Raw genomic sequence first — 102452 nt, 5'->3', positions numbered from 1 at the left:
TCATCCTCTGGCTCCGGGAACCTACCCAAGATCATTTGTCAGACAGAACCTAGGGCCGCTCAGTACGCCTCGACGAGGCGTACGTCCTCCTCCGTGACCACGCCGTCCACGATGCGGAACGAGCGGAACTGGAACTCGCCGAGGCCGTCGGCGTCGGCGGTGGAGACCAGGACGTAGTGCGCGCCGGGCTCGTTCGCGTACGAGACGTCCGTGCGGGACGGGTACGCCTCCGTAGCCGTGTGGGAGTGGTAGACGACCACCGGCTCCTCGTCGCGGTCGTCCATCTCGCGGTAGAGCTTGAGCAGGTCGCCCGAGTCGAACTCGTAGAACGTGGGGGACATGGCCGCGTTCAGCATCGGGATGAAGCGCTCGGGGCGGTCCGTGCCCGCCGGGCCCGCGACCACGCCGCAGGCCTCGTCGGGATGGTCCTTGCGGGCGTGGGCGACGATCTGGTCGTGCAGGGCCCGGGTGATGGTCAGCATGGTCGCCAGGATAAGCAGAGGGGCCGTTCCGTACCGAGGGGTGGTACGGAACGGCCCGCATCGCGGACGTCCTGAGCGGCTGCGGCAGGGGGCGCCACGAGTGCTCCCTGCGGCCGGACGTCCCGGGGGTGGCCGACGGCCGGTCAGCCGACCTTCTCGAGCTCCGGCTCGCGCCGGTCGGTGATCTGCGGGTTGCGGCTCTTGAGGACCGCCCAGCCCACGCCGAGGGCGGCGGCCCAGCCCGCCATCACGTACAGGCACACGCGCGAGTCGGCGTCGTAGGCGATCAGGCCGGTGACGAAGAGCAGGAACACGATGGCCACCCAGCTGAACGCGGAGCCGCCCGGGGCCGGGAAGCTGGACGCGGGCAGCCGGCCCGCGACGACCGCGCGGCGGTACAGGACGTGGCTGATCAGGATCATCAGCCAGGTCCAGATGCCGGCCGCGGTGGCCACCGAGGTGACGTAGCCGAAGGCCTTCTCCGGGACGACGTAGTTCAGGACCACGCCGATGCCCATGAACAGGACCGAGACCGTGATGCCGAGGGCCGGCGTCTTGGTCGACGACAGCTTGCGGAAGGCCGCGGGGGCCTCGCCGCTGTCGGCCAGGTTGCGCAGCATGCGGCCGGTGGAGTACATGCCCGAGTTGCAGGAGGACAGGGCCGCCGTGAGCACGACGAAGTTGACGATGCCGGCGCCCGCCGGGATGCCGATCTTCGCGAACGCCTCGACGAACGGGGAGACGCCCGGTGCGAACTCGGTCCACTTCACCACGCACAGGATGACCGTGAGCGCGCCGACGTAGAACAGCGCGATGCGCCAGGGCAGCGTGTTGATCGCCTTCGGGAGCGTCTTCTCCGGGTTCTGCGACTCGCCGGCCGTGACGCCGACCAGCTCGACCGCGAGGTAGGCGAACATGACGCCCTGCAGCGTCATCAGGGACGAGCCGACGCCCTTGGGGAAGAAGCCGTCGAAGGCCCACAGGTTGGAGACGGCGGCCGTGTCGCCGGCGCTGCTGAAACCGAAGGTCAGCACGCCCAGGCCGATGACGATCATGCCGATGAGCGCGGTCACCTTCACCATGGAGAACCAGAACTCCAGCTCGCCGAAGAGCTTCACGGAGATCAGGTTGACCCCGAACAGGATCACCAGGAAGACCAGCGCGGTCACCCACTGGGGGACGGCCGGGAACCAGTAGTTGACGTAGATCGCGGCGGCCGTCAGCTCGGCCATGCCGGTGACGACCCACATCAGCCAGTACGTCCAGCCGGTGAAGTAGCCGAAGAACGGGCCGAGGAACTCGCGCGAGTACTCCGCGAAGGAGCCCGAGACCGGGCGGTAGAGCAGCAGCTCGCCCAGCGCCCGCATGATGAAGAAGATGATCCCGCCCGCGAGGGCGTACATCAGGATGAGGCTGGGACCGGCCTTGGCGATGTTCGCGCCGGCGCCCAGGAAGAGCCCGACGCCGATGGCGCCGCCGATCGCGATCATCTGGACCTGGCGGCTGCCGAGTCCGCGTTCGTACCCCTCTTCGGGAGTGTCAGTGACAGCGGTGTCAGTGACCTTCTCAGAGGTCATGTGTGGTGCGCCTTTCTCCATGCCGAACCGGGCCTCTCGTCGGCCCCGGATCGGGTTTCGATCCCCCCGGATTGATGGAGCGATGCCTGGCCGGCGATCAACCGGCTCGGTGGCGCACCCGGCCGAACATGCGGGTGGTGTTCGCCGGGCGGTCGTGAAGATTTATCACGCCCGCCATACTGATCAACCGGCGGCCGTGTGGCGCACGACACTGGGAGAAGCGGATGAACGAGGCACAAAGAGGACACTCCCGGCCGTCGCGGTAATGCGATCGTTATCCGGATTTGAGCGTCCTCTGAGCGAACGAGAAGACGGACGAACTACGGCAAAAGGGTCGTGACAAGGGTTTCCTGGAGTCCGCCCAGCCACAGGTACGCCATCACCATCGGCTTGCGGGGATCGTCGTCCGGCAGCCGGTAGAGAAGGTCGGTGTCGTCCTCGTCGGTGATCTCCAGCCGGGAGCCGATCGCGAGCCGCAGGTCGTTCAGCGCCCGCAGCCAGCCCTGCGACTCCTGCGGCGACAGCTTCAGCACCGCCCCGCCCCCGCCGACCGTCTGCGAGGCCAGCGCGTCCAGCGAACGGATCACCGTGAGGGCGCTGTCGCGCTTCCCGGCCCGCAGGTCGTTCTCGGTGTAGCGGCGGAACTCCGCGGAGTGCGCCTTCTGCTCGTCGGCTCCCTGGGGGCTCGAAGCACCCTCGGGGTCGGTGTAGGCGTCGGGGAAGAGCCGTCTGAGGACCGGGTCGGAGGGCGGCTCGCTGGGCCCGTCGGCGAAGAGCTCGGCGAGCGGGTCGTCGGAGGCGTCCTCGGCGGGGCCGGGGCCGATCAGCTCCAGGAGCTGCACGGCCAGCGACCGGATGATGGAGATCTCGACGTCGTCGAGCGCGACGGCCGCGCCGCCGCCGGGGAGCGGTTCGAAGTGTCCAGGCATAGGGGGGAAGGCTACTTCCGGTCCTGCTGGAGGGTGGCCCACAGGCCGTAGCCGTGCATCGCCTGCACGTCGCGTTCCATCTCCTCGCGCGACCCGCTGGAGACGACCGCCCGGCCCTTGTGGTGGACGTCCATCATGAGCTTGGTGGCCTTGTCCTTGGAGTACCCGAAATACGTCTGGAAGACGTACGTCACGTAGCTCATGAGGTTGACCGGGTCGTTGTGGACGATCGTGACCCAGGGGACGTCCGGCTCGGGTACGGCGAAGACCTCCTGCGCCGACTCGGTGCGTTCGATCTCTAGGGGAGCGGGTGACGTCACAAGGCCCATGCTGCCACGCGGCAGGGAAATCGTCACACCGACGAAAAGGGAGTAGTATCCGGTGCCGTGCTGCACACACCGGGGGACCACCCCCCGGACCCCGGCCGCGCTGGAGCGGCCGGAGAGTCACGAACAGGGTGAGGCAAGTGGACGTAGCGGACCTTGGGCTGCCGGTGGAAGTCCCGTCGACGGCGCTCTTCACGGACCAGTACGAGCTGACGATGCTGCAGGCCGCGCTGAAGGCGGGCACCGCCGAGCGCCGCAGCGTGTTCGAGGTCTTCACCCGCCGGCTCCCGGACGGCAGGCGCTACGGCGTCGTCGCGGGCACCGGGCGGGTCCTGGACGCGGTGGAGAACTTCCGCTTCGACGCCGGCGTCCTGCGCTTCCTGCGCGAGCGTGACGTCGTCGACGACGAGACCCTGGACTGGCTCGCCCGGTACCGCTTCTCGGGTGACGTCTGGGGCTACCCCGAGGGCGAGGTCTACTTCCCGGGCTCGCCGATCCTGCGCGTCGAGGGCTCCTTCGCCGAGTGCGTCCTGCTGGAGACCGTGATCCTCTCCATCCTCAACCACGACTCCGCCATCGCCGCCGCCGCCTCCCGCATGGCCTCCGCCGCCGGCGAGCGCCCCCTGATCGAGATGGGCGCCCGCCGCACCCACGAACTCGCCGCGGTCGCCGCCGCCCGCGCCGCCTACGTCGGCGGCTTCACCACCACCTCCGACCTGGCCGCCGGCTTCCGCTACGGCATCCCCACCGTGGGCACCAGCGCCCACGCCTTCACCCTGCTGCACGACAACGAGCGCGACGCCTTCCGCGCCCAGGTCGCGTCCCTGGGCCGGGGCACCACCCTCCTCGTGGACACCTACGACGTCACCGAGGCCGTCCGGACGGCCGTGGAGGTGGCCGGCCCCGAGCTCGGCGCCGTCCGCATCGACTCCGGCGACCTCCTCCTCGTCGCCCACCGGGTCCGCCGGCAGCTCGACGAGCTCGGCGCGACCGACACCCGCATCATCGTCACCTCCGACCTCGACGAATACGCCATCGCCTCGCTGGCCGCCGCCCCAGTGGACGCCTACGGCGTCGGCACCCAGCTGGTCACCGGCTCCGGACACCCGACGGCGTCCATGGTCTACAAACTGGTCGCCCGCGCCGAGTCCGACGACCCCGAGGCGCCGCTCGTTCCGGTGGCGAAGAAGTCCTCCGGCGGCAAGACCTCCGTCGGCGGCCGCAAGTGGGCGGCACGCCGGCTGGACGCCCACGGCGTCGCCGAGGCCGAGGTCGTCGGCACCGGGGCCGTGCCCGCCGAACTCGCCGACCGCCTGCTGCTCGTCGAACTCGTCAAGGGCGGCGCCGTCGTCGCCCGCGAACCCCTGGACGTCGCCCGCGACCGGCACACCGCCGCCCGCGCCGGCCTCCCCCTGTCCGCCACCCAGCTCTCCCGCGGCGAACCCGTCATCCCCACGGAGTATGTCCACGACGGGTCGGGTAGCTAGGGCGTGTGCCCGGCGACCGCCGGGCGCCGCCCCCTCCCGCACGACCGGCAAAGTCTCCAGGCTCGATCACTTCACCTTCCCCGGGCTCGCAACAGCCCGGAGACCCCCACCGAAGGACACCGCCCATGCGCCGCGCCTTGATCGTCGTAGACGTGCAGAACGACTTCTGCGAGGGGGGCAGCCTCGCGGTGACCGGCGGCGCCGACGTGGCCGCCGCGATCACCGAGCTGATCGGGCAGGCCCCCGCCGGATACCGGCACGTCGTGGCCACCCGCGACCACCACATCGCGCCCGGCGGCCACTTCGCCGACAACCCCGACTACGTCCACTCCTGGCCCGCCCACTGCGTCGCCGGCACCGAGGGCGTCGGCTTCCACCCCAACTTCGCCCCGGCCGTCGCCTCCGGCGCCGTCGACGCCGTCTTCAGCAAGGGCGCCTACGCGGCCGCCTACAGCGGCTTCGAGGGCGCCGACGAGAACGGGGTCACGCTCGGCGACTGGCTCCGGGCCCACCGGATCGACGAGGTGGACGTCGTCGGCATCGCCACCGACCACTGCGTGCGCGCCACCGCCCTGGACGCGGCCCGCGAGGGCTTCCGCACCCAGGTCCTGCTGGAGCTGACCGCCGGCGTCGCCGAGGAGACCACCGACCGGGCCCTGGCCGAACTCCGCGCCGCGGGCGTGGAACTGACAGGAAAACCTGTCGTCTGACCCGCCCCCGCGCCGGATAACGTCTCCGCAAGGTGCACACGACTCGCCCCCACGGAGATGGTGTTGACGCAACGCTCGCACGCACGCCGCCCCACGCTCGACGACGTCGCCCGCCGGTCGGGCGTCTCCAAGTCCACCGTCTCGCGGGTGATCAACGGGGAGGCCCGGGTGCGGGCGGAGGTCGTCGACCGGGTCCGCCGCGTCGTCTCCGAGCTCGGCTACGTCCCCAACCAGGCCGCCCGGCAACTGGTCACCCACCGCACCGGCGCCGTCGCCGTGGTCGCCGCCCAGCCCGAGAACCGGCTCTTCCTCGACCCCTTCTTCGACCTCCTGCTGCGCGGCATCCGCCGCGAACTCGCGCTGCGCGGCGCCCAGGCCGTCCTGCTGTTCGTCGACGAACCCGACGACTACGCCCGGGTGGCCGACTACCTCGGCGGCGGCCACGTCGACGGCGCGATCCTGTTCAGCCTGCGCCCCGGCGACCGGCTGCACGAGATGACCGGCCGCCTCGGCCTGCCCGCCGTCTTCGGCGGCCGACCCCTCCTGCCCGACGGCGACACCGTGCCCGGCCACGCCTACGTCGACGGCGACAACCGCGGCGGCGCCCGCCAGGCCGTCCGTCACCTCGTCTCCCTCGGACGCACCCGCATCGCCACCGTCACCGGCCCCCACGACCAGGAGAACTCCGCCGCCGACCGGCTCGCCGGCTACCGGGACGTCCTGCCCGACGCCCCGGCCGACCTCGTCGAACGGGCCGACTACACCCGGGAGGGCGGAGCCGACGCCATGGCCGCCCTCCTGGACCGCCGCCCCGACCTGGACGCCGTCTTCGTCGCCTCCGACCTCATGGCGTCCGGCGCCCTGCGGGTCCTGCGCGAGCGCGGACGCGACGTGCCGCGCGACGTCGCCGTCGTCGGCTTCGACGACCTCGTCTCCATCGCCGAGGCGACCGACCCGCCCCTGACCACCGTCCACCAGGACGTACCCGAGATGGGCCGGCTGATGGCCCGGCTGCTCCTGCGGGAGAGCACGGCGCGGCCGCCCACGGCGATCGTCCCGACCCGCCTGGTACGCCGCGCGTCGGCGTAGACCGCCCGGCGGTCCCGCACCGGCCGCGACACCTGCGGGGCCCCAGGGGCTCTCCGAGGAGGACATCTCACTCCCCGGCCGTAATGCGTCCATCATGTGGGATCACACTCCGGAAGGCGGACCGGGAATCGATACGATGAGCCCATGGTTCTGAACGACGTGAGCACGAAGACGCCGGGCGCACTGCTCGTGGCGCGGCTGCACGTCGACCTGTGCAGGCTCGCCAGCGCCATCTGTTGACGCTGTACCCGCCGCCGTACGGCCGTGAGCCGATGGGGGTACCGCCCGCGCGAGCGCAGCCGAGCGCGGGGGAGTCTCACACGCACGTATCCGCGCTGCCCACACCATCCGACAGGAGCCCACAGCCATGGCCATCGAGGTCCGCATCCCCACCATCCTCCGCCAGTACACCGACGGTCAGAAGGCGGTGGAGGGCAGCGGTGAGACCCTCGCCGACCTGTTCACCGACCTCGAGACCCGGCATGCGGGCATCCACGCCCGCATCGTGGACGACGGCAAGCTGCGCCGCTTCGTGAACGTGTACCTCAACGACGAGGACGTCCGCTTCGTCGACGGCATCGACACCAAGCTGACCGACGGCGACACCGTGACCATCCTGCCGGCCGTGGCCGGCGGCATGGTCTGATCGGCCGCCGACCCCCATGCGCTACGACTCCCCGCTGGCCGCGGTGGGCAACACCCCTCTGGTGCGCCTGCCGCGGCTCTCGCCGTCCTCCGACGTCCGCATCTGGGCGAAGCTGGAGGACCGCAACCCGACCGGCTCCGTCAAGGACCGGCCCGCCCTGCACATGGTCGAGCAGGCGGAGAAGGACGGCCGCCTCACCCCCGGCTGCACCATCCTGGAGCCGACGAGCGGCAACACCGGCATCTCCCTCGCCATGGCGGCCGGGCTCAAGGGCTACCGCATGGTCTGCGTGATGCCGGAGAACACCTCGCAGGAGCGCCGGGACCTGCTCGCCATGTGGGGCGCCGAGATCATCTCCTCCCCGGCCGCGGGCGGCTCCAACACCGCCGTGCGCGTCGCCAAGGAACTCGCCGCCGAACACCCCGACTGGGTCATGCTCTACCAGTACGGCAACCCCGACAACGCCGGCGCCCACTACGCCACCACCGGCCCCGAGATCCTCGCCGACCTCCCGTCCGTCACCCACTTCGTCGCCGGCCTCGGCACGACGGGGACGCTGATGGGCGTCGGCCGCTACCTCCGCGAGCACAAGCCGGACGTGAAGATCGTCGCCGCCGAGCCGCGCTACGACGACCTGGTCTACGGCCTGCGCAACCTCGACGAAGGGTTCGTGCCCGAGCTGTACGACGCCTCCGTCCTCACCACCCGCTTCTCGGTCGGCTCGGCGGACGCCGTCACCCGCACCCGCGAACTCCTCCGGCAGGAGGGCATCTTCGCGGGCGTCTCCACCGGCGCGGCCCTGCACGCCGCGATCGGCGTCGGCAACAAGGCCGTCAAGGCGGGGGAGAGCGCCGACATCGTGTTCGTCGTCGCGGACGGCGGCTGGAAGTACCTGTCGACGGGCGTCTACACCGCGGCCACGACCGAGGAAGCCATCGAGACCCTGCAGGGCCAGCTCTGGGCATAGGAGCGCGAGGGACCGGGGGCGGACCGCCGTCCGGGGGCGGACCGCCGTCCGGGGGCGGACCCGCCGTCTGGGGGTCGACCCGCCTACCGGGAGCGGACCCGCCGTCCGGGGGTGGACCCGCCGTCCGGGGGTGGACCCGCCTACCGGGGGCCGACCCGCCGTCCGACCCGCCGGCTGACGGGCCGGACGGCGGCCCGTCGGCTCGTTCCGCCGACAGGAACCCGCGTCCTGGCCCCGGTGCCGGACGGCAACCGCGTTCTCCGCGTTCTCCGCGTTCTCCGCGTTCTCCGCGCCCGGCCCCGCCCGGTGCCGGACGGCACCCGGCCCCGCCCGGTCGGATTCCTCAGGTGGCCAGGTGGCGGACCCGGTCCCACAGGGCCGGGTCCACGACCCCCACCCGGCGCCGGAAGTCGCCCAGCCGCACCTGGCGCAGTTCGTCGGTCTCCAGATAGCTCGGCCGCCCCTGGGCGTCGCCGACGGCGCCCGGCGGCAGCGCGATCACTCCGGGCCGCTCGTCGTGGTACTTGCTGGTGATCTTGGCGACGGTCACCCGGTCACCGCGCACCACCAGCACCAGACACGGCCGGTCCTTCGCGCCCGGCCCGTCCTCGAACGGCACGTCCGCCCACCAGATCTCCGCGGGCCGGGGCCGTTCCGGGCCGCCACGGCCCCGAGCCGGCCGGTCCGTCGGGGGGCGTGTCGAACGGCCGGTCGAAGGACCCGTCGCGCGGCCGGTGCGACGTCCGGGCGGCCGGGTCCGGGGCCGCCGGGGCCGCCGCCCCCGCCCCCAGCCGTCCACGAGAGTCGCGACCAGCGCGAGGAGGACCACCGCCGCGAGCGCGAGCCACCAGGACGTGTGCATACGACGACGTTACCGGCGTGCGCCCACCGTTGCGCGCCCCTTCCATACCTGACACGCCCCCGGTCCAGCCGAACCGGTGACACCACAGGTGAGTTCGCCCACAACAGCCCCTGGTGGAGGAGCGACCCGAGGTTTTGCGCCTTACGCTCGACGGACCGCACGACCCCTGTCGCCCCATTTGACGATCATTCGTTCCACGGTCCGCCCCGCGGATCCCTTCCGGTACATCTCGGTTACCCGCCAGCGGAGGTTTCTGCTTTATGAAGCTCACCGTCGTCGGCTGCTCGGGGTCGTTCCCGTCCGCGGAATCGGCCTGCTCGAGCTACCTCCTCGAGGCCGACGGCTTCCGGCTGCTTCTCGACATGGGCAACGGCGCCCTGGGCGAGCTGCAGCGCCACTGCGGTCTCTACGACCTCGACGCGATCTTCCTGAGCCATCTGCACGCCGACCACTGCATCGACATGTGCGCGTACTTCGTCGCACGCTACTACCGGCACGAGGGCGGGCGCTGCGACCCGATCCCCGTCTACGGTCCCGAGGGCACCGAGCACCGTCTCACCACGGCCTACGCCGACACGCCCTCCGCCTCCTCGATGAGCGAGGTCTTCGACTTCCACACCGTCAAGCCGTCCACCTTCGACGTCGGCCCCTTCACCGTGCACACCGAGCGCGTGGCGCATCCGGTGGAGGCCTACGGCATCCGCGTCGAACACGGCGGCCGCTCGCTGACCTACTCCGGCGACACCGGCGTCAGCCCCGCCCTGGTGGAACTCGCCCGCGACAGCGACCTGTTCCTGTGCGAGGCCGCCTTCACCCACGGCAAGGAGAACATCCCCGACCTGCACCTCAACGGCCGCGAGGCCGGCGAGACGGCGAGCCGGGCGGGCGCACGCAAGCTCGTGCTCACCCACATCCCCCCGTGGACGGACCCCCAGGTCAACCTGGCAGACGCCCGGGCGACCTTCACCGGCCCGGTGGAACTGGCCAGACCCAGGGTGACGTACGAGATCTAGCCGCGGGCTGGGCAACGTGCGAGGCGCAGACGAGGCACGGGCCGTACGAGGTTCAGGCGTACGGCACGCGAAAGGCCCCCGGACTCCGGGGGCCTTTGGTGTACTGCGCGCGGGCGCTGACGCCGGCGGCTACGCCTTGGTGAGGTCCTCGACCTCCTCCTCGGGCTCGCGGCCCGGGGTGGGAAGGTTCCACTTGGTGATCGCGAAGCGGAAGACGAAGTAGTAGACGGCGCCGAAGACGAGGCCGATCGGGATGATCAGCCACGGCCTGGTGGCGAGGTTCCAGTTCAGCGCGTAGTCGATGAAGCCGGCGGAGAAGTTGAATCCGGCGTGGACTCCCAGCCCCCAGGTGATGGCCATGGAGGCGGCGGTCAGTACCGCGTGGATGACGTACAGCAGCGGGGCGATGAACATGAACGAGAACTCGATCGGCTCAGTCACACCGGTGACGAAGGACGTCAGAGCGAGCGAGATCATCATCCCCATGACGGCCTTACGGCGCTCGGGGCGGGCGGTGTGAGCGATGGCGAGCGCGGCGGCAGGCAGACCGAACATCATGATCGGGAAGAAGCCGGACATGAACATACCGGCGGTCGGGTCGCCGTGCAGGAAGCGGTTGTAGTCACCGTTGAAGACCTGACCGGTGGCGTCCTTGAACTCGCCGAGCTGGAACCAAGCCACGGTGTTCACGAACTGGTGCATGCCGACCGGGATCAGAGCTCGGTTGATCGCGCCGAAGAGCGCTGCGCCGACCGACCCCAGGCCGGTCATCCACTCGCCGAAGTTGCTGATGCCGTCGCCGATGGGCTCCCAGATCAGCCCGAAGAAGACGCCGACAGCGATGCCGACGAAGGCCATGATGATCGGAACGAGGCGTCGCCCGTTGAAGAAGCCGAGCCAATCCACCAACTTGGTGCGGTGGTACCGCTGCCACAGGACTGCCGACAGCAAGCCCATGATGATGCCGCCGAGCACGCCTGGGTTGTTATAGGTCGCGGCTATGTCCGCACCCGCCTGCACCTTGGCCTCGGTGACCGGGAAGGCCTCCAGCACCTTGCTGTAGACCAGGAACCCGACCAGTGCCGCGAGCGCGGTGGAGCCGTCGGCCTTCTTGGCGAATCCGATGGCCACGCCGATGCAGAAGAGCATCGGGAGGCTGCCGGTGATTGCGCCGCCCGCCTTGTCGAAAACCGCGGCGACCTTGTCCCAGCCGAGGCCATCGGCTCCGAAGACGTCCGGTTGGCCGAGCCGGACGATGAGACCCGCCGCCGGCAGCACGGCGATCGGGAGCTGAAGGCTTCGGCCGACCTTCTGCAGGCCCTGGAACAGGCCCGATCCCCGCTTCTTCGCGGGGGCCGCCGTGGGCGCGGTGGCGGTGCTCATAGACTTCCTCCATCGGTGATGGTCTACACCACTCAGTGGTGTAGACCATGTTGTAGCACGGGGCAGGCGATATAAGGAACCCGTCAAACCTGCAACCACAGCACTACGCGCCGTGCCGGATCTTGGCCCTCCGTCACCCGGACGCGACACACGCGGAAGGGCCCCCGGAACCCGCTTCCGAGGACCCTTCCCGCCGCGCGGTGACGACCCGCCGCCGCCCTCCGCTCACGCCTTGGTGACGTCCTCCCGCTCCTCCTCCGGCTCCCGCCCCGGCGTCTTGAGATCGAACCGCGTGATCGCGAACCGGAAGAACACGTAATAGACGAGCGCGAAACACAGCCCGATCGGGATCATCGCCCACGGCCGCGTCGCCAGGTCCCAGTTGATGACGTAGTCGATCAACCCGGCCGAGAAGCTGAAACCGTCGTGCACCCCCAGCCCCCACGTCACCGCCATCGACGCACCCGTCAGCACCGCGTGCACCGCGTACAGCGCCGGTGCGACGAACAGGAACGAGTACTCGATCGGCTCCGTGATGCCCGTGACGAACGACGTCAGCGCCACCGACAGCATCAGACCGCCGACCTCCTTGCGCCGCCCCGGCCGCGCACAGTGTGTGATCGCCAACGCGGCCGCCGGCAGCGCGAACATCATGATCGGGAAGAACCCCGACGTGAACTGTCCCGCGTCCGGATCCCCCGCCAGGAACATGTTGATGTCGCCGTGCACCTGCGTCCCGTCCGGCTTCGTGTACGTGCCGAACTGGAACCAGATGGGCACGTTCAGGAACTGATGCAGCCCGATCACCAGCAGCGCGCGGTTCGCCAAGCCGAAGATGCCCGCACCCCACGCGTCCAGCCCGTCGAGCCAGTCGCTGAAGTTCTCCAGAGCGTCGCCGATCGGCGGCCACACCCACAGGCACAACGACGCGAACGCCATCGCCGCGAACGCCATGATGATCGGCACCAGTCGGCGGCCGTTGAAGAACCCGAGCCAGTCCACCAGCTTCGTCCGGTGATAACGCTGCCAGAAGAACGCCGTCAGCAACCCGATGACGATCCCGCCGAACACCCCGGGATTCTGATACGTGAAGGCCCCCACCGTGCTGTCCGTCGCCTGACACCCGATGTTCGGGATCACCTTCGAGCCCGGCGCGCAGTCCTGCGGGAACTGCCGCAGCACGTTGTAGTAGACGAGGAACCCGGCCACCGCCGCCAGCGCCGTCGAACCGTCCGCCTTCTTCGCCATCCCGATCGCCACACCGACGCAGAACAGCATCGGCAGCCCCAGCGACCCGTCGAGCAGCGCCCCGCCCGCCCCCGCCATCACCTTCGAGACGTTCGTCCAGCCCAGCCCGTCGTCCCCGAACACATCAGGCTGACCCAGGCGGTTGAGAATGCCCGCGGCCGGCAGGACGGCGATGGGGAGCTGCAGACTGCGGCCCATCTTCTGCAGTCCCTGAAACGCGCTCTGCCACCGTCGGCGTGCGGGGCCGACCTCGTTCTCGGCGCTTGCGGCACTCATCGTTTGGCGACCGCCTGTCAGGTGGTGTAGACCAGCTACGGACGATTGGGCTGCTGTGACGTCATCCTCGGACGCACACCGCACGATCGCTCGCGAAGTTGGGCCAACTGTGGGTTACTGCGACAAAGCGGTTCAGCAAAGAATTGCGGCGCGCATCAGGGAATTCAGGGAGACGGAACATGGCCACCAAGGCTGAGAAGATCGTCGCCGGACTCGGCGGCCTCGACAACATCGAAGAGATCGAAGGCTGCATCACCCGCCTGCGCACCGAGGTCAACGACCCGTCGCTGGTCGACGAAGCCGCCCTGAAGGCCGCCGGCGCCCACGGCGTCGTCAAGATGGGCACCGCCATCCAGGTCGTCATCGGCACCGACGCCGACCCCATCGCCGGGGAGATCGAAGACATGATGTGAGCCGTCCCGGCGCTCACCCCAGGGGCTCCTCTCCACCGCGGGAGGAGCCCCTTCCGCATGTACGGCTAGGCTCAGCGCCATGTCTCGAATCGACGGCCGCACCCCCCAACAGCTCCGCCCCGTCACCATCGAACGCGGCTGGAGCAAGCACGCCGAAGGCTCCGTCCTCGTCTCCTTCGGCGACACCAAGGTCTTCTGCACCGCCTCCGTCACCGAAGGCGTCCCCCGCTGGCGCAAGGGCAGCGGCGAAGGCTGGGTCACCGCGGAGTACTCCATGCTCCCCCGCGCCACCAACACCCGCGGCGACCGCGAGTCCGTCCGAGGCAAGATCGGCGGCCGCACCCACGAGATCTCCCGCCTCATCGGCCGCTCGCTGCGCGCCGTCATCGACTACAAGGCACTCGGCGAGAACACCATCGTCCTCGACTGCGACGTCCTCCAGGCCGACGGCGGCACCCGCACCGCGGCCATCACCGGCGCGTACGTCGCCCTCGCGGACGCCGTCTCCTGGGCCCAGGGCAAGAAGCTGATCAAGGCCGGCCGCCAGCCCCTCACCGGCACCGTCAGCGCCGTCTCCGTCGGCATCGTCGGCGGCGTCCCCCTCCTCGACCTCTGCTACCAGGAGGACGTCCGCGCCGAGACCGACATGAACGTCGTCTGCACCGGCGACGGCCGCTTCGTCGAGGTCCAAGGCACCGCCGAGGCCGAGCCGTTCGCCCGCGACGAGCTCAACTCCCTCCTCGACCTGGCCGTTTCCGGCTGCGTGGAGCTGACCGTCCTGCAGCGCACGGCACTTGACGCGGTCCTGGAAAAGTAAAGGGCGCACCAAGAACGGTGGCGGGTCCGGGCAACCGGCCCGCCCCCCGCTGCGTCTTGGCCAGTGCACCGACGGGGGCCTCCAGGGCCTGACAGACGGAGGAACCACTGATGTCCACGGCCGCGAACCCACGACGCCCGCACCGGCGCCGCCGTCCCCTCATCGCCGCCGCCGCGGCGGCCCTCGCCCTCACCGCGGCTCTCACGGCGACCGGCTGCGACGCCGTCGACAAGGCCCTGGACTGCGTCCAGACCGCCGACTCCATCGCCGACAGCGTCACCGACCTCCAACAGGCCGTCCAGAACGCCGCGAACGACCCGACGCAGACCCAGCAATCGCTGACCTCCATCGAGAACGACCTCGACACGATCGGCGACAAGAGCGACAACGCCGACGTCGACAAGGCCGTCGACCACCTCCAGGCAGCCGTCGCCAACGTCCGCACGGCCCTCAAGAACGGCGACGAGACCCCCGACCTCGGCCCCGTCACCGACGCGGCGGGCGAACTCACGAAGGTCTGCACACCGTAGGGACTGCCGACGCCACTGGGGATACTGGGCGCATGACCCGCCTGATCCTCGCCACCCGCAACGCCGGAAAGATCACCGAACTCCGGGCGATCCTCGCCGACGCCGGCCTCCCCCACGACCTCGTCGGCGCCGACGCCTACCCCGACATCCCCGATGTCAAGGAGACCGGCGTCACCTTCGCCGAGAACGCCCTGCTCAAGGCCCACGCACTCGCCCGGGCGACCGGCTTGCCGGCCGTCGCCGACGACTCCGGCCTCTGCGTGGACGTGCTGAACGGAGCCCCCGGCATCTTCTCGGCCCGCTGGTCCGGCCGCCACGGCGACGACCGGGCCAACCTGGACCTCCTGCTGGCCCAGCTCTCCGACATCGCGGACGAACACCGGACCGCCCACTTCGCCTGTGCGGCGGCCCTCGCCCTGCCGGACGGCACCGAGCGCGTCGTCGAGGGCCGGCTGACCGGCACCCTGCGCCACACCCCGGCAGGCACGAACGGCTTCGGCTACGACCCGATCCTCCAGCCGGACGGCGAGATGCGCACCTGCGCGGAACTGACGGCGGAGGAGAAGAACGCCATCAGCCACCGCGGCAAGGCGTTCCGGGCGCTGACCCCGATCGTGCGGGAACTGCTGGGCTGAGTCCACGAAAGCGCCCCGCACCTTCGTCTGCCAGGTGCGGGGCGGTGCGGCCGGTGGGACTCGAACCCACACGGGTGTCAACCCACTGGGACCTAAACCCAGCATGTCTGCCAAATTCCATCACGGCCGCTCAAAAACGGTCATCATGCTCGACCGGCGGCCCTCAGTGTACGGTCCCGCCCGGTCGCCGGGCGAGTGGCACTCCACCCTTCCGGCGGCACCAGGTCTCGGTCGGCGCGTGGCAATTCGGGCAGGGATTGCGGAGGTTGGCTTCGTGGTTGTCCCGGCGGTCGCCCCACGCCCGGAGCGTGAAGCGGCCCGCGCCCGATCGTGACGGTGCGGGCCGTGGGGCAGGGGGTGCTCAGATGCCCAGGTCCTTGATGATCTTGGCGACGTGGCCCGTGGCGCGGACGTTGTACAGGGCTCGCTCGACCTTGCCCTCCTCATCGACCACGATCGTGGAGCGGATGACGCCCAGGTACGTCTTGCCGTAGTTCTTCTTCTCGCCGTATGCGCCGTAGGCCTCGGTGACGGCCTTCTCGGGGTCCGCCAGGAGGGTGACCTTCAGGGACTCCTTGTCGCGGAACTTCCCGAGCTTCTCCGGGCTGTCCGGGGAGATGCCGAGGACGTCGTAGCCGGCGCCGGTCAGCAGCTCGAGGTTGTCGGTGAAGTCGCAGGCCTGCTTGGTGCAGCCGGGCGTCAGCGCCGCCGGGTAGAAGTAGACGATGACCTTGCGGCCCTTGTGGTCCGACAGGGAGACCTGACGGCCGTCGGCGTCGGAGAGGGTGAAGTCGGGGGCCACGTCACCGGGCTGGAGTCGCTCGCTCATCGGTCCAGCCTAACCGGGGGTCCTGACAGTGCGGCGGCGGACGGAGCTGACAGACTGTCCAGAACAGGACCCAGCTGACTTCGGAGGCCTAATCGTGGCGGAGACGTCGGACACCAGAACCCCGGCGCAGATCGAGGCGGACATCAGGGCCCGCCGCGAGGTGCTGGCGGAGACGCTGGACGAGATCGGGGTGCGGGTGCACCCGAAGACCATCGTCGGGGACGCCAAGGCCAAGGTCGTCGCCAACGTGGATCACACCTTGGGGAGGGCCTACGTACAGGTCAACCGGGTCGTGAGCGACGTGCGGGCGCAGTTCGTGGACGAGGAGGGGGCGCCCCGGCTGGAGCGGGTGGTGCCGGCGGCGCTCGTCGTCGTCGGGGTCGTGGGGCTGCTGGCCCTGGGCGCCCGTCGGCGGAGGGGCTGACCGTGGCCGGACCCGCCCGCTCACGGAAACGCTCCGGACAGGTAGGTTCAGTGGTGTGAGCGCCAAGAGAGACGACCTCGATCCCCGGCACGACAAGCTGCCCATCCGGATGCTGCACGACCGTGTGCTCGTGCGGCAGGAGACCGGCGAGGGCGAGCGGCGTTCCGGTGGCGGCATCCTGATCCCCGCCACCGCGGCCGTCGGTCGCCGGCTGGCGTGGGCCGAGGTGGTCGCCGTGGGGCAGAACGTGCGGACCGTCGAGCCCGGCGACCGGGTGCTGTACGACCCGGAGGACCGGGCGGAGGTCGAGGTGCGGGGTGTGGCGTACGTGCTGATGCGGGAGCGCGATCTGCACGCCGTGGCCGCGGACCGGTTCGAGGGGTCGGAGGACTCCACGGGCCTGTATCTCTGAGGCTCGCTCTGGGCTTTCCTTCTGGGTCTCCCCAGGGGCCTCGGGGCCTCAGCGCCTCTGGAACGATGGCGTGAAGGGCTGGTGACCATGGTCACCAGCCCTTTTTGCGCTGTCTTTGCTATCTTCGGAAGTGCCCCGACGAGACGCGCCGTACCGGGAGCCGCCGAGCCGACAGGGCCGGCGGGAGCAGCGAAGACGACGCACCGCCGTCGTTCGGTCGTCGTCTCGGAGGTGTCTCATGGCCTGGGTTCTGCTCGTCGTCGCCGGTCTGCTGGAGGTCGGCTGGTCGGTGGGGATGAAGTACACGGACGGGTTCACCCGGCTGGTGCCGAGTCTGTTCACGGGCGCCGGGATCGTCGCGAGCATGGTGCTGCTGTCGTACGCCGCCCGTTCGCTGCCCATCGGCACCGCGTACGGGGTGTGGGTGGGGATCGGTGCGGCCGGGGCTGCGCTGGTCGGGATGGCGGTGCTGGGGGAGCCGACCACCGCCGCCCGGATCTTCTTCGTGTGTCTGCTGCTGGTCGCCGTGGTGGGGCTGAAGGCGACCGGCGGTCATTGACGGCGGCGGCCGGCGGGCTCAGTCGCGGCGGGCGGCCGTGAGCTGGGGGCCGACGGTGGTGCCGGTCGAGTTGCCGGGGTCGCCGGTGGCGCCGCCGTCGGTGGCGCCGGTCGAGGCGCCGCCGTCGGTGGCGCCGGAGTTCGCGCCCGAGGTGGTCCCGCCGGCGGCGGTGCCGCCCGTGGCGCCGGTCGTGGTGGCGCCGGTGGTCGCGCCGCCGCCGATGGTGGCGCCGGAGGTGGTGTTGCCGGTGGCCCCGCCGGCGGTGTCGCCGCCGCCCGTCTGGCCCTGGGTCCGGCCCTGCGTCCGGCCCGTGGGGCCGTTTGACGGGGTGCTGCCGGTGGACTCGTCGTCGCCGGGCTCCTCCGAGGAGGGCGGGGTGGACGGGTAGGCGGATTCCTCGCCGCCGTCCTGGATCTGGAGGTTGAACTCCGAGGCGGGGGCGCCCTTGAGGGCGTTCCTGGTGAACTGGGCCCAGATCTGGGTGGGCGCGCCGCCGCCGTTGATGCGGGGCAGGCCCATGGCGCCCTTGAGGGACTTGTGGTGGGCGGTCTCGGGGTCCTGGCCCATGACGGCGACGACGGTGGCGAGGTCGGGGGTGTAGCCGGCGAACCAGGCGGCCTGGTCCTCCTCGGCGGTGCCGGTCTTGCCTGCGGCGGGGCGGCCGGCGGCGAGGGCCTCGGTGGCGGTGCCGTTCTCCACGACGCTGCGCAGGACGGAGGTGGTGGTGTCGGCGGCTTCGCGGCTGACGGCCTGGGAGGCCTTGAACGCGGGCAGCTCCATCACGTCGGAGCCGTCCTTGGTGACCTTGCCGATCAGGGTGTAGGCGCCGTGCTTGCCGTGGTTGGCGAGGGTGGCGTAGGCCTCGGCCATGTTCAGGACGCTGGCGTTGGCGGTGCCGAGGGCGATGGAGGGGTAGGGCTCCAGGTCGGGGGTGGCGGTGGGCAGGCCGAGGTCGATCGCGGTCTGCTTGACCTTGGCGGGGCCGACGTCGACGGCCATCTGCGCGTACACCGTGTTGACGGACTTGTCGGTGGCGGTGCGCACGTTGATGTCGCCGTAGTTGACGTAGTCCTCGTTCTCGGGGGCGTACGAGGGGCCGGACCAGCCCTGCACGGGGCGCTTGTTGGTGCCGTCGTAGATCGTGTTCGGGGTGATCCGGCGGCCGTCCTGGGTCGTGGACTCGTTCTGCACGGCGGACGTGAAGACGAAGGGCTTGAAGGTGGAGCCGACCTGGAAGTCCTGGCGGGTGGCGTTGTTGGTGTACTGCTTGACGTAGTCGACGCCGCCGTACATGGCGAGGATCTTGCCCGTCTTGGGGTCGACGGCGGCGCCGCCCGCGCGGACGTAGGAGTCGACCTTGCGCTTCTTGGGGTCGAGCTTGGACATGAGCTTGTCGTTGACGGCGTCGACGAAGGCCTTCTGCTTCTTCTTGTCGAGGGTGGTGGTGATGCGGTAGCCGCCGCCCTCCAGCTCGTCGGAGGTGACGATCTTGTTGTTCTTCAGGTAGTCCTTGATCGCGTTGACGAGGTAGCCGCGCTGTCCGGACATGCCGTTGTCGGCGCCGGAGGTCTCCTTGGGCGCGGGGAACTTCATGCCGGCGCGCGCGCTCTGGCTGAGCCAGCCCTTGGTGACCATGCCGTCGAGGACGTAGTTCCAGCGTGCGAGGGCGGCGGCCTTGTTCTCGGGGTGGGCGATGACGTCGTACTCGCTGGGCGCGTTGACCAGGGCGGCGAGGTAGGCGCCCTGGGCGGGGGTGAGCTTGGCGGCGTCGACGCCGTAGTAGGCCTTGGCGGCGGCCTGCATGCCGTAGGCGTTGCGGCCGAAGTAGCTCGTGTTGAGGTAGCCCTCGAGGATCTCGTCCTTGGACGTCTCGCGGTCGAGCTTGATCGAGATGAAGAACTCCTTGAACTTGCGCGTGGCGGTCTGCTCCTGCGCGAGGTAGTAGTTCTTCACGTACTGCTGGGTGATGGTGGAGCCGGACTGCTTGCCCTTGCCGGTGGCGGTGTTCCAGCCGGCCCGCAGCATCGCCTTGGGGTCGATGGCGGTCTCGGTGTAGAAGTCGCGGTCCTCGGCGGCCAGGACGGCGTGCTGGGCGTCCTTGGAGATCTTGGAGAGGCCGACGTTCTCGCGGTTGACGGTGCCGTCGCGGGCGATCTCCGTGCCGTCGGCGTAGAGGTAGACGTTGGACTGCTTGGTGGCGAGGGCGTTGGCCGGCGGGATCTCGACCATCGAGTAGCCGAGGAAGAAGAGGCCGACGACGAGCAGCACGCCGAGGACGAACGTGCCCAGCACCATCCGCCAGGTGGGCAGGAGGCGGCGCCATCCGGTGCGCTTGGGTCGCTTCACCTTGTTCTCGCTCCCTCCGCCACCCGCCTCGGGCTTTCCTGGTGCCCAGCCTTCGGTCGGCTGCTGCGGCTGCGGCTCGTCACTCATGTGTTGCAGGACTCCTGATGTCGCGTGGGTACGTTCCCGTACGCCTGGTAAGCCTCGTACGCCTTCTGCGCCCCCTGTTGAAGACTCTCGCACCACGCGTTCCGTTCCCGACAATCGGCGCGTGTTGTGCCGGAAAACGCGTGGCCCGCGACGGCGCGGGCGTACTAGGCTCCTGCGCTTCGGTGTCGAAAGGGGCACCAGGGGTGACTCGTGGGCGCGGAGGAGGGTTGCCTTGGGATCGGCACGGTTGTACGCGGCCGTCGCGGTGGGGAGTTTCCGACGGTACGCGACCTATCGGGTGGCCACGGCCGCGGGGGTGTTCACCAACACGGTGTTCGGCCTGATCCTCGTCTACGCGTACCTGGCGTTGTGGGACGAGCGGCCGCACCTGGGGGGGTACGACCGGTCACAGGCGGTGACGTATGTGTGGCTGGGGCAGGCGCTGTTCGCGACGCTGGCGATCCAGGGCGGCGGTTTCGAGACGGATCTGATGGAACGGATCCGCACGGGCGAGGTGGCGGTCGATCTGTACCGGCCGGTCGATCTGCAGGCGTGGTGGCTGGCCGTGGACGTGGGTCGGGCGGTGTTCCAGTTGCTGGGGCGCGGGGTGGTCCCGTTCGTGGTCGGGGCGTTGTTCTTCCCGACGGCGCTGCCGCGTGATCCGGCGCTGTGGTCGGCGTTCCTGTTCGCGGTCGTGCTGGCGATGGTGGTCGGTTACGGGATCCGGTTCCTGGTGGCGATGAGCGGGTTCTGGCTGCTGGACGGCACGGGTGCGTTGCAGACGCTGATGGTGACGGGGATGTTCTGTTCGGGGATGGCGCTGCCGTTGAACGCGTTTCCGCAGCCGTTGGGCGACATCGTGGCGGCGTTGCCGTGGGCGGCGCTGCTGCAGATGCCGGCCGACGTGCTGATGGGCGTGGTCGATCCGTGGTCGGCGTTCGCGTTCCAGGCCGGGTGGGCGGTGGTGCTGCTGGCGGTGGGGCGGCTGGTGCAGCGGGCGGCGACGCGGCGGGTGGTGGTCCAGGGTGGGTGAGGGCGGCCGGGTGGCGGAGGGGGTGCGGGCGTATCGGCTGATCGCGGGGATGTGGATCCGATCCACGCTGGCCTACCGGGTGTCGTTCGTGATGACGGCGGTGGGCGGTCTGGTGGTGACGGGGCTGGACTTCGTCGCGATCTTGCTGATGTTCTCGCAGGTCGACGCGCTGGGCGGGTACTCGTTGCCGGAGATCGCGTTCCTGTACGGGGCCTCGGCGATGTCGTTCGGGTTCGCGGATCTGGTGATCGGCTCGGCCGGCCGGCTGGGCACGCGGGTGCGGGACGGGACGCTGGACACGCTGCTGGTGCGGCCGGCGCCGGTGCTGGCCCAGGTCGCCGCGGACCGGTTCGCGTTGCGCCGGGTGAGCCGGATCGTCCAGGGGGCGGCGGTGTTCGGGTACGCGCTGGCGGCGACGGACGTGGTGTGGACGCCGGCGAGGGTGCTGCTGGTGCCGGTGATGCTGGTGAGCGGCGGAGCGATCTTCGCCTCGGTGTTCGTGGCCGGCGCGGCCTTCCAGTTCGTCGCGCAGGACGCCGCCGAGGTGCAGGCGGCGTTCACGTACGGCGGTCAGACGTTGCTGCAGTATCCGCCGACGGTGTTCGGCCGGGAGCTGGTGCGGGGGGTGACGTTCGTGTTCCCGCTGGCGTTCGTCAACTGGGTCCCCGCGTCGTACGTGTTGGGGCGGCCCGGTCCGTCCGGTCTGCCGCACTGGGCGGCTTTCGCGCCGCCGCTGGTGGCGTCGGTGTGCTGCGCGGCGGCGGGGCTGGCGTGGCGGGTCGGACTGAGGTCGTACCGGAGCACGGGGAGTTGAGGGTGACGGTGTCGGAGAGTGCGTTCATCGAGGTGGACCGGCTGGAAAAGGTCTTCGACGTGCGGCGCGGGGCCGGTTTCCTGAAGCGGGAGCTGCGGCGGGTGCGGGCGGTCGACGCGATCTCCTTCCGGGTGGCGTCCGGTGAGATGGTCGGCTACATCGGGCCGAACGGCGCCGGGAAGTCGACGACGATCAAGATGCTGACGGGGATCCTGACGCCGAGCGGGGGGCGGCTGCGGGTCGCGGGGATCGATCCGTCACGGGAGCGGACGCGGCTGGCGCATCGGATGGGGGTGGTGTTCGGGCAGCGTACGACGCTGTGGTGGGACCTTCCGCTGATCGACTCGTACCGGCTGATGCACCGCATGTACCGCATCCCGGACGGACGTTACCGGGAGAACCTGGACCGGCTGGTCGAACTCCTGGACCTGGGAGCGCTGTTGGAGGTGCCGGTGCGCCAGCTGTCGCTGGGGCAGCGGATGCGCGGCGACATCGCGGCGGCGCTGCTGCACGATCCGGAGGTCCTGTACCTGGACGAACCGACGATCGGTCTCGACGTGGTGTCGAAGGCGCGGGTGCGGGAGTTCCTGCGGGAGCTGAACGTCGAGCGCGGCACGACGGTGCTGCTGACCACGCACGATCTGCAGGACATCGAGCAGCTGTGTTCGCGGGTGATAGTCATCGACCACGGGCGGCTGGTGTACGACGGCGCGCTGGCCGGGCTGCACGAGGCGGGCGAGAGCGAGCGGACGCTGGTGGTGGACCTGGAACGGGAGCTGCCGCCGATCGAGGCGGGGGAGGCGGCACGGGTGGTGAAGGTGGAGGGCCCGCGTCAGTGGCTGGCGTTCCCGGCGTCGGCGTCGGCGGCCGCGCTGGTGGCGCATATCGCGGCGCGGTACCCGTTGCTGGACCTGTCGGTGCGGGAGCCGGACATCGAGACCGTGATCGCGAAGATGCTGTACGCGCCGGGGAGTTCGGGCGACGGCCTCGCGGAGCGGCGGGCCGTGGTGCCGGGGGCCGGGAACTCGTAGGCTGCCGACATGACCGACGACGCAGCCCCGGGCCTCCCGGGCCTCCCAGACCTTCGTGCCTGCGACGCCGATCGCGAGCGGGTCGTCGAGGTGCTGCGGGACGCCCTCGCCGAGGGCCGTCTCGACATGGCGGAGTTCGAGGAGCGGCTGGAGGAGACGTACCAGGCGCGCACCTACGGGGAGCTGGCGCCGATCACCCGGGACCTGCCGGCCGCGGGCGTCACCCCGCCGCCCGTCGTCTCGCTGCACAAGGAGCCGCCCCAGGACGGCAGTTGGGCCGGGCGGGTCGTGGGGGGCGAGGGGTCGTCTTCGTGGGCCGTGGCGGTGATGTCCGGCTTCCAGCGCAAGGGCCGCTGGACCGTTCCGCGGCGTTTCACCTGCGTCGCGTTCTGGGGCGGCGGTGAGATCGACCTGCGCGAGGCGGACTTCTCGGCGGGCGAGGTCCGGATCACCTGTGTGGCGATCATGGGCGGGGTGCAGATCGTGGTGCCGCCGGGGGTCGAGGTCCTGGTGCGCGGCATCGGGGTGATGGGCGGTTTCGACCAGCGGGAGAGCGGGGTTCCGGGGGATCCGGGTGGGCCGCGGGTGATCGTCGACGGGTTCGCCTTCTGGGGCGGGGTCGGGGTCGAGCGCAAGAAGACGCGGGCGGCGCGGCGGCAGGAGAAGCTGGACCGCAAGACGGCCAGGCACGAGCAGCGCTCGGTCCCCGGGGACGATGTGCGGCAGGAGCACCGGGGGATCCTGGAGGGCCACCAGGACCTGCTGCACGACCACGACCACGGCCACGGCCACCGGCCGGAGCCGGAACGACAACGGCTGGAGCGCCGGGACCGGCCGGACCGGCGGGACAGGCACTACGACGACTGACGGCCAGAGGGCCGGCGGCCCGGCGGGCTGAGGGTCCGGCGGCCGTGGGCCGGTGGCGCGGACGGCCGTTACAGCCGGGCGGGCGCGGAGCCGGACAGTTTCTCCAGGTCGAGGGTGCGCGCCATCCTGCGGTAGCCGCCGTCGCTGGGGTGCAGGTGGTCGCCGGAGTCGTACTCGGCGCGCAGGCCGCGCGGGTCGTACGGATCGCGCAGCGCCTGGTCGAAGTCGACGACCTCGTCGAAGAGTCCGCCCGTGCGGATCGCCCGGTTGACCTGCTGCCGCACGTTCTCGCGGGCGGCCCTGTAGCCGCGGTGGCCGCGGAACGGCGTGAGGGTGGCGCCGACGACCTCGACGCCGTGCGCGTGGGCGCGGTCGGCGAGGGTGCGCAGGCCGGCCACGATCGCCCGCGGGTCGGCGAGCGTCCGGTTGCGCAGGATGTCGTTGATGCCGAGGTCGATGACGACGGCCCGTACGTTCGGGCGGTCGAGGACGTCGCGGTCGAAGCGGTTCAGGCCGGAGGCGCCGCGTCGCGGGTCGTCGGCCAGGAGCTGGTTGCCGCTGATGCCGGCGTTGACGACGGCGTAGCGGGGTGCGGCGCCGTCGGCGGCGAGCGTGGTCCGCAGCCGGTCGGCGAGGGCGTCGGGCCAGCGGCGGTTGGCGCCGGACGTGGAGGTGACGCCGTCGGTGATGGAGTCGCCCAGGGCGACGACGGTCCCGTCGGCCTCGTTGCTGAGCACGTCCAGCGCGGTCAGGTAGCGCCAGTAGGGGGTCGTCTCGGTGAAGGCGGCGCCGCTGGTGTCCTCGGTGGACTCGCCGTCGGCGACGTAGCTGGTCTGCCGGGCGCGGGGGTGGTGGGTGACCGGCCCCGCGGAGGTGGGGGAGTAGGTGCTGACCAGGACGTCCGCGTCGTGCGGCACGGTGACGGCGACGGCGTCGCTGACGACCTGTGCGCCGGCCGGGACGACCACGGTGGCGGCGCCGCCGAAGGTGAGACGGCGCAGGGTGTCGGGGTCGGCGGCCGGGCCGTCCTCGTGCGCGGCGACGGCCAGCGTGGCGTGGGTGACGGTGAGGGGGCGGTCGCCGTAGACGTTGGACAGGGTGACGCGGGCGCCGGTCCCGCCCACGCCGGTGTGCACGACGTTGCGGACGGTGCGGCCCGCCATGCCGTCGGCGCCGGTGCCCGGTTCCGGGCCGGCCGGGGCCGCCGCCCAGGCGCCGACCCAGACGCCGGTGGACACCGGGTCGGCGTGGTGCGGGCCGGGACCCGCGGCGACGGTGTCCCCCGCACGGCGGTGACCGGGGCCGTGCTCAGCGGCCGCCGTGACGTAGATGGCGGCGGACAGGCCCACGACGAGGGCGACGATCGCCGACAGCAGGGCATAACCATGACGCTTGGCGGTCATGCGGGTGCGTGTCTCCTCATGCGCGGGGAGCCGGCGGCTCCGGATCAGTGCAGGAGTTCGCCCTCGATCTCCCCGCCCATCAGACGCCGGGAACTCTTGTTCCGTTCCAGGAGTCGGTCAGGAAGGGACAATGTGTGCGGGATCACCGAACGGGTGGAGCAGATGGAACGTACCGAAGAGGCAGCACCGGACGCGGACCCGTCCTACCGGGCCATGACCGCCTTCACCGCCGCGGACGAGGAGAAGCAGCGCGGGGTGCGGCAGATGAAGCTCACCGCGGCCGGTCTGCTGCTGTTCGTGGCCGTCGTGTACGTCCTCGCCGAGTGGGCCTCCCACCGGGGCGCCGGCGTCTGGGCCGGCTATGTGGCGGCGGCCGCCGAGGCGGGGATGGTCGGCGCGCTCGCCGACTGGTTCGCGGTCACGGCCCTCTTCCGTCACCCGCTCGGCCTGCCCATCCCGCACACGGCGATCATCCCGAACAAGAAGGACCAGCTGGGCGTCTCGCTGGGCGAGTTCGTCGGCGAGAACTTCCTCTCCGAGGACGTGGTGCGCCGGCGGCTGCGCGCGGTGGGCATCGGCACCCGGCTGGGCGCCTGGCTGGCGGATCCCGAACACGCCGACCGGGTGACGGCGGAGCTCGCGACGGCGTTGCGGGGCGCGCTGACGGTGCTGCGCGACTCGGACGTCCAGGCGGTGGTGGGGGAGGCGATCACACGGCGCGCCGACGCCCAGGAGATCGCGCCGGGCATGGGAAAGCTGCTGGAGCGGATCGTCGTGGACGGCGGCCACCGGCGCGCCGTCGACCTGGTGGTGGCGCGGGCGCACGACTGGCTGGTGCTGCACGCCGACTCGGTGATGGACGCCGTGCAGGGCGGCGCGCCCGGCTGGACCCCGCGGTTCGTCGACAAGAAGGTCGGCGAGCGGGTCTACAAGGAGCTGCTGCGCTTCTGCGCGGAGATGCGGGACATGCCCTCCCACCCGGCCCGGGGCGCCCTCGACCGGTTCCTGACCGACTTCGCCGCCGATCTGCAATCCGACACGGACACCCGCGCGCGGGTGGAGCGGCTCAAGGGCGAGGTGCTGGGCCGGGGTGAGGTCCAGGGCCTGATCGCGGCCGCCTGGACCGCCGTCCGCTCCATGATCGTCGCGGCGGCGGAGGACGAGCGCAGCGAGCTGCGGCTGCGCGTGCGGGCCTCGCTGCTGTCGCTGGGGGCCCGGATGGCGACCGAGCCCAAGGTGCAGGAGAAGGTCGACAGCTGGGTCGAGGGCGCCGCCGTGCACGTCGTCACCACGTACCGGAAGGAGATCACCTCGCTGATCACCGACACGGTGGCCGGCTGGGACGCGGAGCACACCACCCGCAAGATCGAGGCGAACATCGGCCGGGACCTGCAGTTCATCCGCATCAACGGCACGGTGGTGGGCTCGCTGGCCGGATTGCTGATCTACACCGTGGCGCGGGCTCTGGGGGCTTAAGGGCACTGGTCGCGGGAACAAGGACCGCGTTCCGCTCGACGTAGGAGCGTGTGCCGAGGAGGGAGCCCATGACCAGCGCCGAAGCCGCCGTGCCGGCCGAGAGAGACCGCACGATCACCACAGACATCCCCGCCCGCCTGGACCGGCTGCCCTGGTCGCGCTGGCACTGGACCATCGTGTTCGGACTGGGCACCGTTTGGATCCTGGACGGCCTGGAGGTCACGGTCGTCGGGAACATCGCCGCCCGGCTGTCGGAGCCGGGCAGCGGCCTGCCGATCACCTCCGGGCAGGTCACCGGCCTCGCGGCCGCGCTGTACGTGGCCGGCGCCTGTGTCGGCGCGCTCTTCTGGGGCCGGCTGACCGACAAGTGGGGCCGTAAGAAGCTGTTCATGATCACCCTCGCGGTGTACCTGGCGGCCACCGCCCTGACCGCCGTCTCCTTCGACACCTGGTGGTTCCTGCTCTTCCGCTTCCTCACCGGCTTCGGCATCGGCGGCGAGTACGCGGCCATCAACTCCGCGATCGACGAGCTGATCCCGGCGCAGTACCGGGGGCGCGTCGACCTCATCATCAACGGCAGCTTCTGGCTGGGCGCGGTCGCCGGGTCGCTGCTGTCGATCGTCGCGCTGAACACGGACATCTTCGCGGCCGACGTCGGCTGGCGGCTGACGTTCGCGCTGGGCGCGGTCCTCGCCCTGGTGATCCTCCTCGTGCGCCGGCACGTCCCCGAGAGCCCACGGTGGCTGCTGATCCACGGCCGCGACCGGGAGGCCGAGGAGATCGTCACCTCGATCGAGCGGCAGATCGAGGACGACAAGGGCGAGCGACTGCCGCGCGCCGAGGGCGAGCTCACCATCCACCAGCGCCGCAGCGTCTCCTTCGTCGAGATCGCCCGCACGGTGTTCTCCCAGTACCGGCGCCGCGCGATCCTCGGCTTCGCCCTCTTCATCGGCCAGGCGTTCCTCTACAACGCGATCACCTTCGGCTTCGGCGCGATCCTGACGAAGTTCTTCGACGTGCCGAGCGGCAACACGGGCTATTACTTCGCCGTCATCGCGATCGGCAACTTCTGCGGCCCGCTGCTGCTGGGCAAGCTGTTCGACACGGTCGGCCGCCGGATCATGATCTCCTCGACGTATCTGCTGTCGGGCGTGCTGCTGTTCGGCACGGCCTGGCTGTTCGACCAGGGCTCGCTCGACGCGACGACGATGACGGCCTGCTGGTGCGCGGTGCTGTTCTTCGCGTCGGCGGGCGCGTCGAGCGCCTATCTGACGGTGTCCGAGGTCTTCCCGATGGAGACCCGCGCGATGTCCATCGCCTTCTTCTACGCCCTCGGCACGGCCGCCGGCGGCATCAGCGGCCCCCTGCTGTTCGCCGACCTCACCGACACGGGCAAGGTCGGCGACACGGTCCTCGCCTTCTGCATCGGCGCGACGCTGATGTGCCTGGCGGGCCTGGTCGCGGCGTTCCTGGCGGTCAACGCCGAGCGACGCTCCCTGGAGGACATCGCCAAGCCCCTGACGGCGGCGGCGTCGAAGGCGAAGGACATGGCCGGCAGCCGAACGAAGCAGGCGTAGCCCACCGGCCCCTCGGACGGCCCGGCCCGGCCCGGCCCGGCCCGGCCCGAACGACCGAACTGGACCGGACCGAACTGGACCGGACCGAACTGGACCGGACCGGGCCAGACTGGACCGGAACAGAACAAGGGCGCCCCCAGAGCCTCAAGGCCTGGGGGCGCCAGTGCGAGACGGGCGGGACTGGCGGGACCAGCGGGATGGGCGGGACCAGCGGGACTGGCGGGACCAGCGGGATGGGCGGGACCGGCGGGATGGGCGGGATGGGCGAGGCCGACGGGATGGGCGAGGCCGGCGGGATGGGCGGACAGGGGGGAGCCAGCCCCGCCGGGCGGCCGTTCACGTGCCCGTCGTCGACCCCGGCCGGACGATCATCAGGATCGTCACCGTGGCCCACAGCAGGTTGAACACCCCGGTGAACATGGCCAGTCGGACCGTCGTCCCGGGCCCGCCCTGTCCTTCCACGAGCACCTCCTGGCGCGGCAGCACGAGGAGCAGCAGCACGCCGGCCGCCAGCACGGTCAGCACGATCGACGCGATCAGCCAGGGATCGCCCATGACCCCCATCGCTCCGGCGGTGGCGAACCCGAAGACGGGGACGGCGATGCCGACGGCCGCGTACACCTGGCAGATGCGGTGCAGCAGCCGCACGGTCCCGGTCGCTCCCGTGTCGTCGGGTGCGGCCAGCGCCTTGCGCGCGGCGGGCGGGAACATGCTGGCGGCGACGGTCACGGGCCCGACGGCGATGATCGCGGCGAGGACGTGGACGGCGAGGAGGAACTTGGTCACGGAGCGACGCTAAAGCGCGTGAAGATCGTGCAGAAGTGGCAGGAATGCCGGAGGGCGACGGATTCCCGCCAGGTGTGCCGGTGAGCCGCCCACCAGGCCGCCCACCAAGGGAGCCAGCCTGGCCGCCTGGGCGGAACAGCTCGGACGGCACCCGCCTCCCCGCCGCTCCCGCCGGTCGGCCCTGCTCCCGCCGGTCGGCCCTGCTCCCGCCGGTCGGCCCTGCTTCCGCCGGTCGCATCTGCTCCCGCCGGTCACCTCTCCCGCGCGTTTGGCGGAAACCCGTCGGCTGCCTAGGCTCCCGCCATGCACACCGTCGCCGTACTGGTCCTGGACGGGGTCGTCCCCTTCGATCTGTCCGCCCCCATCGACGCCTTCGGCTGGGCGCGGCTGCCCGACGGCCGCCCGGCGTACCGGGTTCGGGTCTGCTCGCCGTCCGCCTCCGGAGAGGTGAGCGCGGGGGCGTTCACCGTGCGCGCGCCGTACGGTGTCGAAGCGCTGGCCGAGGCGGACACGATCATCCTGCCGGGCGTCGCGAACCCGCCCGAGGAACTGCCGCCGGGCGTCGCGGAGGCGCTGCGCGACGCGGCGGCCGACGGCACCCGGATCGCCTCCGTCTGCGTCGGCGCGTTCCTGTTCGCCGCGACGGGCCTACTGGACGGGCTGCGCGCGACCACGCACTGGGTCGCGGCGCGGGAACTGGCCGAGCGTTACCCGAAGGTGGAGGTCGACCCGAACGTCCTCTACGTCGACCACGACCGCTTCCTCACCTCGGCGGGCGCGGCGGCGGCCCTGGACATGTGCCTGCACATGATCCGCAAGGACTACGGTTCGGCGGTCGCCGCGCAGGCGGCCCGGATGTCGGTCATGCCACTCGAACGGGAGGGCGGCCAGGCCCAGTTCATCGTCCACGATCTGTCGCCCGCCCCGTCCGGCGCGACCCTCGAACCCCTCCTGGTCTGGCTGGAGGACAACTGCGCCGACGATCTGACGCTGAACCGGATCGCCGAGCGGGCCGGCATGAGCGCCCGCACCCTCAACCGCCGGTTCCGCGAGCAGACCGGGACGACGCCGCTGCGCTGGCTGCACCGGGCGCGGGTGCGACGTGCGCAGCACCTGCTGGAGTCGACGGGCTACCCGGTGGAACGGATCGCCGCCCAGGCGGGTTTCGGCTCCCCGACGGCCTTCCGCGAGTGCTTCCGCAAGGTCGCCGGCACGAGCCCGCAGGGGTATCGACGGGCGTTCCGGTCGAGGACGGGGACGGGGCCAGGGGTGGGGACGGCGACAGGCGCCGGGGCGGGAGCGGAACCGCGGGAGAGAGCGGGGGCGGGGGCACGGACAGGGGGACGGCCCACCGGCGCATCGGAGAGGGACGCGATGCGATCATGATCGCCCTGGCACAGATCGGCCAGGACAGCCCGCCGCGCCACACGCGAGCCCACGCCCCGCCCCGCGGCCCGACCTCACGGCCCAGCCACGACCCGCCTACGGCCCGAGTCCACGAACCGCGCCTATGGCCCGGGCCCACGGATCAGACCACGACCCGCGCACGATGCCTATGACCCGCGCCCCCGACCTGCCACGATCCGCGCACGATGCCCATGACGCGAACCCGTGGCCCGATCCCGCGAGCCGGTCTCATGGCCCCACCACACGGCCCCACCCCACGGCACCAGCCCACGACCCGTGCGCCCGGCCCGGGTCGGCACAAGCGCCCGGAAGCCGCGGTGCCGACAGTGCTCTGGGCGCTTCCCCGGCGGCCGGCGGCTCAGCCGCGCCGGTCCGCCACCGCCCACGACGCGAGGGCGACCGCGCCCGCCACGCCGAACACCGACGGCCACGGACCGACCTTCTTCGACAGCGGATGCGACCCGGCGAAGGCCGCGACGTACGCGACGCTCAGCGCTCCCGCCGCCTTGCCGCCGGCCTGCTGCCGCCACCGCTGCGCGGCCGCGGCCCCCGCGACCGCCAGGACCACCCCGCCCAGCGGCCGCTGCCTGGTCCACCGGGCCACGCCGTACCCGCCGACCAGCCCGCCCGCCGCGATCACCGCACTGGGAACCTTCGCCATCGTCTGCCTCCTCGCCCTGATCATCCAGCTCATCGACGAGGCTAACCCGCCCCCCGGCCGCCGCCCGAACACCCCCGGCGACCGGCCGCCGACCGCCCGTCGTCCCGAGCGGGAAAGGACTCCGAGTTGCCCACCCTCGTCACACCCGACGGCACGACTCTCGCGTACTCCGACCACGAGCCCCCGGCCGGCCTCGCGCCCGCGACCCCCGTGCTGCTCCTGCACGGACTCGCGGGCCACCTCGGCGAATGGGACGACCTGACCGCGCGTCTGCTCGCCGACGGCCACCGCGTGGTGAGGCACGACGCCCGGGGGCACGGCGCGAGCACCCGCACACCGCCGGACATGACGAGAGCGGCGGCCGTCCGGGACGTCGTGGCGCTGATGGAGGCCCTCGCCCTGCCCCCGGCGGTACTCCTCGGTCAGTCCCTGGGCGGCCTGACGGCCCTGCTGACGGCGGCGGCCCACCCGTCCCGCGTCGCCGCCCTCGTCCTGGTGGAGGCCGGCCCGGCGGGCGGTGCCCCGGAGCTCCCGGGACAGATCGCCGGCTGGCTGGACAGCTGGCCGACGCCGTTCACGAGCTTCGACCAGGCCGTCGCCTTCCTCGGCCACGAGGCGTGGGCGCGAGGCCTTGACTGGCGGGAGGACGGCCGCGGACACGCCCGGATCGACCGCGACACGATGGTCGCGGCGGTGGCCGAACTCGCCACGGCGGACTACTGGGAGCAGTGGTCCCAGGTGACCTGCCCCACCCTGGTGATCCGGGGCGAGCAGGGGACGACGCCGCCGCAGGAGGCGACGGAGATGCGGTCCCGGGCCCACCGCGCGACCGGCATCCGGCTCACGGTCGTCCCGGACGCCGCCCATGACGTCCACCTGGACCGGCCGGAAGCCCTGTACGAGGCGGTGAAGGCCTTCCTCCCGAGCACCGGCCCGCAAGGCCCGCAAGCCGACGCCGAACCCCCGGAGCACGCGCGGTTCGCCGCGTACCTGGACGCCCTCGCCCGGGTCCCGGCCGCCGAGGAGGCCTCCCTCGTCCGCCGTGTCCTGGCCGACGAGGACCGCACGATGGCCCGTTCGGCGGTGGTCCGGCACCTGGACCGAAGGGCCGCGGCGATCCCCCGCGCCACCGTCGCGGACGACGCGAGCTGGCAGTCCTGGGCGCAGGCCATGGCGGAGGCCGTGCGGGAGGACGCCTTCCTGACGACCCGCCTCGCGGAATGGACCTTGCTCCGCGCCCTCAGCGCCCCCTCCCGCCCGCCGAGCCCGCCCGCCCCGACGCATCCCGCGCCCCGGACAGTCCTGCCGGCCACCCCCCTGCCGGTCCCCTCCCAGGCGGCGGCCATGGCCACCGCCCTCACCGCCGCCTCGGACTGGCTCCAGCGCCGACTCGTCGAAGCCCCCGACACCTCCCCGCACGTCCTCGCCTTCCTGGCCGAGCACGGCCGCACGAAGAAGGTCCGCACGGCCGCGGCGAGACGGGCGCCCTAGAGGCCTGTCGTGTGGATCAGTCCGCAGACGCGGGGCCCGGCACGCGCATCTGCGGCGTTGTCGTCGGCGCCGACTCCCCCGCTCTCGGCTTCGCTCGAGCGGGAGGGGCCCCCACCGCGTCGACTCCCTCCTCCGCCTCGCAGCTGCACGCACCAAGCCCCGCTCACGGCGGTGACCAGGACCGTCGGACTCCTTCAGCCCGATCCGAACGACAGGCCCTAGCCCCGCCCGGCGCGGCGGTGCGGGCCGGGCTCCAGGCCTCGCTTGTCGACGACGGCGCGTTCCAACACGGCCGTGGTGTCGAAGACCGTCCCCGCCTTGGCCTGTTCGGTGTCCCGACTGAAGACGGTGCGCTGCCCGAGGTAGTCCAGGCTGCGGGCGTCGAAGATCCACTCGGTGCGGGTGCCGTGCGCGACGTCCTCACGGGCGATGGCGATGCCGTGCCGTCCGACGGCGTCCACCGCGTCGCGCACCTCGGTCACGCCGGGGATGCGGGCGGTGGCCTTGTAGACGGCGGCGGCCGTGGCGGACGGCATGATCTGCTCCTCGACGAGATCGCCGATCCGGTCGAAGACCGCCTGGTCGCGGTCGTCGCCCTTCACGACGGGGGTCTCGGCGTAGAGCCTCTCGAGCAGGCGTCCCGGCTCGGTGGGCAGCGAGGCCAGCCAGGCGTAGGTGGGCCGCCGGACGCCGGCCGGCACCGCGGAGTCCCTCGGGTTCGTGCCGTCCGGCACCCCGACCTCGATCGGCCAGTCCTGCCCGTCCTCACGGATCAGCCCGACGTCGGTCACGGGCCCCTGCTGCTGCGAGAACCACACCTTCCGCTCGTGCAACGGCCCGAGCTTCACGGGCTTCCCCCACTCACCCACGTTCGAGGCCACCCGGCTGCGGACGTAGACGAACTGGTCCTCCGTGACCGACTGCACGGCGGTGTCCATGGCGACGGCGGCGATCCGGTCGAGCGTGACGACGGCGCCGCGACTGCCCGCGGTGGGCGTGCCGTGAGGGGCCGCCTGGGCGGCAGTGCCCCCGCCGTGCCGTCCCGCGCCCAGCCCGACGGTGAGACCTGCGGCCAGCGCGACGGCGACGGCTCCGGCGACGAGGACGGGTCGGGTCGGCTGGAGGGCCCGACGGGGCCGTTGGGCCCTCGGCAGCGGGCGGGCGCCCTCCGTCTCGTCACGGCGATCGCGATCGATGAGCTGCATCAGAACGTCCTTGTGATGGGAACGACGCCCGGGAGGCAGCACCTGCTCGACGGGACCGGCCGGCAACAACCGTGCCAGTTCCCCCAGTTCGTCGAGTTCCGAGCGCTCACCCTGCTGGTGCGCCGACCGCGGGGACCCGGCCGGAGTGGCGTTCATCGGGCTTCCTCCTGAAGGGGCAGGACCGCGAACGCGGTCTCACTCTCTACCTCTCCGCGACGGGCACGCGGTTCCATAAATCCTGTACGCGAGTTATGCGACGTACGTCTTTGACGTTCTTCCCCCTCGACCAGCCCCCGCAGCCGCGCACGGGCCCGGGACAGCCGGGACCGGACGGTCCCCACCGGCACCCCGAGCGCCTCGGCGGCCTGGACGTAGTCCAGCCCACCCCACACGCACAGGGCGATGACCTCCCGTTCGTGCCGCCTGAGCCGTCCGAGCACCCGCCGCACCTCGGCGAGCCGACGGGAGTCGTCCAGCCGTCCGACGGTGTCCTCGGCGAAGTCGGCGACCACGTCCTCCTCGGACCGCCGGGCGAGAAAGACCAGCCGCCGCCGCAGACTCCGGTCCGCGTTGCGCGCCTTGTTGGTGGCGATCCCGAACAGCCAGGGCCGCAACGACCCGCCCTCGGCGGCCACGTCAGCCCGCCCCCGCCAGGCGGCCAGGAACGTCTCCGACAGGACCTCCTCGGCGACCGACCAGTCACCGGTGAGCCGCAGGGCATGGTTGTAGACGGCGGTCGCGTACAACTCGTACAGCTCCCCGAACGCAGCCCGCTCCCCACCCCGAACCCGCCCCCGCAACAGGTCCCCACCGTCGCCCCCACCCACCTCTTCACTCTCTCCGTTGGACCTCACACACCTACCTCTCCGAACGGGGGAGACAGTTCCGGTGGCGTGGGTCACAGTCGTCTGACCTCGCCTGCACTGTCCACGCACCACGGCCACCGCTGGGTCGAAGAGCTCAGTGTTGCGTCAGGGTCATCCGGCCCGTCATGAGAGCTTCGCAGCCGGGCACCGAGGGCTCCTCTGGCGGTCTGGCAGCCCGTGCTCACGCGGTGGAACGTACCCGGTCTGCAAACTCTCCGGCACGTACGGCGTGGTGCCAGGCGGTGCCGCGAGCCTGACAGGCGGCGAGGACTTCGGCCGGTCCTAGGTGACGTACGCGCCGACGGTGGTGGCCTCGTCGTCGAAGGCGAAACGGGCGAGGATCTTCGAGTCGAAGAGCCAGAAGTCGAACGCGGCAGCCGCAGTTCGTGCGCCGGACCACGAGCCAGGGTGCGGATGCCCTCCCCAACGGCGACGTTGCCGGGTGCCCTCACAAGAAGGAACTCTTGCCCTTGGGTTAGAGGTTCGTCGACCGGGGCCCGCGCTCGAACCTCGTTGATCACGTTGCTCGCTGCCCTATTAGTCCCCTCAGCCGCCTTCCAGCGCTCCCCGCCGCAACGCCGCTATGAAGGAATCCCACGTGTGATGTCGGACAGCTACCACCGGCCCGTGCTGGCACTTGGAGTCGCGCACTAGGAAGCTGGCCTCGCCTCGCGCGCACTCCACGCACTCAGTTCCACTGCCTCCGCTGTGGGAGGACTTGAACCATTCGTGCGGGGAGGGCGAAGTCATCAGGACTCCTTGCTTATGCGGTCAATGATCTGTGCTGAAGACTCCAGGTCGAGCGCCTGCGCACTGAGGTACTCGAACGCCGACCTATAGCGCTCCAGTTCTTGCGGCTTCTCCATGAACAGCCCACCTCCGATCAGGTCCACGTAGACCACGTCCAACTCTCTGGACGGGCCTCGGAGGACGGCGAAGCTGCCTACGGCTGCCGCGTGAGCCCCCTTGGAGAACGGCAGTACCTGGACGGTCACGTGGGGGCGTTGGGATGCTGCAAGTAGGTGGTGGAGCTGCTCCCGCATGACGTCGTTGCCGCCCACCAGGCGTCGTACCGCTGCCTCATCAATCACGCACCAGAGATGAGGCGGCTCCTCTCGGTCGAGCAGTTCCTGCCGCTTCATGCGGATGTCGACCATGTGCTGGACCTCCTGCTCAGAGCACTGCACCTCGGAGGCCCGATGTACGGCTTCGGCGTAGGCGCGCGTTTGGAGAAGGCCAGGGATGTACATGCAGGCGTAGTGGTCCTCGCGGATGACCTCGTCCTCGAGTGTCAGCATGAGATTCATGGAATCCGGGATGGAGTCGGCCAGTGAGCGCCACCAACCCTGAATCTTGGCCCCCTTGGCGAGTTCGACCAAGGCCAGCCGTTCTTCATCAGACGCCTCGTACTCGCGGCACAGGGCATCGACCGCTGGCCATTTGACGGCACCCTCCTTGGTCTCGTAACGGCTCAGAGTCGCCTTGGAGATCCCCACGCGTGCGCCCGCCTCTTCCAGAGGGAGTCCCTTTGCCTCGCGCAGACGACGTAGGGCGGCACCGAGTTGGCGTCTGCGGGTGGTGGGTCCAATTGCCATGTCCAAGGCCCTTCGTGTGGATCGGATAGATCGTGCTCGTTGTCGGAGCGCCGGGACAAGACGGCGTGCGCGGGGGCGCGTTCCCCGGTCCGCACTCCTGCCCGTGCAAGATGAGAGTTCCATTTTGAGAGTTTCAATGCAACTCTCAGTATGTGGCCGATTGCATGGAGCAACAGGAGTTCCGTCGGAAGGGTCTCGTCATGGTGGACAACGACCAGCGCACACTCAGGAAGCCGTGGAACCTTGCCTTCGTAGCGAAACCGGAGGAGGCGACGGCGCTTCGGCGGCTGATGCGCCTCCACCTGGGGCTGTGGGGACTTCCTGAAGTGATCGAGGCCGCTCAACTTTGCGTGACCGAACTGCTTTCCAACGTCATCACGCACGTGGGCCCGGGGACGCCTACCACTCTCTCGGTCTCCATGAACGGTGGTCATGTTCGGATCGAGATCCAGGATCCGGACACACGAGCTCTCCCCACCCTGCTCCAGACGGGAGCTGAATCCGAAGGCGGTCGTGGAATGGCCCTCATCGACGCCATGGCCGTTCGCTGGGGTGTTGAACCCCGCGCCGATAGAAAAGTCACCTGGTGCGAGTTGGCCGCGGAACCGGGCCTGTCGCCCTCGCCGCACGACGATCCGCACATGAGGAGGGCCGAAGGGCTATTGGACGCCTACAGGGGAGAGGGGACACCGGACGTCATGCTCGTCGGCTCCCGCCGGTTGAGCTTGGCCCGAGCAGAGGAAGCAGCGATCGGCATCATCGCCGACCTCCTCCACTGGCTTCACACGCACGGCCGGGACGCGGACGACTTCCTCGACCGGGTGCAGACGCACTTCGAGGCAGAGATCGGAAGCTCTGCCTGAACTGCGAGCAGGTCAGCTCGTGATGGATGCGTAGGAGCTCACATCGGCAGGAAGCTCGTGCTGCAGATCCCACGTGATCGCCATGGGCTTGCTGCCGGTGTGGCCGGCGTAGGTGGCTGGCCCAAGAAGCATCCACGGCTCGGCCTTGCCGATGCTGTTGTTCTTGTAGCGGCGGAGGAAGAGCAGGACGTGACTGCCCCGCTCGGCGTGATGCCGGTACCGCAGGCCGGTCGCGGAGTCCGCCGGAGTGGTGCTCTGAGACTCCCAATGGAAGCGGGTCGGGCTGAGGGCGTAGTCCTTATAGCGGACCGTCGGAGAGAAGTCCCGTTCGCTCTTCTCCAGGGTGATCAGAAGGGCGTCGGTGTTGAATTCCTCCACCCACCGCACTCCTTGTCCAAAGGCCCGCGGCATCTGGCCGCCAAGTTTGGCGACCCCCAGCGCCGAGAGGATCTCGGAGCGGTTGTAGGAGCTGTGAATCTTCAGCGGGATGGAAGCCAGCGAACCCTCCAGCGGGAGGGGGAAATGATCAGCCTCTTCCAGGGCGTACGACAGGACCTGCTCCAGCTCGTCACGTAGCGACGACTGGCCCCGTAGCGACTCGAGCCCTTGGCGGTAGCTGGAGAAGCCGCCTGCGTTGTCCCACAGGTTGAAGAAGAGCATGCGGGCGTATGCCTGGTCCTGCTCGGACAACGAGTCGTAATCGGGGGCGTTATCGGCGACGAGACGCAGGTACGCGTGGATCCGGTCCGGGTCGTCGACGTGCAGGAAGGCGTGAACACGCCTGAGAAGCTCAGCTTCGCCCAGTGGCTCTTGCTCGCGGATGAACCCCGCCCTACGCAAGACCTTGGTCCAGGAGTTGTCGCTCTTGTAGAGCTCCTGGATATCGCGACGGCTCTCGCGAAGGTAGTCAGCCAGCCGCGGGGTGCTGTAGTCCCTCACTTCCTTGGCCAGCGTGGTGATGGTGGCCTTGAGCTGGGTACGAATGTTGTCGAGGACGAGGTCCTTGGACTTGCCCTCCAGGATGATCTGACAGCCCGACGGCAACTGTGGGAAGTCCTGCTTGATGTTGTCGACCAGACGGTTGCGCGAGAAGTTGGTCAGAGCCCGGAACTGCTCTTCGAAGCGGAACTCGGCGCGGTGCTGACCGATGAAGTCGAGGACCGTGAGGACCGGCTTGTTCGGCGTACGACGCAGTCCGCGTCCGAGCTGCTGGAGGAAGACTGTCGCGCTATTGGTGGGACGCAGAAGCAGAAGGGTGTCGACGTCGGGAATGTCCAGGCCCTCGTTGAACAGGTCGACGGAGAAGATCACCTGGATGCGACCTGCTTTGAGTTCGTCGAGTGTCCCTTGGCGCACCTCAGGTTTGGAGTCACTGTCGAGCGCCGCTGCCTGGAAACCCGCACGGCGGAAGCACTCCGCCATGAAGTGAGCATGGTCCTTGGTCACACAGAATCCCAGCGCACGCATCGCCGCAGGGGCCGAGGTCTTGTCCTCGACCTGCTTGATGACGATGCGGGCCCGAGCCTCGTCACCTGTGTAGAGGCGGCCGAGCTGATTCCGGTCATAGACGCCTGAACGCCAGTCGAGACGGGTCAGGTTCGTACCGTCTGGCAGCCCGAAGTAGTGGAAGGGGCAGAGCAGGTCGTTTTCCAATGCCTCCCAGAGCCGTAGCTCGGCGGCAATCCGTCCGTTGAAAAACTCATCCTGCACATTGCGCCCGTCCATCCGCTCCGGGGTTGCCGTGAGGCCCAGAAGCTCGGCCGGCCTGAAGTGCTCGATGACCCGCCGGTATGTCTCGGCCGTGGCGTGGTGGAACTCGTCGATGACGATGACGTCGAACCGCTCGGGGTCGAGTTCCTCCAGGCGCTGGAGGTTGAGGGACTGGACGCTGGCGAAGACGTGCGTCCAGTCGCGCGGCTCCTTGCCGCTGTGCAGAAGCTCGCCGAAGGAGGCGTTGTCGAGCACCTCTCGGTAGGTGCGCAGAGACTGTTGCAGGATTTCCTTGCGGTGGGCGACGAAGAGCAGGCGGGGAAGTTTTCCGCCGCGTGCGTCTCGCATATTGCGGTAGTCAAGTGCGGCCATGACGGTCTTGCCCGTCCCCGTCGCCGCGACGAGCAGATTCCGATTGCGGCCTCGGACGTCGCGCCCAACGCGAAGACGCTCCAACATGTCCTTCTGATGCGGGAGCGGATGCACTTCGAGACCGGAGAGACTGATTTTTATTTCCCCAGCGGGTCCGGTGCCGCCCGCCTGGGCGAGTGCCCGAGTTAGCCGTTCGCCATCGCGATCGGGGTCGTATGCCTCGAAGGCCGTGTCTGCCCAGTACGCATCGAATGTCGCCTCGAACTTGTCGAGGACCCTTGGGGTGGCGACGGAGGACAGACGTACGTTCCACTCCAAACCGTCGAGCAGCGCTGCCTTCGACAGATTGGAGCTGCCCACGTATGCCGTGTCGAAGCCCGTGTTGCGTCGGAACAGCCAAGCCTTCGCGTGCAAGCGCGTCGACCTGATCTCGTAGTTGACCTTCACCTCAGCGCCGAAGTCCCGCACCAGCCGGTCCAGTGCGCGGCGGTCGGTAGCGCCCATGTAGGTGGTCGTGATGACCCGGATGGGGACGCCACGTGCATGGGCCGCGCGGAGCGAGTCCTCAAGGACCCTTATCCCGTACCACTTCACGAACGCGCAGAGCAGGTCGATGTGGTCAGCGGTGGCGAGCTCTGCCCGCAGTTCTGCTCCCAGGCTGGGGTCGTCCGGTGCGTTGGTGATCAATGCGGTCTCAGACAGGGGAGTAAGGGGTCTGATGGCGTAGACACCAAGCGCCTCCTGCTCGGCCAGGGCAAGGAGTTGGCGAGGACCGTCCGCAATGGTGCTCATCACCTCGTCCGCGTCCGGATCTGGCACGCTGTTGACCAGGGACCGCATGATTTGGTTCGCCGCCGCGACCTGCCTTTCATGGGGGAGCTGACTCAACCGTCGCCCCACGGCTTCGCCGATGTAGCGCGCCAGTACATGCGGCGACGACTCAGAGCTGACCTCTGCGTGAATCGGCTTCCAACCGGCCCTGTTGAGCTGGTCGATCCGGGCCTGCATACCTACGGTGATGAGCTCCTCATACACACCCGCGACAGGTTGTGACAGATTCCCTGGCTGAACCACGCTTGGCCCCCCTTGATCGCTCGTTTGCCATGACCAGTTCTAACAGGGGCCACTGACGTCGGGAGGGCGAACGTTGGCGCGAGCGTGATGGAGAACCTAGCCGTCGTGCTGTGCGTGCTGTGACCGCACCCCACAGCTCCACCAACCTGAATCGGCGGAGCATCACGCGCCCGTCTTCGTGAAGCGGTCGAACAAGCAGACCGATCATGTCGCCGGTGTAGCGATCGGCATGGATCCGTTGAGAAAGTCGACGAGTTCATCGATGTTGTCTACGACATCATTCACCCACCTAACGGCTTGGTCGGCATAGACGGTCTCATTAGTCGATTGAGATGACGTGTGGGCCATTTTTCCGCGCTTTGCCCCAAGCGTATTTAAGGACCTGAACAACCGCACACAGTTATCTGAAAGCTGGTCCCCATTCAGTCCGAGGGGCTTGGCTAGAGCGGCTATGTTTGCAGCTTTTAGTCCATTGTTGATCTTCACCACCTTCGAACGGTAGAGGCTTATCGCCGTTTGGCAAATTTGCACCGTTGGATATTTCCCTGCGCCCTGCCCGATGAGGTCGGGAGAAAAGTGCAAGGAAAGTCGGACGAAACAGTGTGGCGTTGAATCATCGGTTATCTCGGCAGTCCGCGCGTCAACGTAGGAAATGAAAAGCTCCTCGATGAACTCCTCAATGTGCGCGTGCGCGAGGATCACGAACGATGTAATAAGAAGTTGCTGGCGTCGGGTGAGATCCTCTGGCGGGGCGACGGCGAGGGCGTCTGCGTCGAGAAGGGCATCCTTCAGTTCCTCTATGTCACTCTTCAGATCTGATACGAGATTCATGGCTCCCCGCTCAGTCATCCAGGCATGCGGGACGCCGGGGAGTAACTCCAAGGATTTCTTCGAGGGTCGCATTCCAAATATCGAATCGATTCCTGGTTGCGTCTATGCTCTTCGTTGTGCTGGTGATGGCAGCAACAAACCTGTCGTTCTCAACACAAAGCCGCTTGAAAGCCGTGTTAACTTCGCTGGCCCGACCCAGGGCGATGTCTCGTACGCGAGCGTCGGTGAATGCGTTGATCTGAACGTCGAAAACCGCGCGATTGAGACTTCGTTCCCATCGAACGCCAGACCACTTGTGACAAGCCCCTTCGTCCGAGAAGATCTGCCGTGCAACGTCGATCGCTCGCTCGAGGTCAGAGAGTTGCCCGATGATGTCGCGCTGAGCTGAGGACCAGAATTTGTTGAAGTGGACGCACGTTTTGTCCAGGAAATCCTTAAGGTTTCCGCGGTACTTAACCGGAGAATTCTGGAAACCGAAATAGCGGACCAGCATTTCGGCATCAATCATTCGACGGTCCGGCCCCTTGTTGCCAAGTAGGTGCTGTAGACCTGGACTAACGCCCGACTGTTCATCCACAAAGTTTACAAATTCTCCCGGAACCAGCGCTTGGCGGAGTTCCTGGGGTGACAGGGGTACGCTTCCCGTGTTCAAGCGCAGAAATAGCGTGTAAAGGAAGTCTTCCGACTCCCAGCCCTTGATCGATACAGTCCTGATCGTGTGGTTCTCGAATGCATCAAACAGATCAACGCGTTGGTTCTCGAGCTTTTTGATGTCGTATCCGCGCACGCTTTCCAGGATTGACGTGCCGGTAATTTTGAAGGGCTCGAAGTCGGCGTCCTTGTCCAGTCCTTCGCCGGCATAGAACTGACGCAGCGCCAGGAGTCGTTGCTTTCCATCGATTACGAAATAGTGTCCAGGGCGTTCGGGCTTTTCTGCGAGGACAATCTGTGGAATTGGGTAGGAGAGGATGGCGGACTCAATGAAACGACTCTTGGTGGGGTTGGTCCAAGCGGCGCGACGTTGGAATTTGGGGTTAAGGTCAATTCGCCCCTTCCGCATCTGCGTGACGATCGTTTCGATCGTCCAATCGGTGGCCGAGATGCTTGCCCGGGCGGCAGTAAGGCGGTCTATGACGTCTTCTTCGCTCTCCCCAGAATCGACATCGACAGGCAGCATTCCTTCAGGACTCTGGTCTGACATGAGGGTTCTCCACTGATATAGGGCTGACTTAATGGCATGACAGAGAGGTGAGGGTGGCGGTTCGCGTGGCAGAGCTGATGACTCGCTCGCAGGCCAAGGGGGACGGCCCCCCCCGGTGGATCCACCTTTGTTATCCGAATGGATCTCTCGTTCGTTGAGTGGCGATCCGTGACCTCCTCACACTCCGACCCCGTGGCACTCCCCGTAGCCCTGCCCCGACCCGCACCAGCACCCCGCCCCCCGCTCCGGCGGCCACCGTACGGCTCGGCCTCGGGCTGCCAGGGTCGTCGCGTACTGGGGGAGGAGGTCGGTGTCGGACGGGGACGTGCCCTCCGAGGCCGCGAAGGCCTCGTAGGAGGGGACCGTGCCGGTGACGATGCCGAGGTTGGGCGTGCCCGAGGCGGACAGTTCGCGCAGGGACGCCTCTATCGTCGCCAGGTGCTCCTCGTGCGAGGGGTACTCGTCCGACAGCGTCGGGTAGGCCCCGACCAGCTCCGCCAACTCCCCCGTCGGCCAGTGCAGGACCGCCACCGGGAACGGGCGGGACAGTTCCTCCCGGTAGGTGCCGAGTTCGGCGCGCAGGCGGGAGATCTCCGCCTGGAGTTCCGCCGGGTTGTCCGAGCCGAGGGACCAGACGCGTTTGGGGTCGTGGAGCTCGTCCAGGGAGACGGGGGAGGTGTGGAGGGTGTCGGCGAGGACGTCCCAGTCGTCGTGGGCGGCGCCCAGCATCCTGCGGACGCGGTGGCGGCCGAAGAGGAGGGAGTGGGAGGCGTGCGGGACCTCCGTGGTGTCCGCGAGGAGCAGGGTCACGCCCTCCGTGAACGTCTTCTGCGCCGCTTCCAGCTCGTCGTGGGACTCCAGGGACTCCGCGACGATCACCCAGGGGGCCGGATCGCGGGGGGCCGCGGCCCGGATGCCGTCGATGATGGCCCGGGCCTCCGCCTCGTGACCGTACTCCCACAGGTTCGAGGCCTTCAGGGCGCGGATCAGGTGGGGGTTCTCCAGGCCGTCCGAGGACGACAGCAGGCGGTCGTACAGGGTCGTCGCGGCGGGGCGGTCGCCGGCCAGTTCCCGGTGGGCCGCGGCCTGCAGCAGCAGGGCTTCCGCGTCCTCGGGATACAGGCCGGCGGTCCGCTCCAGGCGTGCTGCTTCGGCGGTGTGATCGACGTTCTCGGCAGGCGTGTCGGGGCGCATGGATGACACCGTAGCGCCGCCCGCTGACGAAAGAGAGATATCTGCAGGCCAGGGGGCGCGGATTGAGGATCAGCTCGTCGAGGGTCGAGGGTCGAGGGTCGAGGGTCGAGGGTCGAGGGTCGAGGGTCGAGGGTCCAGGGTCCAGGGTCCAGGGTCGAGGGTCGAGGGTCCAGGGGCCGGGAGTCCAGGGGCCGGGTGTCCGGGGTGCGGGTGTCCGGGGTGCGGGTGTCCAGGGACTGGACGGCGTCGTCGATCTCCAGGTCGATCAGGCGCTGCGCCTCGACCGTCTGGTTGTCGAAGACGCCGGTGAGTTCGAGGCTCACGATCCCGTGGACCCGCGTCCAGATCAGGGTGGCGGCGCGGGCCACGTCCGGCGCGGTCTCCGGCCGTTCCTGTGCGCGGGCCCACCGCCGCAGCCGGCCCTCCAGCGCGCGGTCGCCGCTGGCGCCGCTGTCGACCGGCTCGGGCCCCTGGTCCCGGATCGCCGCCAGCAGGTCGACGAGCAGCGCCATCGCCTCGTCCAGCGGAGTCCGCGTGGTGACCTCGCCGGGCAGGTCGCCGGACACACGGCCGGGGTCGCCTGCGAACCGCCGAGCCCCACCACGGGGCCGTAGACCGGCACGCGAGCTTCTACGACGTCTGGGCAGGGGCCGGCAAGCCCGGCTCGGTCAAGGGCGAGGCGTTCGGGCCCGGATGCGCTCCGACCTCACCCAGGTCTTCGAGTTGCTGCGCGAGGGGTGGCTCACCGCGCAGATCGCCGCCCGTTTCCCGCTGGCGGAGGTCGCCGAGGCGATGGAACGGGCGGAGTCCTCCGGCCGCACCGCCGTCGGCAAGATCATCCGCGTCCCCTGACCGGCCGGGACCGTCCCTCTCGCGGACCCCCAGGCCGACGCCGGGCCTCCGCAGCCGCCTAGATCGTCACCCCGTCCACCTGGAGGGTCTGCACCGCGCCCGCCGCGAACGGGACGCTGATCGTCTTTCCGCTCAGGTGCGTGTCCGAGTGGGACGTGTAGAGGTCGCCCGAGCCGCTCGTCACCGTGTTCCAGCGGGGGACCAGGCCCGACGATCCGCCCGTCACCGTCGTGAAGCGGGAGAGGTCGAAGGTCAGCGTCTGGGCCGAGGAGGAGGTGTTCGCGGCCACGATGACCAGGCGCTTCGCGGTCCTGTCGAGCGCCGCCGCCGCATAGCTCACGCCCGTGTCCAGGATCGTCATGCCGGGACGGATGTGACGGCTGAACTGGGCCATCACGTAGTACTTCGTGCTGACCGCGCCGGCCGCCAGGGTGTCCGGGTCGTACGCGATCATCGCCCAGCCCGACGACGGGTCCATGACCTGCCAGTAGACCCACGCCGTCGGGTGGAGCCAGCGGAAGTCGTAGAGCAGGTTGCTCGCCAGGGTGAGACCCGTGCCGTCCTTGTCGCCGGTCTCGGAGTTCCACAGCGCCTTGCCGGCCGTCGTCACCACGTCCGTGTACAGCAGGTCGCGGCGGCCGCCCGAGCCCTGGTAGCCGTGGACGTTGACCCGGTCGACGTACCCCTTCGTCGTCGACGAGAAGGAGTTCCAGGTGGTGCGGGCGAGGTCGTAGCTCGTCTCGTCCGAGGCCGAGATCCTCGTCGCCGTCAGGCCGCGCTTGTCCAACTCGCTGCGCAGGTAGGGAAGTACGGCGGCCTGGACGGTCGCGTCCATGTGGCAGCCCTCCTGCGTCCCGGTCGCCGTCCACCAGGACGACGACGGCTCGTTGAAGGCGTCGACCGTCGCGAAGTTCACGCCCCAGTTCGCCTTCGCGTACGACGCGACCGCCGCCAGGTGGGAGGCGTGCTGCCGGTAGTTCCAGGACTGCAGGTTGTTGCCGCCGCCCGAGGCGCCGGACGGGTTGTGGTTCACGCACATCCACCACATGGGGGAGTTGGCGAACAGCTCCGTCGTCGCGCCGCGCGCCACCGCCTTCTGCAGCATCGCGCGCTGGGTCGCGTCCGCCGTCCAGTCCCAGGCGGAGGACGTCGGGTCCTCGTTGTTCCAGTCCTGCCAGTAGCCCTCGATCTGTTTGAAGGCGGGGATGTTGGGCGAGACCGCCATCGAGGCGCCGCTCACCGTGTTCCAGCTGCACGCGCCCAGGTTGTAGCGGGCGATGTTGAGACCGAGTCCGGGGAGGGTCCTGCCGTTGTAGGACACCGACTTGGTCGTGAAGAAGATGTCGGCGAAGTCGTCCCGGGCGCCGAAGACGTTCGCCCACCAGGCCAGGGAGGTGCCCCAGCCCTCCCAGGTTCCGTACGTCGTGGAGGGGTTGACGGCGACGGTGGCGTCGGCCCGGGCGGTGCCCGTCGCGAGGGCGCTTCCGAGGAGCGCGCCGCCGGTGGCCGTCAGGAGTGTCCTGCGTCGGATCATGACTTCTCCGCTTCATGACAGCGATCGGCAGCCGGTCGTCCCCACCGGTGCCGTCAGTGCGTCAGTGCGTCACGAAGCATCGGGTGTGCTCCGTGGTGTTGTCGAGAGTTCTGACAGCCCTTTCTCGAACCTGTGGAGGAAGCCGGGGGGCGGGTTCGAGCGTGCGAACGGTCTGGAGACCTCGTCCCGCGCCGCCTATCGTGCCCGCGTGCGGATCCCTCTCGTGCAGCACAGCACCCGGCGGCGGCAGGCCCGGTACCGGCGGGTGCTCTGGAGCGGCGCCGAAGTCCTAGTCACCGCAGGGGTGTTGGTGCTGCTCCTCGTCGCGCACCAGTTGTGGTGGACCAACCGGGAGGCCAAGGAGGGCGCGGAGCGGCGGGTGGAGGCGCTGGAGCGGGAGTGGGGAGACGCCGACGCGAACGACGCCGCCTCCGGCCCGGGGACGGGAACGGCTGCGGGAGGGGGAGGGGGAGGGGGAGCGGGAACGGGAACGGACGCCGGGTCGGGCTCCGGGGCCGACGGCGGTCCCGGGCGGTCGGGCGACGGCGGCGCGAGGGCCACCGCGTCCGACGGCGCGCCCCGCTCCTCGCAGGCCTACGCCGTGCTCCGCATCCCGCGCCTCGGCCTGCGGGTCCCCGTCGCCGAGGGCACGAGCAAGCGGGACGTCCTCGACAAGGGGTACGTCGGCCACTACACCGGCACCCAACAGCCGGGCCAGGAGGGCAACTTCGCGGTCGCCGGGCACCGCAACACGCACGGCGAGCCCTTCCGGCGCCTGAACCGTCTCAGGCAGGGCGACACGGTGGAGGTGGCGACCCGGAACGCGACCTACACCTACGTCGTCGACGAGATCCTGCCGCAGACCTCACCCCGCGACGCGGGCGTCATCCGGCCCGTGCCCCGTTCCCTCACCCGGCCCGCCTACGGCTACGACGCCCCCGGCCGCTACCTCACCCTCACCACCTGCACGCCCGAGTACACCTCCCGCTACCGCCTGGTCGTCTGGGGCAACCTGGTCGCGACCGCTCCCCGCGGATAGGGCGCGGTCCGCGCCCACCTCGTGCGGGCCCGTCTCGCCCGTCGTCCTACGCGCCGTCCTCCAAGGCGTCTCGGACGGCGGTCAGGACGGCCTCGGCGTCGGCCCCCAGCGCGCGGGCGGAGGCCGTGAAATCGCGTGCCAGGGTGGCGAGTTGGACTGGGTCGGGGTGGGCCGGCTCGGACGGCGGCGCCGCCACCCGGGTGCCCGCGCCGCGACGTGTGCGGATGAGCTCGGCGGCCTCCAGCTCCCGGTAGGCGCGGGCGACGGTGCCCGGCGCCAGACCCAGGTCGGCGGCGAGCTGGCGCACGGTCGGCAGCCGTTCGCCCTCGGTCAGCCGGCCGGTGACGATCAGGGCGGCGAGCTGGGCGCGGATCTGATCGAACGGCGGCACCTGGCTGGTGGTGTCGACGCGGACGGCGGGTTCACTCATCGCCGACGGCCCGGGGCACGACGATGGTGAACAGGCACCATCCCAGACTGAACAGGGTCAGCAGGCTCAGCGGGTAGATCACCAGCGCGGTGACGTTGCCCAGCATGCCGGCGCACGTCGTGCGGGACAGCACTCTGCCGATCATTGCGAGGGCGATCAGCAACTGGCTGGAGACCAGCAGTCCCCAGGCCGCGGTGATCGCCCAGGAGCGGTCGTGGCGCTGCTGGTTGTCGCCGGGGCGGTGGGCGATGCGGCGCAGCGCCCAGACGCAGGCGGCGGTGCCGACGACGAGGGAGGCCAGCAGCGGAGCGGCGTAGTGGACGCCGGGCCAGGGGCCCAGCGGTCTGGTCACGCTCCGGCAGGTGACGGTGATGGCCCGGCCCGTGCGGCCGGCGGCGTCGGGGGAGGCGGCGAACGTTCCGACCGTCAGGAGGACGAGGAGGCACGCGGTCTGGAAGAGCAGCAGCGGGGCCATCCGGGGCGGCACGTGGTCGCGGACCCGGCGGGGGGCGAGGGCCGCGGTGCGGACGGCTTCCTGCGGCGCGGGGGTCAGGGAGTCGCCGAGGAGGACGCCGCCGACCGCGCACAGTCCGAACGCGGTGATCGCGCTGACGAAGCGCATGGCCAGATCGTCGCTGTCCATGGCCGCCAACGGTTGGGCGACCACCGCGCCCAGCGTCAGCCCGGCCCAGCGGGCGCAGAGGTCGGCGCGAGCCAGCAGACGTTCTGGCGAGACGGTGTCGAGCATGTCGGCCCCCGGCGAGACTTGTATCAAGTGGTGAGTACAAGAGGTGGGTACAAGATGCCGTGGACGAGATCTTGTGTCAAACCCCTGATACAAGCTGTCCGCAGGCAAGCTGTCCGCAGCCACGCGAGTGAGGTATAAACCGGGTAAGGAACTGCACCGCCGGGCGGTCTGACAGTCCGACTGTTCGACGGTCCGAGCCCGACGGCCCCGCGAGCGAGGGCGGGCCGACGGACGGTCGACGAGAGGGGAGGGGAGAGGGAAAGTGTTCCGTAAACGGTTCGCCGCGCGTTCCGCGCCGCCGCTCCTTCTCCTGCTCGTCATGGACGTCCTCCTCCTGGACTCCGGCAGCCTGTCGGCCGTCTCGGCCGCCGTCGCGCTCGCGGCCACCGCGGCGGCCGGTTCCGCCCTCGCCGTCTGCGCGCTGGTGGCCGCGCGCAGCGCGCCCGCCGTCCCGCCCACCCGGGTGCGGACGGCCATCAGGGACCGGGCCCGCCGGACGGCCTTCCTGCCGCAACGCGATCCCGACGCCTCCGGCCGGCCTCGCCCCAGGGCTCCCGGTCACGCCCTCCCGACGACCGTCGCGTAGGGCGCGCCGCTTCACTCCGTGACCCCGCGCGGGTCGTCATGCCGAGTCCCCTGAACCACCGGCACGACGAGACCCCCGGAGGGCTCCTCACCCATGTCCGTCCTCATGTCCGCACCCCTGTCCGTCCTCGCCGGCCTGGTCGAGCAACTCGCCGACCTGCTCCAGCCGCTGTGCGGCGCCGGCTCCGCGGCCGCCGCGATCGTCCTGTTCACCGCACTGGTACGACTCCTCGTCCACCCCTTGTCCCGCGCGGCCGCGCGCGGACAGAAGGCCCGCACGGCGTTGCAGCCCAAGATCGCGGGACTGCGCGAGAAGCACGCCAGGAACCCCGAGAAGCTGCAGCGCGCGGTGCTGGACCTGCACGCCGAGGCGAAGGTGTCGCCGCTCTCCGGCTGCCTGCCCAGCCTGCTGCAACTCCCCGCGTTCTTCGTGCTCTACCGCCTCTTCACCGGCTCCTCGGCCGGCGGCGCGGGCCACGAGCTGTTGGACCACCACCTGTTCAGCGCGCCCCTGGGCGGCCGGTGGGCGGACGCGCTCGCCGGGGGCGGTCCGGTCGGCGGGGCAGGGCTGGTCTACCTCGCGCTCTTCGCCGTCGTCACGGCCGTCGCGTCCTTCAACTACCGGCGCGCCAGGCGGAGGCCGCTGCCCGCGACCGGCGGCCAGGACCTGCCCGGGGCCGGCGTCCTGACCAAGGTCATGCCGTTCATGTCCTTCTTCACGCTGGTCACCGTGGCCGTCGTACCGCTGGCCGCCGCGCTGTACGTCATCACCAGCACGACCTGGAGCGCGGTCGAGCGGGTCGTCCTTGCTCGGTGACGGTCGAGGCCGGCCGAGTCAGGCCGGGTCCGGTCGGGTCCGGCCGGGTCCGATCGAGTCCAGTACGTGAACCGGGTATTGCGGAGTGGACGCCCAGTCTGGAGGATCGACCAGTCATCCGATGGCTGCACCCGTCGGCGGACGACCCGCGATCGAGGGAGATCATCACCATGAAGTTGCTGCGAGTCGGTACGGCCGGAACGGAGCGTCCCGCGCTGCTCGACTCCGAGGGGGTCCTGCGGGACCTCTCCGGGGTCGTCCCGGACGTCGACGGGTCGCTGCTCGCCGACGACGCGGCGCTCGGCCGGGTCCGGGCCGCCGCCGAGTCCGGGGAACTGCCGGCGCTGGACGCGACCGGGCTGCGGATCGGACCGCCGCTGGCGCGGATCGGCAAGATCGTGTGCATCGGGCTGAACTACCACGACCACGCGCGGGAGACGGGGGCCGAGCCGCCCGCCGAACCCGTGATCTTCTTCAAGGCGGCGGACACGGTCGTGGGGCCCTACGACACCGTCCTGGTGCCGCGCCGGTCCGCGAAGACCGACTGGGAGGTCGAGCTGGCGGTCGTCATCGGACGCACCGCCCGCTATCTGGAGTCGGCACGGGACGGACTCGCGCACGTCGCGGGGTACGCCGTCGCGCACGACGTGTCCGAGCGGGAGTTCCAGATCGAGCGGGGCGGAACCTGGGACAAGGGCAAGAACTGCGAGACGTTCAATCCGCTGGGACCCTGGCTGGTGACGGCCGACGAGGTCGCCGACCCGCAGGACCTGTCCCTGAGGCTCTGGGTGAACGGGGAGCTGAAGCAGGACGGGACCACGGCCGAGCAGATCTTCCCCGTAGGGGAGGTCGTCCGCTACGTCAGCCAGTTCATGACGCTGTACCCGGGTGACGTCATCAACACGGGGACGCCCGCGGGGGTGGCCCTGGGCGCACCGGAGCCGAAGCCGTTCCTGCGGGCCGGAGACGTGGTGGAGCTCGAGATCGAGGGGCTGGGCAGGCAGCGCCAGGAGTTCAAGGACGCGTAGCGCTCCGCTGGGGGCGCGGGACTGACGTCGTCGGTGGGGAGCGCGGGGGCGCGGGGTCTGCCGTCGGCCGTCGGCCGCGGGCCGGTCTCGGGCCGGCCGCGGCTGGTCGCGCAGTTCCCCGCGTCCCTCGGGGCAGGGCGCTCCTGGCTCCCCCGACGCGCGGGCCACGGCGGGCCTACAACTGCTCCTCCAGGAACTGTTCCAGGACCTCGACCACGAACCTGTGGTCCTCCAGGTGGGGCAGCCCCGACACGGTCACCGCGCCGATCACGCCCACGCCCTCCACGTTGATCGGGAAGGAGCCGCCGTGGGCCGCGTACTCGTCCGGGTCGAGGCGGGACGACTCCTCGAACGTCGTGCCCTTGGCCCGGCAGCGGGAGCCGACCAGGTAGGAGGAGGCGCCGAAGCGCTCGACCACCCGGCGCTTGCGGGCGATCCAGGCGTCGTTGTCGGGGGCCGAGCCGGGCAGGGCCGCGTGGAAGAGCTGCTGGCCCGCGCGGTGGATGTCGACGGCGACCGGCGCCTGGCGCTCGCGGGCCAGCTCCACCAGGAGCGAGCCGAGCGCCCACGCGTCGTCGTGGGTGAACCGGCGGAAGACCAGTCGCCGTTCCTGGGCCTGGAGCTCCTCCAGGCTGGGGGTGATCTCCGGGGTGAACTTCGGGGTGATCTCGTGGGTGCCCATTACAGCGTCACCGCCACCTTGTCTCGTGCCGAACGGCGGGCCGCCTCCAGGACGTCGAGGGCGGCGGCCGCCTCGACGGCCGTCACCGGGTTCGGACCGTCGTCGATCAGTGCTCTGGCCACCGCAGCGTAGTAGGCCGGGTAGTCGCCGGGGAGGGTCTGTTCGGGGCGGCCCCCGCCGGTCAGCGGGGACTCGCCGGCGCCCAGCCGGCCCCACAGCTCCTCGGGCTCCGTGCCCCAGTCCGCCGACGTGCCTGGTCGCTCGCCCTCCCTCAGCGCCGCCTCCTGCGGGTCGAGGCCGTACTTCACATAGCCCGCCTTCGAGCCCAGCACCCGGAACCGGGGCCCGAGCTGGGCGGTCGTCGCCGAGACGTACAGGTGGGAGCGGACGCCGTTCGCGTGGGTCAGCGCGATGAAGGTGTCGTCGTCGGTCTCCGCGCCGGGCCTGCGGACGTCCGCCTCCGCGTACACGGAGACCGCCGGGCCGAAGAGGACCAGCGCCTGGTCGACGACATGACTGCCGAGGTCGTAGAGAAGACCTCCGATCTCTGCCGGGTCGCCGGACTCGCGCCAGCCGCCCTTCGGCAGCGGCCGCCACCGCTCGAACCGTGACTCGAACCGCCACACCTCGCCCAGCTCGCCCTCGGCCAGCAGCTTGCGCAGGGTCAGGAAGTCGTTGTCCCACCGGCGGTTCTGGAAGACGGAGAGGAGCAGCCCGCGCTCCTCGGCGAGGGCGGCCAGCTCGCGGGCCTCGGCCGCCGTGCCCGCGACCGGCTTGTCGACGACGACCGGCAGGCCGGCCCGCAGGGCGGTGGAGGCGAGCCGGACGTGCGTCCTGTTCGGCGACGCGATCACGAGCAGGTCCAGCTCGTCGGCGCGGGCGAGGAGGTCGTCGGCGGTCGCGGCGACGCGCACGTCCGGGAACTCGGCGCGGGCCTGCTCCTGCCGCTCCGGGTTCGAGGTGGCCACCGAGTCGAGAACGAGGCCCTCGGTGGCGCTGATCAGCGGGGCGTGGAAGACGGAACCGGCGAGGCCGTAGCCGATCAGGCCCACGCGGAGAGGAGTACCTGTCATGGCTCCCACTTTCGCAACGCTGTTGCCAAAGTGCAAGCAGGGGGGAGAATGGGACTGTGAACAGGACGGACGGAGGCGTCAACCTACTGGCTCTGCGCAGCCACAACACCGCGCTCGTGCTCGACCTCCTGCGCACGGCGGGACCGGACGGCATCAGCCGCCTGGAACTGGCCGAGCGCACCGGGCTCACCCCGCAGGCGGTCAGCAAGATCACGGCACGGCTGCGGCAGGAGGGACTGGCGGCGGAGGCGGGACACCGCGCGTCCACCGGCGGCAAGCCGCGCACCGTGCTGCGGTTGGTGCCGGAGGCCGGCCACGCGGTCGGGGTCCACCTCGACCGCGACGAGCTGCGGGTGGTGCTGGCCGACCTCGACGGGCGGACGGTGCGGGAGCGCTGCGTACCGCTGTCGCTGGGCGCGGGGGCGGAAGCGGTGCTGGGGGCGGTGGTGCGGGAGGTGACGAAGATCCTCGGCGGCTTCCCGGCCCGCACGCCTCCCGCCCCCGGCGATCCCGCGGCGGGCGCGCCTCCCGCCCCCGGCGGCTTCCCGGCCCGCACCCCTCCCGCCCCCGGCGATCCCGCGGCAGGTGCCCCTGCCGCCCTCGGCGGCTTCCCGGCCCGCACCCCTCCCGCCCTCGGCGATCCCGCGGCGGGCGCGCCTGCCGCCCTCGGCGGCTTCCCGGCGGGTGCCCCTGCCGCCCTCGGGGACGGCCCGGCCGGCACCGGTGACCTCCTCGCCCCCGAGGGCGTCCCGCCCGGCGTCTCCCTCGTCCCCGGCCCGGCACCCGCGACGCCGACCCTGCTCGGCGTCGGTGTGGCCCTCCCCGGCCCCCTCGACCATGCCCGCGGAGTGCTGCACCGGGTCACCGGCTTCCCCGAGTGGGACGGGTTCCCGTTGCGGGACGCGCTGGCGGAGCGGCTCGGGACGCCGGTGGTCGTCGACAAGGACACCAACGCGGCCGCGCTCGGTCTCGCCGTCGGCGGCGAGCACGGCTCCTTCGCCTGTCTCCACCTGGGCACCGGACTCGGCGCCGGCCTGGTCATCGGCGGGACCCTGCACCGCGGGGCGCGCACCGGCGCGGGCGAGTTCGGGCACCAGGTCATCCAGCTGGACGGTCCGCCCTGCTCGTGCGGCAACCGGGGCTGCGTCGAGGCGCTGTGCCTGGCGGCACTCGGCCGGGGCGAGGTAGGCGAGGCGGCACGCGTCCTCGGCGAGGGCGCGGCGAACCTGGCCGGACTGCTCGACATCGACGCCGTACTGCTGGGCGGCCGCGCGATCGCCGCCGACCCGGCGCCCTTCCTCCACGGCGTGACGGCCGTCCTGCGCGCCCGGGCCCGCCGGGAGGGCTCCCCGGAGGACGCCGTCCGGGTGGGTCTCGCCCCCCACGGCGCACGGGCCGTCGCCCACGGCGCGGCCCAACTGCTCCTGGCCCCCGTCTTCGGCCGGGCCACCGGATGACAGAAGGCGCGGCGCCGGCAGTCCGGAGAGGGGACGAGGGGACGAGGGGACGGTCCGGCAGTCCGAAGGGGGGACGTGGGACGGTCCGGCAGTCCGGAGGGGGGACGTGGGATACGCCGACGGCGAGCCACGGGGAGCGGCCCGCCTGCCCCTGCTGTCCCCAGGGCCCCGCTGTCCCCCAGGGCCCTGCTGTCCCCCAGGGCCCTGCTGTCCCCGGGGCCCTGCTGTCCCCCGGGCCCTGCTGTCCCCCGGGGGCCTGCTGTCCCCCGGGCCCCGGTGTCCCCCCGGGCCCTGCCCCGCCAAGCCCGGGACTCGCCCGACCGAGGTCACGCACCGTCACGCCCGAGACCCGCCCGACCGAGGTCACGCACCGTCACGCCCCGGGACTCGCCCGAACGAGGGGAATCGCACGGTCGTGCGGTGTGCCGTCGGGGGAAGGCGCGGTCGGCCGGGCAGGCTCACGTGTTCATGCGACTGTGCCCGCCTGTCTCCCTCTGCCTCGCCGCGGCCGCCGCCCTTCTCCCCGCGCCCGCCCACGCGGAAGCCGGCCCGAGCTGTGCCGGCCCCGACGCAGGCGACTTCCCCCTCACCACCCGCATCCACGGCGGCCCCGACACCTACCGGGCCGGCGGCGGCTACGCCGTCTGGTATCTGGACCTCACCAACACCACCCGACGCACCTGCGACGCCATCCACCCGGTGGTCGTCCTGGTCGACGCCGAGCGCACCCTGAAAGCGTCCCAGCCGCGGCTGGAGTTCTACGCCGACGGCCGACCGCACCCGGTCCGCTTCGAGCCCACGGACGACGACGAACTCGTCGGCGCGTTCACCGGCGGGAGCCGCGACGCGGCCGACGGCTTCTCGGGGTTCAGCGTGGGCCCCGGCCGGACGCTCACCGTCAAGCTGCGGTTCGCTCTCGCCCCGGACACGGCGGCCGACGCCGTCACCGCCAACGCGGCGGTGGTCCAGCGGCACGGCGACGACGGCGACTGGGTCGGACAGTCGAACGACTACCGCTTCACCGTCGAGGCCGATCCCGACCCGGCCACCGTCGAAGCCAGCGCCGAAGCCAGCGCCGGTCCCCCGGGCCAAGCCACGCCCGAAGCGACGGCCCACCCCATGGCCAGCCCCACGGCCGACCCCCCCGGCGGCTCCGCGAGCGCCCCCGCGAGCGACGCCACGACGGCCGCCACCCCCGGCCCCGACGCCTCCGCCGCCGACACCGGAGACCTCTCCCTCGCCGACGAGGCCGAGGAACTCGCCCGTACCGGCCTCACCTCGCCCGCGGTGCTCGTGGCGGCCGCCGCCTGCCTCCTCACCGCCGGCGCGGCCCTGCTGCTGGCCCGCCGACGCCGTTGAACCGCGGCCGCGTCCCCGCGCGCGTCCCAGCCGGTGGACGGTCCGGAACCGGCCATTCCCTCAAGATCGGGCCTGTGACTAGGCTGGGGCGCACGCAGCGACCGCGTACACACGCAGCAACCGCGTACTCGCGTACGGCAGGGAGACTCAGCACATGGCAGACCGCAGGCCCATCGAGTCGTGGCTCACCGACATGGACGGTGTGCTCATTCACGAGGGCGTACCGATTCCCGGCGCCGACGCCTTCCTGAAGCGGCTGCGCGAGTCCGGAAAGCCGTTCCTGGTCCTCACCAACAACTCGATCTACACGCCGCGCGACCTGCACGCCCGTCTGCGGCGCATGGGCCTGGACGTGCCGATCGAGAACATCTGGACCTCCGCGCTGGCCACCGCCCAGTTCCTGGACGACCAGCGGCCCGAGGGCACGGCGTACGTCATCGGCGAGGCGGGACTGACCACCGCGCTGCACGACATCGGCTACATCCTCACCGACCACGAGCCCGACTACGTCGTCCTCGGCGAGACCCGGACCTACTCGTTCGAAGCCATGACCAAGGCCGTCCGGCTCATCAACGACGGCGCCCGTTTCATCTGCACCAACCCCGACGAGACCGGCCCCTCCGCCGAGGGCGCGCTGCCGGCCACCGGGGCGGTCGCCGCGCTGATCACCAAGGCGACCGGCAAGAGCCCGTACTTCGCGGGCAAGCCCAACCCGCTGATGATGCGCACCGGGCTGAACACCATCGGCGCCCACTCCGAGACCAGCGCGATGATCGGCGACCGGATGGACACCGACGTGCTGGCGGGCATGGAGGCCGGGATGCGGACCTTCCTGGTCCTCACCGGTCTGACCCGGCCGGAGCAGGTCGAAAACTTCCCGTACCGCCCGTCGAAGGTCGTCGACTCGATCGCGGACCTCGTCGACCGGATCTGAAACCCGCGGCGGCGCGGCTCCCACTCGTACGGAGCAGTCGTACGCCGCCGGAGGATGCGCCCGGGGCCCTGGCGGGGGAGTCTCCAGAGAGCTGGAGGTTCACGATGGGTGTCTTGAAGATCACTGTCTGCGCGGGCGTCGCCGTCGTCGCCGCGGCGCTCGTCCCCACGGCGTACGCCTCGGGCGACGGCGGCCGGGACGACGGCGGCCGGAACGGAGGGGGCAGCGTGTCCGTCACGCCGTCCAGGCCGTCGCCGGGCTCCGAGGTCACCCTGAAGGTCACCGGCTGCGGCGGCAGGACGGCCACCGCGGTGTCGGCCGCCTTCGTCGCGGACGCGCGGCTCGTCGTCGCGGGCGACGGGGACGGCGCGCTCGTCGGCGACACCCGGGTCCGCTCCACGCTCACGGCGGGCTCCTACGACGTGCGGATCGCCTGCGCCGACCTCCAGGTGAAGGGCCGGATCGAGGTCCGGCAACCGGCCTCCGCCCCCTCGAACGGTTCGTCCGCTCCCGCCGCTCCCTCCGCCCTCACCGCCCCGCCCACTCCCGCCCCGGCCGCCGACCTCGCCGATCCTGACGCAGCCGACGCAGCCGACGCACCCGACGCGTTCGACTCCTCATCTGCCCCACCCGCCTCGCCGACGGTCTCGGACGCCCCACTCGCCTCTCCCGTCGCGCCGGTGCGCGCGGGGGGGCGGCGGCGCCGCTCCGCTGGCCTCCGTCGAGGGGGCGCGGGCGGACGGCCACGGTCCCGGCACGGTGCAGGCGGTCGTCGGTCTGGTGCTCGCGGGCGTCACGGCGGCCGTCGTCGTGTTCCGCGGACTGCGCCGGCGACCCGAGGCGGACTGACCGGTGCCCGACCGTGAAGGCCCCATGTCCGGCCGCGGACGCCTTTCGGGCCGTCTCCTCACCGGTCTGACCTGGGCAGTGCTGCTGGCCGGCCTCTGGCTGTGGGGGTGCGGAACGACCGAGGTGCGGGGCACGGCCGTCCCGGCCGCCGGTGACCTGGCCGCGATCGGCGGCCCGCCGGAGGCCGGGCTCCCGGCAGGGACCCGCCTCCCGCCGGCCGCGAGGCCGTTGGGGCAGGCGCTGCCGCGGCGCGTCGACATCCCGGAACTCGGCGTGCGGGCCCCGGTCGTCGCGCGCGGTCTGGACGCCGAGGGGGCGATCGACCCGCCGCCCTTCGACCAGGCGGGCGTCGTCGGCTGGTACTCGGGCGGCACGGAACCCGGCGCCACGGGCCCGGCCCTGCTGGTGGGGCACGTCGACACCGAGACCCGGCCGGCCGTCTTCCACCGGCTCGGCACGCTCCAGGGCGGCGAGACGGTACGGGTGGTCCGCGACGACGGGCAGGTCGCCGAGTTCACCGTGGACGGCGTCCAGGTCGTCCCGCGCGACCGCTTCGACGCCCGCCGCGCCTACGGCCCCCGCCGGCCGGGCCGCGCCGAGCTGCGCCTGATCACGTGCGGCGGATCCTTCGACCCGGCCGCCCGCCGCTACTCCGCCAACGTGATCGTGTCGGCGTATCTGACGGGCGTCGCCGGTTGACGTGAGGTCACCTGGTCCGGCCGGCGGCCCGCCCCCCCCGAGACCGCCGACCGGACCGGTCCTCGACCGCGCGCGCTCGGGTTGCGGGAGTGACCCGGCGTCCGGCGCGGGAGGCTGCGAAGCCACGGAGAGTCAAGGGGTGGCCGCGGCTCTGCTGTAGAGGTACCCCGCAAACGGGTCACACGAACGAAGGCCCCTCGCTTTCGCGAGGGGCCTTCGATGTCTGTGCGCCGCCAGGGACTCGAACCCCGGACCCGCTGATTAAGAGTCAGCTGCTCTAACCAACTGAGCTAGCGGCGCCTGCTGACGGGACAACTCTACAGGACCTGTGAGGGTGCCAAGGACCACCCGCGGCCGGCCTTCCGGGCGGCGGACGGCGTCATGGGGCCGGGTGGGTTCCGTGTACATCATTCGGACCGTCAGCATGCGAGTCGGCAGGACAGTTGAGAAACTGCGAGCGTGCACAGTCCCGGACATTTCCAGCCGCAGTGTGAGGGGAATCGCATGGAAGCTCCGGTATTCGAGGAATTCGATCCCGGGAGCGACTGCGACTGCCCCGCATGCGTAGCGCGGCGGCGGGTGAGCCACCTTTCCTCACGCGCCCCGTTCGGCGGTCGCCGGTCCGCCCACCGCGCCCTGGTCGTCGCCACCGCGACGGCCGCCGCGCTCGGCGCCGCTCAGGCGACGCCCGCCGTCGCCGCCCCGCAGCCACCGGGACGGCCGGGCGTTCCCGCAGGTGACGAGCCTGCGACCCCGCAGGGAGGCAAGGCGCCGCTGCACGGACCGGCCGGGCGGCCGACGCGTCCCGGGGGACTGGCGGGACCGGTCACCCTTCCCCCGACCACCCGGACGGACATCGTCAACCGGGCCGGGCAATGGGTCGCGGCGCAGGTGCCGTACAGCGTGAGCGCCTACTGGTACGACGGTTACCGACAGGACTGCTCGGGATTCGTCTCCATGGCCTGGAACCTGCCGGGGAACGAGTGGACGGGCAGCCTCGGCCAGTACGGGACGAGGATTTCCAAGGAAGAACTGCAGCCCGGCGACATTCTTCTCTTCCATAACCCGTCCGACCCCGAGCAGGGCTCGCACGTCGTGCTTTTCGGCGGCTGGACGGACTACACGCACAGCTACTACGTCGCCTACGAGCAGACCCGCCCGACCACCCGCCGGCAGGCGACCCCGTACGCCTACTGGAGCCATTCCGACCAGTACGTCCCCTATCGCTACAAGGGCCTCGTCGCACCCGCGTCCGGCGGCGGCGAAGGCGACGCGGTCGGCGGCGGTGACGAGGCGGTCGGCGGCGGTGACGACGGGAGGAACAAGCCCGCCGGCTCAGGCGGCGGGACCGGCGCGGGGACCGGTGCGGCCGGGGCGCCCGCCGTGCCCCCGGCGCCGGGCCTCCCCGCGTATCCGGGCCGGGCCGTGTTCCGGCCGGGGGTGCGGAGCGCGTACGTCACCCAGCTGGGGAGGCGGCTGGTGAAGAGGGGATTCGGCACGTTCTACACGACGGGCCCGGGACCGCGCTGGGGCGAGGCGGACCGGCGAGGGGTCGAGGCCTTCCAGCGCGCCCAGGGCTGGCGCGGCGGCGCGGCGGACGGCCACCCGGGTCCGGAGACCTGGCGGCGACTCTTCTCGTAGACCCGCTCACCGTCATGGCGTATCTGGCGCGGAGGCTGGAGGCACGCATGCACACGACCACTTCACCGACACCCGAGCCCGAGGGGCCCACCAGGGCCACCCGGCTCATCCAGAACGAGGTGACCACCGAGATCCCGGTGCACCTGCTGTTCCGCGACGAGCCGGAGCCACGGCCGGTGCCGCTCGGGCCCGCCGTGGTGGGCAGCCGGGCGGGCACCGGGGAGCAGCCGCGGCTGCGCCGCCCCGCGCCGGTCAACCCCCGCCCGGCGGCGCGGGTCGACCCCGACCTGGTGGAGCGGCCGGCCCGGGTGCTGCCCGGCGCGCTGGGCGTGTTCGCCGGTTTCTGCGGGGCGGCCGGCTGTGTGGCCGCCTCGTGGTGGGCCGGGGTGCTGCCGCGGCTCGCGGTGCGGGCGCTGCGGCTGCCGGAGTTCGCGGGCGCCGGGCTCGGCCCGGAGCAGTGGGCCGCCTACGCGGGAGCGGGCGCGCTGGGGCTGTTCGGCTTCGGCGGACTGGCGCGGGGGCGGACCGGCCGGGCCTGGGTGCTCGGTCTGTTCGGCCGCTACCGGGGGACCGTGCGCCGCACCGGCCTGCTGTGGGTGAACCCGCTGCTGTTGCGCCGCCGGGTGGACGTGCGGCTGCGGCACTGGCGCAGTGAGCCGATGCCGGCCGCCGACGGCAGCGGGGTCGCGCTGCGGGTGGTGGCGCTGGTGGTGTGGCGGGTGCGGGACACCGCGCGGGCCACGCTCGGCGTCGAGGACCACGAGACGTACCTGCGCCAGTGCGTCGAGGCGGCGCTGGTCCGGATCCCGGTGGAGACGCCCGGCGCGGGGCGGGGGTCGGTGGAGGCGGCGGGGGAGGCGCTGAGCAGGCTGGTGGCGCGGGAGGCCGGTGCGATCGGTCTGGAGGTGTTCTCGGTGCAGCCGCTCAGGATCGAGTACGCCCCCGAGGTCGCGGCCGCGATGCACCGCCGTCGGATCGCCGCGCTCGACGCGCAGCACCGGGCGACCGTGCTGACCTCGGTGGTGGACTCGGTGGAGGACACGGTCACCCGGCTGACCATGCGGGGGCTCGTGGAGCTCGACGACTACGAGCGCAAGGCGCTGGTGAAGGACCTCACCGTGGCGTTCTGCGCCGGGCGGGAGCAGTCTCCCTGACGGCCCGTCGAACAGAATCCGCGATGGGGATGGACATGTTCAATGAACGCCCATAATCTCGAACTTGGTCTAGACCTGCACGGCTCGGCTCACTGAACTCCCCACGTTCTCCAGGAGCGGCAGCATGCGCAAAAAGACCAAGTGGTACGCCGCCGCGCTCGGGCTCACCACGGCGGGAGCCTTCGTGCTCACCGCCGGGGGCGCGAGCGGCCACGGCTACACCGACCTCCCCGTCAGCCGGCAGAAGCTCTGCCAGAACGGCTCCGTCGCCGACTGCGGCGACATCCAGTGGGAGCCGCAGAGCGTCGAGGGCCCGAAGGGCTTCCCGGCCTCCGGTCCCGCGGACGGCCGGATCTGTTCCGGCGACAACACCCGCTTCGCCCAGCTCGACAGTGCGAAGACCCCCTCGGGCGGGGCGTGGCCGACGACCAAGGTGAGCGGCGGGCAGAGCTACACCTTCCGCTGGCAGTTCACCGCGATGCACGCCACGACCGACTTCAAGTACTACGTCACCAGGCAGGGCTGGAACCAGAACCACAACCTGGCCCGCTCCGACCTCAACCTCACGCCGTTCCTGACCGTGCCCTACGGCGGTCAGCGGCCCCCGTCGACCCTCTCGCACAGCGGCACGCTGCCGTCCGGGCTCAGCGGACGTCACGTGATCGTCGCGGTGTGGACCGTCGCCGACACGGCCAACGCGTTCTACGCCTGCTCGGACGTCACCTTCTGAGCGGCCGTCTTTCCTGAGCATCGCTTGAGCTCCCCCGGGCCCGCGCGCGGGTACGTTCCCTGCACGCGGGCCCGACCAGGCCCGCGTGAGGACATCGGGGGAGCTCATGGAAACGTTCTTCTACGCCGTGCCGGCCGTCATGGCGGCCGGCCTGCTGCTCGTCATGGTCCGGCTGCTGGGCCGGTCCCGGCGGATCGCCCGGGCCTGGAACGGCGGCCTCACCGCGGAGGCGCGCTGTCTGCGGTCGTACACGACCGCCAGTGGTGGCGGCGACACGACGATCAGCACCACTCTGCACCATGTCTTCGAGTTCACCACCCGTGACGGCCGGGTCGTCCGTTTCGAGGAGGAGAACGGCCCGGGCACGATCCTCGAGGGCGACATCGTCACGGTCCACTACGCGGCCGGCCACCCCGAGGAGGCCACCGCCAAGGCCCCCGCTCGCGGCAGGCTCTACGCCGAGTCGGGATGTCTGCTGGGCTTCCTGGGGGCGGTCCTCGCCTTCTGCGTCTTCTTCATGGTCACGGCGCACTGGATGTTCGACGAGACGGGTGACCTGATGCCGATGCCGTAGCCCTCCACATCTGACGGCGCGTCAACTACCGTACGCTGCCATGGAGTCGACCAAGGCGACCGGTACCGTCGCCGAACTCGTGGCGGCCCGGTGGGGCGACCACCGGCCGGGGCTGTGGTGCGAGGACGCCGTCCTCACGCACCACGAGGCCGCCGCCGGCGCCGCCGCCCGGGCGGCCCTGCTGCGCGATCTGCTGCCGCCGGGCGGCCCGCCGCACCTGGGGGTGCTGCTGGACAACACCCCGGAGTACCCCCTGTGGCTGTCGGCCGCGGCCCTGGCCGGGGCGGCCGTCGCCGGAGTCAACTCCACCCGGCGCGGCCCCGAGCTGGCCCGGGACATCCTGCACACCGAGTGCCGGCTGCTGATCACCGAGCGGGCCCACCTGCCCCTGCTCACCGGGCTCGACCTGCCCGGAGTCAGGCTGCTGATCACCGGCACGCCGGAGTACGACGCCCTGCTCGCCCCGTACGCGGACGCCCGCCCGGACCCCTCCCGGGCCACCCCGGCCGACCGGCTCCTGCTGTACTTCACCTCCGGCTCGACCGGCGCGCCCAAGGCCGCGATCTGCACCCAGGGCCGGCTGGCCGCCGCCGGGCGCTCCCTGGCCCGGCAGTTCTCCGTGGGCCCGGACGACGTCCACTACGTCTGCATGCCCATGTTCCACGGCAACGCGGTGATCGCCGACTGGGCGCCCGCGCTGACGGCCGGGGCCGGGGCGGCCCTGCGCCGGCGCTTCTCCGCGTCCGGCTTCCTGGCGGACGTCCGACGCCACCGGGCGACGTACTTCACCTATGTCGGCCGGGCGATCCAGTACATCCTGGCCACCGAGCCGGGCCCGGACGACCGCGACCACGTGCTGCGGCTGGGCTTCGGCACGGAAGCGGGCGCGGTGGACGCGCAGGCCTTCGAGCGCCGGTTCGGCGTGCGGCTGGTGGAGGGCTACGGCTCCTCGGAGGGCGGGGCGGCCGTGCAGTGGTCCCCCGGGACCCCGGCGGGGGCGGTGGGCCGGGCGGGCGCCGGTCTCGTCGTCCTCGATCCCGAGACGCGCGCGCAGTGCCCGCCGGCCGTGTTCGACGCGGCGGGACGGCTGCTGAACGGCGACGAGGCGATCGGGGAGCTGGTCAACCGGGGGCCGAACCCGTTCGAGGGCTACTGGCGCAACCCCGCGGCGGAGGCGGAGCGGCGCCGCGAGGACGGCGCGTACTGGACCGGCGACCTCTTCTACCGCGACCGCGACGGTTTCCTCTACTTCGCCGGCCGCACCGACGACCGGCTGCGCGTCGACGGCGAGAACCTGGCCGCCGCGATGATCGAGAACATCCTCGCCCGCTACGAGGGGGCGGCCGCCGTCGCCGTCTACGCGGCGCCGGATCCGGTGACCGGGGACCAGGTGATGGCGACGCTGGCCGGGACCTTCGATCCGGTCGCTTTCGGTGCGTTCCTGCTCGCCCAGCCCGACCTGGGTACGAAGATGGCGCCCCGGTTCGTGCGGGTGACCGAGCGGATGCCCGTCACCGCCACCAACAAGATCCACCGGGCGCTGCTGCGGCGCGAGGGGCCGAACTGCGCCGACCCGGTCTGGTGGCGACCGCCCGGGGAGACCGGCTACCGGAGGCTGACGGCACCGGAGGCGGCGGAAGCGGGGCAAGTGGGGCGATCGGTGCGAACGGGAGGAACTCAGGAGCAGAATTAGGATGCGGCCCGAGCGGAGCGAACCGGGCGAGCGGACCGAGCGGACCGGGCGGGACAAGGCGAAGGGCCCCTCGTGTCCACGAGAGGCCCTTCATCTGTGCGCCGCCAGGGACTCGAACCCCGGACCCGCTGATTAAGAGTCAGCTGCTCTAACCAACTGAGCTAGCGGCGCATGACTCCCGCCCTCCGCCTTCGGCGGCTGGCGACGGAGAAAATACTACCTGGTCCGCGGGGGTGCTCCCGACCACCCGGCGCATTCCCCGGGGCGGCACTCAGATGGCGAGCGACAGCAGTACCGGCGCCGCGTTCCGGTTCAGGGTCTCGGCGGCCTCGCGGAGCCGATGGGCGTGGGCGACGGGCAGGGAGAGCGCCAGACAGCCGGCCGTGGCGCCGGCGGTGATCGGGACGGCCGCGCAGACCGTGCCGACGGCGTACTCCTGGAGGTCGAGCACCGGGACCGTGGGCGGCTGCGCCTCCAGGCGGGACAGCAGCAGCTTGTCGCTGGTGATGGTGCGCGAGGTGAGCCGGGCCATCCTGTGCCGGGAGAGGTGGTCGCGGCGGCCGTTGTGGTCGAGCTGGCCGAGAAGGCTCTTGCCCAGCGCGGTGGCGTGCGCCGAGGAGCGGAAGTCCACCCACTCGTTGACGGACGGCGTGGCCGGGCCGTCGGCGTACTGGGTGATCGTGACCTCTCCGTCGACGTACCGGCTGATGTAGACGGCCGCGCCCACGCAGTCGCGCAGCCGGTCGAGGGTGTGCTGCAGTTTGTCGTGCAGGGCCTGCTCCCGGTGGTGCGCGGAGCCCAGCCGGGCGAGGGCGTCGCCGGTGACGTACGCCCCGTCGGCGAGCTGCTCCACATAGCCCTCGCGGCGCAGCATGCGCAGGAGCGTGGTCAGCCGCTCCGTGCCGAGGCCGCTCTCGCGGGCGAGTTCGTCGTCGGTGACACCGGTGGAGTGCCGCGCCACCGTCTCCAGGACGCGCAACGCCTCCTGGGCCGAGTGGTACGGGGCGGTCGGCTCGTGCTTCAGCGCCACGGTTCCCCCTGCGCCGGCTGTGTAGGCAGCGCTTGCTGTAGTGGGCCGTAATCCGGTCAGTGAACCGCTTCCACCATAACGGCCAACGGCCCTGCGGGGAGGGGGTCGAGAGGATTGCGCCCCTCCCAGCAGGGCGATTGTTCCGTCGGCATATGCCAAGCGCGGGCCCGGCCGCCGACCCCCCGGCCCCCGGCCCCGGCCCGGCCCCCGGCCCCGGCCTGGCCCCCGGCCCCTGTCCACTGGCCCCGGCCACCGGCCCCTGGCCCCGGCCCCTGGCACCGGCCACCGGCCCTGGCCCCGGCTACCGGTGCCTGGCCAACGGCCCCGGCCTGGCCGACGGCCCCAGCTCCTGGCCAACGGCCCCGGCCCCCGGCTCTCGCTCCCAGGCCCCGCCCCGGTCCCGCGCCGCCCCGCGCTCACAGCACGGCGCTGAGGAACTCCCGGGTGCGTCGCTGCTCCGGGTCGCTGAAGATCTTCTCCGGCGGGCCCGACTCGATGACGCGGCCCGAGTCGAACATCAGGACCTGGTCCGAGATGTCCCGGGCGAAGCTCATCTCGTGGGTCACGCAGAGCATCGTGATGTCGGTGGTGCGGGCGATGTCCCGCAGCACGTCCAGGACGCCGGCCACCAGCTCCGGGTCCAGCGCGGAGGTCACCTCGTCGAGCAGCAGGACCTGGGGCCGCATCGCCAGGGCGCGGGCGATGGCGACCCGCTGCTGCTGGCCGCCGGACAACTGGGTGGGGTACTTGTCGACGTGCTCGCTCAGACCCACCAGTTCGAGCAGCTCGCGGGCGCGCTGCTCGGCCTCGTCCCTGGACAGGCCGAGGACGGTGACCGGGGCCTCGGTGATGTTGCGCAGCACCTTCATGTTGGGGAAGAGGTTGAACTGCTGGAAGACCATCCCGATGTTCTTGCGGACCTCGCGGACGTGCTTCTCGCCGGCCCGGACCAGCTTGCCGCCCCGCTCCTCGTGGGTCAGGTAGTCGCCGCCCACCCGGATCGTGCCCTCGTCCGGCGTGGCCAGGGTCATCAGCAGCCGCAGGATCGTCGTCTTGCCGGAGCCGGACGGGCCGATGAGGGTGACGTGCTTGCCGGAGTCGACGGAGAAGTCGAGCCGGTCGAGGACGGTGTTGTCGCCGAAGCGCTTGGTGACCTGGTCGAACCGGATCAGCTCGGTGCCGTCCACCGGCGGGTTGGCGAGGGTGTCGGTGGTCTGTGCGGGGTCGGTGTCAGCGGACAAGGCGTCGCTCCAGGACTCGGATCAGAAGGGAGGCGGGGTAGGCGATGACGATGAACGCCACGCCCACCACGGTGAGCGCCTCCGTGGTGAAGGTCTCGTTGCTGAAGGTCTGGGCCTCGCCGAGCATGTCGAACGCGCCGATGGTCGCGATCATCGGGGAGTCCTTGAGCATGGCGATGACGTAGTTGCCCAGCGGCGGGACGACGCGGCGGATCGCCTGCGGCAGGATCACCACCCGCCAGGTGCGGCCCCTGGACAGGCTCAGCGCCGTGGCCGCCTCCCACTGGCCGGCCGGGACGCCGTCGATGCCCGCCCGGTAGACCTCGGCGGTGTACGTGGAGTAGTGCAGCCCGAGACCGACGATGCCGGTGGTGAGCGGTGACATCGAGGGGCCGAAGTTGGGCACCACGTAGAAGAGGAAGAACAGCTGCACCAGCAGGGGGGTGTTGCGGATGAACTCGGTCACGGCGACGACCGGCCAGCGCACCCAGGCGCGTGCGGACCGCTGTGCCAGCGCCCAGACCAGCCCCAGCGCGAAGGCGATCAGGCTGCCGACGGCCAGCGCCTGCAGGGTGACGAGCACGCCGTCCCAGAACCGCGGCATGAAATCGTCGACGACGTTCCAGTCCCAGTTCATCGCCCACCTCCCGCGGACGGCGAACCGGCCGCCGGGCTCCCGCCGCGGGCGCCGGGCTTCACGCCGACGCCGCCGGACTTCTCCGGCCGCTCCCCGATCCCGGCCTTCGCCCTGCGCTCCAGCATTCGCATGCCGCGGGTGATGACGAAGGCGAGGACGAAGTAGAGGACCAGCAGCAGCGTGTAGATCGGGGTGGTCTCGTTGGTGCCCAGCCGGAGCAGATTGCCGGCGAACGTCATGTCGGCCACCGTGATGACCGAGACCAGGGCGGTGCCCTTCAGCAGCTCGATCAGCAGGTTGTTGAACGGCGGCAACATCTCGGGCCAGGCCTGGGGCAGCTCCACCAGGCGCAGCCGCTGCCACCGGGTGAGGTTGAGCGCGACGCCCGCCTCCTTCTGGGCCGTCGGGACGGCCGCCAGCGAACCGCGGACGATCTCGGAGCCGTAGGCGCCGTAGGTCAGGCCCAGTGCGCTGACGCCGGCCCACAGGGGCTCCAGCTGCCAGCCGAAGAGGGGCAGCGCGAAGAACATCCAGAACATCAGCACCAACGCCGACATGCCGCGGAAGACCTCGAAGTAGGCGCCGGCCACGAAGCGCACGATCCAGAGCCGCGAGCCGCGGGCGAGCCCGATGCCGAAGGAGACGGCCGCGCCGAGGGCGGCGGCGCAGACGGTCACCTGAACGGTGATCCAGACACCCGGCAGGAACCAGGTGGTGAAGAACTCGGAACTCATCATCAGCCGCACAGCTCCTTCGCCGTGAGGTCCGTCATGTCGGCCTTGGTGAAGCCGAACGGACCGACGATCCGCAGGAGTTCCCGGTAGTCGTCCTGCTTGAGCTTCAGCAGTTCCTTGTTGAAGGCGTCACGGAGGTTCTTCTCGGACTGCCGGAAGGCGAATCCGCCGGCGCCGTAGGCGGGCTTGCCGTCGACCACGGGCTGGAACGGCTCGGTCGCCGACACGCGTGCGGAATCCGCCACCGCCGACCTGACCGTGATCCGGGTGCCGGCGAAGGCGTCCACCCGGCCCTGGGCCACCGCGTCGAGGCCTGCCACCTGGTCCGGCAGGACCAGGACGTCGCCGACGCCCGCCGCCTTGGCGTAGTCGATCTGGGCGTAGGCCTTGCCGGTGGCGAGTCTCAGCCCCTTCTTCCGGACGTCGTCGTACGTCCTGATGCCGTGCGGATTGCCCTTCCTGACGATGAAGGCGTCCAGCATCAGGTAGTCCGGGTCGGCGAACAGCACCTGCTCGCACCGGACGGGGTTGATGTACATCCCGGCGGACACCACGTCGAACTGCCGGGCCTTCAGACCGGGTATCAGGGCGCCGAAGTCCACCGGCACCGGTGTGACGTCGTCGACGCCGAGTCGCTTGAAGACGACCTCCGCGATCGCGGGCGCCTCCCCGGTGGCCTGTCCGTCGTCTCCCACGTATCCGAAGGGTGGCTCGCTGGCGATGCCGATCTTCACGGATCCCTGATCGCGCAGGGTGTCCAGGAGGCTTCCTCCCAGCACCTTTCCGCCGTCCGGGACGCGGCTGCAGCCGGCCGCCCCGAGACTTCCCGCGATGCCCAGCGACACCGCTCCCGCAAAGAGCGAACGGCGACTCAGCCTCCCGGGGGGTCTCTCGTCGGTTCCTGATCGGTGTGCTTGTGGTCGAGCCATGGGCGCGCGGCTACCCGACTTCATACGAGTCATGCCGGTCACTTCGGGCCCCGATCGTCGCACCGGCTCCTTGGGTGCGGGTGGGACGGGGGCGGTGGGCGGCCGGCGTGGAGCGGTGCCGCTGGTCAAACGCGGATCATCGCCATGGCAAAGGCGTCCGACGAACGCGCGCCGGTCGCCCGTGTGACCGTCGGGGAGATCCCTCCCCAGGCCGGGACGTCCAGGAGGCGCGGCGACGACAAGGAGTCACGGAGCGTGACTCCTCTCGTGTTCCCCTTCGGTGAATTGACCCATGGGAACAGCCCTCGAATGAACCATCCGGAAGGTCTTTCCCACCCCTAGATTCATGGGTGTGCCGGCCGGGCGGGTCAGCCGCCGACCATCCACCGATCTCCAGGGAGTCCCCATGAGCAGCACCAGCCCCCTCCTCGTCCGCGCCGACCAGGCCGAGACCCTGCAGGACGGCGCCCTCAGCCTGATCACCCTGCTCGCCGACGCGGGCGCCACCGGCGGGGCCGTCACCGCCAACAAGGCCACCTTCGCCAAGGGGTCCCCCGGCGCCCCCGCGCACTTCCACACCCGGGCGACGGAGGTCTTCCTCGTCCTGGACGGCACGATGCGCTTCCTGGTCGGCGACGAGGTGCGCACCCTGAACCGGGGCGACTTCCTCACCGTCCCGCCGACCGTCCCGCACGCGTTCGCGCCGGCCGCCGACAGCACGGCCGAGCTGCTGGTCCTCTTCACCCCCGGCCTGCACCGCTTCGACTACTACCGGCTGCTGGAGCGGGTCTACCGCGGCGAGGCGGACGTCGAGGCGATCCGCGCGAGCTCCGAGCAGTACGACAACCACTACTTCGCGAGCCCGGTCTGGCAGGAGGAACTGCGTCGGACGGCCCCGGACCACGCCTGAGCACCCTCCCGGGGCATCCCCCCCCGGGCATGCGGGCCGTCAGTGTCCGGGCACGTACCCGCGTTGCTTGTCGACCACGTTCCTCAGCGGCCGGCCCGCCGCCCACCGTTCGAACAACTCCACGAACTGCGCCCCGAGTTCGTCGCGCCAACCGATCGTGTCGCCGCTCATGTGGGGCGAGATCAGCAGCCCCGGGACCTGCCACAGCGGGCTGCCGGGGGCGAGGGGCTCGGCGTCGACGACGTCCAGCGCGGCGCCCGCGATCCAGCGCCGCTCCAGCGCCCGCACCAGCGCGTCCTCGACGACCAGCTGCCCGCGGCCGACGTTCACGAACCGGGCCGAGGGCTGCATCACGCCGAACCGCCGGGTGTCGAACATGCCGCGGGTCTGCTCGGTGAGCGGGGCGGCCGCGATCACCCAGTCGGCGCGGGCGAGGAGCCGGTCCAGATCCTGCGGGCCGTGGATGCCGGTGCGCGGGACCCGGCCGACGACGGCGGCGGTCATCCCGAGCGCCTTCAGCGTGCGGGCGACGGCCCGGCCGACCGGCCCGGACCCGACGACCACGGCCCGGCCCCCGGCGACCCGCCGGCTCTCCCGGTGCAGCCACTCGCCGCGCCGCTGGAGCTCCCAGGTGCGCGGCAGGTCCTTGGCCATGGCCAGGACCAGCGCGGCGACGTACTCGGCGATCGGCTCGTCGAAGATCCCGCGCGCGTTCGTCACCACGGTGTCCGACGCGGTGAGTTCCGGGCACATCAGATGGTCCACGCCCGCGCTCGCGGTGTGCACCCAGCGCGGCCGGGGGCCCTCGCCCGGCCAGGCGGCCCGCACCGCGTGCGAGGTGAAGTCCCACACCAGCAGCACGTCCGCGGCCGGGAGCCGTTCGGCGAGCGAGGCCTCGTCGGTGTGCAGCACCCGGGCCCGACCGGTGAGCCGCCCGAGCCGGGGGAGGGGTTCGGCGTCCAGGACGAGAAGCGTGGGAAGGGCCGCGGGGACGACGGTCATCCGGTGCTTCCTCTGTTCGGGACCCAAGTTCCTGACGTGCGCGGATCGACCACGTTCGCACCCGGGCCCGGCGTCGTCAACACAGCGGGCCCATCCGCCGGTTGCCGTCAGGCTCCGCGCACAGCGGTCGTCTCGGCCAACCAGGTGACCGGAGGGGCGGCGTTGCGCCGATTGGGTACACGGGCGGTGGGACCGTATCGAGCGCTGCCGGAAGTCGCGGCGCGCGTGCGGCCCACCGAACCGCCGGACACCCGCGGCCCGGAGGAACTCTCCTGGCCGCGGGAAGCCCCGGCACCGCCGGAAGCAGAGCAGCAGCAGGAAGGCTGGACATGACCGCACTCGGTTTTCTCTACCCGGGCCACTCGGCCGAGGACGACTACCCGCGCATCGAGCAGCTCCTGGGCAGCGACATCCGGGTGGACCTGGTCCACACGGACCTCGGGGAGGACGCGCACCGGGTCGACGTGCTCCGGCAGATGGGCGCGCCCGAGGGGCTCGCCAAGGGCGTCGAGCAGCTCCGGCTCGCCGGCGCCGAGGCGGTCGTCTGGGCCTGCACGAGCGGCGGCTTCGTCCATGGCTGGGACGGCGCCCAGGAGCAGGTGCGCACTCTGGCCACCACCGCCGGGATGCCGGCCTCCTCCACGTCCTTCGCCTTCGTGCACGCGGCCCGTGAGGTCGGCGCGGGCCGGGTCGCCGTCGCCGCGACCTACCCGGACGACGTGGCCGCGCTGTTCGCCGACTTCCTGCGGACGGGCGGGGTGGAGGTGACCGGCGTCCGCAGCGCCGGGACCGTCACCGCGGCCGAGGTCGCGGCCTGGGGCGAGGCGGAGGTGCTCGCCCTCGCGCGCGCGGCCGACTCGGCCGACGCGCAGGCGGTCGTGCTGCCCGACACCGCCCTGCACACGGCCGCCTGTCTGCCGGCGCTGGAGGAGGAGCTCGGCAAGCCGGTGCTGACCGCGAACCAGGTCACGGTCTGGGAGGCGCTGCGCCTGACGGACCGCCGCGTGCACGCGGCGGGGCTCGGCGCGCTGTTCGTCCGGGAGCCGACCGTGCAGGTCTGACCCCGGACGGCCGGGAATAAGCGGGGACAGCCTCCTGTTACGCATCGAGAACGGACACCCGGTCGACGACAGGAGGACCCCGTGGCGGCGGACGAGACGGCGGCGGACGAGACGGCGACCGAGGCGTCGGCTGCCCGTGGCGCGGCGGCCGAAGGGGCCGGGACCCGGGCTTCGGGCGCGGGCGTGGCGGCCGCGGACGAGATCCGGGGCGCGGCGCGGGGGAGTGCCCCGGCCCCGCTGTCCGTACTGGACCTGGTCACCGTCGGCTCCGGCCGGACCGCCACCGACGCCCTGCGCACCAGCGTCGAGCTCGCGCGGTTCACCGAGTCGCGCGGCTTCCACCGCTACTGGGTCGCCGAGCACCACTCGATGCCGGGCGTGGCCTCCTCCTCGCCCGCGGTGATCCTCGCCCACCTCGCCGCGCACACCGAGCGCATCCGGCTCGGTTCGGGCGGCGTGATGCTGCCCAACCACGCGCCCCTCGTCATCGCCGAGCAGTTCGGCACCCTGGAGGCGCTGGCCCCGCACCGCATCGACCTCGGACTCGGCCGCGCCCCGGGCACCGACGGCGCGACGGCCGCCGCCCTGCGCCGGTCCGCCACCCTGAACGAGGGCGCGGACGACTTCCCCGAGCAGCTCGCCGAGCTGACCCGCTTCCTGGACGACGACTTCCCCGACGGCCACCGCTACCGCCGGATCCACGCCATCCCCGGCCCGGTCCAGGGCTCCTCGCCGGGCGGCGTGCAGTCGGCGCACCGGCCGCCGATCTGGCTGCTCGGCTCGTCCGGCTTCAGCGCCCGGCTGGCCGGACTGCTCGGACTGCCCTTCGCCTTCGCGCACCACTTCTCCGCGCAGAACACCGTCCCGGCCCTGGACCTGTACCGGGAGTCCTTCCGGCCGTCCGAAGTGCTCGCCGAGCCCTACGCGCTGATCGGCGTCTCCGTGCTCGCGGCCGACGACGAGCGCGAGGCCCGCCGCCAGGTCCTGGCCACCGGCGTCAACATGGTCAGGCTGCGCACCGGCCGGCCCGGTCTCTTCCCCTCTCCCGAGGAGGCGGAGGCCCACCGACTCAGCGACCTGGAGCGCGAGTTCGTCGACTCGTGGACCGCGAACATCATCCACGGCAGCGCCGACGATGTCCGCACCGGCCTCGACGACCTCCACAAGCGCACCGGCGCCGACGAGTTGATGCTCACCAGCCACGCCCACCGCGGTGAGCTGCGGCTGCGCTCCTACGAACTGGTCGCCGACGCCTACGGGTTGCCGACGGCGTAGGGCTTCGTTCCCGACTCGGTCCCCAACAGCTCGGAGATGCGGTCCGGCGACACCGGGCGGGAGTACAGCCAGCCCTGCCCGGTGTCGCAGCCGATGCTGCGCAGCCGGGTCGCCTGGGCGGACGTCTCCACGCACTCGGCGGTCACGGTCAGCCCCAGCCGGTGGGCGAGGTCGATCATCGCCTCGACGACGACCTGGTCGGCCGGGTTCGGCGGGGCGGCCCCCTCCTTGTCGCTCTCGTACTGGAAGCCGCGCACGAAGGACCCGTCCAGTTTCAGCACCGACACCGGCAGCCGGCTCAGATAGGCGAGGTTGGAGTAGCCGGTGCCGAAGTCGTCGATGGCGATGCCCACGCCCATCTCGCTCAGCGCCTGCAGCGCCTGCAACGGCCGTCCGGCCGAGCCCATCACGGCCGACTCGGTCAGTTCCAGCTGCAGCAGACGCGCAGGCAGTCCGGTCTCGGCGAGGATCTTCGCCACGTCCGCCACCAGGTCGGAGTCCCACACCTGACGGACCGCCACGTTGACGCTGACGAACAGCGGCGGCTCGTCGGGGTTGTCCAGCTGCCACTGCCGGGCCTGCCGGCACGCGGTGGCCAGAACCCATCGCCCGAGCGGGACGATCGAGCCGTCCTCCTCGGCCAGCGCGACGAACCGATTCGGCGACAGCAGCCCGAACCGGGGGTGGTCCCAGCGCACCAACGCCTCCACCCCGCGCAGCCTGCCGTCCGACATGCCGACCAGCGGCTGGTAGTCGAGGCGGAACTCGCCGCGCTCGATGGCGGGACGCAGCGTGGACGCCAGGGCCTGCCGGGTCATCAGATGGGCGTTGCGCTCGGGGTCGAACAGCGTCCAGCGGCCCTTGCCGTCCACCTTCGCCCAGTACAGGGTCGTGTCGGCGGCCTGCATGAGCCCGGTCGCGGTGGTGCCGGCCGCGTGCCGCTCCACGACCCCGATGGAGGCGGAGACGTTCAGGCGGTGTCCGGCCAGGTCGAAGGGGGCCTGGAGGGCCTTGAGCACGCACTCGGCCAGGTCGGCGAGCTGATCGGTGCCGGTGGAGTCCTCGACCAGCAGGGCGAACTCGTCGCCGCCGAGGCGGGCCACCAGCGGCACGCTCGGCCGGGTCTGCCCGGCCTCGGCGGCGCACTCGGTGAGCCGCTGTGCGACGGCGGTCAGCAGCCGGTCGCCGACGCGGTGGCCGAGGGTGTCGTTGACGGCCTTGAACCCGTCCAGGTCCAGGTAGCACAGGCCGATCCGGCCGGTCCCGCTTCGCTCGTACGCCTCCGCCTCCAGCGCGGCCGACACCCGCTCGAAGAAGAGGGTGCGGTTGGGCAGCCGGGTCACCGGGTCGTGCATCTGCAGGTGGCGCAGCCTGGCCTGCAGGTCGCGGTGGGCGCTGACGTCGGTGACGGACAGCAGCACTCCGGGCTCGTCCGCGTCGAGCGGGGAGACCGTCACCTGCGTCCACAGCGAGCGGCCGTCGGGCTGCTTCAGCCGCCGGGTGCAGCGCAGTCTGGCCCGTCGGCCGCTCAGCACTTCGCGGTAGGCGTGCCAGGTCCGGGGGTCGGAGGCCAGGTCCAGCAGATCGGAGGCGACCCGCCCGACCAGGCCCGCGCTGCCGCCGCCGAGCAGGGCGCCGAGCGCGTCGTTGGCGTCGACGACGCGACCCTCGCTGTCGACGACGGCCATGGCGAGGGGCGCCGTGGCGAAGACGGAACGGTAGGCCGGCGGCCGGTGGCCCGGCGACCCGCTGTCCGTACTGTCGATGTCACTCTCTGTGACGGCCGACCGGTCGAGGTCTGCCGCGGGCGTCGGCCCTTCGGACGTTCCGCTCACCGCTCGCTCCCGCAGTGCACTCGATCTCTGTCCGTGCAGGAAAGTCTGCCGATCATAGAGGCTGCCCCGGACTCGCGCAGCCACTGCCCAGTGTCCCGGAACAACCCACCCTTCCGACAGATCGTTTCTGCCCGCACCTGGCCCCGTTCTGAGGGTGGACGACCACTTGTGACGTTCCGTGAGAATTCCGGGGGTGTCGAGGTGATGCCCGCTTTCCGGCGCCTCACTCGTCTGGGGCAGACAAACAGGGCGTAGTACGACAAATTCACACAGGCTGGGTGGCGGTGTCCCGTGAACCGCCTCCGGAGGTCTCTGTGCCGCGTCTGCCGCGACCCGTGCGACTGTTCCCGCATCCCCGACTGCGCAGTACGGCGGCCGTGTTCACCACCCTGTCGGCGCTCGCCGCGACCTCCCTGATCGGCGGTCCCTCGGTCGCCGGACCCTACTCGGCCACACCCTGCGCGCTGGCCCGCACCGACGCCCACCACTCGGAGGGCCTGGACACCTGGAACACCGCCTACCCCCGCCCGACGCGCTCCCTCGACGCCGTCATGGTCTTCCTGTCCTTCCCCGACTGGACCCCCATGGCCTCCCCCGCCGAACTGGCCGCCGACCACTTCCCGGCCACCAGCCGCTTCTTCCGGCAGGCGTCCTACGGCAGGTTCACCCTGCGCGCGCACCCGCTGACCCAGTGGATCCGCATGCCGAAGCCGTCCACCGCGTACGCCATACAGCGCGACTGGAGCCCGGCCGGCCGGGCCGCCTACCTGCGCGACGCGCTGGCCGCCGCCGACCCGCACGTCGATTTCTCCCGCTACGACCTCGTCTACTTCGTGGCCGACCCCGACGCGCCCGGCGTCGACTCGGACGCGACGAAGGTCGTCAATCTGCAGACCCCGCTGCACGCCGACGGCACGGACATCCCGCGCGTCGTCACCGTCTTCGAGAAGCACCCTCCGGACCGGCTCGTCCTCGCCCACGAGACCGGCCATGTCTTCGACCTGCCCGACCTCTACCACCGCCCCGTCGACGGCAAGGGCGACTGGGACACCTATGTGGGCGACTGGGACCTGATGGGCAGCCAGTTCGGCCTCGCCCCCGACCTGTTCGCCTGGCACAAGTGGAAGCTGGGCTGGCTGCGGGACCGGCAGGTGGTGTGCGTGCCCGGGCCGGGCCCGACCCGGCTGACCCTGGAACCGCTGGCCGCCGGCCCCGGAGTGCGGGTCGCCCGCGCCTCCGGGCCGCCGGCCTTCGGGCTCGGCGGCGGCGTCAAACTCGCGGTGGTGCGCACCGGTGCCGACAGCGCGCTCGCCTTCGAGGCGCGCGGCCCGCTGGGCAACGACCGCGCCGCCTGCCGCGCCGGCATCCTCGTCTACCGCGTCAGCAGCGGCGCCCGGTCCGGCCGCGGCCCGGTGGAGGTGCTCGACGCCCATCCGCGTACCGAGGCCTGCTGGGAGAACTCCGTCTACCCGCCCCTCGCGGACGCCCCGGTCGGCCTCGGTGAGAGCTTCACCGTCCCCGGCAACGGCGTCCGCGTGGACGTGGAGGGGCGCACGCCCTCGGGCGAGTGGACGGTGAAGATCACGCCGGGCGTCCGCCTGTGAGAGCCGGCCGTCCGCGCCGGGCATGCGAAAGGCCCCCCGTTCGCACGAGGGGCCTTTCACTGTCTGTGCGCCGCCAGGGACTCGAACCCCGGACCCGCTGATTAAGAGTCAGCTGCTCTAACCAACTGAGCTAGCGGCGCCTGCTGACGTCGTAGACCTTAGCATCCTGGTCGGGGGGAGGAGAAATCGATATGCGCACGGCCGAGCGGGCCGCCCGGAGCGCCGCCCACAGCAGGATCTCGGGCCCCGGCAGCCAGGGGTGACGGGTGTCCGGAGCCACCGTCCAGCGGCTGACGGACCCGGTTTTCGAGAGGGCCGGCGCGGGCACGGTCACCGCGTCGCCGACGCCGTGACACAGCAGCGGCGGCACGGTCGCGCTGCGGCCCCCCGGACGCCCCTCGCCGCCCCACTCCTCCCACTCCAGCAGCGAGGGCAGCCGTTGGGCGGTGCCCGGCGCGGCGAACAACAGCGTCCGTCCGCGGAACGCGGCCACCGGCCCGGAGCCCGGCCCCTCGCCCCACAGCCGGTCGAGCATCAGCCGCCCGAACAGCGCGGGCGCGCTCACGATGTCGAACACCGAACCGCACGGCAGCACCACCGGGGCCTGCGGCCGCTCCGCCCACAGGGCGAGCGTGCTGCGCGGATACGTCCCGGCGGACGCCAGCCAGGCGGCGCCGTCCGAGGTGACGCCGAGGGGTTCGTCGTATGCGCTGCTCATGACGCCAGGTCTACCTGGCGTGAGCAGGCGATCTCACGGGGTTGTGAGAAACCGGGGCGCAGGGTGCGGGAAGGGAGTATCTTGCCCGCCCGGCATATGCCGCGGTGCGCACCCGGCTCGGGACCGGCGGCTCACACGGGACCGGCGGCTCACGGGACCGGCGGCTCACACCGGATCGGCGTGGCCGCGGCCCTCGGAGTCGCCCCGCAGCAGAGCGCGGCCGAACTCGACCATCTTCTTCGCGTAGTCCTCGGTCCACTCCGCCCGCTCGGCGATGTCCGCCGCCGTCAGCCGGTCGAAGCGGCGCGGATCGGCGAGTTGCGCGGCCGCCATGGCCTGGAACTCCACCGCCCGGTCGGCCGCCGCACGAAACGCGAGCGTCAGCTCCGTCGCCCGCGCCAGCAGCGCTCCCGGATCGTCTATCGACTCCAGGTCGAAGAAGTGCTCCGGGTCGCCGGTCGCCTCGGCGGGCTCGAAGAGCAGGGGCGCGGGGCGTAGCCGCGGTTCGTTCCGACGCGGCGTGGGCTCCGCCATGTCTCGGCCTCCTCGTACGGTTCGGATGACGCCACAGGTGGACAGCACCGGTGGAGTGGACCACCTTCCATTGTCCCCCGGCGGCGCGTGAGCCATTCGGGCCCGCATCCTCAAGCCCCCCGGGGCCGCCGATGTTCCCGGCCCCGCACTGCTCACGGTCTCCACGGGACGCGGTGTTCCGCGAGGTGCGCCAGAACGGCGTGGTTGGCCTCCCAGCCGTCCGGGAACTTCACCAGCGTGCCCAGCTGGACCGGTTCCGTCGACGGGTAGGCGTCCAGCAGGTCGCCCACGCCCGCCCGGCACACCACCACGCACGCGTGCCGGTGACGGGAGGCCAGGACGCACAGGCGGCCGGTCTCCAGGTGGAAGGCGGTGGCGTCCGGGCGGCCGGAGAGCGGGTGCAGGATCACCGTGACGTCGAACTCCATGCCCTGCAGCCGGTTCGCGGTGTCCACGGTCACGTCCGCCACGCCCAGCTCGGCCAGCGCCGTCCGCACCGCGGCCGCCTGGTCGCGGTGCGCCGTGCCGACGGCGACCCGGCCGGCGGTCAGCGGGGTCGGATCGGGGGAGCCGTCCGAGAGGGCCGCGCCGCCCCGGTCCAGGAGACGCCGCACGACCGTGGCCACCGCCCGGACCGCCTCCGGATCGGTGCGCGGGGTGTGCCGGGCGGGCAGCTCCAGCAGGCCCCAGCCCGACTCCGCCGCCTCGTCGATCACCCGGTCGGCGCCCGAGCCGTCCGAGGGAACGGCGAAGGACAGCAGACGGTCGCCGTGGTCCGTCCCGCTGCGGAACGGCGTGTACGGGTAGAACGCGGCGGAGACCAGGGGCGCGGCGGACGCCGGGAGCCGCCAGGACACCGGCAGGCGGTGCTGCGGCAGCTGCGGGTTGTGGGCGAGCAGGGTCGACACCGCCGAGGCCGACGGGTCGTAGGACAGGCCGGCCCACTGCTCGCCGCCCACGATCGAGAACGGGTCCAGCTGCCCCGGGTCGCCGACGAACAGCGCCCGCTCGAACAGCCCGGCCACGGCGAGCAGCCCGTCCGACCGCATCTGGTACGCCTCGTCCACGATCGCGTGCCGCCAGGGCTCGTCGACCTTCACATGCGCCCACTTGGCCGCCGTGGAGACGACCACCGGCAGCCCGGCCAGCTCCGCCGCCTTCGCCGACCTGCGGACGTTCGGCAGCCGTTCGAGCGCCTTGTCGTACGCGTCGACGTCGCTGCTGTGCAGCCGGCCCACCGGCAGCTCGGGGTTCTTGCCGGCCAACCGCTGCACCAGGTCGTCCACCTGGGCGTTGGTCTGGGCGACCACCATCAACGACCGCCCCGCCTCGGCGAGTTCGAGCGCGGCGCGGACGACGAGCGTGGACTTGCCGGCGCCCGGCGGGGAGTCGACGACCACCCCGCGCGCGGTGCCGTGCAGGGTGTCGCGCAGGATCGCGTCGGTGGCACGGGTCGCGGCGGCCCCGGGGTCGAAGGCGGCCTCGGTGCTCACAGAAGGTCCTCCTGGGTGACGGAGTCGGGGGCCTCGGGCGCCTGCTCCCCGGGCGGCCCGCCGTGCGTCCACGGCGTCTCCTCCGGGTCGGGCAGCTTCGCGCCGCCGCGCTGTTCGTGCTCGAAGAGCGTCCAGCAGAGCCGGTCGCCCTTCTCCGGCACCGACCCCGCCTCCGGCTCCTTGCCGCGGCCCATCTTGTCGACGATCCGCAGCACCAGCAGGACCTCGCCGTCGTCGCCGTCCTCGCCCTCCCACCGCACGAACTCCGCGGCCTGCGGCTTCCCGCCGAGCGAGCGGTACACCTTGGCCCGCTCCCCGAGATGCGGCAGGTCCTGCGTGCGGACCGTGACCAGCGGGCGCGGACTCGGCCTCCTGCCCTCGCTGTACGCCATGACGACGTCGACGACCTCGCCCGCGAACGCCTCGCCGGCCAGCCGCCGCGCCGCCATCACCAGCGGGTCGTCCAGCGCTTCCTGGGCTTCCAGACGGGCCTGTTCCCGCTCGCGCGTGGCCAGCTTGTTCGCGGCGGTGACCGCGTCGTCCCGGCGCGGCTGCGGGGGCTCGCCGGCGACGACCCGGTCGCGGTGCCCGGTGAAGGACCAGCGGTCACGCGTCCACCGCTCCTCGACGTGCGCGCCCTCCGGCAGCGACCGCAGCAGATCCAGGCCGCGCCACACCGCGTCCCAGGTGGGCAGCGTCCGGCTGCTCACCAGCGCGCGGATCTCCCCCTCGGCGGCGCTGAGCGCGCCCAGCCGGTCGTCGGCCTGCAGGCCGTCCTCGGCGGCGGCCAGGGCGGTGCGCGCGCGGTCGTAGCGCTCGATGGCCGGCGCGAGCAGCCGGTTGTCGAACGCCGGGTCGGTCGCCGGCCCGGCCGGCGGGCACAGCAACTGGCCGTCCGCGTCGCGCGCGAGCTCCGCCCGCAGCGCCGCCTCGCCGCCCGTCGCCGCCCGCCTCGACCCCCCGCCGAGCGGGTCCTCGCCCGCGGGAGGGTCGATCCAGGCGAGCAGCGCCCCCAGGTGCTGGTCCTCCAGGCTGGACTGTCCGGTGGCCCAGTGCCGGCCCAGCAGGTCCGTGACGGCCAACAGCAGGGAGGAGCCGGGCACCCGGGACCGCTCCCCGAAGTGCGTCAGCCACCGCCCGAGCAGCGGCACCCGCGGGGGCGCGGGATACGGCGTCTGCGGATCCTGCTCCGCCGTCCGCCGAAAGCGCATGGAACGGCCCAGGAGACGCACGTAGTCGACGCCCGCGCGGCTGGGGACGATCAGCTGGGGCGCGTCGGCGCACAGCTCGACCTCGACCTTGACGCGCTTGCCGGTCTCCGGGTCGGTCTCGTTGCGCTCCGCGGCCTCCACGGCGTCGGCGTAGGAGTCGATGTAGGGCAGCACGATGTCGGCCAGTTCGGCGAGGAAGGCGAACCGCAGGTCACGGTCGCGCGGCTGCGGCACGACGAGCAGGCGCGGCGCGTCCCGGTCGGTGCCGACCAGCGCGCCCAGCGGGGCGCCGGCCTCACCGGCGGTGGTCAGCGGCACGAAGACCAGCGGCCGCTCGGACAGATGCCGGTGGCGGACGGTGGCGGTGGGCTGGGCGCGGCCGGTGGCGACGGCCTCCAGCCGGGCGAGGGTGGTGATCAGCGACACGCGGGCACCGCCTCGGCGGCGGGCGTCCGCCCCTGCCACGACCCGTCCGGCGACTCGGTGCGCGAGGCGGCCGGGCCCAGCGCCTCGGCCCGCAGCCCGGCCGCTCTGCGCAGCGCGGCCACCGCCGGATCCCGTGGGTCCCCGGCCTCGCCACGGGCCGCCGCCAGGACGTCCTCGACGGTGGTCAGGGCGCCCAGGTCGGCCCGCACCGACCGGCCCAGGGCGGTGACCGCGCCGGCCGCGCGGGAGCGGCCGCGGCAGTGGAAGGCCAGCTCGCAGGCGGCCAGGCACTCCGGCGCGTACGCCGCCTCGACCGACTCGACGGCCGCCGTGAGCTGTTCGGCGGGCAGTTCGGGGGAGAAACAGGCGTCTTCGGGGAGGGCGTCGGCGATGTCCTGGATGCGGGTGAGGCGGGCCAGCTGGCGGGCGGTGACGGCACGCTGCTTGCGCACGTCCACGGCGGAGGCGGTGGGCAGGTTGGAGAAGTCCTTGGGGCACACGAGCAGCACGCGGTGGCGCACGCGCGGGGGCGGGTCGAGCCGGGCCGCGACCTCCTCCAGGGCCAGCACGTAGACGGCGGCCTGCCGGGCGGCGGCGCCGACCTTGGCCGGGTCCGCCGAGCCGTCCAGCATCGGGAAGGACTTGATCTCCACGACCGTCCAGCTGCCGTCCGGATGCACCACCACCGCGTCCGGCTCCAGGAAGGCGGCGGAGCCCGCGACGTCGAGGGCGAGCATCGGGTGGTCCAGGAGCGTCCAGCCGCCGGTCGCCGCGGTGGCCTCGCGCAGCGCCAGCGCCGTGCGCGCGGTGCGGCCCTCGGGGCCGATCGCGGACAGCTCGGGCACGGCCGCGTCGACGGGCGGCGGCGCCGCCGGATCCAGCCGCTCGTGCACCAGCCGCAGCAGCTCCGCGCCGCCGTCCGCCTTCACCTTCGCCTCGAAGGCGTTGCCTCGGGTCAGGGCGAACTGCGACTGCCCGAAGGCCGAGGGCGAGCCCAGCGCGCCGGCCAGCGCCGCCTTGTCGACCCCTGCGCCGTCGAGGATCGCGCGGCGCTTGCAGCCCGGGTTGGCGGCGAGCGCCGCGAGGGCGCGGGCGTCCAGCGCCTTGGCCGGGACGTCGGGACCGCGCAGTTCAGCGAGCCGCTGCCGGAGCGCCGTCCCCCGCGTCCGAGGGCGAGGCTTCGGGATCGGCGCCGGGCCGGAGCCCTGACTCGCGCTGCCGTGGAATTCGCTCACCCGGGGAAGTCTGGCATCCGCCACTGACAAGCGGCGCCGAAGTGCCCGTGGAGGCCGCCGGGACCAGCGGGAGGCGGGCCGTGAACCACACCCGGGCGCGGTCGGCGCCGCGCAGCACCAGCGGGGCCAGCAGCAGGCCGACGCCCATCACGGCCGCGCCCGCGACCGCGTCGAGGAAGTAGTGGTTGGCGGTGCCCATCACCACGAGCGTCGTCACCAGGGGGTAGACGACGCCCGCCGTCTTCGCCGTGCGCGTGCCGCCGTGCCGCCACAGCATCACACCGCACCACAGGGCCCAGCCCACGTGCAGGCTCGGCATCGCGGCGTACTGGTTGGTCATGCCGCCCATCCCGCGCGGCGCGCTCGCCTCGCCGCCCCACCAGCCGTACGAGCTGTACTGGGCCATCGTGTCGACGAAACCGTGGCCCGCCGACAGCAGCCGGGGCGGGCAGGTGGGCATCAGGGTGAAGCCGATGAGACCGATGAAGGTGGACGTCATCAGCCAGGTGCGGGCGGCCCGGTAGCGCAGGGCGCGGGAGCGGAACAGCCAGATCAGAATGGCCGGCGTGACCAGGTAGTGCAGCGACGCGTACCAGAAGTCGGCCGGCACGCCGATCCACGCCTCGGTCCTGAACAGCCTGTTCAGCGGGTGCTCGGCGTTGATGTGCAGGAACTTCTCGATGCGCAGGATCGCCAGTCCGTGGTCGACCGCGGTGGTGACGTCGCCCCGGGCGAGCAGCCGGCCCGCCGAGTAGCAGGCGTACACCAACACCAGCAGGGGCAGCTCGGTCCACCAGCGCAACCGCGTCCGCGGGGCCGCCTCGGTGCCTGGTGTCTCGGTCTGCGGCATCCGATCGCCTCCCCCATCTGGTCTGTGTCGTCGCTGCGGCGCCGGTGGCGCGGGACAGGCCACTTTACGGCGTGGGCGCGGGCCGGTGATGAGCGCCCCGGATCTCAAAGACGCTGAGATCGCCCCCCGGGTTGCCCCTGTTCAGGGTGAGCGATGATGGAGGGGATCCGCCCCGACTTCCCCCTGGTCCCTCCCAGGGTTCTCCCGGAAAGGTCCCCCATGGCACCGCGCATCCTGCTGGCCCGGCACGGACAGACGGAGTGGTCGCTGTCCGGCAAGCACACCGGCAGGACCGACGTGCCGCTCCTGGAGGAGGGGCGCAGGGGCGCGAAACTGCTGGGCGAGCGGCTGCACCGGGCGCCGTACGACGGCCTCGCCGGCGTGGAGATACGCACCAGCCCGCTGGTCCGCGCGCGGGAGACGTGCGAACTCGCCGGTTTCGGTGAACGGGCCACGACCTGGGACACCCTCATGGAGTGGGACTACGGCGCCTACGAGGGCATGACGCCCGCCGAGATCCAGGCCGCCCGGCCCGGCTGGCTCATCTGGCGCGACGGCGTCCCCGAGGGGGAGACCCTCGCCGAGGTGACGGCCCGGGCGGACGAGGTCGTCGCCTGGGCCCGCTCGGCCGACCGGGACGTGCTGGTCTTCGCCCACGGTCACGTCCTTCGCTCCATCGGGGCACGCTGGCTGGGTCTGCCGCTGGACTTCGCGGCGCGGATCCGTCTCAACCCGACGTCGCTGTCGGTGCTGGGCTGGGCCTACGGCGAACCGGCGATCGAGAGCTGGAACGACCTCGGTCATCTCGCGTAGCGGACCGGGGCGGACCGGGCCGGACTGTTCCGGAGCGGACCGGACCGGACCGGTCCGGCCGGCGTTCCCCGCGCGTCCCTGGGCCGGGTGCGTCACCGGCCGTCCCTCACGGCATGCGCGGCGTGGAGGCGTGCCGCTCCAGGAACGTCGAGACGTCCCCCGCGCGCCGGTGCGGCAGCAGCACCCGGGCCGTCCCCGCCAGCATCGTCTGGATCCGGGACGACTGGACCTGGTCGAGCAGGTCCAGGACCCGCATCCCCGCGACCGCGGCCTCGTCGGGCCGGCCCCCGCGCGCGAGGTCGTCCGCCAGCTCGGCCGTGTACAGCGCGATGTTGCGCGTGAAGTGCGGATCCTGCAGCTCGGCCGCCCGTCCGGCGTGCCGGGCCGCGCGCGGCCACTCGCCGAGCGTGGACCAGCACTGCGCCGTGAGCCCCTGCAACTCTGCCTCGCCGTAGAAGCTCATCCACTCGGGGTCGTCGTCGCACGGGCCCCGGTCGTAGAGGGCCCGCGCGCGCACCAGCGCCTGCTCGCAGCCGGTCCGGTCGGCGAGCCCGGCCCAGCCGCCCGCCTCGCGCAGCGCGAGCAGCGACATCAGGCGGGGCGAGCCCAGCGGACGGGCGACGCGCTGTGCGGCCTGGGCGGCCCGCACGGCCTCGCGGGGGCGGCCGGCGTCCCGCGCGAGGAACGCGGTGTTGCAGAAGGCGTGCGCCTCCAGCGCCTGGTCCCCGGTCATCCGGGCGGTCGCCAGGGCCTCGGCGTAGTGCGAGCGGGCGTCGTCGAAGCGGCCCGAGTCGTGCGCCAGCCAGCCCACGGAGATGGCGAGCTCGCCGGCGCCCGAGTGGAGCCGGTCGGCGGTCGTCTGCCGGGTGGTCCCGGCGTCCAACAGCGCGTAGGCGGCGCGCAGCGGAGCGGCCGCGCGCCGGTAGAGGCCGTCGGCCCCGTGCCGGTCGTCCAGCAGCCGGATCCGGCGGACCGCTTCCTCGAGGGCGCCCGCCTCGCTCGTCCCCGCTCGGCGCACGGGACGCGCCGCCGCGGACGCGTTCCGCGCGAACCCGAAGGGGCCCAGGGTGGCGACGGCCATCGTGGCGCCTCCGCCGGTCATGAATGCGCGACGCAGCACGTCGCTCTCCTCGTGGTCGTGGTGCGTGTCGTACGTGTCCTGCGTGTCTTGCGTGTCATACGGCTCATCGGCCCCACCCGTCTCAGCGGTCTCAGCGGTCTCATCCGTCTCACCCTTGTCCCACCCGTCATTCGTGGTGCGCGCCGGTCGGTCGGAGCACGCGCAAGGCGCTTCCCCGACGGCACGCGCCCCTCGGCCGCGAACGGTCGAGCGGGGTGCGAAACCCAGATCGGTGAGGGTGCGGCCGGGGAACATGTGCAGGAACACCCGCTCGTAGGCGTAGTTGGGGCAGCGGATCTCGCCGGCCTCGACCCGCCCGACGTAGCGGGCGTCGCAGCTGACCCGCTCGCCGATCTCGCGCGCCGCCCGCCGCACGAGCGCGGCGAACTCCGCCGGTGAGCGCTGTCCGCGCAGCCGCCGGAAGGCGAGGTTGGGCCGTGGTGGCCGGTCGGGCAGAGGTGGGGTCACCGTTGACGACGCCATGGCCGGGTCCTCTCGTGCGAACCGTCGAACCATGCCGGAGCAGGGGTGAGTGGTCCGTGTGGCACCCTTGTTCCCGGCGGGCAAGAACGTACTCGCTGTGATCGGGCCGTCAGGCGGTGTTTGGCTACAAACCGGATATCTCATCCACGATCTGCCATGAACTGCCATCCTTTGCGGCGGACTTCCGCCGTAGCCCTTGACGCCGTGCGACGTTGAACCTTGTGGACTACAGGCGGGCTGCGCGGTGGAGGCCGGGATGGAGACCAGCCAGAGCAACGATCCTTGTACGTCGTCGGTGACGGCGTGCGACCTAGTGACGGTGCCCACCCGTCAGGGCTTGGAGGCGGTCGACATCCTGCGAAGGGCGTCGTCGGCGGGGGACGGGATGGGCCCCGTCCTGCACGACGACGGCGACGACACCCTCGGCTTCGTGGTGCCGGCCGGCACGGCGGCGGCCTGGGACGTGCCGGGCAGCACCTGCACCCAGACCGACGGCCGCGGGCTGAGACTCGCCCCCGAGCCGCCGCCGCGGGGCTCGGACTGGCTGGTGCCGCCCGGCGAGGCGGACCTCGCGACGGATCCGGCGGTCCTGCGGCGGGCGTTGGGCGAGGCGGCCCGGCTGATCGAGGCGGCGGACAGCTGCCGGTAGGGCCCCTTGCCGCGGTGTGACCCGAGGGCCTTCCGCGGGCCCGCGCGGCGGTCGGCCGCACGCCCGCTCGCAGGGGCGCGCGGGGAACGTCATGGGCCTGCGAAAATGCTGTCATGGCAAAGTCCAGGAACACCCGGCGCGGGCGGGACGCCGACGCCGCCGTCGCCGAGGCCGTCGACGGCGGACTCGCCCGGCTCGTACCCGACCGGGACCGGCCGCGGGCCTGGACGCTGCTCATCGACGGAGCCCCCCAGTCGCACGTCGACCTCGACGACCCCTCCTACCTGTCCTTCGAGTACCAGCGGCGCCTCGGCCACGTCGTCGACGTCGCCTCCCCGCCCGGCAAGCCCCTGCAGGTCGTCCACCTCGGCGGCGGCGCCCTCACGCTCGCGCGGTACGTCGCCGCCACCCGCCCCCGCTCCACCCAGCAGGTCGTCGAACGCGACGCGGCCCTCGTCGAACTGGTGCGCCGCGAGCTGCCGTTGGACCCGGGTGCCCGGATCCGAGTCAGATCCGTCGACGCCCGGGAAGGGCTCGCCAAGGTGCCCGACGGCTGGGCCGACCTCGTCCTGGCCGATGTGTTCAGCGGGGCCCGCACGCCCGCCCACCTCACCTCGACCGAGTTCCTCGACGAGGTCCGCAGGGCGCTGAAGCCCGGCGGGCGCTACGCCGCCAACATCGCCGACGGGCCGCCGCTCGCGTATCTGCGCGGCCAGATCGCCACCGCGGCCGCCCGCTTCCCGGAACTCGCGCTGATTGCGGACCCGACCGTGCTGCGCGGCAGACGGTTCGGCAACGCGGTGCTCGTCGCCTCCGACCTGCCCCTGCCGGTCCCCGAACTGACCCGCCGGGCCGCCTCCGATCCGCACCCCGGCCGCGTCGAGCACGGCCGCGCGCTCACCGACTTCACCGGCGGCGCGACACCGGTCGCCGACGCCTGCGCGGTCGCCTCGCCCGCGCCTCCGCCCTCGGTGTTCGGCTAGTACGTCCCGATCTCCACCCGGGGCGGACCGTCGTGCCAGGTGCAGAAGACCGACACCCGGTCCGCGCCGGAGGCGAACTCCACCCGGATCCACGACTCCGTCTTCCACACCTGCATCGACCAGCCCGCGCCCGGGGTGGCCGAGACGAGCGTCGCCGAGGTCCGGCCGAGGTCGAAGACGGCCCGCCCGCCGTCGGTGTCATAGCTCCTGACGGTGCTCCCGGCCGTCGCGGAGGAGGCGGAGGCGGTGGGGGAGGAGCCGGCCGTCGCCGTTTTCGAAGGAGCGGGCGCGGCCGTGCGACTCGGGCGGGGGGACGCGCTCGCCGACGGGGCAGGCGGGCTCGTCGAGGAGGCCAGGGGGGCCGGCTCCCGCGTGCTCGCGTCGGCCGCGGTGAGCGGCAGGGCGCGCGGCGGGTCGTAGACCGTGCCCGCCATCACCGTGTGGACGCCCCACCACGACAGCGTGACCGCCGCGCCGGTGGCGAGCGACCAGGCCAGTACGTGTACGAGTCCTCTGCGCATCGCGGGCCATCTTGCCCCACCCGCCTCACCCGTGTCGCACGGATGTGCCCCCGTTCCGCCCGGCCGCCGCACCGGCCGTCCACCGCGGCCGAGTTGTCCACAGGCCCGGCTGGGGCTCGCCCGCATGGCGTAGGTTGCGGCGCATGGCAAGTGTGCTCGTGGTCGAGGACGACCAGTTCGTACGCTCGGCGCTCATCCGGCAGCTCACCGACGCCTCGCACACCGTGCGCAGTGTGGGCACGGCGCTGGAGGCGCTGCGCGAAGTCGCCCATTTCCGCTTCGACGTGGTCGTCCTCGACCTCGGACTGCCCGATCTGGACGGCTCCGAGGCCCTGAAGATGCTGCGCGGCATCACGGACGTGCCGGTCATCATCGCCACCGCCCGCGACGACGAGGCGGAGATCGTCCGGCTGCTCAACGCGGGCGCGGACGACTATCTGACCAAGCCGTTCTCGGTGGAGCACCTCTCGGCGAGGATGGCGGCCGTGCTGCGGCGGGCCCGGTCCGGCGCCGGGGAGGCCGCGCCCTCCGGCGTCCTGCGCGTCGGCGGTCTGAGCGTCGACCCGCTGCGCCGGCAGGCCGAGCTGGACGGCGTACGACTCGACCTCACCCGCCGCGAGTTCGACCTGCTCGCCTTCCTCGCGGGCCGGCCCGGGGTCGTCGTCCCACGCCGTGAACTGCTCGCCGAGGTGTGGCAGCAGTCCTACGGCGACGACCAGACGATCGACGTCCATCTTTCCTGGCTGCGGCGGAAGCTGGGCGAGACGGCGGCGAGCCCGCGCTATCTGCACACCCTGCGGGGCGTCGGCGTGAAGCTCGAGCCGCCGGGGGAAGGGGCGCCGGCGCTGTGAGATGGGCTCTGGTCAAGGTCTGCCTGGCGGTCACCGCCATGGTCGTGGTCGCCTTCGCGGTCCCGCTCGGTCTGGTCGTCAAGGAGATGGCGCGCGACCGCGCGTTCTCCAACGCGGAGCGGGAGGCCGCGATCGTGGTGCCGGCCCTGTCCATCACGACGGACCGCGACCAGCTGGAGCGGGTGGTGGCCGCCGCCGGCTCCGACGACGGCATGGCCGTGCACCTGCCGGCGGGCGACGGGCGGGCCGCGGTCGACCTCGGCCGGCGGCGCGCCGCCGCCGCGGACGTCGCGGCCGTGCGGAAACTGGGCCGCGCCTCCACCACGGACGTCCCGGGCGGATCCGCGCTGCTCCAGCCGGTGGCGCTGAGCCTGGGGACCGTGGTGATCGAGGTGTACGTGCCCGAGTCCGAGATGAGCAACGGCGTCGGCACGGCCTGGGCGGTGCTGGCGGCGGTCGGCGTCGCGCTGGTCGTCGGCTCGGTGGCGGTCGCCGACCGGCTGGGGGTGCGCATGGTGCAGCCGGCGAGGCGGCTGGTCGAGGGGGCGCACGAGCTGGGGGAGGGCAAGCTCGGCGCGCGGGTGCCGGAGGAGGGGCCGAGCGAACTGCGCCTGGCGGCGGTGGCGTTCAACTCGATGGCCGATCAGGTGGTGCAACTCCTCGCCAATGAACGGGAGTTGGCGGCCATGTCCCATCGCCTGCGCACTCCCCTCACCGTCCTGAGGCTCAACGCCGCCTCTCTCGGCGACTCCCCGGCCGCCGAGCAGACCCGCACGGCGGTCGCCCAGCTGGAGCGGGAGGTCGACACGATCATCCGCACCGCCCGGGAGGCGAAACCGCAGACGGCGGCCCCCGGCCCCGGCGCCGGCTGCGACGCGGCGGAGGTCGTGCGCGAGCGGATGGCGTTCTGGTCGGCGCTCGCCGAGGACGAGGGCCGCAAGGTGCGCACGGCCGGCGTCGAGCGACCGGTGCGCATACCCGTGGCCCGCACCGACCTGGCCGCCGCCCTCGACGCCCTCCTCGGCAACGTCTTCCGGCACACCCCGGAGGGCACGGCCTTCGCGGTCGACGTCCACAACGGCGAGGACGCGGTGATCGTCCTCGTCTCGGACGCGGGCCCCGGCATACCCGACCCCGAGTCGGCGATGGCCCGCGGCCGCGGCTCGGGCGCGGCCGGCTCCACGGGCCTCGGCCTGGACATCGTCCGCCGCCTCGCGGAGTCGACCGGCGGCGACGTCCGCATCGGCTCGTCGGTCCTGGGCGGCGCCGAGGTCCGCGTCTGGATACAACTGGACGGCCGCGAACCGGTCCGCCGAGGCCGCCGGGGCTCGGTGCGCCGCCGCAGACGGCCGGCGGTCAGGTGACGGAAGGAAGGGCCGCATTGGTCTCGACCTTTAACCGGTCCCGATGCCTTCCTTAAGCGCGGCCTAAGTTCCTCGACTGCCGTCCCTGTCAGGCTTTTTGTCCGTTTCCTGGTCGCTAGCGTGCTGCCGCACTCCCACCCCCCGGGGACCCCGTGAACAGCGAAGGCAGGCACGTCATGAGCACGCACCGGCGCAGGATCAGCGGCAGGAACAAGATCATCGGGGGCGCGGTCGCCGCGGCCGTGGTGGGCGGGGCGGTCGTGCTTGTCACCGGCACCGCGCAGGCGGCCGGGGTCGGGGCCGCCTACACCCGGACCAGCCACTGGACGACGGGTTACACCGCCCAGTACGTGGTGACCAACAACAGCGGCGGGCCCAAGGCCGACTGGAAGCTGGAGTTCGACCTGCCGGCCGGGGCGAGGCTCGGTTCGCTGTGGAACGGGACGTCGAGCGTCGGCGGGCGGCACGTCACCGTGACGCCCCCGAAGTGGGACGCCGACGGGCTCGCCGCCGGGGAGTCCGTCACCGTCGGATTCGTGGTCGAGGGGACCGGGGATCCGGTCGGCTGTCGCGTCGACGGGGCCGCCTGCTCGGCCGACGAGGGAGCGACCCCCGAGCCGAGCGGGCGGCCGACGCGGTCCCCCGGACCCACCGCCCCGGCCACGCCCGCCCCCACGTCCACCGCGACCCCCGCCGCCCCCGCCTCGCCGTCCCCGAACGCGAGCGGCACTCCCGGGACCGGCACCCCCGCCTCCGCCGGCTTCGCGCCCTACGTCGACACCTCCCTCTACCCCGCCTTCGACCTGCTCGCGAACATGAGCGCGACCGGCGTCAAGGACTACAACCTCGCGTTCGTCACGGACGGCGGCGGCTGCACGCCGAAGTGGGGCGGGGTGAGCGACCTCGCGACCGACGGCGTGGCCGCGCAGATCGGGGCGCTGCGGGCCAAGGGCGGCGACGTACGGGTCTCCTTCGGCGGGGCCTCCGGCTCCGAGCCGGCCACGACCTGCTCCTCGGCGGACGCGCTGGCGGCCGCGTACGGGAAGGTGGTGGACGCCTACCGGCTCACCAAGGTCGACTTCGACGTCGAGGGCGGGGCGCTGCCCGACACCGCCGCGAACACCCGCCGGGCCCGGGCCATAGCCGAACTCCAGCGGCGGCACCCCGGGCTCGACGTCTCGTTCACCCTGCCCGTGATGCCGGAGGGTCTGACCCAGGCCGGTGTGACGCTGCTCGCAGACGCGAAGGCCAACGGCGTGAGCATCGCCACTGTCAACATCATGGCGATGGACTACGGTCCCGCTTACAGCGGTGACATGGGCGCCTACGCCGAACGGGCCGCCACTGCCACCCAGGCCCAGGTCAAGAGCGTGCTAGGACTGAGCGACAGCGCCGCGTGGAAGGCGGTCGCCGTCACTCCCATGATCGGCGTGAACGACGTCGCCTCCGAGGTCTTCAGGGTCGAGGACGCCGCACAGCTCGTCGCCTTCGCGAAGTCGAAGGGGCTGGGCCGGCTGTCGATGTGGTCGGCGACCCGGGACGAGCAGTGCGCGGGCGGCGCCAAGAACTCCGCCGACGCCACCTGCAGTTCGATCCTCCAGGCCGGTTCCGCGTTCTCGAAGGCCTTCGCCGCCTACAAGTGATCCCGCGCCAAGTGATCCCGCGTGATCCCGCGCCCAGTGATCCCGCGCCAAGTGATCAAGGAAGTGGAGAAAAGGTGATCAAGGTGTGTCGATTACGTTTCGACAAATGAAAGTGACGGCTCTTGACGCATGACTGGACATACGGCTGTTATTGCGCCACCCAGTGTTCGGTCAAGTTGATTTCTGATCGATTGCGATCAGCTTTCAGCCGTCCTCGTGGCCGAACCCCGCGTCAGGAGCCGTCCATGCCTCATTTCTCCCCCTCCGGCCGCCTCTCCCTCCCCTCCCCGAGCCGCCGCAGCCTGCTGCGCGGCATAGGCGGGGCGGCCGTCCTGGGCGCCGGAATGCCGCTGCTGTCCGCGTGCGGCTCCAGCGGCACGGCCGCCGACCCGAAGACCGTCACCCTCGGCTCCAACGCCTCCGACGCGGTGCCGAAGAAGGCGTTCGCCGAGATCTACGCGGCGTTCAAGAAGCAGTCCGGGATCACGGTCGACGTGAACACCAAGGACCACAACACGTTCCAGGAGCAGATCAACTCCTACCTCCAGGGCACCCCGGACGACGTGTTCAACTGGTTCGCCGGCTACCGCATGCAGTTCTTCGCGGCCAAGAAGCTCGCCACCCCCGTCGACGACGTGTGGCAGAAGATCGGCGGCAACTTCCCCGACGCGATGAAGGCGCTCAGCAAGGGCGAGGACGGCAAGTACTACTTCGTCCCGCTGTACACGTACCCCTGGGCGCTCTTCTACCGCAAGAGCGTCTTCCGGCAGCACGGCTACACCGTCCCCACCACCTGGGACCAGCTCGTCGCGCTCTGCAAGCAGATGAAGAAGGACGGACTGGTCCCGATCGCCTTCGGCGACAAGGACGCCTGGCCCGCCCTCGGCACCTTCGACCAGATCAACTTCCGTACCAACGGCTACGACTTCCACGTCGAGCTGATGGCGGGCAAGGCCTCCTGGACCGACGCCAAGGTCCGCAAGACCTTCGACCACTGGGCCGAGATCCTCCCCTACCACCAGGACGGCGCCGTCGGCCGCACCTGGCAGGACGCCGCCCAGACCCTCGTCTCCAAGAAGGCCGGCATGTACCTGCTGGGCACCTTCGTGGCCCAGCAGTTCACCGACCAGGCCGACGCCGCCGACCTCGACTTCTTCGCCTTCCCCGAGATCGACCCGGCCTACGGCCAGGACACCGTCGAGGCGCCCACCGACGGTTTCATGCTCTCCAAGGCGCCCAAGAGCAAGGCGTCCGCCGTCAAGCTCCTGGAGTACCTGGGCACCCCGGAGGCCGAGGCGATCTACCTCAAGGCCGACCCGAGCGTCGTCGCCGCCTCGTCCAAGGCCGACACCTCCACCTACTCGGCGCTGCAGAAGAAGGCCTACGCGATGATCAGCGGGGCCAAGCACCTCACCCAGTTCATGGACCGCGACAGCCGCCCGGACTTCACCTCGACGGTGATGCAGCCCGCGCTGCAGAAGTTCGTCCGCGACCCCAAGGGCGTCGACAGTCTGCTGTCCTCGATCGAGCGCCAGAAGAAGACGATCTTCGCGTCCGGCTGAGACCCTCCTGCTGAGCGGATGAGCACCCACACCATGACCGTGGACACCACGAAGTCCCCGGAGGCGGCCGCCGTGCCGCCTCCGGGCACCGCAACCCCGAAGAAGCGGGCCGTGCAGGGCCATCGGCGCCTGCTGACCCGCCGCGACCGGTTCACCCTCGCCCTGATGGCGGGCGTGCCGACGATCCTGCACGTGGCCCTCGTGTGGGCGACCGCGCTGGCCTCGATCGCCCTGGCCTTCACGACCTGGGACGGCATCGGCTTCGACTCGATCAAGTGGGTGGGGCTGGACAACTTCCGCGAGCTGTTCACCAACAACCCGCAGTTCTGGCCCGCCGTCGAGCACAACGTCATCTGGTTCGTCGTGCTGATCCTGGTCCCGACCCCGATGGGCCTGTTCCTGGCGCTCCAGCTGGACAAGAAGATCCGTTTCAGCCGGGTCTACCAGACCGCCTTCTTCCTGCCCGTCGTGGTCTCGCTGGCGGTGACCGGATTCGTCTGGCAGCTGGTCTACAACCCCGACACCGGCCTGATCAACAGCGTCATCGGCGCGAACGAGCCCGGCCACTACATCGACTGGATCGGCGACCCGCACCTGAACCTGTGGGCCGTCCTCATCGCCGCGTCCTGGCGCCACACCGGCTACATGATGATCCTCTACCTGGCCGGCCTCAAGGGCGTCGACCCCGCGCTGCGCGAGGCCTCCGCCCTCGACGGCGCCAACGAGTGGCAGACCTTCAAGAACGTCGTCTTCCCCACCCTGCGCCCCACCAACACCGTCGTCCTCGTCGTCACCATCATCGAGGCGCTGCGCGCGTTCGACCTGGTCTTCGTCTTCAACAAGGGCGCGCAGGGCACCGAACTGCTGTCCATCCTGGTCACCAACAACATCATCGGCGAGTCCAGCCGCATCGGATACGGCTCCGCGATCGCCGTCGTCCTGCTGGTGATCTCCCTCGCGGTGATCATCCCGTATCTGATCGCCACGTTCCGGAAGGAGCGGCGCGCATGAGCACCGTCACCGCCGCTCGCCGGGAGCGCACCCCCCTGCGCCCGGCCCGCGTCCTGCTGCACACGTTCCTCGTCGTCACCGCGCTGGCCTGGCTGGCGCCCCTGCTGTGGGCGCTGTTCGCCGCGCTGCGCCCCTACGCGGAGACCAGCGACAAGGGCTACGTCTCCTGGCCCGACAAGCTGAGCTTCGCCAACTTCACCGACGCCTTCCAGCAGTCGGACATGCTGCACTACTTCGGCAACACGCTGATCATCGCGGTCCCGGCGGTGCTGCTGACGCTGTTCCTGTCGTCGATGGTCGCCTTCTACGTCAGCCGTTTCGACTTCCGCGTCAACCTGTTCCTGCTGCTGGTCTTCACGGCCGGCAACCTGCTCCCGCAGCAGGTGATCATCACCCCGCTGTACCGCCTGTACCTGCTGGTCGACCTGCCCGGCATCACCATGAGCGGCAAGCTCTACGACTCCGCGCTCGGCCTGGTCCTCATCCACGTCGCCTTCCAGTCGGGGTTCTGCGCGTTCGTGCTGAGCAACTACATGCGCTCCCTGCCGCACGAGCTGACCGAGGCGGCCCTCGTGGACGGGGCCTCGGTGTGGCGGCTGTACTGGCAGATCGTGCTGCCGCTGTGCAAGCCCGCGATGGCCGCCCTGGCCACGCTCCTGTCCATCTGGATCTACAACGACTTCTTCTGGGCGATCGTGCTGATCTCCACCGGCGAGAACATGCCGATCACCTCCGCCCTGAACAACCTCTCCGGCCAGTACTTCACCGACCCCAACCTGGTCGCCGCCGGCGCCCTGCTCACCGCGATCCCCACCCTGATCGTGTACTTCGTGCTGCAGCGCCAGTTCGTCAGCGGCCTCACCCTCGGCGCCAACAAGGGCTGAGCCCCTCCTCCCGCGAAAGCTCGGTGACGGTGCCGCCGGGCGGCGTCGCCGTGGTCGGGGAGCCGCACACGAGCCGAGCGGGCAGCGCGAGGCCCTCTTGTCGGCCGGCCGGGGGCCTCCTACTCTGCTCTTCCCACAGGTGTCACCCGTGGACGAGGGGAGCGGAGTTGGCCTCGGTCGCACCGTCCGACGAGGAGATGCTGAAGGCCGTCGAACGGTACGTCTCCCAGCACGGAGCCCCCGTCGACCTCTCGGCACCCGGCGCGGCGGAGGTGTCCTGGCGGTCCCTCTTCGAGTTCCACGTCCTGCGCTCCATCGAGAGCCGGTATGAACGCTCGGCGAGGGACAAGGGCCGGTTCGAGGAGATCACGGCCCGGCCGACGTACTCCGACCTCGCCGCCTACCCCGTGCCGCCGCCCGCCGACCCCGCGAGGACGTACCGGACCAGGCTGGTGCGCGAGGGCTCCGTCGACGAGGAACCGTGCGGCGACTGCGTCGGCGGCAGGAAGACGTGCGGGGCTTGCAAGGGACGCGGTGAATTGCCCTGCCCCGCGCACGTCGAGTGCGAGGACTGTCACGCGAGCGTCGACGCCTGCTGGGAGTGCGACGGCACGGGAACGCCCCGTACCCGCCGGCCGCGTGCCGGCAGCCGGCCCCGCGGCCCCGACGCCCGGGAGCGGGTCGCCTGCCGGCGCTGCAAGCGCCGGGACGTCGCCTGCCCGACGTGCCACGGCGAGACGATGGCGACCTGCCCGGACTGCAACGGGACGGCGTCGACGCCCTGCACCGAGTGCGGGGGCTCGAAACACACGGTGCACCAGCGCTGCGGCGGCGCCGGCCGCTTCACCGTGTGGAGGGAGGGGGTCGTGGCGCACACTCCCGACCCCGACGCCGTGCGGATCCCGGGGCCGCAGTTCGCCTGGCTGAGGACGGAGACCCTCGGCGAGAGGATGCGCGCCGAGACGACCGGCGTCACCGACAGGCTCCCGGACTTCCTGGAGGACGCCCACCGGGAACTCATCGCCCCCTACCTGCCTGCCAGGAAGGGCGAGGTGGCCCGCCGCATGACGTTCAGCTACCTGCCCCTGGCCCGCGTGCTGGTGCGCGCCCACCCGGACCGCGTCTACTACGCCTTTCCCGCCGCCACCGGCATCGAGGTGGTCCGCCGCCCCAGCCGGGACCGCGTCACCGCGCTGGCCTGGGCCGCGGTCGCCTTCGCCGCCCTGGTCGCCGTCGTGTCGTTCACCGTGCTGCGGTGACGCGCGGCGCGGCCCGGCCGCGCCGCCCGGCCCCCGGGGCGCGGGACGGCCGGGGCGCGGGACGGCCGAGGCGCGGCAGGCCCCCCAGCCTGCCGCGCCCTCCCCCTGCCCCCCCCGGGTCAGGTGGTCGTGTGGTCAGGCCCGTCAGGCCGTCTCGACCTCCGGCAGCGCCCCCGTCTTCGCCGCCCTGCCGTACCAGTACGCGCTCGACTTCGGGGTGCGGGCGAGCGTCGCGTAGTCGACGTACACCGCCCCGAACCGCTTCTCGTAGCCGTACGCCCACTCGAAGTTGTCGAGCAGCGACCAGAGGTAGTAGCCGCGGACGTCCGCGCCGTCCGCGATCGCGCGGCGCACCGCCGAGAGGTGACCGTGCAGGTACGCGATGCGCTCCGGGTCGTGGACGCGGCCGTCCGCGTCGGGCTTGTCGTCGTAGGCCGCGCCGTTCTCCGTGATGTAGAGGGGCAGGCCCGGGGCCTCCTCCGCGTAGCGCATGATCAGCTCGTGCAGCCCGGTCGGGTCGATCGTCCAGCCCATCTCCGTGCGCTCGCCCGGGGTCTGGTGGAAGGCCACGTCGTCCGCGCCCGGCCAGGGGGAGTGGTCGCTCGCGCCGTGGCCGTCCGAGCGCGGGCCCTTCGGCTCCGCGTCCGCCGCCGAGACGAGGGTGGGCGTGTAGTAGTTCAGGCCCAGGGCGTCCAGCGGCTGGTTGATGCTGCGCAGGTCGCCGTCGTGGACGAACGACCAGTCCGTCAGCGACGAGGTCGCCGCCAGCAGGGTCTGCGGGTAGGCCCCCTTCAGGATGGGGCCGTGGAAGACGCCGTTGGCGAGGTCGTCGATCTTCTGGACGGCCGCCAGGTCCTCGGCGTTGCCCGGGGACAGCGGGCGCACCACCGACGAGTTGAGGCTGAGCGCCACCGCGTTGCGGGTCGGCATGACCGAGCGCAGCGCCGAGGCGCCCAGACCGTGCGCCAGGTTCAGGTGGTGGGCCGCCTTCAGCGACGCCGCCGGATCGGTGCGGCCCGGCGCGTGCACCCCGGACGCGTAGCCCAGGAACGCGCTGCACCACGGCTCGTTCAGGGTGATCCAGTTCTCCACGCGGTCACCGAGCGCCTCGCCGACGATCTGCGCGTACTCGGCGAACCGGTAGGCCGTGTCCCGCTCCGGCCAGCCGCCCGCGTCCTCCAGCTCCTGGGGGAGGTCCCAGTGGTAGAGGGTGACGGCCGGCTTGATGCCCTTGGCGAGCAGCTCGTCGACGAGACGGCGGTAGAAGTCCAGGCCCACCTGGACCGCGGGCCCGCGGCCCGTCGGCTGCACCCGGGACCAGGAGATGGAGAACCGGTACGCCGTCAGGCCGAGATCGGCCATCAGCGCGACGTCGTCGCGGTAGCGGTGGTAGTGGTCGACAGCGATGTCGCCGGTCTCGCCGCCGGACGTCTTGCCCGGCGTGTGGCTGAAGGTGTCCCAGATCGACGGTGTGCGGCCGTCCTCCCGCACCGCCCCCTCGATCTGGTAGGCGGATGTCGCGGCGCCCCAGAGGAAGGCGGGCGGAAAGGTCACCGGATTGGCGGGCTCGGGCATGGAAGCGCTCCCAAGGAAGGTCGTCGCAGGTCGTCGAGGTCGTCGAGACCGACGGAGGTCGGGGGAAGGGTGTGGAGGGGGCCGGGGCTGCGGTGACCCGGCCCCCGGGACGTCACGGACGGGAGGGCGTCGTGCGGAGCCGCGCGGTGGACCGGCGCGTCCTCAGCCCTTCACCGCGCCCTGCATGATGCCGCCCACGATCTGCTTGCCGAAGACCGCGAAGACGAGCAGCAGCGGAAGGGTGCCCAGCAGCGCGCCCGCCATGATCAGGGACTGGTCCGGGGTGTAGCCGCGGCCGAGGCCCGCGACCGCCACCTGCACGGTCGGGTTGCCGGTCTGGCTCAGCACCAGGAACGGCCACAGGAAGTCGTTCCAGGTCTGGACGAACATCAGCATGCCGAGCACCGCCATCGCGGGACGCGCCGCGGGGAACACCACGTGCCACACCACGCGCCAGCTGCTCGCGCCGTCCACCCGCGCCGCCTCGATGATCTCGTCGGGCAGCGCCTGGATGAGGTACTGCCGCATGAAGAACACGCCGAACGCGCTCACCAGGGACGGCAGGATCACCGCCTGCAGCTGGTCCGTCCACTCCAGCTTGGCGACCAGCATGTACAGCGGGATGATGCTCAGCTGCGGCGGCACCATCATCGTGCCGATCACGATCAGCATCAGCGCGCCGCGGCCCCGGAACCGGAGCTTGGCGAAGGCGAACCCGGCGATCGTCGACAGGAAGACGATCGTCGCCGCCGACGTTCCCGCCACGATCGTCGTGTTGACGAACGCCTTGCCCAGGTTCGCGTCGTTCCAGGCCACGTCCAGGTTGTGGAAGAGGTTGGAGCCGAACACGAAGGGCGGCGGGTTCTGCGCCAGCCGGTTGTTGTCGCGGGACGCGGCGATCGCCGTCCACACCAGCGGGAACAGCGAGACGATGGTGAACACGCCCAGGATGACGTAGGCGATCGGGCCGCCGTGCATCTGCCCGCCGGCCCGCGCGGACTTCGGCCGGCGCACCTTCCGGGCCGTCGGCGCGGCGTCCTGGGGTTCAACGGGCTTCGCGGTCGTTGTCGTCGTCGTCACGGCCGGTACTCCTAACTACTGGCGCGCAGCCGGCGCGAGATGACGTAGTTGACGATGCCGACCACGATCAGGATCAGGAACATCGTCCAGGCGATCGCCGAGGCCCGGCCCAGGTGCTGGTTCACCCAGCCTTGCTCGTACAGGTACAGACCCAGCGTCTGGAACTGGTGCTCCGCACCGCCCGACGCGCCCTTGTTGGCGTCGAACAGCAGCGGCTCGCCGAAGACCTGGCTCGCGCCGATCGTCGAGACGACGACCGTGAAGAGGATCGTCGGGCGCAGCGACGGCAGGGTCACGTGCAGGAACTGCTTCCACCGGCTCGCGCCGTCCAGCGCCGCCGACTCGTAGAGATCCTGCGGGATGGCCTGCATCGCGGCCAGGTAGATCAGCGCGTTGTAGCCGGTCCACCGCCAGACGACGATCGAGGAGACCGCGATCTGCGACGGCCACTTGTCGTTCTGCCAGTCGATCGCGTCGACGCCGACGAAGTGCAGCGCCCAGTTGATCATGCCGTAGTCGCGCCCGAAGAGCAGCACGAAGACGAGCGAGGCGGCCGCGATCGACGTCGCGTACGGCGCGAGCATCGCGACGCGGTAGAAGGTCGAGGCGCGCAGCTTGTAGTTGAGGATGTGGGCCAGGCCCATGGCCATCAGCAGCTGCGGAACGGTCGAGATGATCCCGATCGTCAGGGTGTTGCGCGCCGCGTTCCAGAAGAAGTCGTCGTCGAAGATGCGCGTGTAGTTGCGCAGCCCCACCCAGGTCATGTCGGTGGGGTCGGTCAGCTCCACCTGGTGCAGCGAGGCCCAGCCCGTGTAGACGAGCGGGAACAGGCCGAACGCGAGGAACAGCAGGAAGAACGGCGAGACGAACGCGTACGGGCTCCAGCGCAGGTCCCGCTGCCAGCGGCGGGACAGGCGGGCCCGGTGCCGCTGCTCGGCTTCCGTCGGTGCGGCGGGCGGGCGGCCCGGGGCCGCGCCCCCCTCCTTGACGGGGGGCGCGGCGGTGTCGTGGCGGGTGGCCATGCGGGTCACTTGTCCAGGTTGTTGTCGATGGTCTTGGTGGCCGTCTTCCAGGCCTCCTCCGCCGACTTGCCCTTCGTCACGAGGATGACGCCGTTGTCGGTCAGACCCTGCTGGATGATCTGGTCCTTCGGGCCGATCACCTGGACCGGGGCGGTCTTGGCGGCCTGGGAGAAGACCGTACCGATCGGCGAGTCACCGGTCATCTCGTTCTTCGCGCCGGTCACCTCGGGCATGGTGTACGTGCTCGGCGCGCTCGGGAACGAACCCTGCACCTTGAACAGCTTCGCCTGCTGCTCGGGCGCGGTCAGCCAGGTGATGAACGCCTCGGCCTCCTTCACGTGCTTGCCGCTCTTCGGCACGCCCAGGAAGGAACCGCCCCAGTTGCCGGACTTGGGCGCGACGGCCACGTCCCACTTGCCGGCGTCCTCCGCCTTCGCCTTGCCCTTGATGGTGCCGAGCATCCACGGCGGGCAGGCGATGGTCGCGAACTTGCTGTTCGCGATCGTGGTGTCCCACGACTGCTGGAACTGGGTCTGGGACTGGACCAGGCCCTCCGCGGCGGCCTTGGCGGTCAGGTCGAACGCGTCCTTCACGGCCGGGTTCGACTTGTAGATGATCTGGCCGGAGGAGTCGTAGAACTTCTCCTTCTCACTGCTGAGGACGGCGTTGAGGAGACCGCCGGGGGAGTCCATGAAGAAGGTGCCGGCCTTGGCCTTCGCCTTGTACTGCTCGCCGGTGGCGACGAACTTGTTCCAGTCACCGGCCCACAGCTTGCCGACCGCCTCGCGGTCGGTGGGCAGACCGGCCGCCTGGAAGAGGTCCTTGCGATAGCAGAGGGCCATCGGGCCGATGTCGGTGCCGAGAGCGATCGTCTGGCCGTCCTTGGCGGTGGCCTGCGACCACTTCCAGTCCAGCCACTTGCTCTTGTCGACGCCCGAGACCTTCGACAGGTCCTCGAACTTGCCCGCCTGGGTGGCGACGACCTCGGCGATGTTGCCCACCTCGATGGCCTGGACGTCCATCAGGCCGCTGTTGGTGGTGAGGTGGTTGACGAGCGCCGGGTAGTAGTTCTCGTTGCGCTCGGTGACGTTCTCGGCGATCTTGATGTCGGGGTGGAGCTTCTCGTACTCGGTGTAGAGACCGGCCTCCTTGAAGCCCATCGTGCCGAAGAGACCCAGCGTGATCGTCGTCTTGCCCTTGCCGCCGGACGACGAACCGCCGGAGGCGTCGTCGTCGCCGCCGTCGTCGGCACAGCCGGCCAGCAGCCCGGCGCCCAGCGACGCGACGGCCGCGAGGACTACCACCCGGCGGGTGGTTCGGGTACGTGCTCGCATTACGTCCTCCTGTTGCCCTGACGTGCCGACCCCCCGGCCAACTGCATTGTTGGGCCCGTTAGTTACTCGCTGCGGCTCGGGCGGGGAACGTGCGGGATGTGTATGTGTCAGGTACCGTGGGAGCGCTCCCACAGGTGATGTGTTGAAGAGTCGTCGGTTCGGGCGGGGGTGTCAAGGGCGGGAGCGCGGAGAGATGCGTTCAGTTATCGGCCTGTTAACTAACTCGACCGGACAGCGCTTTCCCGCCAGGCTCGGCCGAGACGGAGGGCGCGCCGACCCGGCCGCCGGCCGGGGGCGAGCCTTCGAGGGCCGCCCCGGGCTCCACCTGGCACGGTAGGCCACAGCGGCGACGGACCGGGTGGGCGGGACTGTTAGATTCCAGGCCGGCGCGAAAAACGGCGGGAAGGCGGAGCCCATGGCAAGCCACGGAGCGCGGGGGCGCAGCGGGGGACGGCCGACCCTCGAAGAGGTGGCCGCACGCGCCGGCGTCGGCCGCGGCACGGTTTCCCGGGTGATCAACGGTTCGCCCCGGGTCAGCGACGCGACCCGCGCGGCGGTCGAGGCGGCGGTGGCCGAGCTCGGTTATGTCCCGAACACGGCGGCCCGGGCGCTCGCCGCCAACCGCACGGACGCGATCGCGCTGGTCGTCCCCGAGCCGGAGACGCGTTTCTTCGCGGAGCCGTACTTCTCGGACATCCTGCGGGGCGTGGGCGCGCAGCTGTCCGACACGGAGATGCAACTGCTGCTCATCTTCGCGGGCAGCGACCGCGAACGGCGCCGGCTGGCCCAGTACCTGGCGGCGCACCGGGTGGACGGGGTCCTGCTGGTCTCGGTGCACGCCGACGACCCGCTGCCGGACCTGCTGTCCCAGCTGGAGATCCCGGCGGTGATCAGCGGCCCGCGCTCGGCCGCGGAGACGCTCCCGTCCGTGGACTCCGACAACTACGGCGGCGCCCGCTCCGCCGTCGAGCACCTGCTGTCGCGGGGCCGCACCCGCATCGCCCACATCACCGGCCGCCTCGACGTCTACGGCGCCCAGCGACGGGTCGACGGCTACCGCGACGCCCTGCGCGACGCGGGCCAGGAGGTGGACGAGGGTCTGATCGCCCTCGGCGACTTCACCGAGGAGGGCGGTCACCGGGCGATGCGCGAACTCCTCGCCCGCACACCCACGTTGGACGCGGTCTTCGCCGGTTCCGACGTCATGGCCGCCGGCGCCCGCCGGGCCCTGCGCGAGGAGGGCCGGCGCATCCCGGAGGACGTGGCCCTGGTCGGCTACGACGACTCGGCCATCGCCCGTCACATGGACCCGCCCCTGACGAGCGTGCGCCAGCCCATCGAGGAGATGGGCCGCCGGATGCTGGACCTGCTCCTGACGGAGATCGCGGACCGCCGCCCGGCGGTGTCCCGAGAGCTGGAACGCCGACGCGTGGTCCTGGCCACCGAGTTGGTGGACCGGGCCTCCTCCTGAAGGAGGGCCTGATCCGGGGAGCTCCGGCTGAGCTCAGCCCGGCGGGAGGCCCGGGGGGCGTCGGGGATCCGGGGAGTGCGAGGAGCCCGAGGAGTCCGGGAAGAGCCGGCGGCGCCATCTGATCTCGTCGTCCTGCCGCTCCCTCGTGGGGAGAGCCCGGCCGCCGCCGCCACCGCGGCGGACGCCGCGTGGGCGGGGTGGACATGGGCCACGACCGTCCGCGCGCACCGGTCCCGCAGCCATCCGGCGAGCGAGCGGGCCGCCTCGGAGGCGAGGCCGCGGCCCTGCCAGGGGACGCCCACGACCCAGGCGAGCTCCGCCTCGCCGCCGCCGGTCACCGTCGCCTGGACGGTCCCGGCGAGGCGGCCGTCGTCCCGCAGCCGCAGCACCCGGTTGCACCAGGAGACCGACGGGTCGGGCGAGCCGGCGACGAGTCGCGTGTAGCGCGAGCGCGGCGCCTCGGGGGTGCCGGGCTCGCCGCCGATGAAGGCGTACAGGGCGGGATCGGCGAGGACGGGCGCCAGCTGCGCCGCGTGCTCGACGCGCAGCGGGAGGAGGTCGAGCCGGGCGGTGCGGATCGGCTCGGGGCGGACGGCTGAGCGCATGGCGGCTCCCGGGAAACACATCAGCCGGTGACTTCCCTCGCGGGGAATCACCGGCTGATGTAGCTGGGTGATTTTCGGGACACGTAACCCCGGCATACTTGACCAAAAACAGGTT

At 71.5% G+C, this 102452-nt stretch carries 97 protein-coding genes, 4 tRNA genes and 2 pseudogenes; 53 read left to right on the top strand and 50 right to left on the bottom strand.

Annotation, left to right across the window (positions count from 1 at the left end; all coding sequences use genetic code 11):
- Nucleotides 1-59: 59 nt before the first annotated feature.
- The 4 genes from ACFVYK_RS13390 to clpS form a co-directional block, all read right to left on the bottom strand.
- Nucleotides 60-482, bottom strand: a complete 423-nt coding sequence (locus ACFVYK_RS13390; RefSeq protein ID WP_389772567.1) for a Mov34/MPN/PAD-1 family protein — start codon at nt 480-482, stop codon at nt 60-62.
- Nucleotides 483-625: 143 nt separating this feature from the next.
- Nucleotides 626-2059: an amino acid permease gene (locus ACFVYK_RS13385; RefSeq protein WP_389772564.1), complete on the bottom strand. Its 1434-nt coding sequence runs from the start codon at nt 2057-2059 to the stop codon at nt 626-628.
- A gap of 320 nt (nt 2060-2379) precedes the next feature.
- Entirely contained in the window at nt 2380-2988 is a 609-nt protein-coding gene (locus tag ACFVYK_RS13380) for a DUF2017 domain-containing protein (RefSeq protein ID WP_389772561.1), read from the bottom strand.
- Nucleotides 2989-2999: 11 nt separating this feature from the next.
- Nucleotides 3000-3317, bottom strand: coding sequence for an ATP-dependent Clp protease adapter ClpS (gene clpS, locus ACFVYK_RS13375; protein WP_389772558.1), 318 nt, complete (start codon nt 3315-3317; stop codon nt 3000-3002).
- Between the two features lie 137 nt (nt 3318-3454).
- Here clpS and ACFVYK_RS13370 point away from each other — a divergent pair, with 137 nt between their 5' ends.
- The 6 genes from ACFVYK_RS13370 to ACFVYK_RS13345 all read left to right on the top strand — a co-directional run bounded on the left by ACFVYK_RS13370 (nt 3455) and on the right by ACFVYK_RS13345 (nt 8213).
- Entirely contained in the window at nt 3455-4801 is a 1347-nt protein-coding gene (locus tag ACFVYK_RS13370) for a nicotinate phosphoribosyltransferase (protein WP_389772555.1), read from the top strand.
- A gap of 125 nt (nt 4802-4926) precedes the next feature.
- Nucleotides 4927-5511, top strand: coding sequence for a nicotinamidase (locus ACFVYK_RS13365; protein WP_389772551.1), 585 nt, complete (start codon nt 4927-4929; stop codon nt 5509-5511).
- Between the two features lie 57 nt (nt 5512-5568).
- Nucleotides 5569-6600 (top strand): LacI family DNA-binding transcriptional regulator, encoded by a 1032-nt coding sequence (locus ACFVYK_RS13360; protein ID WP_389772548.1) that lies wholly within the window; start codon nt 5569-5571, stop codon nt 6598-6600.
- Nucleotides 6601-6744: 144 nt separating this feature from the next.
- Nucleotides 6745-6840: a putative leader peptide gene (locus ACFVYK_RS13355; protein ID WP_319301368.1), complete on the top strand. Its 96-nt coding sequence runs from the start codon at nt 6745-6747 to the stop codon at nt 6838-6840.
- Between the two features lie 127 nt (nt 6841-6967).
- On the top strand, nt 6968-7246 hold the full coding sequence (locus ACFVYK_RS13350; protein WP_389772545.1) for a MoaD/ThiS family protein: 279 nt from the start codon (nt 6968-6970) through the stop codon (nt 7244-7246).
- 16 nt (nt 7247-7262) lie between these two features.
- Nucleotides 7263-8213 carry a PLP-dependent cysteine synthase family protein gene (locus ACFVYK_RS13345; protein ID WP_389772543.1) on the top strand — a complete coding sequence of 317 codons (951 nt, stop codon included), beginning with the start codon at nt 7263-7265 and terminating at the stop codon, nt 8211-8213.
- A 343-nt stretch (nt 8214-8556) separates the two neighbouring features.
- Here ACFVYK_RS13345 and ACFVYK_RS13340 read toward each other — a convergent pair whose 3' ends face one another.
- Nucleotides 8557-9075, bottom strand: a complete 519-nt coding sequence (locus ACFVYK_RS13340) for a type II toxin-antitoxin system PemK/MazF family toxin (RefSeq protein ID WP_389772540.1) — start codon at nt 9073-9075, stop codon at nt 8557-8559.
- A 260-nt stretch (nt 9076-9335) separates the two neighbouring features.
- On the opposite strand from ACFVYK_RS13340, the gene ACFVYK_RS13335 reads away from it, so the two are divergent.
- A complete protein-coding gene (locus ACFVYK_RS13335) occupies nt 9336-10088 on the top strand; it encodes an MBL fold metallo-hydrolase (protein ID WP_389772537.1) in 753 nt (250 codons plus the stop codon).
- 129 nt (nt 10089-10217) lie between these two features.
- Here ACFVYK_RS13335 and ACFVYK_RS13330 read toward each other — a convergent pair whose 3' ends face one another.
- Together ACFVYK_RS13330 and ACFVYK_RS13325 are read right to left on the bottom strand one after the other, a co-directional pair.
- Nucleotides 10218-11471: a PTS transporter subunit EIIC gene (locus ACFVYK_RS13330; RefSeq protein ID WP_389772535.1), complete on the bottom strand. Its 1254-nt coding sequence runs from the start codon at nt 11469-11471 to the stop codon at nt 10218-10220.
- Between the two features lie 225 nt (nt 11472-11696).
- A complete protein-coding gene (locus ACFVYK_RS13325) occupies nt 11697-12995 on the bottom strand; it encodes a PTS transporter subunit EIIC (protein WP_389772591.1) in 1299 nt (432 codons plus the stop codon).
- A gap of 179 nt (nt 12996-13174) precedes the next feature.
- Here ACFVYK_RS13325 and ACFVYK_RS13320 point away from each other — a divergent pair, with 179 nt between their 5' ends.
- From ACFVYK_RS13320 to rdgB, 4 genes are all read left to right on the top strand, one after another.
- Nucleotides 13175-13408 (top strand): glucose PTS transporter subunit EIIB, encoded by a 234-nt coding sequence (locus tag ACFVYK_RS13320; RefSeq protein ID WP_389772532.1) that lies wholly within the window; start codon nt 13175-13177, stop codon nt 13406-13408.
- A gap of 79 nt (nt 13409-13487) precedes the next feature.
- Entirely contained in the window at nt 13488-14225 is a 738-nt protein-coding gene (rph, locus tag ACFVYK_RS13315; protein ID WP_389772530.1) for a ribonuclease PH, read from the top strand.
- Nucleotides 14226-14335: 110 nt separating this feature from the next.
- Nucleotides 14336-14755 (top strand): hypothetical protein, encoded by a 420-nt coding sequence (locus ACFVYK_RS13310; RefSeq protein WP_389772527.1) that lies wholly within the window; start codon nt 14336-14338, stop codon nt 14753-14755.
- Between the two features lie 32 nt (nt 14756-14787).
- On the top strand, nt 14788-15390 hold the full coding sequence (gene rdgB / locus ACFVYK_RS13305; protein WP_389772525.1) for an RdgB/HAM1 family non-canonical purine NTP pyrophosphatase: 603 nt from the start codon (nt 14788-14790) through the stop codon (nt 15388-15390).
- Nucleotides 15391-15435: 45 nt separating this feature from the next.
- Here the strand turns inward: rdgB and ACFVYK_RS13300 are convergent.
- Nucleotides 15436-15520: transfer RNA gene (locus ACFVYK_RS13300), tRNA-Leu, on the bottom strand.
- A 231-nt stretch (nt 15521-15751) separates the two neighbouring features.
- Complete coding sequence (gene bcp / locus ACFVYK_RS13295; protein WP_389772523.1) at nt 15752-16219, bottom strand: thioredoxin-dependent thiol peroxidase; 468 nt, start codon at nt 16217-16219, stop codon at nt 15752-15754.
- 94 nt (nt 16220-16313) lie between these two features.
- Here bcp and ACFVYK_RS13290 point away from each other — a divergent pair, with 94 nt between their 5' ends.
- The 3 genes from ACFVYK_RS13290 to ACFVYK_RS13280 all read left to right on the top strand — a co-directional run bounded on the left by ACFVYK_RS13290 (nt 16314) and on the right by ACFVYK_RS13280 (nt 17614).
- Nucleotides 16314-16643, top strand: coding sequence for a DUF3618 domain-containing protein (locus ACFVYK_RS13290; protein ID WP_389772521.1), 330 nt, complete (start codon nt 16314-16316; stop codon nt 16641-16643).
- Nucleotides 16644-16752: 109 nt separating this feature from the next.
- Nucleotides 16753-17055, top strand: a complete 303-nt coding sequence (locus ACFVYK_RS13285; RefSeq protein ID WP_236052880.1) for a co-chaperone GroES — start codon at nt 16753-16755, stop codon at nt 17053-17055.
- 238 nt (nt 17056-17293) lie between these two features.
- A complete protein-coding gene (locus ACFVYK_RS13280) occupies nt 17294-17614 on the top strand; it encodes a DMT family transporter (protein WP_389772518.1) in 321 nt (106 codons plus the stop codon).
- An 18-nt stretch (nt 17615-17632) separates the two neighbouring features.
- Here ACFVYK_RS13280 and ACFVYK_RS13275 read toward each other — a convergent pair whose 3' ends face one another.
- Nucleotides 17633-20047: a transglycosylase domain-containing protein gene (locus ACFVYK_RS13275; protein ID WP_389772516.1), complete on the bottom strand. Its 2415-nt coding sequence runs from the start codon at nt 20045-20047 to the stop codon at nt 17633-17635.
- A 232-nt stretch (nt 20048-20279) separates the two neighbouring features.
- Here ACFVYK_RS13275 and ACFVYK_RS13270 point away from each other — a divergent pair, with 232 nt between their 5' ends.
- From ACFVYK_RS13270 to ACFVYK_RS13255, 4 genes are read left to right on the top strand one after another with little or no spacing between them, the layout of a single operon-like run.
- On the top strand, nt 20280-21080 hold the full coding sequence (locus ACFVYK_RS13270; protein WP_389772513.1) for an ABC transporter permease: 801 nt from the start codon (nt 20280-20282) through the stop codon (nt 21078-21080).
- A gap of 49 nt (nt 21081-21129) precedes the next feature.
- Nucleotides 21130-21894 (top strand): ABC transporter permease, encoded by a 765-nt coding sequence (locus ACFVYK_RS13265; protein WP_389772588.1) that lies wholly within the window; start codon nt 21130-21132, stop codon nt 21892-21894.
- A 2-nt stretch (nt 21895-21896) separates the two neighbouring features.
- A complete protein-coding gene (locus ACFVYK_RS13260; RefSeq protein WP_389772511.1) occupies nt 21897-22925 on the top strand; it encodes an ATP-binding cassette domain-containing protein in 1029 nt (342 codons plus the stop codon).
- A 9-nt stretch (nt 22926-22934) separates the two neighbouring features.
- Nucleotides 22935-23792 carry a DUF1707 domain-containing protein gene (locus tag ACFVYK_RS13255; protein WP_389772508.1) on the top strand — a complete coding sequence of 286 codons (858 nt, stop codon included), beginning with the start codon at nt 22935-22937 and terminating at the stop codon, nt 23790-23792.
- A 68-nt stretch (nt 23793-23860) separates the two neighbouring features.
- Here the strand turns inward: ACFVYK_RS13255 and ACFVYK_RS13250 are convergent, their stop codons facing one another.
- Nucleotides 23861-25195: an SGNH/GDSL hydrolase family protein gene (locus ACFVYK_RS13250; protein WP_389772505.1), complete on the bottom strand. Its 1335-nt coding sequence runs from the start codon at nt 25193-25195 to the stop codon at nt 23861-23863.
- Between the two features lie 132 nt (nt 25196-25327).
- Between ACFVYK_RS13250 and ACFVYK_RS13245 the strand changes: the two genes are divergently transcribed.
- Nucleotides 25328-26671, top strand: coding sequence for a DUF445 domain-containing protein (locus ACFVYK_RS13245; RefSeq protein WP_389772502.1), 1344 nt, complete (start codon nt 25328-25330; stop codon nt 26669-26671).
- Nucleotides 26672-26739: 68 nt separating this feature from the next.
- Nucleotides 26740-28248, top strand: coding sequence for an MFS transporter (locus ACFVYK_RS13240; RefSeq protein ID WP_389772499.1), 1509 nt, complete (start codon nt 26740-26742; stop codon nt 28246-28248).
- A 336-nt stretch (nt 28249-28584) separates the two neighbouring features.
- Here ACFVYK_RS13240 and ACFVYK_RS13235 read toward each other — a convergent pair whose 3' ends face one another.
- Entirely contained in the window at nt 28585-29034 is a 450-nt protein-coding gene (locus tag ACFVYK_RS13235) for a hypothetical protein (RefSeq protein ID WP_389772497.1), read from the bottom strand.
- Between the two features lie 303 nt (nt 29035-29337).
- On the opposite strand from ACFVYK_RS13235, the gene ACFVYK_RS13230 reads away from it, so the two are divergent.
- Nucleotides 29338-30420: a GlxA family transcriptional regulator gene (locus tag ACFVYK_RS13230; RefSeq protein WP_389772495.1), complete on the top strand. Its 1083-nt coding sequence runs from the start codon at nt 29338-29340 to the stop codon at nt 30418-30420.
- A 379-nt stretch (nt 30421-30799) separates the two neighbouring features.
- Here ACFVYK_RS13230 and ACFVYK_RS13225 read toward each other — a convergent pair whose 3' ends face one another.
- Entirely contained in the window at nt 30800-31102 is a 303-nt protein-coding gene (locus ACFVYK_RS13225) for a hypothetical protein (protein ID WP_389772493.1), read from the bottom strand.
- Nucleotides 31103-31228: 126 nt separating this feature from the next.
- Here ACFVYK_RS13225 and ACFVYK_RS13220 point away from each other — a divergent pair, with 126 nt between their 5' ends.
- A complete protein-coding gene (locus ACFVYK_RS13220; protein WP_389772491.1) occupies nt 31229-32593 on the top strand; it encodes an alpha/beta fold hydrolase in 1365 nt (454 codons plus the stop codon).
- Between the two features lie 218 nt (nt 32594-32811).
- On the opposite strand, the gene ACFVYK_RS13215 is transcribed toward ACFVYK_RS13220, so the two are convergent.
- From ACFVYK_RS13215 to ACFVYK_RS13200, 4 genes are all read right to left on the bottom strand, one after another.
- Nucleotides 32812-33954: a CU044_5270 family protein gene (locus tag ACFVYK_RS13215; RefSeq protein WP_389772488.1), complete on the bottom strand. Its 1143-nt coding sequence runs from the start codon at nt 33952-33954 to the stop codon at nt 32812-32814.
- Nucleotides 33951-34598, bottom strand: coding sequence for an RNA polymerase sigma factor (locus ACFVYK_RS13210; protein ID WP_389772585.1), 648 nt, complete (start codon nt 34596-34598; stop codon nt 33951-33953). The genes ACFVYK_RS13215 and ACFVYK_RS13210 overlap by 4 nt, the downstream gene beginning before the upstream one ends.
- Nucleotides 34599-35210: 612 nt before the next feature.
- Entirely contained in the window at nt 35211-35414 is a 204-nt protein-coding gene (locus ACFVYK_RS13205; protein ID WP_389772485.1) for a DUF397 domain-containing protein, read from the bottom strand.
- Nucleotides 35414-36259 carry a helix-turn-helix domain-containing protein gene (locus ACFVYK_RS13200; protein ID WP_389772483.1) on the bottom strand — a complete coding sequence of 282 codons (846 nt, stop codon included), beginning with the start codon at nt 36257-36259 and terminating at the stop codon, nt 35414-35416. Before ACFVYK_RS13200 ends, ACFVYK_RS13205 begins: the two co-directional genes overlap by 1 nt.
- A gap of 200 nt (nt 36260-36459) precedes the next feature.
- Here ACFVYK_RS13200 and ACFVYK_RS13195 point away from each other — a divergent pair, with 200 nt between their 5' ends.
- Nucleotides 36460-37122: an ATP-binding protein gene (locus tag ACFVYK_RS13195; RefSeq protein WP_389772582.1), complete on the top strand. Its 663-nt coding sequence runs from the start codon at nt 36460-36462 to the stop codon at nt 37120-37122.
- Between the two features lie 12 nt (nt 37123-37134).
- Here the strand turns inward: ACFVYK_RS13195 and ACFVYK_RS13190 are convergent, their stop codons facing one another.
- From ACFVYK_RS13190 to ACFVYK_RS13170, 5 genes and pseudogenes are all read right to left on the bottom strand, one after another.
- Complete coding sequence (locus ACFVYK_RS13190) at nt 37135-40278, bottom strand: DUF3427 domain-containing protein (RefSeq protein ID WP_389772480.1); 3144 nt, start codon at nt 40276-40278, stop codon at nt 37135-37137.
- A 204-nt stretch (nt 40279-40482) separates the two neighbouring features.
- On the bottom strand, nt 40483-41109 hold the full coding sequence (locus ACFVYK_RS13185) for a HEPN domain-containing protein (RefSeq protein ID WP_389772477.1): 627 nt from the start codon (nt 41107-41109) through the stop codon (nt 40483-40485).
- Between the two features lie 10 nt (nt 41110-41119).
- A complete protein-coding gene (locus tag ACFVYK_RS13180; RefSeq protein WP_389772474.1) occupies nt 41120-42310 on the bottom strand; it encodes a DUF262 domain-containing protein in 1191 nt (396 codons plus the stop codon).
- Between the two features lie 177 nt (nt 42311-42487).
- A complete protein-coding gene (locus ACFVYK_RS13175; RefSeq protein ID WP_389772471.1) occupies nt 42488-43504 on the bottom strand; it encodes an SEC-C domain-containing protein in 1017 nt (338 codons plus the stop codon).
- A gap of 257 nt (nt 43505-43761) precedes the next feature.
- Nucleotides 43762-44070 (bottom strand): annotated as a pseudogene (locus ACFVYK_RS13170) (TetR-like C-terminal domain-containing protein); the annotation flags it as partial.
- Nucleotides 44071-44197: 127 nt separating this feature from the next.
- Between ACFVYK_RS13170 and ACFVYK_RS13165 the strand changes: the two are divergent.
- A complete protein-coding gene (locus tag ACFVYK_RS13165) occupies nt 44198-44356 on the top strand; it encodes a zinc-binding dehydrogenase (protein ID WP_389772468.1) in 159 nt (52 codons plus the stop codon).
- Between the two features lie 58 nt (nt 44357-44414).
- Here ACFVYK_RS13165 and ACFVYK_RS13160 read toward each other — a convergent pair whose 3' ends face one another.
- A complete protein-coding gene (locus ACFVYK_RS13160; RefSeq protein WP_389772465.1) occupies nt 44415-45890 on the bottom strand; it encodes a beta-1,6-galactanase in 1476 nt (491 codons plus the stop codon).
- A gap of 208 nt (nt 45891-46098) precedes the next feature.
- Between ACFVYK_RS13160 and ACFVYK_RS13155 the strand changes: the two genes are divergently transcribed.
- Nucleotides 46099-46929 carry a class E sortase gene (locus ACFVYK_RS13155; protein WP_389772463.1) on the top strand — a complete coding sequence of 277 codons (831 nt, stop codon included), beginning with the start codon at nt 46099-46101 and terminating at the stop codon, nt 46927-46929.
- A 46-nt stretch (nt 46930-46975) separates the two neighbouring features.
- On the opposite strand, the gene ACFVYK_RS13150 is transcribed toward ACFVYK_RS13155, so the two are convergent.
- Both ACFVYK_RS13150 and ACFVYK_RS13145 read right to left on the bottom strand, forming a co-directional pair.
- Nucleotides 46976-47359 (bottom strand): GntR family transcriptional regulator, encoded by a 384-nt coding sequence (locus tag ACFVYK_RS13150; RefSeq protein WP_389772460.1) that lies wholly within the window; start codon nt 47357-47359, stop codon nt 46976-46978.
- A complete protein-coding gene (locus ACFVYK_RS13145; protein ID WP_389772458.1) occupies nt 47352-48107 on the bottom strand; it encodes a hypothetical protein in 756 nt (251 codons plus the stop codon). Before ACFVYK_RS13145 ends, ACFVYK_RS13150 begins: the two co-directional genes overlap by 8 nt.
- A gap of 319 nt (nt 48108-48426) precedes the next feature.
- Here ACFVYK_RS13145 and ACFVYK_RS13140 point away from each other — a divergent pair, with 319 nt between their 5' ends.
- The 3 genes from ACFVYK_RS13140 (at nt 48427) to ACFVYK_RS13130 (ending at nt 50537) form a co-directional block, all read left to right on the top strand.
- Nucleotides 48427-48693, top strand: coding sequence for a DUF6412 domain-containing protein (locus tag ACFVYK_RS13140; RefSeq protein WP_389772580.1), 267 nt, complete (start codon nt 48427-48429; stop codon nt 48691-48693).
- A gap of 117 nt (nt 48694-48810) precedes the next feature.
- Nucleotides 48811-49509: a YidC/Oxa1 family membrane protein insertase gene (locus ACFVYK_RS13135; protein ID WP_389772578.1), complete on the top strand. Its 699-nt coding sequence runs from the start codon at nt 48811-48813 to the stop codon at nt 49507-49509.
- 170 nt (nt 49510-49679) lie between these two features.
- On the top strand, nt 49680-50537 hold the full coding sequence (locus tag ACFVYK_RS13130; protein WP_389772455.1) for a fumarylacetoacetate hydrolase family protein: 858 nt from the start codon (nt 49680-49682) through the stop codon (nt 50535-50537).
- Nucleotides 50538-50712: 175 nt separating this feature from the next.
- On the opposite strand, the gene ACFVYK_RS13125 is transcribed toward ACFVYK_RS13130, so the two are convergent.
- Entirely contained in the window at nt 50713-51219 is a 507-nt protein-coding gene (locus tag ACFVYK_RS13125) for a heme-degrading domain-containing protein (protein WP_389772453.1), read from the bottom strand.
- Nucleotides 51219-52292, bottom strand: coding sequence for a Gfo/Idh/MocA family oxidoreductase (locus ACFVYK_RS13120; protein WP_389772450.1), 1074 nt, complete (start codon nt 52290-52292; stop codon nt 51219-51221). Before ACFVYK_RS13120 ends, ACFVYK_RS13125 begins: the two co-directional genes overlap by 1 nt.
- Before the next feature lie 56 nt (nt 52293-52348).
- Here ACFVYK_RS13120 and ACFVYK_RS13115 point away from each other — a divergent pair, with 56 nt between their 5' ends.
- From ACFVYK_RS13115 to ACFVYK_RS13095, 5 genes are all read left to right on the top strand, one after another.
- Entirely contained in the window at nt 52349-53749 is a 1401-nt protein-coding gene (locus ACFVYK_RS13115; protein WP_389772447.1) for an ROK family protein, read from the top strand.
- A 468-nt stretch (nt 53750-54217) separates the two neighbouring features.
- Complete coding sequence (locus ACFVYK_RS13110; protein WP_389772444.1) at nt 54218-55108, top strand: hypothetical protein; 891 nt, start codon at nt 54218-54220, stop codon at nt 55106-55108.
- 154 nt (nt 55109-55262) lie between these two features.
- Entirely contained in the window at nt 55263-56042 is a 780-nt protein-coding gene (locus ACFVYK_RS13105; protein ID WP_389772441.1) for an HAD-IIA family hydrolase, read from the top strand.
- 113 nt (nt 56043-56155) lie between these two features.
- A complete protein-coding gene (locus ACFVYK_RS13100) occupies nt 56156-56908 on the top strand; it encodes a hypothetical protein (RefSeq protein ID WP_389772438.1) in 753 nt (250 codons plus the stop codon).
- 7 nt (nt 56909-56915) lie between these two features.
- Nucleotides 56916-57590 carry a class F sortase gene (locus tag ACFVYK_RS13095; RefSeq protein WP_389772436.1) on the top strand — a complete coding sequence of 225 codons (675 nt, stop codon included), beginning with the start codon at nt 56916-56918 and terminating at the stop codon, nt 57588-57590.
- A gap of 226 nt (nt 57591-57816) precedes the next feature.
- Here ACFVYK_RS13095 and ACFVYK_RS13090 read toward each other — a convergent pair.
- A tRNA-Lys gene (locus ACFVYK_RS13090) sits at nt 57817-57890 on the bottom strand.
- A 204-nt stretch (nt 57891-58094) separates the two neighbouring features.
- Between ACFVYK_RS13090 and ACFVYK_RS13085 the strand changes: the two genes are divergently transcribed.
- The 5 genes from ACFVYK_RS13085 (at nt 58095) to ACFVYK_RS13065 (ending at nt 63382) form a co-directional block, all read left to right on the top strand.
- A complete protein-coding gene (locus tag ACFVYK_RS13085) occupies nt 58095-59231 on the top strand; it encodes a peptidoglycan-binding protein (protein ID WP_389772433.1) in 1137 nt (378 codons plus the stop codon).
- Between the two features lie 47 nt (nt 59232-59278).
- Entirely contained in the window at nt 59279-60385 is a 1107-nt protein-coding gene (locus ACFVYK_RS13080) for an SPFH domain-containing protein (protein WP_389772431.1), read from the top strand.
- Nucleotides 60386-60509: 124 nt separating this feature from the next.
- Complete coding sequence (locus tag ACFVYK_RS13075; RefSeq protein WP_389772428.1) at nt 60510-61115, top strand: lytic polysaccharide monooxygenase; 606 nt, start codon at nt 60510-60512, stop codon at nt 61113-61115.
- 106 nt (nt 61116-61221) lie between these two features.
- Nucleotides 61222-61689 (top strand): DUF3592 domain-containing protein, encoded by a 468-nt coding sequence (locus ACFVYK_RS13070; RefSeq protein WP_389772426.1) that lies wholly within the window; start codon nt 61222-61224, stop codon nt 61687-61689.
- A 40-nt stretch (nt 61690-61729) separates the two neighbouring features.
- On the top strand, nt 61730-63382 hold the full coding sequence (locus ACFVYK_RS13065; RefSeq protein WP_389772424.1) for an AMP-binding protein: 1653 nt from the start codon (nt 61730-61732) through the stop codon (nt 63380-63382).
- A 97-nt stretch (nt 63383-63479) separates the two neighbouring features.
- On the opposite strand, the gene ACFVYK_RS13060 is transcribed toward ACFVYK_RS13065, so the two are convergent.
- The 6 genes from ACFVYK_RS13060 to ehuB all read right to left on the bottom strand — a co-directional run bounded on the left by ACFVYK_RS13060 (nt 63480) and on the right by ehuB (nt 67953).
- Nucleotides 63480-63553: transfer RNA gene (locus ACFVYK_RS13060), tRNA-Lys, on the bottom strand.
- A 100-nt stretch (nt 63554-63653) separates the two neighbouring features.
- Nucleotides 63654-64412 (bottom strand): IclR family transcriptional regulator, encoded by a 759-nt coding sequence (locus ACFVYK_RS13055; protein WP_389772421.1) that lies wholly within the window; start codon nt 64410-64412, stop codon nt 63654-63656.
- A 416-nt stretch (nt 64413-64828) separates the two neighbouring features.
- A complete protein-coding gene (gene ehuA, locus ACFVYK_RS13050) occupies nt 64829-65653 on the bottom strand; it encodes an ectoine/hydroxyectoine ABC transporter ATP-binding protein EhuA (protein ID WP_389772419.1) in 825 nt (274 codons plus the stop codon).
- The gene (ehuD, locus tag ACFVYK_RS13045; RefSeq protein ID WP_256918306.1) at nt 65643-66290 is read right to left on the bottom strand and encodes an ectoine/hydroxyectoine ABC transporter permease subunit EhuD; all 648 of its coding nucleotides are present in this window, start codon (nt 66288-66290) and stop codon (nt 65643-65645) included. Before ehuD ends, ehuA begins: the two co-directional genes overlap by 11 nt.
- Entirely contained in the window at nt 66287-67027 is a 741-nt protein-coding gene (gene ehuC / locus ACFVYK_RS13040) for an ectoine/hydroxyectoine ABC transporter permease subunit EhuC (protein ID WP_389772416.1), read from the bottom strand. The genes ehuD and ehuC overlap by 4 nt, the downstream gene beginning before the upstream one ends.
- Nucleotides 67027-67953 (bottom strand): ectoine/hydroxyectoine ABC transporter substrate-binding protein EhuB, encoded by a 927-nt coding sequence (gene ehuB, locus ACFVYK_RS13035; protein ID WP_389772414.1) that lies wholly within the window; start codon nt 67951-67953, stop codon nt 67027-67029. Before ehuB ends, ehuC begins: the two co-directional genes overlap by 1 nt.
- A gap of 406 nt (nt 67954-68359) precedes the next feature.
- Between ehuB and ACFVYK_RS13030 the strand changes: the two genes are divergently transcribed.
- Complete coding sequence (locus ACFVYK_RS13030) at nt 68360-68863, top strand: cupin domain-containing protein (RefSeq protein ID WP_389772411.1); 504 nt, start codon at nt 68360-68362, stop codon at nt 68861-68863.
- 39 nt (nt 68864-68902) lie between these two features.
- Here ACFVYK_RS13030 and ACFVYK_RS13025 read toward each other — a convergent pair whose 3' ends face one another.
- Nucleotides 68903-69865, bottom strand: coding sequence for a D-2-hydroxyacid dehydrogenase (locus ACFVYK_RS13025; RefSeq protein WP_389772409.1), 963 nt, complete (start codon nt 69863-69865; stop codon nt 68903-68905).
- Nucleotides 69866-70194: 329 nt separating this feature from the next.
- On the opposite strand from ACFVYK_RS13025, the gene ACFVYK_RS13020 reads away from it, so the two are divergent.
- Nucleotides 70195-70926 carry an aspartate/glutamate racemase family protein gene (locus ACFVYK_RS13020; RefSeq protein WP_389772406.1) on the top strand — a complete coding sequence of 244 codons (732 nt, stop codon included), beginning with the start codon at nt 70195-70197 and terminating at the stop codon, nt 70924-70926.
- A 183-nt stretch (nt 70927-71109) separates the two neighbouring features.
- Complete coding sequence (locus ACFVYK_RS13015) at nt 71110-72201, top strand: LLM class flavin-dependent oxidoreductase (protein WP_389772576.1); 1092 nt, start codon at nt 71110-71112, stop codon at nt 72199-72201.
- Here the strand turns inward: ACFVYK_RS13015 and ACFVYK_RS13010 are convergent.
- The gene (locus tag ACFVYK_RS13010; protein WP_389772404.1) at nt 72180-74036 is read right to left on the bottom strand and encodes a putative bifunctional diguanylate cyclase/phosphodiesterase; all 1857 of its coding nucleotides are present in this window, start codon (nt 74034-74036) and stop codon (nt 72180-72182) included. The two genes, ACFVYK_RS13015 and ACFVYK_RS13010, sit on opposite strands and share 22 nt — an antisense overlap.
- Before the next feature lie 335 nt (nt 74037-74371).
- Here ACFVYK_RS13010 and ACFVYK_RS13005 point away from each other — a divergent pair, with 335 nt between their 5' ends.
- Nucleotides 74372-75640, top strand: a complete 1269-nt coding sequence (locus tag ACFVYK_RS13005; RefSeq protein WP_389772401.1) for a M6 family metalloprotease domain-containing protein — start codon at nt 74372-74374, stop codon at nt 75638-75640.
- Between the two features lie 66 nt (nt 75641-75706).
- Here the strand turns inward: ACFVYK_RS13005 and ACFVYK_RS13000 are convergent.
- The 7 genes from ACFVYK_RS13000 to ACFVYK_RS12970 all read right to left on the bottom strand — a co-directional run bounded on the left by ACFVYK_RS13000 (nt 75707) and on the right by ACFVYK_RS12970 (nt 82107).
- A tRNA-Lys gene (locus tag ACFVYK_RS13000) sits at nt 75707-75780 on the bottom strand.
- The gene (locus tag ACFVYK_RS12995) at nt 75771-76358 is read right to left on the bottom strand and encodes a bifunctional DNA primase/polymerase (RefSeq protein ID WP_389772398.1); all 588 of its coding nucleotides are present in this window, start codon (nt 76356-76358) and stop codon (nt 75771-75773) included. The genes ACFVYK_RS13000 and ACFVYK_RS12995 overlap by 10 nt, the downstream gene beginning before the upstream one ends.
- A 165-nt stretch (nt 76359-76523) precedes the next feature.
- Complete coding sequence (locus ACFVYK_RS12990) at nt 76524-76892, bottom strand: hypothetical protein (RefSeq protein ID WP_389772396.1); 369 nt, start codon at nt 76890-76892, stop codon at nt 76524-76526.
- Between the two features lie 152 nt (nt 76893-77044).
- On the bottom strand, nt 77045-78385 hold the full coding sequence (locus ACFVYK_RS12985; protein ID WP_389772394.1) for an AAA domain-containing protein: 1341 nt from the start codon (nt 78383-78385) through the stop codon (nt 77045-77047).
- A complete protein-coding gene (locus ACFVYK_RS12980) occupies nt 78382-80022 on the bottom strand; it encodes a hypothetical protein (RefSeq protein ID WP_389772391.1) in 1641 nt (546 codons plus the stop codon). Before ACFVYK_RS12980 ends, ACFVYK_RS12985 begins: the two co-directional genes overlap by 4 nt.
- Nucleotides 80013-81257, bottom strand: coding sequence for a hypothetical protein (locus ACFVYK_RS12975; RefSeq protein WP_389772389.1), 1245 nt, complete (start codon nt 81255-81257; stop codon nt 80013-80015). Before ACFVYK_RS12975 ends, ACFVYK_RS12980 begins: the two co-directional genes overlap by 10 nt.
- Nucleotides 81154-82107 (bottom strand): phosphatase PAP2 family protein, encoded by a 954-nt coding sequence (locus tag ACFVYK_RS12970; protein WP_389772386.1) that lies wholly within the window; start codon nt 82105-82107, stop codon nt 81154-81156. Before ACFVYK_RS12970 ends, ACFVYK_RS12975 begins: the two co-directional genes overlap by 104 nt.
- Nucleotides 82108-82326: 219 nt before the next feature.
- Here ACFVYK_RS12970 and ACFVYK_RS12965 point away from each other — a divergent pair, with 219 nt between their 5' ends.
- Complete coding sequence (locus ACFVYK_RS12965) at nt 82327-82920, top strand: histidine phosphatase family protein (protein ID WP_389772383.1); 594 nt, start codon at nt 82327-82329, stop codon at nt 82918-82920.
- A gap of 106 nt (nt 82921-83026) precedes the next feature.
- On the opposite strand, the gene ACFVYK_RS12960 is transcribed toward ACFVYK_RS12965, so the two are convergent.
- A complete protein-coding gene (locus tag ACFVYK_RS12960) occupies nt 83027-84523 on the bottom strand; it encodes a hypothetical protein (protein ID WP_389772380.1) in 1497 nt (498 codons plus the stop codon).
- 256 nt (nt 84524-84779) lie between these two features.
- Here ACFVYK_RS12960 and ACFVYK_RS12955 point away from each other — a divergent pair, with 256 nt between their 5' ends.
- Both ACFVYK_RS12955 and ACFVYK_RS12950 read left to right on the top strand, forming a co-directional pair.
- Nucleotides 84780-85172: a hypothetical protein gene (locus ACFVYK_RS12955; RefSeq protein ID WP_389772377.1), complete on the top strand. Its 393-nt coding sequence runs from the start codon at nt 84780-84782 to the stop codon at nt 85170-85172.
- Between the two features lie 113 nt (nt 85173-85285).
- A complete protein-coding gene (locus tag ACFVYK_RS12950; RefSeq protein WP_389772374.1) occupies nt 85286-86155 on the top strand; it encodes a spermidine synthase in 870 nt (289 codons plus the stop codon).
- On the opposite strand, the gene ACFVYK_RS12945 is transcribed toward ACFVYK_RS12950, so the two are convergent.
- On the bottom strand, nt 86152-86676 hold the full coding sequence (locus ACFVYK_RS12945) for a hypothetical protein (RefSeq protein ID WP_389772372.1): 525 nt from the start codon (nt 86674-86676) through the stop codon (nt 86152-86154). The two genes, ACFVYK_RS12950 and ACFVYK_RS12945, sit on opposite strands and share 4 nt — an antisense overlap.
- 143 nt (nt 86677-86819) lie before the next feature.
- Here ACFVYK_RS12945 and ACFVYK_RS12940 point away from each other — a divergent pair, with 143 nt between their 5' ends.
- From ACFVYK_RS12940 to ACFVYK_RS12910, 7 genes are all read left to right on the top strand, one after another.
- Nucleotides 86820-87527, top strand: coding sequence for a response regulator transcription factor (locus tag ACFVYK_RS12940; RefSeq protein WP_389772370.1), 708 nt, complete (start codon nt 86820-86822; stop codon nt 87525-87527).
- Nucleotides 87524-88891, top strand: coding sequence for an ATP-binding protein (locus ACFVYK_RS12935; protein ID WP_389772368.1), 1368 nt, complete (start codon nt 87524-87526; stop codon nt 88889-88891). Before ACFVYK_RS12940 ends, ACFVYK_RS12935 begins: the two co-directional genes overlap by 4 nt.
- A 176-nt stretch (nt 88892-89067) precedes the next feature.
- Nucleotides 89068-90534, top strand: a complete 1467-nt coding sequence (locus tag ACFVYK_RS12930) for a cellulose binding domain-containing protein (protein WP_389772366.1) — start codon at nt 89068-89070, stop codon at nt 90532-90534.
- A gap of 245 nt (nt 90535-90779) precedes the next feature.
- Nucleotides 90780-92096 carry an ABC transporter substrate-binding protein gene (locus ACFVYK_RS12925; RefSeq protein WP_389772363.1) on the top strand — a complete coding sequence of 439 codons (1317 nt, stop codon included), beginning with the start codon at nt 90780-90782 and terminating at the stop codon, nt 92094-92096.
- Nucleotides 92097-92129: 33 nt separating this feature from the next.
- The gene (locus tag ACFVYK_RS12920) at nt 92130-93107 is read left to right on the top strand and encodes a carbohydrate ABC transporter permease (protein WP_389772573.1); all 978 of its coding nucleotides are present in this window, start codon (nt 92130-92132) and stop codon (nt 93105-93107) included.
- Entirely contained in the window at nt 93104-93991 is an 888-nt protein-coding gene (locus ACFVYK_RS12915; RefSeq protein WP_389772361.1) for a carbohydrate ABC transporter permease, read from the top strand. The genes ACFVYK_RS12920 and ACFVYK_RS12915 overlap by 4 nt, the downstream gene beginning before the upstream one ends.
- 167 nt (nt 93992-94158) lie before the next feature.
- Nucleotides 94159-95250, top strand: coding sequence for a hypothetical protein (locus ACFVYK_RS12910; RefSeq protein ID WP_389772358.1), 1092 nt, complete (start codon nt 94159-94161; stop codon nt 95248-95250).
- 144 nt (nt 95251-95394) lie between these two features.
- Here ACFVYK_RS12910 and ACFVYK_RS12905 read toward each other — a convergent pair whose 3' ends face one another.
- From ACFVYK_RS12905 to ACFVYK_RS12890, 4 genes are all read right to left on the bottom strand, one after another.
- On the bottom strand, nt 95395-96825 hold the full coding sequence (locus tag ACFVYK_RS12905; protein ID WP_389772355.1) for a GH1 family beta-glucosidase: 1431 nt from the start codon (nt 96823-96825) through the stop codon (nt 95395-95397).
- A gap of 162 nt (nt 96826-96987) precedes the next feature.
- A complete protein-coding gene (locus ACFVYK_RS12900; protein ID WP_389772353.1) occupies nt 96988-97905 on the bottom strand; it encodes a carbohydrate ABC transporter permease in 918 nt (305 codons plus the stop codon).
- An 11-nt stretch (nt 97906-97916) separates the two neighbouring features.
- Entirely contained in the window at nt 97917-98927 is a 1011-nt protein-coding gene (locus ACFVYK_RS12895) for a carbohydrate ABC transporter permease (RefSeq protein ID WP_389772570.1), read from the bottom strand.
- Between the two features lie 5 nt (nt 98928-98932).
- Complete coding sequence (locus ACFVYK_RS12890; protein WP_389772350.1) at nt 98933-100261, bottom strand: extracellular solute-binding protein; 1329 nt, start codon at nt 100259-100261, stop codon at nt 98933-98935.
- Nucleotides 100262-100676: 415 nt separating this feature from the next.
- Between ACFVYK_RS12890 and ACFVYK_RS12885 the strand changes: the two genes are divergently transcribed.
- Nucleotides 100677-101732: a LacI family DNA-binding transcriptional regulator gene (locus ACFVYK_RS12885; RefSeq protein ID WP_389772347.1), complete on the top strand. Its 1056-nt coding sequence runs from the start codon at nt 100677-100679 to the stop codon at nt 101730-101732.
- 33 nt (nt 101733-101765) lie between these two features.
- Here the strand turns inward: ACFVYK_RS12885 and ACFVYK_RS12880 are convergent.
- Nucleotides 101766-102337, bottom strand: a pseudogene (locus ACFVYK_RS12880) (GNAT family N-acetyltransferase).
- Nucleotides 102338-102452 lie beyond the last annotated feature (115 nt).

The organism is Streptomyces sp. NPDC058291, assembly GCF_042880855.1.
Classification (GTDB): domain Bacteria; phylum Actinomycetota; class Actinomycetes; order Streptomycetales; family Streptomycetaceae; genus Streptomyces.
The sequence above is the reverse complement of the archived record's forward strand: the minus strand, read 5'-3'. Positions and strand labels throughout refer to the sequence as shown.

Bases quoted from the DNA above. Each gene is read 5' to 3' on its own strand.
- ACFVYK_RS13390 (WP_389772567.1), bottom strand. From the start codon at position 482: ATGCTGACCATCACCCGGGCCCTGCACGACCAGATCGTCGCCCACGCC.
- ACFVYK_RS13385 (WP_389772564.1), bottom strand. From the start codon at position 2,059: ATGACCTCTGAGAAGGTCACTGACACCGCTGTCACTGACACTCCCGAA.
- ACFVYK_RS13380 (WP_389772561.1), bottom strand. From the start codon at position 2,988: ATGCCTGGACACTTCGAACCGCTCCCCGGCGGCGGCGCGGCCGTCGCG.
- clpS (WP_389772558.1), bottom strand. From the start codon at position 3,317: ATGGGCCTTGTGACGTCACCCGCTCCCCTAGAGATCGAACGCACCGAG.
- ACFVYK_RS13365 (WP_389772551.1), top strand. From the start codon at position 4,927: ATGCGCCGCGCCTTGATCGTCGTAGACGTGCAGAACGACTTCTGCGAG.
- ACFVYK_RS13360 (WP_389772548.1), top strand. From the start codon at position 5,569: ATGGTGTTGACGCAACGCTCGCACGCACGCCGCCCCACGCTCGACGAC.
- ACFVYK_RS13355 (WP_319301368.1), top strand. From the start codon at position 6,745: ATGGTTCTGAACGACGTGAGCACGAAGACGCCGGGCGCACTGCTCGTG.
- ACFVYK_RS13350 (WP_389772545.1), top strand. From the start codon at position 6,968: ATGGCCATCGAGGTCCGCATCCCCACCATCCTCCGCCAGTACACCGAC.
- ACFVYK_RS13345 (WP_389772543.1), top strand. From the start codon at position 7,263: ATGCGCTACGACTCCCCGCTGGCCGCGGTGGGCAACACCCCTCTGGTG.
- ACFVYK_RS13340 (WP_389772540.1), bottom strand. From the start codon at position 9,075: ATGCACACGTCCTGGTGGCTCGCGCTCGCGGCGGTGGTCCTCCTCGCG.
- ACFVYK_RS13335 (WP_389772537.1), top strand. From the start codon at position 9,336: ATGAAGCTCACCGTCGTCGGCTGCTCGGGGTCGTTCCCGTCCGCGGAA.
- ACFVYK_RS13330 (WP_389772535.1), bottom strand. From the start codon at position 11,471: ATGAGCACCGCCACCGCGCCCACGGCGGCCCCCGCGAAGAAGCGGGGA.
- ACFVYK_RS13325 (WP_389772591.1), bottom strand. From the start codon at position 12,995: ATGAGTGCCGCAAGCGCCGAGAACGAGGTCGGCCCCGCACGCCGACGG.
- ACFVYK_RS13320 (WP_389772532.1), top strand. From the start codon at position 13,175: ATGGCCACCAAGGCTGAGAAGATCGTCGCCGGACTCGGCGGCCTCGAC.
- rph (WP_389772530.1), top strand. From the start codon at position 13,488: ATGTCTCGAATCGACGGCCGCACCCCCCAACAGCTCCGCCCCGTCACC.
- ACFVYK_RS13310 (WP_389772527.1), top strand. From the start codon at position 14,336: ATGTCCACGGCCGCGAACCCACGACGCCCGCACCGGCGCCGCCGTCCC.
- rdgB (WP_389772525.1), top strand. From the start codon at position 14,788: ATGACCCGCCTGATCCTCGCCACCCGCAACGCCGGAAAGATCACCGAA.
- bcp (WP_389772523.1), bottom strand. From the start codon at position 16,219: ATGAGCGAGCGACTCCAGCCCGGTGACGTGGCCCCCGACTTCACCCTC.
- ACFVYK_RS13285 (WP_236052880.1), top strand. From the start codon at position 16,753: ATGCTGCACGACCGTGTGCTCGTGCGGCAGGAGACCGGCGAGGGCGAG.
- ACFVYK_RS13280 (WP_389772518.1), top strand. From the start codon at position 17,294: ATGGCCTGGGTTCTGCTCGTCGTCGCCGGTCTGCTGGAGGTCGGCTGG.
- ACFVYK_RS13275 (WP_389772516.1), bottom strand. From the start codon at position 20,047: ATGAGTGACGAGCCGCAGCCGCAGCAGCCGACCGAAGGCTGGGCACCA.
- ACFVYK_RS13265 (WP_389772588.1), top strand. From the start codon at position 21,130: ATGTGGATCCGATCCACGCTGGCCTACCGGGTGTCGTTCGTGATGACG.
- ACFVYK_RS13255 (WP_389772508.1), top strand. From the start codon at position 22,935: ATGACCGACGACGCAGCCCCGGGCCTCCCGGGCCTCCCAGACCTTCGT.
- ACFVYK_RS13250 (WP_389772505.1), bottom strand. From the start codon at position 25,195: ATGACCGCCAAGCGTCATGGTTATGCCCTGCTGTCGGCGATCGTCGCC.
- ACFVYK_RS13240 (WP_389772499.1), top strand. From the start codon at position 26,740: ATGACCAGCGCCGAAGCCGCCGTGCCGGCCGAGAGAGACCGCACGATC.
- ACFVYK_RS13230 (WP_389772495.1), top strand. From the start codon at position 29,338: ATGCACACCGTCGCCGTACTGGTCCTGGACGGGGTCGTCCCCTTCGAT.
- ACFVYK_RS13225 (WP_389772493.1), bottom strand. From the start codon at position 31,102: ATGGCGAAGGTTCCCAGTGCGGTGATCGCGGCGGGCGGGCTGGTCGGC.
- ACFVYK_RS13215 (WP_389772488.1), bottom strand. From the start codon at position 33,954: ATGAACGCCACTCCGGCCGGGTCCCCGCGGTCGGCGCACCAGCAGGGT.
- ACFVYK_RS13205 (WP_389772485.1), bottom strand. From the start codon at position 35,414: ATGACTTCGCCCTCCCCGCACGAATGGTTCAAGTCCTCCCACAGCGGA.
- ACFVYK_RS13200 (WP_389772483.1), bottom strand. From the start codon at position 36,259: ATGGCAATTGGACCCACCACCCGCAGACGCCAACTCGGTGCCGCCCTA.
- ACFVYK_RS13195 (WP_389772582.1), top strand. From the start codon at position 36,460: ATGGTGGACAACGACCAGCGCACACTCAGGAAGCCGTGGAACCTTGCC.
- ACFVYK_RS13185 (WP_389772477.1), bottom strand. From the start codon at position 41,109: ATGAATCTCGTATCAGATCTGAAGAGTGACATAGAGGAACTGAAGGAT.
- ACFVYK_RS13180 (WP_389772474.1), bottom strand. From the start codon at position 42,310: ATGTCAGACCAGAGTCCTGAAGGAATGCTGCCTGTCGATGTCGATTCT.
- ACFVYK_RS13175 (WP_389772471.1), bottom strand. From the start codon at position 43,504: ATGCGCCCCGACACGCCTGCCGAGAACGTCGATCACACCGCCGAAGCA.
- ACFVYK_RS13165 (WP_389772468.1), top strand. From the start codon at position 44,198: ATGCGCTCCGACCTCACCCAGGTCTTCGAGTTGCTGCGCGAGGGGTGG.
- ACFVYK_RS13160 (WP_389772465.1), bottom strand. From the start codon at position 45,890: ATGATCCGACGCAGGACACTCCTGACGGCCACCGGCGGCGCGCTCCTC.
- ACFVYK_RS13150 (WP_389772460.1), bottom strand. From the start codon at position 47,359: ATGAGTGAACCCGCCGTCCGCGTCGACACCACCAGCCAGGTGCCGCCG.
- ACFVYK_RS13145 (WP_389772458.1), bottom strand. From the start codon at position 48,107: ATGCTCGACACCGTCTCGCCAGAACGTCTGCTGGCTCGCGCCGACCTC.
- ACFVYK_RS13140 (WP_389772580.1), top strand. From the start codon at position 48,427: ATGGACGTCCTCCTCCTGGACTCCGGCAGCCTGTCGGCCGTCTCGGCC.
- ACFVYK_RS13130 (WP_389772455.1), top strand. From the start codon at position 49,680: ATGAAGTTGCTGCGAGTCGGTACGGCCGGAACGGAGCGTCCCGCGCTG.
- ACFVYK_RS13125 (WP_389772453.1), bottom strand. From the start codon at position 51,219: ATGGGCACCCACGAGATCACCCCGAAGTTCACCCCGGAGATCACCCCC.
- ACFVYK_RS13120 (WP_389772450.1), bottom strand. From the start codon at position 52,292: ATGACAGGTACTCCTCTCCGCGTGGGCCTGATCGGCTACGGCCTCGCC.
- ACFVYK_RS13110 (WP_389772444.1), top strand. From the start codon at position 54,218: ATGCGACTGTGCCCGCCTGTCTCCCTCTGCCTCGCCGCGGCCGCCGCC.
- ACFVYK_RS13105 (WP_389772441.1), top strand. From the start codon at position 55,263: ATGGCAGACCGCAGGCCCATCGAGTCGTGGCTCACCGACATGGACGGT.
- ACFVYK_RS13095 (WP_389772436.1), top strand. From the start codon at position 56,916: ATGTCCGGCCGCGGACGCCTTTCGGGCCGTCTCCTCACCGGTCTGACC.
- ACFVYK_RS13085 (WP_389772433.1), top strand. From the start codon at position 58,095: ATGGAAGCTCCGGTATTCGAGGAATTCGATCCCGGGAGCGACTGCGAC.
- ACFVYK_RS13080 (WP_389772431.1), top strand. From the start codon at position 59,279: ATGCACACGACCACTTCACCGACACCCGAGCCCGAGGGGCCCACCAGG.
- ACFVYK_RS13075 (WP_389772428.1), top strand. From the start codon at position 60,510: ATGCGCAAAAAGACCAAGTGGTACGCCGCCGCGCTCGGGCTCACCACG.
- ACFVYK_RS13070 (WP_389772426.1), top strand. From the start codon at position 61,222: ATGGAAACGTTCTTCTACGCCGTGCCGGCCGTCATGGCGGCCGGCCTG.
- ACFVYK_RS13065 (WP_389772424.1), top strand. From the start codon at position 61,730: ATGGAGTCGACCAAGGCGACCGGTACCGTCGCCGAACTCGTGGCGGCC.
- ehuD (WP_256918306.1), bottom strand. From the start codon at position 66,290: ATGAACTGGGACTGGAACGTCGTCGACGATTTCATGCCGCGGTTCTGG.
- ehuC (WP_389772416.1), bottom strand. From the start codon at position 67,027: ATGATGAGTTCCGAGTTCTTCACCACCTGGTTCCTGCCGGGTGTCTGG.
- ehuB (WP_389772414.1), bottom strand. From the start codon at position 67,953: ATGGCTCGACCACAAGCACACCGATCAGGAACCGACGAGAGACCCCCC.
- ACFVYK_RS13030 (WP_389772411.1), top strand. From the start codon at position 68,360: ATGAGCAGCACCAGCCCCCTCCTCGTCCGCGCCGACCAGGCCGAGACC.
- ACFVYK_RS13025 (WP_389772409.1), bottom strand. From the start codon at position 69,865: ATGACCGTCGTCCCCGCGGCCCTTCCCACGCTTCTCGTCCTGGACGCC.
- ACFVYK_RS13020 (WP_389772406.1), top strand. From the start codon at position 70,195: ATGACCGCACTCGGTTTTCTCTACCCGGGCCACTCGGCCGAGGACGAC.
- ACFVYK_RS12995 (WP_389772398.1), bottom strand. From the start codon at position 76,358: ATGAGCAGCGCATACGACGAACCCCTCGGCGTCACCTCGGACGGCGCC.
- ACFVYK_RS12990 (WP_389772396.1), bottom strand. From the start codon at position 76,892: ATGGCGGAGCCCACGCCGCGTCGGAACGAACCGCGGCTACGCCCCGCG.
- ACFVYK_RS12970 (WP_389772386.1), bottom strand. From the start codon at position 82,107: ATGCCGCAGACCGAGACACCAGGCACCGAGGCGGCCCCGCGGACGCGG.
- ACFVYK_RS12965 (WP_389772383.1), top strand. From the start codon at position 82,327: ATGGCACCGCGCATCCTGCTGGCCCGGCACGGACAGACGGAGTGGTCG.
- ACFVYK_RS12960 (WP_389772380.1), bottom strand. From the start codon at position 84,523: ATGGCGTCGTCAACGGTGACCCCACCTCTGCCCGACCGGCCACCACGG.
- ACFVYK_RS12955 (WP_389772377.1), top strand. From the start codon at position 84,780: ATGGAGACCAGCCAGAGCAACGATCCTTGTACGTCGTCGGTGACGGCG.
- ACFVYK_RS12950 (WP_389772374.1), top strand. From the start codon at position 85,286: ATGGCAAAGTCCAGGAACACCCGGCGCGGGCGGGACGCCGACGCCGCC.
- ACFVYK_RS12945 (WP_389772372.1), bottom strand. From the start codon at position 86,676: ATGCGCAGAGGACTCGTACACGTACTGGCCTGGTCGCTCGCCACCGGC.
- ACFVYK_RS12940 (WP_389772370.1), top strand. From the start codon at position 86,820: ATGGCAAGTGTGCTCGTGGTCGAGGACGACCAGTTCGTACGCTCGGCG.
- ACFVYK_RS12930 (WP_389772366.1), top strand. From the start codon at position 89,068: ATGAGCACGCACCGGCGCAGGATCAGCGGCAGGAACAAGATCATCGGG.
- ACFVYK_RS12925 (WP_389772363.1), top strand. From the start codon at position 90,780: ATGCCTCATTTCTCCCCCTCCGGCCGCCTCTCCCTCCCCTCCCCGAGC.
- ACFVYK_RS12920 (WP_389772573.1), top strand. From the start codon at position 92,130: ATGACCGTGGACACCACGAAGTCCCCGGAGGCGGCCGCCGTGCCGCCT.
- ACFVYK_RS12915 (WP_389772361.1), top strand. From the start codon at position 93,104: ATGAGCACCGTCACCGCCGCTCGCCGGGAGCGCACCCCCCTGCGCCCG.
- ACFVYK_RS12905 (WP_389772355.1), bottom strand. From the start codon at position 96,825: ATGCCCGAGCCCGCCAATCCGGTGACCTTTCCGCCCGCCTTCCTCTGG.
- ACFVYK_RS12895 (WP_389772570.1), bottom strand. From the start codon at position 98,927: ATGGCCACCCGCCACGACACCGCCGCGCCCCCCGTCAAGGAGGGGGGC.
- ACFVYK_RS12890 (WP_389772350.1), bottom strand. From the start codon at position 100,261: ATGCGAGCACGTACCCGAACCACCCGCCGGGTGGTAGTCCTCGCGGCC.
- ACFVYK_RS12885 (WP_389772347.1), top strand. From the start codon at position 100,677: ATGGCAAGCCACGGAGCGCGGGGGCGCAGCGGGGGACGGCCGACCCTC.